We start from the raw sequence: 115,343 nt of genomic DNA on the forward strand, positions 1-115,343 counted from the left end.
GTGGCGAACTGGTCCTGGGTGGAGTGCCGGCATCCACTCTCGTCGCTCGGTTCGGCACTCCTCTCTACGTGGTCGACGAGGCCGACGCCCGTGCCCGTGCCCGCGGCTTCCGGGAGGCGTTCGAACGCGAGTGCGCCCGGATCGGCACCGGCGTGACCGTCTACTACGCCGCCAAGGCGTTCCTCACGGCGACGGTGGCCGAATGGATGACCGGCGAGGGCCTGAGCGTCGATGTCTGCAGTGCGGGGGAGTTCGCCGTCGCGCGGGCCGCGGGTGTGCCCGCCGTCCGGATGGGCTTCCACGGCAACAACAAGTCCGTCGCCGAGATCGACACCGCTGTCGAGGCGGGCATCGGGGCGATCGTCGTCGATTCACCGATCGAGGTGGAGCGGATCGCCGCGGCCGCCCTCGGCCACGGCCGCGTGCAGGCGGTGCGGCTCCGCGTGAACAGTGGGGTGCACGCGCACACCCACGACTTTCTCGCCACCGCCCACGAAGACCAGAAGTTCGGCATCAGCCTGGCCGAGGCCCCGGGCGTGGTGGCGAGCATCCGGAGCCACCCGAGCCTGAAGTTCCTCGGGTTGCACTGCCACATCGGCTCGCAGATCTTCGGTGCCGATGGCTTCGAGCAGTCGGCAGCCCGGCTGCTGGCGCTCCACGCGGAGCTGCTCGCGGGGGGCGAGATCCCCGAACTGAACCTCGGCGGAGGCTTCGGCATCGCCTACACGAGCGCCGACGACCCCACGCCGGTCGACGTGCTCGCGCGGCAGATCGCCGACATCGTCGGAGCGGAGTGCCTCGGGCTCGGCATCGCGGTGCCGCATCTCGCCTTCGAGCCCGGCCGGGTCATCATCGGCCCGTCGACCGTGACGCTCTACACCGTCGGCACGGTCAAGCCGGTGACGGTGAGCGTGAACGCGGGGGAGCCCGCGACGCCGACGCACACGGACATGCCGACCCACACAGACATGCCGACCCACACCGACACCACGGGCATCCACACCCCCACGGCCGTCCGCACCTACGTCAGCGTCGACGGAGGCATGAGCGACAACGCCCGGCCCGCCCTCTACGGCGCCGACTACACCGTGCGCCTCGCGAACCGCGTCTCGAACGACGACCCGGCCCTCGTGCGCATCGCGGGCAAGCACTGCGAGAGCGGTGACATCGTGGTGTACGCCGACTATCTCCCGGGTGACGTGCGGCCCGGCGACACTCTCGCCGTCGCGGCGACTGGGGCATACTGCTGGTCGCTGTCGAGCAACTACAACTACTTGGGTCGTCCAGCCGTCGTCGCGGTGGAAGGCGGGATGTCGCGGCTCATCATGCGCGGAGAGACGATCGACGATCTGCTCGCCCGCGACCCGGCCATCGGAGCAGCAACCCGCAAGGCCACAACGGCAGAGGCCTCGCCAGCACCGGAACCGACAGCAGCAGAGGGCCCGACAGCCCAGGACCAGACATCACAGAGAGTCTCATGATCGAATACCGCAACCTCAAGATCGCCCTCCTCGGGGCGGGCAGCGTCGGCTCCCGGGTCGCCCAGCTGCTGCTCGAGCACGGCGACGAGCTCGCCTCGCGGGTCGGCGCGGGCCTTGAGCTGGTCGGCATCGCGGTGCGGGATGTGGATGCCGAGCGGGACGTCAGCCTGCCGAAGGAGCTGTTCACCACCGACGCCGAGTCGCTCATCCTCTCCGCCGACATCGTGATCGAGCTGATGGGCGGCATCGAGCCGGCGCGCAGCTACATCCTCGAGGCGCTGAACTCGGGTGCCGACGTCGTGACGGGCAACAAGGCCCTGCTCGCATTGCACGGCACCGAACTCTTCGAGGCGGCCGAGCAGGTCGGCGCACAGCTCTACTACGAGGCGGCCGCCGGGGGAGCGATCCCGATCATCCGCCCGCTCCGCGACAGCCTGGCCGGTGACCGGGTCAAGCGCATCCTCGGCATCGTGAACGGTACGACGAACTTCATTCTCGACCGGATGGATGTCGACGGCGACACCCTCGAACGGGCCCTCGCCACCGCGACCGCCCTGGGCTACGCCGAAGCCGACCCCACTGCGGACATCGAGGGCTTCGACGCGGCGCAGAAGGCGGCCATCCTCGCCCGCCTCGCCTTCCATTCCGCCGTGCCGGTCGAGGCCGTGCACCGCGAGGGCATCACCTCGGTGACCGCCGCCCAGGTCGAGCGCGCGCGCCGGGCCGGCTACGTCGTCAAGCTGCTCGCGATCTGCGAACGGGTGGTGGATCCGGTCACCGGCGAGGAGGGCATCTCGGCCCGGGTGCACCCGGCACTGGTCTCGAGGCTCCACCCGCTCGCGGCGGTGCACGGTGCCAAGAACGCCGTCTTCGTCGAGGCTGAGGCGGCCGGGGACCTGATGTTCTACGGTGCGGGGGCGGGTGGGCTCGAGACGGCATCCGCGGTTCTCGGCGACCTCGTGTCGGCAGCCCGGCGGCATGTCGCGGGCGGGCCGGGTGTGGGCGAGTCGTTCACCGCCTACCTGCCGGTCGTCGACATCGGCAAGGTGCAGACGCGATACCAGATCACCCTCGAGGTCATCGACCAGGCCGGTGTGCTCGCCACCATCGCCGGCATCTTCAGCGACCACGACGTCTCGGTCGAGACGCTCGAACAGTCGGCCGCACCGGTGCTTCCCGCGGCTGGCCCCGTCGCCTCGCCGACCAGCGATCCCCAGACCGCTACCCTAGTCATTGTCACGCACAGGGCGAGCGAGGAGGCCCTCGCGGCCACCGCCGCCTCCCTCGGCGGCAACACCGCCGTCGCGAGCGTCACGTCCGTCATGAGAGTTGAAGGAGCCTAGTGTCCCCGAACAGTCCCCGCATCCCGTCCCGGCAGTGGAGAGGCGTGCTGCACGAGTACGCCGACCGGCTGAACATCACCGAGGCGACGCCGATCATCACGCTCGGTGAGGGTGGCACTCCGCTCATCCCCGCTCCCGCGCTGTCTGCTCGCACGGGAGCCAAGGTCTGGGTCAAGTTCGAGGGCATGAACCCGACCGGTTCCTTCAAAGACCGAGGCATGACGATGGCGATCTCGAAGGCCGTCGAGCACGGCGCGAAGGCCGTCATCTGCGCGTCGACCGGCAACACCTCCGCTTCGGCGGCCGCATACGCGACGCACGCCGGCATCAAGGCGGCCGTGCTCGTCCCCGAGGGCAAGATCGCGATGGGCAAGCTCAGCCAGGCGATCGCGCACGACGCCGAGCTCCTGCAGGTGCAGGGCAACTTCGACGACTGCCTCGACATCGCCCGCGAGCTCGCCGCGAACTACCCGGTGCACCTCGTCAACTCGGTGAACCCCGATCGCATCGAGGGCCAGAAGACGGCCGCGTTCGAGGTCGTCGAGGTGCTGCAGGATGCGCCCGACATCCACATCGTGCCGGTCGGCAATGCGGGTAACTACACGGCCTACTTCCGCGGCTACAGCGAAGAGCTCGAGCGTGGTGCCACGACGAAGCTGCCGCGTATGTTCGGGTTCCAGGCCGCCGGCAGTGCGCCGATCGTGGTCGGCCACGTCGTGAAGAACCCCGAGACCATTGCCAGCGCCATCCGCATCGGCAACCCCGCCTCGTGGGCGTTCGCCATCGAGGCGCGGGAGAAGAGCGACGGCTACTTCGGAGCGATCAGCGACAAGCTGATCCTCGAAGCGCACCGCATCCTGTCGGCCGAGGTCGGCATCTTCGTCGAGCCTGCGTCGGCGATCAGCGTGGCCGGTCTCCTCGAGCGTGCCGACGCCGGGGCGATCCCGGCCGGTGCGACCGTTGTGCTCACCGTCACGGGCCACGGGCTCAAAGACCCCCAGTGGGCGCTCCGCACGGCCGACGGCAGCGACATCACGCCGACCGTCGTGCCGGTCGACGTTCCCGAGATCGCGGGAGTCCTCGGTCTCAGCAAGGCGACCGCATGAGCGAGCCGGGCGTGGTGCAGCCCGCGGGCAGCACCTCCGGTACGATCCCGACCGGCACCAGCGTGTCGGTGCGGGTCCCGGCGACCTCGGCGAACCTCGGCCCGGGCTTCGACACCCTCGGACTCTCCCTCTCGCTCTACGACGAGCTCACGGTCACCGTGCGAGACGAGCCCGGTGCGACGGTGGATGTCCGGGGTGTCGGTGCCGGCGAGGTACCGACCGACGCGTCCAACCTGGTGGTGCGCTCGATCGCGCACACCTTCGCCGCCTACGGCCAGCCCCTGCCGGGCCTCGACCTCATCGCGCGGAACTCCATCCCCCACGGGCGGGGGCTCGGATCATCCGGTGCCGCCATCGTGAGCGGCATCATGGCCGCGAAGGGGTTGCTCGCCGGCATCGTCGAGATCGACGCGCTCGGCCTCCTCGCCCGCGCGACCGAGCTGGAAGGGCATCCCGACAACGTCGCGCCCGCCCTGTTCGGCGGCCTGACCATCGCCTGGGTCACGCCGGAGGGCCCCCAGTTCAAGAAGCTGATCGTGCACCGCGGTGTGTCGCCCCTCGTGCTCGTGCCGCAGGCGACGATGTCGACCGCGCTCGCGCGGAGCCTCCAGCCGGCGACCGTGCCGCACGAAGACGCGATCTTCAACGTGTCGCGTTCGACGCTGCTGATCGCAGCCCTGATCCAGAGCCCCGAACTGCTGTTCGCAGCGACCGAGGACAAACTGCACCAGAGCTACCGTGCCGCCGCCATGCCCGAGACGGACCGGCTCATCCGGCTGCTCCGCGCCGAAGGGTTCCCGGCCGTCGTGTCGGGTGCCGGGCCCAGCATCCTCGTGCTCTGCAGCGACCCGGGCCAGCGCCTCGCGGCGGTCGACCTGGTGGCGAAAGCATCGACGACACCCTGGGATTCCCGGGTACTGGCCGTGGACTTCAAAGGTGCTACAGTGATAGCGCACCCGGTCGAAGCCGACTAGTTCTTCTTGCTCCGAGCCCCGGTCGCATCCTCCCCATTACCGCTGGCATTTGTAGAGCCGTCCGTTTTCACGGCATCCAAATGCTTTCAGCTCTTCTGCCACCGTTCTGAGTGGGCAGAGGAAGGAAATCACCTCAGTGACTGACACCAACCTCCAGGTTCCCAGCGTGGAAATCCCCGCAGACCTGGCCACCCTCCGCGTCGCAGACCTCCAGGCCCTCGCGGCCGGCCTCGGCATCCCCGGCGCATCGAAGCTCCGGAAGGGCGACCTCGTGGCCGCCATCGGTGCCGCCCAGGCCGGTGCTGCCCAGTCGGGTGCTGCCGAGTCCGGTGCCGCCGAGTCGGCCCCGAGCTTCGCCGACCAGATCGCCCCCGCTGCAGGCAACGCGGGCACCGGAGCCTCTGCTCCGGATGCGCACGTCACCGCGGCACCGGCCGTCTCCGAAGCGGCGCCCGCCGCCGAGGCTGCGCCGGTCGCTGAAACTCCGGTCGCTGACGGCCCGCAGACCAGCCCCCGCCGCCGTGCGTCGCGCCGCGTCACCTCGGCCGACCCGACCTCGGCTCCCGCCGAGCCGGTGGCCGCCGCTGCTGCGCCCCAGACCGCTGCCGCACCCCAGACCACATCAGGCCAGAACGCATCGGGCCAGGCCGCATCGGGTCGCCGCCCGGCGGTCGAGCACGTCAACGCCGGCGCCGAGGAGCACGCGCCCCTCGTTCCGCAGTCCGGAGCAGAAGACGCCACCGCAGACGACGCCAGCGCAGCGCAGGCTTCGGAGCCCCGCCGGGGCCGTGGCAGCCGCCGCAGTTCCAGCAGCCGCGCCGGTTCCGGAGGCGAGACCGTCGCTGCCGGGGCATCCGACCCCAGCACCGACACGAGCAGCACCGGCCCGAGCAGTACCGACTCGACCGGCACCGACACACGTGGTACCGACACGAGCGGCACCGCTGCCGATGTCCCCGCGACATCCACCGCCTTCGACCCCTCCTCGGTCATCGACTCGGCGATCGACAACTTCGTCGCCGAGAACGCGGCCCAGGGTGGCGGAGAGTCCTCCCGCTCCGAGCGCCAGGTTCGCACCCCGCGTCTGACCCGCGCCCAGCGTGCAGCCCAGGCCGCCCGCGACGCCGCGAACGGTGACGCTCCGGCGATCGACCGTTCACGCACCGACTCGATCCTGCCGAACCTGCCGATCGTGGGTGGCTCCGACGAGGACGACCGCGACTCCGACGAGGGCGACCGCGACCAGGGCGACCGCGACGGTGACCGCTCGCAGAACGAGCCCCGCCAGGGCCGTGGCCGCAACCGCCGCGACCGCAACCAGCAGGGCGGCCAGAACGGCGACGCCGGCAACCAGGGCGACCGTTCGCAGAACAGCCAGAACGCCCAGAGCGGCCAGAACGCCCAGGGCGGCCAGAACGCGCAGAACGGCGACCGCCAGAACGACCGCAGCAGTGCCGACCGCACCAACAGCGACCGCCTCAATAACAACCAGAGGAACGCCAACGGTTCCCAGCGGAGCCCGCGCAACGACCGGAGCGACCGGAACGACCAGGGCCGGAACGACCGCAACGACCAGGACACCTACGACGAGCAGCAGCTCGACGAGCTGAACGGCAACGTCGGCGGCGACCGCCAGAACCCGAACGACCGCAACGACCGGAGCGCGCGCAACCGCTACCGCGACCGCAAGCGTCGCGGCCAGAACGGCAGCGACGACCTCGAGCCCGAGATCAGCGAAGACGACGTGCTCATCCCGGTGGCGGGCATCCTCGACATCCTCGACAACTACGCCTTCGTGCGCACGAGCGGTTACCTGCCGGGCAACAGCGACGTGTACGTCTCGCTCGGCCAGGTCAAGAAGTACAACCTGCGGAAGGGTGACGCGGTCGTCGGTTCGATCCGCCAGCCGCGGGACGGCGACAACAACGGTCGCCAGAAGTACAACGCCATCGTCAAGGTCGAGTCGATCAACGGCCTGCCCGTCGACGAGGCCGCGAACCGCGTCGAGTTCTCGAAGCTCACCCCGCTCTACCCGCAGGAGCGCCTGCGCCTCGAGACCGAGCCCGGCAAGCTGACGCAGCGCATCATCGACCTCGTCGCCCCGATCGGCAAGGGCCAGCGGGGCCTGATCGTCGCCCCTCCGAAGGCCGGCAAGACCATCGTCATGCAGCAGATCGCCAATGCGATCTCGACCAACAACCCCGAGGTCCACCTCATGGTGGTGCTGGTCGACGAGCGTCCCGAAGAGGTCACCGACATGCAGCGCACGGTGAAGGGCGAGGTCATCGCTTCCACCTTCGACCGCCCGGCCGAAGACCACACCACGGTCGCTGAGCTCGCCATCGAGCGGGCCAAGCGCCTCGTGGAGCTCGGCCACGATGTCGTCGTGCTGCTCGACTCGATCACCCGCCTCGGCCGCGCCTACAACCTGGCCACGCCGCCCAGTGGGCGCATCCTCTCCGGCGGAGTGGATGCCGCGGCCCTGTACCCGCCGAAGAAGTTCTTCGGTGCGGCCCGCAACATCGAGAACGGTGGCTCGCTCACCATCATCGCTTCGGCGCTCGTCGAGACCGGCTCGAAGATGGACGAAGTGATCTTCGAGGAGTTCAAGGGCACCGGCAACATGGAGCTCCGCCTGTCGCGCCAGCTGGCCGACAAGCGCATCTTCCCCGCCGTCGACGTGAACGCCTCGGGCACCCGCCGCGAAGAACTGCTGATGGGCGTCGACGAGACGAAGATCACCTGGAAGCTGCGTCGAGCCCTCGCCGGTCTCGACCAGCAGCAGGCGCTCGAGATCGTGCTGGGCCGGCTGAAGGACACGACGTCGAACGTCGAGTTCCTCATGCAGGTGCAGAAGTCGATGCCGCAGACCACTCCGGCCGAGGGTCGCACCGGCAACGGGCACACCAACGGCCACACCAACGGCCACACCACCGGCCACAACGGCTCGCACGGAGAGTAGGCAGTTTTGTTCGAATCGGTAGAGACTCTGCTGATCGAGCACGACGAGCTGCAGGAACAGCTTGCCGATCCGGCGCTCCACTCGGATCCTGCTCGATCCAAGAAGGTCAACCGGCGCTACGCCGAGCTCAGCCGCATCATCGCGGCCTGGCGCGAGTGGCAGCAGTTGACCGATGATGTCGCCGCGGCGACCGAGATGGCTGCCGACGACGAATCTTTCGCCGCCGAGCTCCCCGGAATGACCGAGGAGCTCGAAGGCGCGACCGAGAAGCTCCGTCGTCTGTTGATCCCGCGGGACCCCAACGACGGCCGTGACGTCATCATGGAGATCAAGATGGGGGAGGGCGGCGCCGAGAGCGCGCTGTTCGCCGCCGACCTGCTCCGGATGTACCTGCACTATGCCGAGTCGAAGAAGTGGAAGACCGAGATCATCGAGCAGACCTCGAGCGACCTCGGCGGCATCAAGGATGTGCAGCTCGGTATCAAGGGCAAGTCGACCGACCCCGCTGAGGGCGTCTGGGCGCACCTGAAGTACGAGGGCGGAGTTCACCGCGTGCAGCGTGTCCCGGCCACCGAGTCGCAGGGGCGCATCCACACGTCCGCCGCGGGCGTGCTCGTCTACCCCGAGGTCGACGAGCCCGAAGAGGTCGAGATCAGCCCGAACGACCTCAAGATCGACGTCTACCGTTCGAGTGGCCCCGGTGGCCAGTCCGTCAACACGACCGACTCCGCCGTGCGGATCACGCACCTCCCGACCGGCATCGTCGTGGCGATGCAGAACGAGAAGAGCCAGCTGCAGAACCGTGAGGCCGGCATGCGCGTTCTGCGCGCCCGCGTTCTCGCGAAGCAGCAGGAGGAGATCGACGAGGCGGCGAGTGCTGTGCGCAAGAGCCAGATCCGCACGATGGACCGCTCCGAGCGCATCAGGACCTACAACTTCCCCGAGAACCGCATCGCCGATCACCGCACGGGCTATAAGGCCTACAACCTCGACGCCGTCATGAACGGCGCGCTCGAACCCGTCGTCGAGTCGTGCATCACGGCTGACGAAGAGGCCCGCCTCGCGGAGCTGGGGGCCACGGCCGAGTGATCGGTCGACCCATGAGCGTCATTCAGATCGACAGGCCCATCACGGTGCGCGTGCTGTTCGAGCACGCCGTCGAGGTACTGACCCGCGCCGGTGTTCCCGACCCCGAGGTGGATGCCCAACTGCTGCTCGGGCACGTTCTCGGCGCCACGCGTGGCCAGGTGCAGGCCCTCACCTACACCGACTCGCCGGTCGCCGTCGACGACGCCGTGGCCATCTCGGAGACCGTCGAACGCCGCGCCACACGCGAACCCCTCCAGCACATCACCGGCACGGCCGGCTTCCGGCTGCTCGAGCTCGCCGTCGGGCCCGGGGTCTTCGTGCCCCGTCCCGAAACCGAGTTCGTGGCGGGCCTCGCCATCGACAGCCTGCGCGTCGTCGCGGACGAGTCGCCGATCGCGGTCGACCTCGGTACGGGCAGCGGCGCGATCGCGCTGTCGCTCGCGACCGAGGTGCCGCACAGCAGGGTCTGGGCGGTCGAGAACTCCACGGCAGCCTTCGTCTGGGCGCGCCAGAACTTCCGTTCTGTGGATGCCCGGAACGCCACGCTCGTCTTCATCGACCTGGCCGATGCCCTCTCCGAACTCGACGGCCAGGTCTCTGTGGTCGTGTCGAACCCGCCCTACATTCCCGAGGGCGCCATCCCGCGCGACCCCGAGGTGCGGCTGTTCGATCCCGAGCACGCGCTCTACGGGGGAGTGGACGGCCTCGACGTGGTGCGGAGCGTCTCGCAGAGAGCACTTCGGCTCCTGCGACCGGGCGGCACGCTCGTACTCGAACACGGCGAGCTGCAGGGGGCGGACATCCGGAGCCTGCTGCAGGCCGACGGCTGGTCAGCGACGGCCACCCACCGCGACCTGACCGGCCGGGACCGCGCCACCACGGCGCTCCGCGCGTAGCACGGGCTACCGGTTCGCGAAGGCGTCGATCGCCTCGCGCATCGCCACGCCATCGGGCACGTGGTCGACAGAGGGCACCCGGAACGCGCTGATCCCGGAGGCGCGCGCCGCCTCGACGTTCCGGGCGTTGTCGTCGAGGAACAGCGTGTCCGACGCCCGGGCGCCGTACCGTGATAGCGCCCGCTCGAAGATCTGCGGATGGGGCTTCATCACCCCGAGCTCGCCGGAGACGAGGAGCCTGTCGTCACCGAGCACCTCGACCACGTCGGGTGCCAGCACGGGCAACGACCTGCGGAAGAGGATGTTGTTGTTCGACAGCAGCGAGGTGTCCCCGATCCGGGCGGCGTGCCGGAGCGCATCCACCGCCGTGACGCTCCGCGTCAACGCCGCCGCCCGCGACACCTGGTACTGCTCGAGTGTCAGGTCGACGCCGACCACCTCCCGCCACGCCGAGAGGTAGCTCTCGACCGTGTCGTAGCCGCCGCCGTCCGCCTTCGCTTCATGGCCGCCCGCCCACCAGGTCTTCGCGATGCGGTACTGCGTCGAGCCGGTGAGCCGGGCGAGGGCGGGGAGCCTCTTCGAGAAGTCGTAACCGTAGAGGGTCTGGTCGAAGTCGAAGAGGTAGAGATCCACACCCCAGTATCGCAGCGCGCGGGTGCGCCGCCCCGCGTGCGCCGACCCGGGTGCCGACCCGGGTGCGCCGCCCCGGCCACGCCGACCGGCCGGTCAGGGTCGGCCCGGTAACATGGTTGGCGTTATGGCTGCCATCTACGACTGCACGGTTCCGAGTGAACTCCTCGCGGGAATGCGTCTCGCCCGCGCCGCGATCTCGCGCGGAGAACTCGTGGTGATCCCCACCGACACCGTCTACGGGCTCGCGGCTGACGCCTTCGACCCGAAGGCGGTGCAGCGACTGCTCGACGCGAAGGGCCGCACCCGCCAGTCGCCCCCGCCGGTGCTGATCGCCGATGTCCGCACCCTCGAAGCCCTGGCCGAGAACCTGAGCCAGGCCGCCCGGGACCTCACCGAGGCGTTCTGGCCGGGCGGGCTCACCATCGTCGTGCAGGCCCGCGCCTCGCTGATGTGGGACCTCGGTGAGACCCACGGAACGGTCGCCCTCCGGCAGCCGGACGATCCCCTGGCCCTCGAACTGCTCGCCGAGACCGGCCCGCTCGCGGTGTCGAGCGCGAACCTGACCGGGCAACCGGCCGCCGCCAGCGCCCGCGAGGCATTCGAGATGCTCGGGGAGAGCGTCTCCGTGTACCTCGACTCCGGGCATCCTGAGACCGAGGCGCTGGCCGCGGCACCGGCCCTGCCGTCCACCATCGTCGATGCGACGCATCCCGACCAGGTGCAAATCATCCGTGAGGGGGCCATTCGGGTCTCCGAGATCCGGCGCGTCGTCGGTTCGGCTCTGCTCGAGCCGGCTGGCTGATCCCGTGCGTTTCTATCTCCTCATCGGCGCCGTCTCCGCAGTCGTCACCTTCGGGTTGGCGATCCTGGTCTACCGGCTGAGCACCAAGTACCGGCTCTACCCGAAGATCCGCGAACGTGACGTGCACACGCGGCCGACGCCCCGCCTCGGTGGGGTCGCGATGTTCGCCGGTGTGGTCATCGCGGTCGGCATCGCCTCGCAGATCAGCTGGTTCCACCTCGTCTTCATGAACCCGGGGCCGATCCTGGCCATCCTGGGGGCCGCCCTCATCGTGGTGCTGATCGGCGTCGCCGACGACATCTGGGATCTCGACTGGGTCGTCAAACTGGCCGGCCAGATCATCGCGGCGCTCCTGCTGGCCTGGCAGGGGGTGCAGATCGTGTCGCTGCCGATCGGTGGCCTGACGATCGGCTCCAGCGGCGCGTCGCTCTTCATCACCGTGCTCGCCATCGTGCTCGTGATGAACGCGATCAACTTCATCGACGGGCTCGACGGGCTCGTCGCCGGGGTCGCGATCATCGCGAACGGCACCTTCTTCCTCTACAGCTACCTCCTCACGAAGTTCACCTCACCGACCGACTACTTCAACATGGCGTCGCTCATCACGGCGGTGCTGATCGGGGCCTGCATCGGGTTCCTGCCACTCAACTGGCACCCCGCCCGGCTCTTCATGGGCGATGCCGGGTCGATGCTGGTGGGGCTCCTGATGGCAACCAGCGCGATCGCCGTCACCGGCCAGATCGACCCCGGCACCCTCGGCCGGTCGCAGCTGCTCCCGGCGTTCATGCCGATCCTGCTGCCGTTCGCGATCCTCATCCTGCCGTTGCTCGACTTCGGGCTGGCGATCATCCGGCGGTTGCGGGCAGGCAAGAGTCCCTTCAGTGCAGACCGCAAGCATCTCCACCACCGGCTGCTCGACATGGGGCACTCCCAATTGCATGCGGTCTTCATCTTCTACGGCTGGACGGCTGTGGCCAGCGTCGGCTGCCTGCTGTTCTTCGTGCTGCAGCCGTACTGGCTCGCCTTCGTCTTCCTGGGGGTCGGGATGCTCGTCTGCACCGTTCTCACCCTTGCCCCGCTGACGCGCCGCAAGGCCGTCGAGGCGACCGTGCAGCTCGCGCCGGCAGCCAGCCTCATCTCCACAGAAGGAGCCGTGCTCGATCCTCTGGATCAGGCCGGCGACCAACAGAAAGTCTGACACCGTGACCGTCTCCACGCCGACCCTCAGTTCGACGCCGATCCTCCGCCGCGCTCTCCGCGTCGGTGCCGTGTTCACGGTGGCCCTCATCGTGATCGGGGGAGTGGCCGGCTACTTCGTCGACTCGTGGACGGGGGTGACGAGCGCGGTGATCGGTGCCGCCATGGCGTTCGTGTTCCTCGCGATCACGGCCGCGAGCATCCTGATCGCCAACCGCTACTACGCATCCCCGTTGTTCACGGCACTGTTCTTCGCCATCGTGCTCGGAGCGTGGCTGCTGAAGTTCGTCATCTTCCTCGTGGTGGCGCTTCTGCTCCGCGGGCAGCCCTGGGTGAACCCCGCAGTGCTCTTCCTCTGCCTGATCGTCGGGATCATCGTCACTCTCGTTGTCGACATGGTGGTGGTCGTGCGGAGCCGCCTCCCGTACGCCAGCGACGTCGCACTGCCGGGTCCGGCGCGAGTTCTACCGAATGTCGAAAAAGAGGGCTCAAACGGCCACATTGGCGCAGAATCAGGCGCTGAGGATTCGTCCCCCAGCCCCAAAGCTTGATAGAGTGGGCTCTGTTCGTTCCGCTACCGGGCGCTGATCTTCAAAGGCCCCATCCGTAGCAATCCCCCCATTCGTCGACGCGAGAGCCGAGCTCCACGCCCCGATTCAGGAGAAAGCGCTGCTATCTAACGCTGTAAACCTGCTAGTCCCGACAGCAACCGATGAAGGTGGCTTTACGGGTCCCTCCATCAATGAATTTTTCCCTGATGTCCTCTTCTTCGCGAACACGCCGTTCGAGATCAACCGGATCATGCTCATCAGGTTCATTGCGGTACTGGCCATTGTCCTGATCTTCTGGATCGGCACCCGGAAGATGAAGATCGTCCCGGGCCGATTCCAGTCCCTCGTTGAGATGGGCCTCGACCTCGTTCGAGTCTCCATCGCTGAAGACCTGCTCGGCAAGAAAGACGGTCGGCGCTTCCTGCCGATCCTGACCACCATGTTCTTCATGGTGCTGTTCATGAACCTCACGGGTATCATCCCGTTCCTGAACATCGCCGGCACCTCGGTCATCGGTGTGCCGCTCGTGCTGGCTGTGGTGTCGTATGTGATGTTCATCTACGCCGGTGTACGGAAGCACCCGGGGGCCTTCTTCAAGAACGCGCTGTTCCCGCCAGGGGTGCCGAAGGTGCTCTACATCATCGTGGCCCCGATCGAGCTCGTGTCGACGTTCATCCTCCGTCCCATCACGCTGACACTCCGACTGCTGATGAACATGATCGTCGGGCATCTCCTGCTCGTGCTGTTCTTCACGGCCACCTCGTTCTTCCTCCTGATCGGCAACGGTTTCGCGCTGTTCAGCATCGGAACACTGGCGTTCGGTTTCGCCTTCACCCTTTTCGAAATCCTGGTCGCAGTGCTGCAGGCATACGTCTTCACTCTGCTCACGACCGTCTACATCCAGCTCGCACTTGCAGACGAGCACTAGCACCCGCTGGTGACCGGCCCCCGAACCCGTTCGGGGCTGCAGGCTGAACTACCGGAACCGGCAACCGCCGGAACCACCACTACGGAAGGAAATCAACGTGGCAGACATCTCAGTACTCGCTGAGCTTCACGGCAACATCGCGACGGTCGGTTACGGCCTCGCGGCCATCGGCCCGGCCATCGGCGTGGGTATCGTCGTTGGAAAGACCATCGAGGGTGTGGCTCGCCAGCCCGAACTCGCCGGTCGTCTCCAGGTGCTCATGTACATCGGTATCGCCTTCACCGAGGCCCTCGCGTTCATCGGTATCGCAACGTACTTCATCTTCACCTCCACCACCTAAGCCGTCTTTCTCGTTCTACATCTAGAAAGGAGAGAGCATGTCTTTTTCACTTGCAGCTTCAGCTGTCAGCGCCGTCGTGCGTGCAGCTGAAGAAGGTGGCGAGGCCCACAACCCGGTACTGCCCGAAACCCCTGACCTGATCTGGGGCGCGGTCTGTTTCGTCGTTCTTCTCGTGTTCTTCTGGCGTGGGGTCCTTCCCCGTGTGAAGAAGCTGCTCGACGAGCGCGGCGAGGCCATCGAGGGCAACATCGAGAAGGCCGACGTCGCCCAGCGCGAAGCAGAAGCGGTTCTCGAGCAGTACACCGCCCAGCTCGCTGACGCGCGGGTCGAGGCGGGTACCATCCGTGAGCAGGCCCGTGTCGACGGCCAGCGCATCCTCGCCGAGCTCAAGGAGCAGGCGAACGCCGAGGCCGCGCGCATCGCCGCCAACGCCCAGTCGCAGATCGAAGCGGAGCGCCAGGCAGCTGTCGTCTCGCTCCGTTCTGAGGTGGGCACGCTCGCCATCGACCTCGCCTCCGGCGTGATCGGTGAGAGCCTCACCGACGACGCGCGCTCTGCGGCAATCGTCGACCGGTTCCTTGCGGACCTCGAGGCGAGCGAGAACAGCTCGAGTGGCAGCACCTCCGGGGCGGTGTCGTCCTAAGCATGGGAAGTGCAACCAGAGAAGCCCTGGCTTCGTCGAAGAAGGCACTCGCCGCACTCCCTACGGGTGCGCTGACTCTGTCCACCGGTGAAGACCTGTTCGCCGCCGGCCGCATCATCGGGGAGTCTGCGCAGTTCCGCTCGCTCCTAGGTGACCCGTCGACCGAGCCGGCAGCGAAGAAGGCGCTGATCAACGCTGTCTTCTCCGCAGGGCTGGGTGCAGACGCACTGTCACTGCTGACGGCGATCACCACCGCGCACTGGTCGACTCCGGATGAACTGCTCGCCGGCATCGAGGAGATCGCGCTTCGCGTGGTCGCCGCCACGGTGCCTGCCGGTACGTCCATCGAGAGTGAGCTCTTCGCGTTCGGCGAGGCCGTGGCAAGCGATGCGGGCCTCGAGCTCGCCATCGGTTCCACCCTCGGGTCGCCGGCAGCGAAAGTGTCCCTCATCGATGCCCTCCTGGAGGGCAAGGCGAGCGAACAGACCGTGGTCATCGTGCGTCACCTGGTGCAGCAGCCGCGAGGCCGCCGTATCGCCGAACTGCTGGGCCGTGCTGCCGACATCGTCGCCGACGCCGCCAACCAGTCCATCGCGACGGTGACCAGCGCGACCCCGATCGCGCCGGAACAGCTCGCTCGTCTGACCACGGCCCTCGGCCGTTCCTACGGTCGCGAGCTGAAGATCAACCAGATCGTCGACCCCACGATCCTCGGGGGTCTCCGGGTGGAGATCGCCGGCGACGTGATCGACGGCAGTATCGAGGCCCGGCTGAACGACCTGCGACTCCGACTCGCGGGCTGACGACTTTTCCCGGGGCGCCGGTGTCCACCCACTCGAAGTTCGGCTTCGGGAAAGGGCGGGCATCCACAGCCCCGAGTATTACGCTTCACCTAAACAATAAGGATTGGCAATGGCAGAACTAACGATCAGCCCGGACGAGATCCGTAACGCTCTTCAGAATTTCGTCAAGTCTTACGAACCGACTGCAGCGAGTGCTGTCGAGGTCGGTTACGTCATCGACGCTGCCGACGGCATCGCCCACGTGCAGGGTCTGCCCGGCGTGATGGCGAACGAGCTCATCCGCTTCGCCGACGGCACCCTGGGCCTCGCCCAGAACCTCGAGCAGGACGAGATCGGCGTGATCGTTCTCGGTGAGTTCAGCGGCATCGTCGAGGGCATGCAGGTCGAGCGCACGGGTGAGGTTCTCTCCGTGCCCGTCGGCGACGGCTACCTCGGCCGCGTCGTCGACCCGCTCGGCAACCCGATCGACGGTCTCGGCGAGATCGCGACCACCGGCCGCCGCGCCCTCGAACTCCAGGCCCCCGGAGTGATGAGCCGCAAGAGCGTGCACGAGCCGATGCAGACCGGCATCAAGGCGATCGACGCCATGATCCCGATCGGCCGTGGCCAGCGCCAGCTGATCATCGGTGACCGCCAGACCGGCAAGACGGCCATTGCGATCGACACGATCATCAACCAGAAGGCCAACTGGGAGTCCGGCGACACGAACAAGCAGGTGCGCTGCATCTACGTCGCCATCGGCCAGAAGGGCTCCACCATCGCCTCGGTGAAGGGTGCCCTCGAAGACGCCGGAGCGATGGAGTACACCACCATCGTCGCGTCCCCCGCGTCCGACCCCGCCGGCTTCAAGTACCTTGCTCCCTACACCGGCTCGGCCATCGGCCAGCACTGGATGTACGACAGCAAGCACGTCCTCATCATCTTCGACGACCTGTCCAAGCAGGCCGAGGCCTACCGCGCCGTGTCGCTGCTGCTGCGTCGTCCGCCGGGACGTGAGGCGTACCCCGGTGACGTGTTCTACCTGCACTCCCGCCTGCTGGAGCGTTGTGCCAAGCTCTCCGACGAGCTCGGTGCCGGCTCGATGACCGGCCTGCCGATCATCGAGACCAAGGCGAACGACGTGTCGGCCTACATCCCGACCAACGTGATCTCGATCACCGACGGCCAGATCTTCCTGCAGTCCGACCTGTTCAACGCCAACCAGCGTCCCGCTGTCGACGTCGGCATCTCGGTCTCGCGCGTCGGTGGTGACGCCCAGGTCAAGAGCATCAAGAAGGTCTCCGGAACGCTGAAGCTCGAGCTGGCCCAGTACCGCTCGCTCGAGGCGTTCGCGATGTTCGCCTCCGACCTCGACGCGGCCTCCCGTCGCCAGCTCGCCCGTGGTGCCCGCCTCACCGAGCTGCTCAAGCAGCCGCAGTACTCGCCGTACCCCGTCGAGGAGCAGGTCGTCTCGATCTGGGCCGGAACGAACGGCAAGCTCGATGAGGTGCCGGTCGAAGACATCCTCCGCTTCGAGCGGGAGCTGCTCGACTACTTCGGTCGCAACACCGAGGTGCTGTCGAAGCTCCGCGACACCAACGTGCTCTCCGACGACATCGTCACGGCTCTCGAATCGGGTGTGGACTCCTTCAAGAAGGAGTTCCAGACCGGTGAGGGCAAGCCGCTCGCCTCCGTCGGTTCCGAGAAGTTCGAGGCTTCCGACAAGGAAGACGTCAACCAGGCGCAGATCGTGAAAGGCCGCCGCTAGATGGCAGCCCAGCTCCGGGTCTACCGGCAGAAGATCAAGTCTGCCCAGACGACCAAGAAGATCACTCGGGCGATGGAACTCATCTCCGCGTCACGGATCCAGAAGGCCCAGGCCCGGGTGGCAGCATCCGGTCCCTACGCCCGCGCGGTCACGAACGCGGTCTCGGCCGTGGCGACGTACTCCAACGTCGACCACATCCTGACCACCGAGCCCGAGAAGGTCGAACGTGCCCTTGTCGTGGTCTTCACCTCCGACAGGGGGCTCGCGGGAGCATTCTCGTCGAACGTCCTGAAGGAGTCGGAGCAGCTTGCGACGCTCCTCAGGAGCGAGGGCAAGGAGGTCGCCTACTTCGTGGTCGGCCGAAAGGCTGCGGCGTACTTCTCCTTCCGGAAGCGTGTTGCCGAGAAGACCTGGACCGGCGGTACCGACCAGCCCACGTTCGAGGTGGCGAAGGAGATCGGCGACGCGCTCGTCGAAATCTTCGTCAAAGATGCCTCCGAGGGCGGCGTCGACGAGATCCACGTCGTCTACAACCGTTTTGTCAGCATGGTGTCCCAGGTTCCCGAGATCGTGCGGCTGCTTCCCCTCGAAGTCGTCGAGGGTGACGAGGCGCCGGCTGACACCGACGTTCTGCCGCTCTACGAGTTCGAGCCCGAGGTGGGCGATGTTCTTGATGCCCTGCTCCCGGTCTACATCGAGAGCCGGATCTTCAATGCGATGCTGCAGAGTGCGGCATCCGAGCACGCGGCACGCCAGCGGGCGATGAAGTCTGCCAGTGACAACGCCGACAAGCTCATCCGTGACTACACCCGACTGGCGAACAATGCCCGCCAGTCGGAGATCACCCAGCAGATCTCCGAGATCGTGGGCGGCGCTGACGCGCTGACCCCCGCTCGCTGATCAGCCGTTTTTTCGAAGAGCCCAGAAGAGAGAGAAGCAATGACACCGACAGCAACAGCCACTGAGCCAGCTGCCGCCGAGGCGAAGGCAGCCGGCATCGGCCGCATCGCCCGGGTCACCGGCCCCGTCGTTGACATCGAGTTTCCGCATGACGCGATTCCCGGTATCTACAACGCCCTGAAGTCGACCGTCACCATCGAAGGCGTGGAGACCCCGATCACGTTCGAGGTCGCCCAGCACCTCGGTGACGACCTCGTCCGCGCCATCGCCCTGAACCCGACCGACGGCCTGGTCCGCGGCCAGGAGGTCACCGACACGGGCGCGCCCATCTCGGTGCCCGTCGGCGACGTCACCAAGGGCAAGGTCTTCAACGTCATCGGAGAGGTCCTGAACGCTGACGCCGACGGAACCATCAACGGCGAGAAGATCGAGATCACCGAGCGCTGGCCCATCCACCGGAAGCCTCCGGCGTTCGACCAGCTCGAGTCGAAGACGACTCTGTTCGAGACCGGCATCAAGGTCATCGACCTTCTGACGCCGTACGTCCAGGGTGGAAAGATCGGCCTCTTCGGTGGTGCCGGTGTCGGCAAGACCGTGCTCATCCAGGAGATGATCCAGCGTGTTGCGCAGGATCACGGTGGTGTGTCGGTGTTCGCCGGTGTCGGTGAGCGCACCCGTGAGGGCAACGACCTCATCATGGAGATGGAGGAGGCGGGCGTCTTCGACAAGACCGCCCTTGTCTTCGGCCAGATGGACGAGCCGCCGGGAACGCGTCTTCGCGTCGCCCTGTCGGCCCTGACGATGGCGGAGTACTTCCGCGACGTGCAGAAGCAGGACGTCCTGCTCTTCATCGACAACATCTTCCGCTTCACGCAGGCCGGTTCCGAAGTGTCGACCCTGCTGGGCCGTATGCCTTCCGCCGTGGGTTACCAGCCGAACCTCGCCGACGAGATGGGTGTGCTCCAGGAGCGCATCACCTCGACCCGTGGCCACTCGATCACGTCGCTGCAGGCCATCTACGTGCCCGCTGACGACTACACCGACCCGGCTCCGGCGACGACCTTCGCCCACCTCGACGCCACGACCGAGCTCTCCCGCGAGATCGCTTCGCGCGGGCTCTACCCGGCCGTCGACCCGCTGACCTCGACCAGCCGCATCCTCGACCCCCGCTACCTGGGCGAGGATCACTACAACACGGCTGTTCGCGTCAAGGCGATCCTGCAGAAGAACAAGGAACTCCAGGAGATCATCGCGATCCTCGGTGTTGACGAGCTCTCCGAGGAAGACAAGATCACCGTGTCGCGCGCGCGCCGCATCCAGCAGTTCCTGTCGCAGAACACCTACATGGCGAAGAAGTTCACCGGTGTCGAGGGTTCGACAGTTCCGCTGAAGGACACGATCGAGTCGTTCACGGCTATCGCGAACGGTGAGTTCGACCACGTGGCCGAGCAGGCCTTCTTCAACGTCGGCAGCATCAACGACGTCGAAGAGAAGTGGGCGCAGATCCAGAAGGAAGACGGCTAAGCATGGCGGACGTCTCCGGCGCCTCCGCGCCGCTGCAGGTCAGCGTGGTGTCGGCCAACCACGAGGTGTGGTCGGGTGACGCGACGCAGGTCATCGCGAAGACCACCGAGGGTGAGATCGGTATCCTGCGCGGGCACGAGCCCCTGCTGGCGATCCTCTCCGAAGGTGAAGTCCGGGTGACGCTGGCCGATGGCAAGCGCATCATCGCTCGTGCCGACCAGGGTTTCCTGTCGGTCGAGAACGATCGGGTCACCATTGTGGCCCGCGCGGCAGAGCTGGTCTCCTGACCCTTGGCGGTACTGCACAGTTGTTGATATTGCTTCCTCCCTCCGAAACGAAGAGGGACGGCGGCACGGATGATCGGCTCGACCTGTCTTCGCTCAGCTTTCCGAAGCTGAAGACGCGTCGGGCCGATCTCGTTCGTGCGGTGCGTTCACTGGCTCGTGATGCGGACGCATCGGCCTCTGCGCTTCGACTCTCGCCGTCGCTCGCTGCGGTGGAGGTGGCGCGCAACCGCCGCCTGACGCTGTCGCCGACGATGCCCGTGCTCGACCGGTACACCGGCGTGGTCTTCGACGGACTCGATGCACCGTCGCTGCCGCCCGCAGCGCGCTCGTTCGCCTACGAGCATGTCGGCGTTCACTCAGCGCTGTTCGGGCCGGTGTTGGCAGGCGACCGGATCCCGGCGTACCGTCTGTCGCACGACTCACGGGTGCCGTCACTGGCTGTGCCCGGCGCTGTACTGTCGCTGAAGAAGCAGTGGGGAACCGCGGTCTCGGCGTCGCTTGCTGCGCACCCCGGCCTGCTGCTCGACTTCCGGTCGGAGGGGTATGTCGCGCTCGGGCCGGTGGATGCCCGCCCGAACTCGTACTTCTTGAGGGTGTTCACGGTGGGGCCCGACGGCTCGCGTCGCGCCCTGAACCATTTCAACAAGAAGGCGAAGGGTGAGCTGACCCGCGCCCTCGTGCTCGCGGGCATCTCCTTCGACTCGGTGGACGACCTCCTCGCCTGGGCGGGCCCAGCGGGCTTCGACCTCCGCCTCTCGGGCCCCGCAGAGCTTGCGCTCACGGTCTGACCTCCTCCGATCGAGTGGGCAGTTTGGGCCCCAAAGTGGCGTGTTTTAGGGCCGGAACTACCCACTCGATTTATGGAGCGGCCCGGAAGCAGCCCTCGACGTGGTCGTCGACGACACCGGCGGACTGCATGAGGGCGTACATCGTGGTCGGTCCGACGAAGCGGAAGCCGCGGGCGCGGAGCGCTGTGCTGAGGGCGGTGGACTCCGGCGTTGTCGCGATGAAGTCGGCGACGCTGCGGGGCCGGGGCGGTCGGATGGCCGGCGCGAAGCTCCAGAGCAACGTGTCGAGCGCGCCGTCGCCGCTTTCGGCGATCAGCGCCTGGGTGACACGGGCGTTGTTGATCACGGCGGTGATCTTTCCGCGGTGGCGGATGATCGTGGCGTCGGTGACGAGGCGTTCGACGTCGGCGTCGTCGAATGCTGCAACTGTGTCGATGTCGAAGTCGTGGAATGCGGCTCGGAAGGCGGGGCGTCGCCGGAGGATGGTGATCCAGGAGAGACCGGCTTGGAACCCTTCGAGGCTGATCTTCTCGAACACTTTACGGTCGGTGTGCAGGGGAGTGCCCCACTCCTCATCGTGGTAGCGGAGGTACTCCGGATCGGAGCCGGCCCAGGCGCACCGCGGCACCCCGTCGGAGCCCACGGTGAGCGCCGGGCGTCCGGCCGATGTCGCCGGCGAGGCGGTTGTGACGGTTGCGGCCGCAGGCGCCTCGCCACCTGTGGCCGCAAGTGTCGACGGTGAGGCCTGGTCGCTCACGCGTGGTGCTCGATGCGCTCGTGGTCGAGCAGCCAGATCTTCGTGGGCAGGCCGTTCCCGGCGCTGTACCCGGTGAGGCGACGGTTCGACGCGAGGACGCGGTGGCAGCCGACGAGGATGGGCACCGGGTTGGCCCCTACGGCTCCTCCCACCGCCCGACCCGATCCGGGTCGCCCTGCGGCCAGCCCGAGCTCACCGTAGGAGAGAGCCTCGCCCCAGCCGAGCAGCGACAGTTGGTGCCAGATGTCGCGCTGGAAGGGCGTGCCGCTCACGTCGAGGGGCACGGTGAACTCGGTGCGGTCGCCGGCGAAGTACTCGGCGAGTTGCTGAACGGCGTCGTCGAGCAGGCGATTGCGGTGTTCGGCGAGGTCGTCGTGGGGGAGCATCCCGGCCCGCTCGATCGAGAGCGACGCGACGCCGCGATCGGTGGCGGTCAACTCGAGCCTGCCGATGGGGCTGTCGGTGCGGGCGATGAACTGCGGGGTGAAGAGCAGGGCAGCGGGTGGTGTTCCACGGGGTGGCGTTGCCGCGGTGAGGGGCGGCTCGGTGGGTGGTGTTGCGGTCATGGCTCGACTGTAGCGCCGGGCAGCGTCGCCGGCGCGGCGCGCACCACAAACGGTGGACAACTCGGACGAGGAAGCCGCTGTGGACGACAGGATGCCCGAGGTACCGTTGGACTCACCATGGATTCCCTCGCAGAACACCACGACTACGGCGACCTCCCGCTCGACGAACGCGGGCTCGACGCCGATCCGATCGCGCAGTTCAGGACCTGGCTCGCCGAGGCGGAAACAGCGGGAGTCGAAGAGGCGAATGCCATGGTTCTCGGCACCGTCGACGCCGACGGGGCGCCCGGCAGCAGAACCGTGCTTCTCAGAGGTGTGGATGCCCGGGGTTTTGCCTTCTATTCGAACTACGAGTCGCAGAAGGGCCGGGCGCTTGCCTCCACATCTGCAGCGTCACTGCTGTTCCCGTGGTACCTGCTGCACCGGCAGGTGATCGTGCAGGGCGAGGTCGAGCGGCTCAGCGCCGCTGAGAGTGATGCCTACTTCGCGAGTCGTCCGCGCGGGTCGCAGCTCGCGGCGGCAGCGAGTCACCAGTCGCAGCCGATCGGTTCGCGCGCCGAGCTCGAACAGCGCGTCGCCGACGTGTCGGCGCGCTTCACGGGACCCGCCGGCGAGGAACTTCCGGTCGAGCGGCCGGCGACCTGGGGCGGGTACGTGTTGGCCCCCCGACGCATCGAGTTCTGGAAGGGCCGCACCTCGCGCCTGCACGACCGGCTGGTCTACGACCGCAGCGCTGGCTCGCCGTCGGGGTGGACGGTCACCCGACTGCAGCCCTGACCGCATGGCAGGGGACCCGAGCCCGCTCAGTGGCCGGTGAGCGGGCCGAGCAGGCGCGCCACGCGGGACGGGCGGCCGGTCATCCGCTCCTCCCGGTCGGCGAGGTCGGCCGACGCGAGGCCCAGGTTGGAGCCGGCGAAGCGCAGCGGCTCCGGCTCCCAGCGCGGCGAGAGGTGGTTCACCCACGGCAGGGTGCGGAGATCGGCGCCGGGCGGCACGACGCTCGGGTCGTGACCGGTCATCAGCGCGCTGAGCGTGCGCCCCGCGAGGTTCGTCGTGCTGAGGCCGTCGCCGACGTAGCCGCCGGCGTAGGCGATCCCGGTGCGGGGGTTGAACGACGCCGAGGCGTGCCAGTCCCGAGGTACGCCGATCGGCCCGCCCCAGCGGTGGGTGATCTCCGCGTCGAAAGCGCCGGGGAAGAGATCGACGAGCGTGTCGCGGAGGTGGTCGAACACCCGGTCGACGCTGTCGAAGGCGGGCCGGATGCTCGAACCCCAGTGGTAGCGCGCGCCGCGGCCGCCGAACGCGAACCGGTTGTCGGCGGTGCGCTGACCGTAGATGAGGAGGTGGCGGTAGTCGCTGAAGGTGTTTCCGTGGGCGATTCCGGCGGTCTGCCAGAACTCGTCGGGGAGCGGCCGGGTGGCGATCATCAGCGAGTAGAGGGGCAGGATGCGCCGGCCGACGCCGGGCAGTTGCGCGCCGTAGGCCTCGGTGGCGATGACGATGCGGTCGGCGGCGACAGTGCTGGTGCCCGTGCTGGTTCCGGATGTCGCGGCAGCTGCAGCCCGGAAGGTGACGCGGCCCGGTGCCCACGAGACGACCTCGGTGTGTTCGTGGATGTGCACGCCCAGCCGTTCGACGACCGCCGCCAGCCCGTGCACGAGTTTTCCGGGATGGAGTCGGGCGCAGGCCGGGTCGTGGGTGGCGCCGAGGGCGCCCGCCGGGTGGCCGGTGGTGACGGGGTAGGGACCGCGCGCGAAAGCTGTATAGGTCAGCCGGTCGACCCCGAACCGCTCCGCCTCCTCCACCTCGGCCCGGGCGGCCGCCACCTGCACCGGGCTCATCGCGAACGTCAGGGTGCCACCCTGCTCGAAGTCGCAGTCGATGCTCTCGAGCGACGTGACACGCCCGACCTCCGCGACGGTCGCGACCATCGCCCGGCGCATCGCCACGGCAGCCTCGAACCCGTGGGTGCGCTCGAGTGACGCAGCCGAGCGTGGGAACAGGGCTGAGCACCAGCCTCCGTTCCGTCCGGAGGCCCCGAACCCGACAGTCTCCTTCTCGAGCACGACGACCCGGAGCGCGGGGTCGGACTTCGCCAGATAGTACGCGGTCCAGAGCCCGGTGAGTCCCGCCCCGATGATGCAGACGTCAGCCGCCAGGTCGGATGTCGCTGCCGAACGGTCGGTCGCGACATCCAGAGCCGCTGCCGGCAGCCCCTCGCTCCACAGGTTCATCCGCATCCCCTTCTCGTGTGGTCCGTGAGCGTTGAGGGCGGCGGGGCGCGTCAGAGCCGCGCCCACGCCTCCGTCAGCACGCCGCGGAGGATGCCCTCGATCTCGTCGAACTCGGGCTGGCCGACGGTCAGCGGCGGGGCCAGCTGGATGACGGGGTCGCCGCGGTCGTCCGCCCGGCAGTAGAGCCCGGCGTCGAAGAGGGCCTTCGAGAGGAACCCGCGCAGCAGCCGCTCCGACTCGTCGTCGTCGAACGTCTCCTTCGTCGCCTTGTCCTTCACCAGCTCGATACCGAAGAAGTAGCCGTCGCCGCGCACGTCGCCCACGATCGGCAGGTCGTTCAACCGTTCGAGCGTCGAACGGAAGGCCGGTGACAGCGTGCGAACACGCTCGTTCAGCTTCTCCTCCTCGAAGATGTCCAGGTTCTCGAGCGCGACGGCGGCAGACACCGGATGCCCGCCGAACGTGTAGCCGTGCGAGAACGACGCCGTGCCGTGCTTGAACGGCTCGTACACTCGGTCCGAGACGATGGTCGCGCCGATGGGGGAGTATCCGCTCGTCATCCCCTTCGCACAGGTGATCATGTCGGGCACGTACCCGTACTCGTCGCAGGCGAACATGTGGCCGATCCGGCCGAAGGCGCAGATGACCTCATCGCTGACGAGGAGCACGTCGTACTGGTCGCAGATCTCACGCACCCGCTGGAAGTAGCCGGGGGGCGGGGGGAAACATCCACCCGAGTTCTGCACCGGCTCGAGGAACACCGCGGCGACCGTCTCGGGACCCTCGAACTGGATCATCTCCTCGATGCGGTTCGCCGACCACTGCCCGAACGCATCCAGGTCGTCAGCGTGCTCCGGCGCCCGGTAGAAGTTCGTGTTCGGCACGCGGAAGCCGCCCGGGGTCACCGGCTCGAACATCTCCTTCATGGCGGGGATGCCGGTGATGGCGAGGGCACCCTGCGAGGTGCCGTGGTAGGCGACGGCACGGGAGATGACCTTGTGCTTGGTGGGACGGCCCTGAAGCTTCCAGTAGTACTTCGCGAGCTTGAACGCGGTCTCGACCGCTTCGCCGCCGCCGGTGGAGAAGAAGACGCGGTTGAGGTCGCCGGGGGCGTAGCCGGCGAGCCGGTCGGCGAGTTCGATGGCTGCCGGATGCGCGTACGACCAGAGCGGGAAGAACGAGAGCTCAGCGGCCTGCTTCGCCGCGACCTCGGCCAGGCGCTGGCGCCCGTGCCCGGCGTTCACCACAAACAGGCCGGACAGGCCGTCGATGTACTTCTTGCCGGTCGAGTCCCAGATGTGGTGGCCCTCGCCCTTGACGATGATGGGCACCCCGGCGCCGTCTTCCATCACGGACTGGCGGGAGAAGTGCATCCAGAGGTGGTCTTTGGCCTTCTGCTGCAGGTCTGCCTCGTCGAACTTCGACGACAGTCCCGGGTCGGAGACCGCCGAGGAGGTGTTGGGTGTGACAGGTGTGGGCGTGAGCGTCATGGTTTACCGTGTTCCCCAGTTGTAGAGCTGCTTGTGCAGCTTCAGATAGACGAATGTCTCGGTCGAGATGACCCCGGGTAGGGTGCGGATCTCGGAGTTCAGCAGGTCGATCAGGTCGTCGTCGTTCTCGCAGACGACCTCGATCAGCAGGTCGAACGTGCCGGCGGTGAGCACGACGTAGTCGACGGCCGGAAGGGCGGCCAGGGCATCCGCGATCACCCGCGTGTCACCACTGACCTTCACGCCGATCATCGCCTGGCGGAAGAAGCCGAGCTGCAGGGGGTCGGTCACCGCGACGATCTGCATGACCCCGGCATCCGTGAGCTTCTGCACCCGCTGGCGCACCGCGGCTTCACTGAGCCCCACCGCTTTGCCGATCTCGGCGTAGGACCGGCGGCCGTCGCTCTGGAGCTGCTCGATGATCGCTTTCGCGGTCGCATCGAGCGGGGCAGGGCGCGGCTTGGGGCTCATGGCCCGATTGTGTCAGTCGGGGTGGTGTTCTGCAAGCGGATCCGAAGGAGCGGGCGGCGGAAACATCCGAAACCGTCTGAATCAGGCCAAGAACCGAGCCTTCGGGAGTGCCGGGTGCGGAGAACGGATCGTCTAGTCTTGTTGCGTAAGGCTGATGCCCCGAAACGCAGCCCGTAGAGAAAGACCTCCGGCGTGACGCAGATCGGCGACAGTACAGGGCGCATCCGCGTCACCGGGCCCCTGGCAGGCGACCGAGCGTTCACCGTCTCGTGGTGTGCGCTGACCGACCTCGGCAAGAAGCGCAAGGTGAACGAGGACAGCGTCGCGGCCGTGCCGCCGATCTTCGCAGTGGCCGACGGCATGGGGGGCCACGAGGCGGGCGACGTCGCCAGCGCCGCGGTCGTCACGCGGCTCGGCGAGGTGCAGGGCGAGAGCTTCACGACGGCGGAGGTCATCGACGGGGCGCTCACGCTCGCCCTGGCCGACATCGATGTGGTCGGCGATGCGAACGTGCTCGGCACCGGAACCACCGTGACCGGGGTCGCCCTGGCCCTCGTCGACGACCTGCCCCGGTGGGCGGTGTTCAACATCGGCGACTCCCGCGTCTACCAGTACCTCGACGGTTCGCTCGAACGGGTGACCGTCGACCACTCGGTGGTGCAGGAACTGGTGGATGCCGGACTCATCACCGCCGAACAGGCCGAGACCCACCCCGACAGCAACATCATCACGCGGGCGGTCGGGTTCCACGAGAAGCCGGTGCCCGACTACTCCCAGCTCGACGTGGTCGAGGGGCAGCGCATCCTGGTCTGCAGCGACGGGCTGACGAAGGAACTCACCGACCACGGCATCCTGCACTACCTCGGGAAGTCGTCGACCGCTGAGCAGGCGGCAGTGGGGCTGGTGGATGCCGCACTCGCGAACGGCGGGCGCGACAACGTGACCGTGCTGGTCATCGACGTCACCGGCTGAGACGTCACGGGCTGAGTCGTCACCGGCTGAGTACAGAACTTCTGCGACAGGAAGGCCTCCACGGAACTTCCCACGCGTGATCTCACGATTCCAGTGCTGATTTCGTGAAGATTGTGTTTCGTGATGGCGGATTCCGTCACTTTTCCCCCACGGCGAGACTGCGCTGTGCAAGTATCGGACTCACCGATTTTGAGGGAGAGCAGAACCGATGCCGCTAGAACGCCCGCAGGACCCGATGCTCATCCAGGCCATCCGCCACTCGCAGGCGATGCAGCGTGCACGGCAGCTGAACCTCACCCGACGGGGATTCCTCGGCGCGATGGGTCTCGGTGCCGGGGCGCTCGCCCTCGCTGCGTGTGCACCAGTGACGGCCACCCAGAAGGCGCTGGCGCCGGCTGCCGACCTGTCTGCCACCCAGAAGACGCTGATCTGGGACAACTGGCCGGGCTACATGGACGAAGACGATGCAGGTGCCAATCCCACGTTGGACGCCTTCCGTACCCAGAGCGGCATCGACGTGACCTACAACGTCGCCGTCGACGACAACAACACGTACTACGCGAAGGTGAAGGACCAGCTCGCCCTCGGCCAGGACATCGGTGCCGACACCGTGTGCCTCACCGACTGGATGGTATCCCGCCTGGTGCGCCTGGGCTACATCCAGGATCTCGACCACGCCAACATGCCGAACCTCGCCAACATGAACGCGTCGTTCGCGAACCCCGACTTCGATCCGGGACGTGCGAAGAGCGTGCCCTGGCAGGGCGGTTTCGCGGGAATCTGCTGGAACACCGAGAAGGTGCCGAACGGTCTGAAATCGATCGACGACCTGTGGAGCGCCGACCTCAAGGGCCGCGTCGGGGTGCTCAGCGAGATGCGCGACACCATCGGCCTGATCATGCTGAACCAGGGCACCGACATCACGGGCGACTGGGCCGACGACAAGTTCACGAACGCGATGGATGTCTTCACCAAGCAGGTCTCGGATGGCCAGATCCGCAACATCAAGGGCAACCAGTACCTGAACGACTTGCAGAGCGAGGACACCTACGCCGCCATCTGCTGGTCGGGCGACATCACCTCGCTGAACGCCACCGCCGGCGACAAATGGCAGTTCGCCATCCCGGACTCCGGCGGAACGCTCTGGAACGACACCTTCGTGGTGCCGATGGGGTCGGCCCACAAGGCGAACGCCGAGTCGATCATGAACTACTACTACGAGCCCGAGGTTGCCGCGACCCTGGCGGCGTGGGTGAACTACATCAGCCCGGTCGACGGCGCGAAAGAGGCGATGGACGCGATCGATCCCGAACTCGCGACCAACCAGTTGATCTTCCCGGACGCCGACACCCTGTCGACGGTGCACGTCTTCCGCACGCTGAGCGCGCAGGAGGAGAACGACTTCGGGGCGCAGTTCCAGAAAGTGCTGCTGGGCAGCTGATGGCCGCTGGAACGTTCGCCGAGAAGGGCGCCGACCTCGAACTCGTCGGTATCACCAAGACATTCCCGGGTTTCACCGCGATCCGGTCGCTGGATCTGTTCATCCCCGCCGGGTCGTTCTTCGCCCTTCTGGGGCCCTCGGGCTGCGGCAAGACGACGACCCTGCGGCTCGTTGCGGGGCTCGAGGAACCGACCGCCGGCCGCATCGTGATCGGCGGCAAGGATGTGACCTCCACGAAGTCGTTCCAGCGGCCGGTGAACACGGTGTTCCAGTCGTACGCGCTGTTCCCGCACATGAGTGTGCTCGAGAACGTCGCGTTCGGGCTCCGGCGGCGCGGCATCGCGTCGCCGCTCGACAAGGCGCACGAGGCCCTGCGGCTGGTCGAGCTCGACCACCTGGCCGCGCGGCGGCCCGCTCAGCTCTCCGGCGGGCAGCAGCAGCGCGTCGCGCTCGCCCGCGCCGTGGTCAACCGGCCGGCGCTCCTGCTGCTCGACGAGCCGCTCGGCGCGCTCGACCTGAAGCTCCGCCGGCAGATGCAGCTCGAACTGAAGGACATCCAGACCGAAGTGGGTCTGACCTTCCTGCACGTCACGCACGACCAGGAGGAGGCCATGACCATGGCCGACACGATCGCGGTGATGAATCGGGGCGAGATCGAGCAGATGGGCGCGCCCGAGGAGCTCTACGAGCTGCCGCGCACGGCGTTCGTCGCGAACTTCCTGGGGCAGTCGAACCTGTTCACCGGCGAGGTCGTCTCGTCGACTCCGGATGCCCTGACCGTCGCCGTGGCCGGGCAGCAGTTGGTCATCCCTTCGGCCCGCGCACCGCGCCGCACGGGTGCGGTCACGGTGGGGGTCCGGCCCGAGAAGCTCCTGCTGCTGACGGCTCCGCCTGCTGCACCGTCGTCGGGGCAGAACGTGCTCGGGCCGGGGCGCGTGATCGACGTCTCGTTCAGCGGGGTGAGCACGCAGTACACGATTGCCGTGCCCGGGATCGGTGACGTGATCGTGTTCGCGCAGAACATGGTCTTCGGGCCCGTCGTGCACGTCGGCGCGGAGGTGTGGGTGAGCTGGAACGTCGAGCACGGCTTCGGGCTCGAGGACTCGCCGACGGAGGCGGCCGCCGGGGCTGCGGATGCCGCGGCCGCCGCGGGTGCCGATGGCGACGTCGCCACCTCCGCCCTGACGACGGTGAAGGCCTGAGGCGTGGCGTTCAGTGCGTTCGCCTCCGCCCCCGCTGCGGCAGAGCCGGTCGTTCGCCGCCGCAGCTGGATCGCCCTGGTGCTGCTGCTGCCGGGCATCCTGTACCTCCTGCTCTTCTTCATCACGCCGCTGATCTCGCTCGTGTTCACGTCGTTCCAGCAGCCGGTGATCGACGGGGACATCGGGCAGTACAGCGCCGGCTTCCAGTGGCAGAACTACACCGACAGTGTGATGCAGTACCTGCCGCTCATCCTGCGGGCCTTCGGGTATGCGCTGCTGGCGACCGTGCTCGCGCTGGTGATCAGCTATCCGCTCGCGTACTTCATCGGGGTGAAGGTGCGCGGGTATCCGCTGGTGCAGAGCCTGCTTCTGACGCTCGTGATCGCGCCGTTCTTCATCAGCTTCCTGCTGCGCACGCTCGCGTGGAAGCAGATCATGAGCGACGAGGGGCCCATCGTCGTGGCTCTGAAGGCGTTGTCGATCTTCCCCAATGACGGGCACATCACGGGCACGCCGTTCGCCGTGATCTTCGGGTTGACCTACAACTTCATCCCGTTCATGACGCTGCCGCTGTACGCGACACTCGAACGGTTGGATGTGCGCTACATCGAGGCGGGCAACGATCTGTACGCCTCGCCGTTCACGACCTTCCGGAAGATCACCGTGCCGCTGTCGCTGCCCGGGATCGTCTCCGGGACACTGCTCACGTTCATCCCGGCGGCGGGCGACTACATCAACGCGTCCGGCGACTTCCTGGGGTCGTCGCAGACGTCGATGGTGGGAAATGCGATCGAGTCAAACTTCCTGGTGACGCAGAACTATCCGGTGGCGGCGGCGCTGTCGATCGTGCTGATGGCGGTCATCCTGATCATCGTGGGGTTCTATGTGCGGCGGGCCGGAACGGAGGACCTGATATGAGTGCGGAGTCGATGTCGGGCGGGCCGTCGTGGACGAAGCCGCGGGCGCGGGGGATTGCCGTGGGCGCTGACGCCACATGGTCGCTGTCGGCGGAGTCTGCTCAGGGGGGATTGCGGCTGGGGGCGGCGACGCCGGGCGGGATCGCGCGTGAACTCGAGGCGCCGGTGGGCGAGTCGGGTTCGGGCGGTGCGGGTGGTTCGCGCGGTTCGGGCGCGTCGGGGCGCCGCCGCGGCATCCGGGTCCGCGGGCTCGGGTTGCCCATCTACACGGCGCTGGCGCTTCTCTTCCTGCTGATCCCGATCGCGTACACGTTCGTCTTCTCGTTCAACAACTCGGGCAAACTCAACATCGCCTGGCAGGGATTCACGCTCGACAAGTGGACGAACGTCTGCGCGGCCCAGGGGGTCTGCGAGGCATTCGCGAACAGCATCCTCGTCGGTGTCGTTGCGACGGTCCTGGCGACGGCGCTCGGCACGGCCATCGCGATCGCGTTGGTGAGGTACCGGTTCCGGGCGCGGTCGGCGATCTCGTTGCTGCTGTTCCTGCCGATGGCGACGCCCGAAGTCGTGCTGGGGGCGGGGCTTGCGGCACAGTTCCTGTCGCTCGGGGTCAACAAGGGGCTCGTGACGATCATCATCGCGCACACGATGTTCTGCATCAGCTTCGTCGTGGTGACGGTGAAGGCGCGTGTCGCGTCGCTCGACCCGGCGCTCGAAGAGGCCGGGCGTGACCTCTACGGGTCGGCGGTCGCGGTGTTCTGGCGGATCACGTTCCCCCTGCTGCTGCCCGGGATCGCGGCGGCCGCGCTGCTGTCGTTCGCGTTGAGCTTCGATGACTTCATCATCACGAACTTCAACTCGGGTGCCGTCGACACGTTCCCGAAGTTCATCTACATCGCCGCTGCGCGGGGGATCCCGGCGGAGGCGAACGTGGTGGCGTCAGCCGTGTTCATCCTGGCCATCGTGATCGTGGTGGTCGCGCAGGTGACGCGCGCTGCGCGCGCGGCACGCCTCGCGCGCCTCCGCGGCTGACGCGACTCCCCGCCCCGCTCCGCCCCGGGAGCGGCGCAGGTCAGATGAGGGTGTCAGCGAGGCGGATGGCGCCGACGGGGGCGGTTCCGCCGTAGACGGTGAGGTCGAGACGGGGGAGGATGCCGTCGACGGAGGACTGCGTGAGGGCGCCGGCGCGCACGAGGAGGGTGAGGCCGACGAGGGTGGCGGCCCGCAGGTTGCCGTCGAGCATCTTGAGCGCGACTGTGGTGCCCGCGGTGTCACGGTGGTGAATCGGCTCGTCGTCGCCCGTGGGGCGGGGCGCGGACTGGCCGGCGGCGTCAGCCGCACCGGGGGCGGGGGAGGCCGCCGTGGTCGACATCACCATGACGCCCTCGGCTCCGAGCTTCGAGAAGACCGCGAGCTCGTCGATGCAGAGGGTGTTGGCGCGGCCCGGGCCGTCGATGGCCCAGCCGTTCGCGAGCACGGAGGCCGTGAGCGTGGCAGCCTCGGCCGAGACGAGGCGGTCGAGACCGAGGGCGACGGTGTGTTCCACCGCGTCGCCGTCGGCCGCGCCGGGTTGCGACGCGGCCGACACGAAGACGTCGACAGGGGCGTCGGCGGCGTCGACCGGACTGAGCAGCGGAGCGAGGGGGAGCGCCGAGGTGATGCGGCCGATGCCGCGGGCGAGACCCACGAGCGAGACCGCGTACACGGGGGCTCCGCAGCCGTCGACGGCGGAGGCTGCGACGGTCTCGCCGGTCAACTCCTCGATGGTGGCGAGGATGCGCTGCTGCAGAGGATGCGACGGTTCGAGATACGTGTCCAGGGGCCAGTCGTTGACGACGCACGCGAGCAGCATCGCGGCGTGCTTGCCCGAGCAGTTCATGTAGAGCGGCGACCGGTCGAGACCGGCGCGCACGAGCGCGTCACGCGCCGCTGAGGAACCGGGCCAGTCGCGCGGGCACTGCAGGGCATCCGGAGCAAGACCCGCGAGGTCGAGGATGCTCTGCACGACGGCCACGTGTTCCGTGGTCGCCGCATGGCTGGCCGTGGCCAGCACGGTCTGCACGGCATCGAGCGACACCCCCGAGCCCTCCAACGAGCGGAGGACCGCCAGCGCCTGGAACGGTTTCAGGCAGGAGCGCGGGATGATCGGGGCCGAGGGGTCTCCGAGGGTGCTGAGCACGTCACCGCCGGGGGAGAGCACGACGGCCGATCCGATGTGGCGCGACTCGACGAAGCCGCTGCGCTCGACGACGGCGAGTTCGACGGCATCGGAGGCAGCGAAGGTGCCGATGGCGGATGCCGCGGCCGGGGTGCCGAGGGCAGGGGTGCCGCCGGCAGCAGCGCCCGCGGCTCCGCTCACGCCAGCTCTCCCGCAGCCAGCGCGGCGAAACCGTCGTCGAGCACGCTGAGCGCGTCTTCGAGCAGGGCATCGCTGATCGTCAGGCTGGGGAGGAAGCGCAGCACGTTGCCGTAGGTACCGGCGGTGAGGATGAGCACGCCGTGCGCTGCAGCGTATGCGGCCAGGGCGGTGACCGCGGCACCGTTCGGCTCCTTGGTCGTCGCTCCGGTGCCGGGCTGCACGAGTTCGATCGCGATCATCGCACCGACTCCGCGCACGTCGCCGATGATGTCGTACTTCTTCTGCAGGTCGAGCAGGCCGTTGGAGAGGGTCTGCTCCACGCGGGTCGCTTCGGCGAGGAGTCCGAGGCGTTCGATCTCACTGAACACCGCGACCGCTGCGGCGGCGGCGACGGGGTTGCCCCCGAAGGTGCCGCCGAGACCGCCCGGCAGGGCGGCATCCATGATCTCGGACCGCCCGGTGACGGCCGCGAGCGGCAGGCCGCCGGCGATGCCCTTGGCCGACGTGACCAGGTCGGGAGTGAGGCCGAAGTGCTCGCTCGCGAAGTACTTGCCTGTGCGGGCCATGCCGCTCTGGATCTCGTCCGCGACGAAGACGATGCCGTTGTCGGTGCACCACTGCTGGAGGGCGGGCAGGAAGCCATCGGCCGGCAGCACGAAGCCGCCCTCGCCCTGGATCGGCTCGACGACGAGGCAGGCGAGGTCGTACGCGCCGACCGTCTTCTCGAGGTAGGAGATGGTGCGGGCCGCGGCCTCGGCACCCGTGAGGCCGTCGTGGTACGGGTACGAGTTCGGGGCGCGGTACACGTCGCCGGCGAACGGGCCGAAGCCGGTCGAGTACGGCGCCGCCTTGAAGTTCATCGCCATGGTGAGGTTGGTGCGGCCGTGGTAGGCGTGCTCGAGCACGGCGACGCCCACGCGGCGGGTGTACTTGCGCGCGATCTTGACCGCGTTCTCGACGGCCTCGGCGCCCGAGTTCGCGAGCATCGTCTTCTTCGGGAAGTCGCCCGGTGTGTGCTCTGCGAGCAGTTCGGCGACCCGCACGTACTCCTCGTAGGGCGTGACGGTGAAGAGGGTGTGGGTGACATCGTTCAGCTGCTCGGTCGCTGCTGCGACGACGCCGCCCTGGGTGTGGCCGACCGTGGTGACGCCGATGCCGGCGCCGAGGTCGATGAACTGGTTGCCGTCGACATCCACCAGGATCGCGCCGTTCGCCTTCGCGATGTACACGGGCAGAACGGATGACACGCCCACCGGCACCACGGCGAGGCGTCGCTCGTGCAGGGCGTTCGATTTGGGGCCGGGGATCGCGGTGACGATCTTCCGCTCCTGGGGGATGGTGAACGCGGAGGTGCCGAGGGTGTCAGTCATAGTCCTCAAGAATACCGGGCCCCGCTCCCAGGCGCTGGTGCGTCTGTGCAGGGTGTCTTAATGGTGGATGCATCGCAGATTGCCGGTTCCCATCTCACAAGCTCCATCCGTCGCCGTAGGCAATCGTGGGGCGACCCTTCTCGACGATGAGCCCGCGGCTGTCGACGCGGAGCAGGACCGGACGCTCGACCATCACGGCGAACTCCTCGAACGCCCAGAACCAGTGTGCCGTCCTCCCGAGCTCGGCGAGACCCCGCCACTCTCCGGGCGCCTCCACGCCGAGCACCTCGATCGACTCGACCCAGGCGGTCCAGAACTGCGTGTAGTAGCCGCTGTAGGCCAGATCCATGAAAGCTGTCGCGCTGGGTGGATGCTTGCCTTCCACCACCTCGGATCCGATCCGTTCCCCGACTCGCTGTACTGTTCCGAAGTTGATGATTTCTTCAAGAGAGTCCGTCACGGTGCACAGAGCGAGATCGAGGGTCGTCTCACTCGGGCCGGCATCACGAATGGCGGCACGAGTTCGGTTCTGCAGGTCGCCGATGAGATCGACATCGGAATGCCCACTTTCGGGCCCACGCCGGTCCAGCAACCGGAGGCCCTCAGGCGGTGAGGCGACCCAGTACACCTTGGCGGGAACACTCTTGCCGGCGCAGCAGTACGCGAGGCGGAGTGCGTCTTCGGCTCTTGCGCGATCGATGGGCTCCGTCGATAGCGACCAGGCCCTCCAATGACCTTCGACCTCGTGTAGGCGATCCTTGAGAGCAGCATTCGGATCTGTCTATGACATATCCTCATAATACATCGACTCATCGTTTCTGGCGGAGGCATAGGGTTGAGCGGTGACTGAGCATCGCTACACAGTGAGTGTCGAATGGCTGGGCAATCGCGGAACCGGCACGAGCGGGTACCGCGACTACTCCCGGCAGGGCGTCATCCGCGCCGCCGGGAAGGTCGAGCTGCCATCGTCGGCCGACCACCCGTTCCGTGGTGACCGCGACCGCTGGAACCCGGAGGAACTGCTGCTCGCCGCCCTCGCCGAGTGCCACATGCTCTCCTATCTGCATGTGGCCGTGATGCACGGCGTGGTCGTCACCGGGTACGAAGACGAAGCGACGGCGACGATGGTGCAGGAAGGCCAGGGCGGCCACTTCACGTCGGCCACGCTGCATCCGGTGGTCACCCTCGCCGACCCGTCCCAGGCGGAGCTTGCGAACAGCATCCACGCCGAGGCCAGCGGCTATTGCTTCATCGCGCAGTCGGTGAACTTCCCGGTACTGCACGAGCCGCGGGCCCAGTGACGCGGTACCAGCGCGTCGTTCTCGTGGTGGCGATCCTCGCCTCCTTCATCTCGTTCCTCGACGGAACCGTCATCAACGTCGCGCTCCCGGCGATCACGAGAGAACTCGGCGGGGGGCTCGCCGGGCAGCAGTGGGTGGTCGACGCCTACCTCATCTCGCTCACAGCCGTCATTCTGCTCGCCGGTTCACTCAGTGATGCGTTCGGGCGCCGCCGGGTCATCTTCTGGGGGCTGATCGGGTTCGGGGCGGCATCCGTTCTCTGTGCGGTGTCGCCGACGGACGAGTTCCTGATCGTGAGCCGCGGCATCCAGGGCATCGCCGGTGCGCTGCTCGTGCCGAGTTCGTTGGCCATCATCATCTCGAACTTCGACGGGCCGAAGCGGGCGAAGGCGATCGGCCAGTGGACGGCGTGGACGAGCACCGCCTTCCTCGCCGGCCCGCTGCTCGGCGGAGTGCTCGTCGATCTGCTCTCCTGGCGGCTGGTGTTCGCGATCAACGTGATCCCGATCGCGGTGACGCTGCTGATGCTGCGGAAGATCCAGGTCGAACCGCCTCGCCCCGTCAAACCGGTCATCGACTACCGCGGGGCGGTGCTCGGGATCCTCGGCATCGGGCTGCCGGTGTTCGCGCTGATCGAGCAGGGGCGGCTCGGTTGGTCGAACCCGGTCGTCTGGGGTGCGCTGGTGGTGGGGGTGCTGGCGTTCGCGCTCTTCATCGTGAACGAGCGGCGGGTGCCGCAGCCGATGCTGCCGCTCAGCCTGTTCCGGGTGCGGAACTTCTGGGTCGGCAACGTGGCGACCACCTTCGTCTACGCGGCGATCTCGTTGGGGTCGTTCCTGCTGACGCTCTTTCTGCAGCAGGTCGCGGGGTATTCGGCGACCCAGGCGGGGCTCGCGTCGCTGCCGTCGACGATCATCAGCATCGCTCTGTCCTCGCTGTTCGGAACCCTGGCCGGCAAGTACGGGTCGCGCCTGTTCATGGCGGTCGGGCCGCTGATCGCGGCGGTGGGCTGGGTGCTGCTGTCGCAGGTCACGGCGTCGGCCGACTACGTCACGCAGGTGTTCCCCGGCACGGTGGTCTTCGCCCTCGGGATGACCGTGACCGTCGCGCCTCTCACCGCCGCCATCCTCGGGGCGATCGACCCCGAGCGCGCCGGTATCGCCTCGGCCGTGAACAACGCGGTCTCGCGGGTCGCGGGGCTGGTCGCGACCGCGGCAGCGGCACTCATCGTGGGGGAGGCTCTCACGGTCGACGGATTCTCGCGCGGTGTGCTCACGACGGCGGCGCTGCTCGTCGTCGGCGGCCTCGTGTCGGCCGTCGGCATCCAGAATGCTCGCCGCCCCGCCCCGGCGGCTGCCGCCCCCTGACCTCCCCCCAAACCTCATCGAGTGGGCGTTTTGGGCCCCAAAACGGAAGTTTTGGGGCCCAAACTGCTCACTCGATGTGAGGGAGGGGGGGGAAGGGGGGAAGGAGGGGGGTCAGCGGGGGGCGCGGCGGGGGAGCTTCGGGAGGGTGTGCTGGTCGAGCCAGGCGGCGAAGAGGGCGCCGACGGGGGACGGCGAGTGCGATTGCACGAGGGCGACGAACTCGGGCGTCGACACGGTGCCGTGCCGGTGCGTCGCCACCCACTCACGGAGCACGCGGAAGAAGATGTCGTCGCCGAGCGTGCGACGGAGCGCGTGCAGCGTCAGCGCGCCCCGTTTGTAGAGCCGGTCGTCGAACATGCGCGCGGCGCCGGGGTCGCCGATCATCAGGTCCTTCGGCAGCCGGTTGAGCCGCGCCCAGGTCGAGGTGGCGCACTCGTCGGCGCTCATCCCGCCGGACTCCTCCGACCAGAGCCACTCGGCGTAGCAGGCGAAACCCTCGTGCAGCCAGATGTCCTTCCAGCGCCCGACCGTCAGGGAGTTGCCGAACCACTGGTGCGAGAGTTCGTGGGCGATGAGCCGCTCCGAGCCGCCGACTCCGTCGATGTGGTTGCGTCCGAAGATGGCGAGGCCCTGCGCCTCCAGCGGGATCTCGAGGTCGTCGTCGGTGACCACGACGGTGTAGTCGTCGAACGGGTACTCCCCGAACATCCGCTCGAAGAGGGCCATCATGCGGCCCTGCGCCTCGAAGTCGGCCAGCGCGTTCGGCCGCAGGTCTTCGGGCAGCAGCACGTACTGCGGCACGCCGTCCTGCGACACGTGCATGGTCTCGTAGAGCCCGATCTGCACGGTCGCCAGGTAGGTGGCGAGAGGTTCTGCCGAATGGAACTCCCAGCGTGTGCGCGACGCCCGCTGCGTCTTCTTGACCAGCTCGCCGTTGCAGAGCACGCGGTACCCCGATTCGACGGAGAACGCGATCGTGTAGGTCGCCTTGTTCGACGGATGATCGTTGCAGGGGAACCACGACGGGGCCCCGCTCGGCTGGCCGGCCACGATCACGCCGTCGGTGAGCTCCTCCCAGCCGACGTCGCCCCACTGGCTCCGCACCGGTTTCGGCAGGCCGCTGTATTTGACGACGACAGTGAACTCCGCGCCCTTGTTCAGAGCCGTGACGGGGGTGACGACGAGTTTCCGCGCGGTCTGCGTGAGGTGCGCGGAGCGGTGCCCGTCGACGCTGACCTTGCTCGCGACGAGACCCGCGAAGTCGAGGCTGAAGCTCGACAGGCGCTGGGTCGCGACGGCGGTGATCGTGGTGGTGGCGCTCAGCCGGTTCGACGCGACGCGGTAGTCGCCGTCGATGTCGTAGTGCAGCACGGTGTAGCCGCCGTTGCCGCTGGTCGGCAGGTACGGATCGCCGAGCGAGCGGGCGCCCGCCGCTGCGAGTGCCGTCGAGGTGGGCCGCGCCATCAGCCACCCACCGGCAGCACCGGCAGGCCGGCTTCGGCCGCGGTCTCGAGGCGGAGCCCGGAGGAGTCCATGCCGGAGGAACCCTGGCTCGCGGCATCCGCAACCGCCGCATCCGCCCACGGCGCGATCGGGTTGCCTGCCCAGCGCGACCCCGACGGCACATGCTCGCCCCGCATGACGAGCGACGCCGGCCCGACGGTCGCGTCGCTGCCGATGGACGCGGCGGGCAGGATGACGCCGTGCGGCCCGATCGTCGCGCCGTCGTCGAGCGAGACGCTGTCGAGGCTCATCACCCGGTCGTGGAAGAGATGCGTCTGCACGACGACGCCCCGGTTGACCGTGGAGCCCGCCCCCAGGGATATCAGGTCGGCCTCGGGCAGCCAGTACGTCTCGATCCAGGCGCCCCGGCCGATGCGCGCGCCGATCGACCGCAGCCACCACGCCAGAGCGGGCGTACCGGAGGCGGCGTTCGCGAACCAGGGAGCGGCAACCATCTCCACAAAGGTATCCGACACTTCGTTGCGCCAGACGAACGACGACCAGAGTGGATGCTCCCCTTGACGGATTCGTCCGATGAGGGCCCACTTCGCAGCCGTCGTCACGATGGCAGCGACTGCACCGCCCGCAAGCATCACAGCCCCGGAGAGCAGGATCGCTCCGCCGAGCCCGAGCGTGCCGAGCAGCAGTTCGAGCAGCACGACGATTCCGAGGCCTATCGCGACACTGATCATCACCGGGACGATGCGGCCCAGCTCCCAGAGCGCGCGGGCCAGTTTCAGCCAGCCGGAGGGGTGGAAGGTGCGGCCCTCATCGAACTCGGCGACCTGCCGGCGGAGGCGCACGGGCGGGTTGCCGAGCCACGAGGAGCCGCTCTTCGCCTTGCGGGGGGTGGCGCTGAGAACGGCCACGAGACCGTTGCGGGGCACGGTGCGGCCGGGGCCGGTCATCCCGCTGTTGCCGAGGAACGCGCGCTTGCCGACCTTCGCTTCGTCGATGCGGAGCCAGCCACCGCCGAGTTCGTAGGAGGCGACCATGGTGTCGTCGGCGAGGAAGGCCTGGTCGGCGATCGTGGTCATCTTCGGCAGGAGGAGAACCGTCGAGGCTTCGACGTTCTTGCCGACAGTGGCCCCGAGCATCCGGAGCCAGACCGGCGTGAAGAGGCTCGCGTAGAAGGGGAAGAGGATGGTGCGCGCGGCATCCAGCAGGCGTTCGGTGGCCCAGACCTGGAAGCCGATGCGGCTCCGCACGGGGTAGCTGCCGGGGCGGATGCCGATTCCGAGCAGCCTGGCCGCGATCACGGTGAGACCTGCGTAGACGATGCCGGCCGCGATCGTGGCGAGCGGGATGGCGGCGAGCACGCGGAGGGCGGCGTCGCCGAGGGTCGGGAGGGCGGTGAAGCCCGATCCCACGGCAACTCCCGCGGTGCTCGCCACGGACGTGCTGACCGAGACGAAGGCCGGAGTCTGGGCCGTGCCGCCGCCTGTGCTTCCGAGACCGCCGAGTGCCGACGGGTCAAGGCTCAGCCCGAGGAACCAGCCCGCCACGAGGGCGCCGGCCAGCACGGCGACCACCGGCAGCAGCGAGAGCGCCACGGAGCCCGCGGCGAAGGCGACCAGCCAGCGGGCGTTCCGCGGCGGACGCTCGTTCGGCCAGTCAGGGCGCGCCTTGCCGCGGCGTTCGGCGGGGGATCCGGCCCAGAGCTGGCCCGCAGGTACCCGCCCCGAGACGGCGGAACCCGGGGCGATCTCCGCGCGTCGCCCGATGCGCGTGCCGGGCAGGATCGTGCTCCGTGCCCCGATCGCCGCGTCGGCCCCGATCTGGATCGAGCCGAGGCGGAGCGTGTCGCCGTCGATCCAATACCCCGAGAGGTCGACCTCCGGTTCGACGGATGCCCGCGTGCCGATCTTCAGCATGCCCGTGATGGGCGGCAGGGTGTGGAGGTCGACGCCGGGGGCGATCTTCGCGCCGAGCGCCCGGGCGTAGGTGATGATCCACGGGGCGCCGGCGAGGTTCGTCGCCCCCACGAGCTGCGCGATCTGTTCGGCGAGCCAGAGCCGCACGTGCACCGTGCCGCCGCGCGGGTAGTCGCCGGGTTCGACGCCGGCCAGCAGGGCGCGGGCGGAGAGTACCGAGATCGCCATCCGCCCGAACGGGGTGATCAGCACGAGGAACCCGACGAGGATGTACCACCACGAGATCGTCGGCGCCCACGGGAACACCCCGAACAGCGCCAGCACGTTGTTGGCCGCGAGTACATAGACGAGCCAGCGCAGCCCGACGAGCACGTACAGCGGGATTCCGAGCAGTGTCTGGGCGAGCTGGGTGCCGGGCGGGGTCGGCCGCACGGGCGCGCGCTTCACCGCTTCGACGGGGGAGCGGGCATCCAGTTCCGTGGCCAGCGCGCCGATCCGCGGGTGGTCGTAGATGTCGGCGACCGTCGTCTCCGGGAAGCGGGTGCGGATGACGGACACGAGTTGCGCGGCCGAGAGGCTCCCGCCGCCGAACGCGAAGAAGTCGTCGTCTGGGCCGGTGATCGGGGCGCCGAGGATGGCGGTGAAGTGTTCAGCGATCCAGAGGGCCGTCTCGCTGAGGGCGGTGTCCGGACCTGCGCCCTTCTTCGAGCCGTCGCCGGGGCGTGTCCCGGCTCCGGATGCGGCGCCGGCACCGGCGTCGGCATCGGACCCTGACCCCGAGCCTCCGCCCCGGAAGCTCGGCAGCGGCCACGGCAGCGCCGCCTTGTCGACCTTGCCCGAGGTGCGGGTGGGCAGGCTGTCGACGACGGACAGCAGGGGGATCAGGGCGGCCGGCAGCGACTCCCGGAGGAGCGTCGTGGCTCCGGCGGTGTCGAAGGGGCTGCCGGGATCGGTCGCCGCGAGGTACCCGACGAGGATCTGGTTGCCCGCCGCAGTGCGCTGCACGACCGCCGCCGCGCCGGCCACCCCGGGCAGCGCCTGGATCGCCGCTTCGACCTCACCCAGTTCGATCCGTCGCCCGCCGAGCTTCACCTGGTCGTCGGCGCGACCCTGGAAGAGCAGCCCCCGGCGGTCGAAGACCACGAGGTCACCGCTCCGGTAGGCGCGATCCCAGCCGAGGGTCGGCATGGGCGCGTACTTCTCGGCGTCCTTCGCCGGGTCGAGGTAGCGCGCCAGTCCGACCCCGCCGATGATGAGTTCGCCCGTCTCGCCCTCGGCGACCGGATGCCCGTCACCGTCGACCACGGCGAGCAGCCAGCCGTCGAGCGGCAGCCCGATCCGCACGGGAGAGACCCCGTCGAGCAGGGCGCCGCATGCGACCACGGTCGCCTCGGTGGGGCCGTAGGTGTTCCAGACCTCGCGTCCGTCGACGGCGAGTCGCGCGACGAGTTCGGGCGGGCAGGCCTCGCCGCCGAAGATGAGCAGCCGCACCAGCTCGAGCGATTCGAGCGGCCAGAGCGCCGCCAGGGTGGGCACGGTCGAGACAACGGTGATGCCGTGCGCGATCAGCCAGGGCCCGAGGTCGACGCCCGACCGCACCAGTGACCGCGGGGCAGGCACGAGGCACGCGCCGTGCCGCCACGCCAGCCACATCTCCTCGCAGGAGGCGTCGAACGCCACGGAGAGCCCCGCGAGCACCCGGTCGCCGGGCCCGATCGGTTCCCCCTGCAGGAACATCCGCGCCTCGGCGTCGACGAAGGCTGCGGCCGAGCGGTGACTGACGGCGACACCCTTCGGCGTGCCGGTCGAACCCGACGTGAAGATGATCCAGGCGTCGAGGTCGGGGGTGGGGCCGCCGACCACAGGCAGGGTGCCGGTGGGGGAGCCGAGGGTCGGGATGCTCGCGGTGTCGGCCCCGGCGTCGGCTCCGGCCGAGGCGGTGTGCGCGGCGCCGACGTGCTCAGCACCGGTGCGCGCGGCGTCTTCGCCGCCGTCCGGCCCGGTCCGGGCATCCGGAACCGCACTCGGCACGAGCACGCCATCGGCCCCGATCACGCCGACCACCTCGGCCTCGCCGAACACGAGCGTGGCGCGCTCCTCGGGGTCGTCCGCATCGACCGGAACGTAGGCCGCGCCGGCAACCAGCACGCCGAGGATCGAGATGTAGAGAGTGCGGGTGCCGGACGGGATCCGGATGCCCACCCGATCGCCGCGCCGCACGCCGGCCTCCGCCAACCGTGCCGCCGTGCGGTTGACCTCGCGGAGCAGTTCGCGGTAGCTGAGAGTGCCGGCCGCGTCCGCCAGGGCCGAGGCCTGCGGGTTGGCGACGGCACTCTCCCGGAGGATGTCCACCAGCGTCCGCGGTTCGGGTGTGGGCCCTGCCCCCAGGATGCCCGCACCCTCCCGCAGCGCGCCCGGGCTGCTCGACGGGCCGGGGGTGTGCGAAGCGGAGGTCATGCCGGGCATCCTGCTCTGTGGATCGGTGGGTGCGGGCCCAGGATCTGGCCTCGACCTCAGTGGGGGGAGCCCAGTTTAGGGGCCGCGGGTTAACCGGAGGTGAACCGCCACGGCACGCACCCACCTGTCAGGTGGGCGGGGGTCGTTCGTGCAAAACTGGGGCATGCGCACTCCCGCCCTCCTGACCGCTGCAACCGCGGCCGCTCTCGCGCTGGTGCTTGCGCTCGCCGGATGCTCGGGCGATGCCGCGCCCACTCCGAGCGCCAGCCCCGACTGCATGTTCACCGCCCCGGGCCCGGCCTCCGACGCGGTCTCGGTCAGCGGCGACTTCGACAAGGCACCGACGACGACCTTCATTCCGCCGGTCGCGAGTGACATCACCGAGCGCTCGGTGGTCATCAGCGGAACGGGTGCCGTGGCGACATCCGGATCGCAGGCGACCGTCGACTTCACGCTCTACAACGCGAACACGGGCGCCCAGCTGTTCAGCACCCTCGATGCGGGCGGCCAGCCGCTGCCGATCATCGTCGACGAGTCGCAGTTCCTGCCGGGGCTCGTGAAGGCCGTGGCCTGTGCGGCCGTCGGCTCGCGCGTCGTCGTCGTCGTGCCGCCCGGCGACGCATATGGTTCCGACGGCAACCCCGCGCTCGGCGTGGCCCCGGCCGACGTGCTGGTGTTCGTGGTCGACGTGACCGAGGTGGGTCCGGCGCCCGAGTCGACGGCTGTGCCGACACCGGCGGAGTAGTACTTCGGGCGGTCGTCTGCCGCACCTGCGATGATGGCAGGCATGCGACGCGTCATCCTTCTCGGTTCCACCGGTTCCATCGGCATCCAGGCCCTCGACGTCATCCGGGCGAACCCGGAGCGGTTCGAGGTGGTCGGTCTCGCCGCCGGCACGAACAGGGCGGCGATGGATGCCCAGGCCGACGAATTCGGCGTCAGCGACACCGCCCTCGGGGCCGATGAAGCAGAGCAGCTCGTGCGGAGCGTCGACGCCGATGTGGTGCTGAACGGCATCACCGGGTCTGTCGGGCTCGGCCCCACCCTCGCCGCACTCGAAGAGGGGCGCACTCTGGCGCTCGCGAACAAGGAGAGCCTGATCGCCGGCGGCGAGCTCGTCAAGGGCATCGCCCGGCCCGGCCAGCTGGTGCCCGTCGACTCCGAGCATTCGGCCATCGCGCAGGCGCTCCGGTCGGGAACCGCCGATGAGGTCGACCGGCTGGTGCTCACCGCGTCGGGTGGGCCGTTCCGCGGGCGGTCGCGGGCGTCTCTCGAGAACGTCACACCGCGCGAAGCACTCGCGCATCCGACCTGGGACATGGGGCTTGTCGTCACCACGAACTCGGCGACTCTCGTGAACAAGGGGCTCGAGGTGATCGAGGCGCACCTGCTGTTCGACGTGCCGTACTCCAAAATCGACGTGACGGTGCACCCGCAGTCGGTCATCCACTCGATGGTGGAGTTCATCGACGGGTCGACCCTCGCCCAGGCCTCGCCTCCCGACATGCGCCTGCCGATCTCGCTCGGGCTCGACTGGCCGCACCGCGTCGCCGGTGTCGGTGCGCCGCTCGACTGGTCGACGGCCCACTCGTGGACGTTCGAGCCGCTCGACACCGACGCCTTCCCGGCCGTCGAACTCGCCAAGCAGGTCGGACGCGCGGGCGGCACGGCCCCCGCGGTGTTCAATGCGGCGAACGAGCAGGCCGTGGCCGCCTTCCACGCCGGACGGATCGGTTTCCTGCGGATCGTCGAGACGATCGAGCGGGTTCTCCAGGAGCACGAACCAGCCGACGGAGCGCTCACGCGCGAGGCGCTGTTCGACGCGGAGCTCTGGGCCAGGCGCGAGGCGGACCGGCTGATCGCGAAGGGCTGAGCCCCGGGCATCCGGAGCCCGCGGGCATGTTCTTGGCGGGCGCTCAGCCGCCATCCAGCGCGGCACCCACGCGGGCGGCTATCGTGTGCTGGTGGATACAGTGCTCCTCTATGTCGTCGGTGTGGTCATCGTCGCGCTCGGCCTCGCGATCTCGATCGCCCTGCACGAAGTCGGGCACCTCGTTCCCGCAAAGCTCTTCGGCGTCAAAGTCACCCAGTACATGGTCGGTTTCGGCCCCACGGTGTTCTCCCGTCGGCGCGGCGAGACGGAGTACGGTCTCAAGCTGATCCCGTTCGGCGGCTACATCTCGATGATCGGCATGTTCCCGCCCCAGAAGGAGGGCGGCAAGGCCCGCCGGGCGACGACAGGGTTCTTCCAGACGCTGATCCAGGATGCCCGGAAGGCCAGTGCCGAGACGATCGGCGATGACGACGAGCGTTCGTTCTACCGCCTGCCGGTCTACAAGCGGGTCATCATCATGATCTCGGGCCCCGCCATGAATCTGGTGCTCGGCATCCTGTTCTTCGGCATCGTGCTCTGCGGTTTCGGCATCGCCGCACCCAGCACCACCATCGGCAGCGTCAGCTCGTGTGTGCAGCCCGCCGGCAGCACCAGCACCGAGTGCGCGGCGAGCGACCCCGTGTCCCCTGGCGCGACCGCGGGCATCCTGCCGGGCGACCGGATCGTGTCGATCGACGGCACCAGCATCGACACCTGGGACCAGGCCACCACGATCATCCGGCAGTCGCCCGGAACGACGCTCTCGGTCGTCGTCTCGCGGAACGGCGCCGACCAGACGCTCAGCGTCACCCCCCTGCTGACCGAGCGCTCCGTCACCGAGGTCGTCAACGGGCAGGCGGTCGTGAAGACCGACGCGAGCGGGGCGGCCGTCACCGAAGAGGTCGGCTTCGTCGGGATCGGCTACGCCACCCAACTGCAACCGCAGCCTGTCACCGCCGTGCTGCCCTTCGTCGGCGAGAACGTGGCGGGGGTCGCCAACACGATCATCAACCTCCCCGCTCGCATCGTCGGCGTCGCGAACGCGGCGTTCGGCGGCGGCACCCGCGACGTGAACGGGCCCATCAGCGTGGTCGGCGTCGGCCGGGTCGCCGGGGAGATCGCGACCATCGACATCCCGCTCGCGAGCAAGGTCGCGACCCTGGTCGGACTGCTCGGTTCGGTGAACATCGGCCTGTTCGTGATCAACCTCGTGCCGCTGCTTCCGCTCGACGGCGGTCACATCATCGGCGCCCTGTGGGAGGGCCTCCGGCGCCAGCTCGCGAAACTGTTCCGGCGGCCGAACCCGGGGCCCGTCGACACGGCGAAGCTGATGCCGCTGACCTTCGTGGTCGTGATCTTCTTCGGGGCGCTCAGCGCACTGCTCGTCTACGCCGACATCGTGAACCCGGTGAACCTCTTTGGCTAGGGTCGCCCGTACTCCGGTGGGAGTACAGGGCTGCTGCCGACTGCAGGATGCCCGGGGCGCCCGGGCTCGCTACGATCGGTGTCATGTCCTTCCCTGACCGCCCACCAGGCCGGCGGTTCACGCCGGCAGGGTGGAACGGGCGACGCGCCGCACGCCGGGCCGGGACCGACTATCGCTGGCCCTTCGCCCCTCCGCCCGAGCCCGACCCCCGCGCCGGCTCCGGCCCCGCCTGGCAGGCCGGTTCGGCGCCGTGGGTGCGCAGCATCCGTCCCCTCGACAACGAGCAGCCCCGCCGCTGGGGCCCGCCGCGGGCCGTGACGCTCTGGGTGCCGGTGGTGCTCTCGTTCCTGGTGCAGGTCGTTCCCGCCGTGGTGGCGCTGAACCGCGGAGGCCGCACCGGGCCCGCATTCGTCGTCGTGCTTCTCGCTCTCGTGGGCCCGCTCGCCCTCATCGCCGCCCGGCGGTTCCCCGGCCCCGTGGTCGCCATCGCGACGGCGGCCGCTGTCGCCGACCTGCTGTTCACCCCCGGATCCGGCGCACCCTATCTCGCCCTGGCCTTCGCGATCGTCTCGGCGATGGTGCGGAGCGCCCGCACGTGGGCGCTCGCCTCCGTCGCCACCGGCTGGCTGCTGACGCTCGTCGGAGCGATCCTGCTCGGCATCGAGTGGCATCCGTTCCGCATCATCGCGACCTCCCTCGGCATCCTCATCGTGGTGCTGATCGGTGAGGCCATCCGCACGCGCACGCAGCGGGTCGCCCAGTTCCAGGCCGCTCTGCGCCGCCGCCGCGAGGAGGCCGCCCAGGCGGAGCGCGAACGCATCGCGCGGGAACTGCACGACGTGCTGGCGCACTCGCTCTCGCAGATCAACGTTCAGGCCGCCATGGGCCTCCACCTGATCGACGCCCACCCCGAGAAGGCGCGCGAGGCGCTCGGCAACATCAAGGCCACGAGCAAGACCGCGCTCGACGAGGTGCGCGGGGTGCTCGGCTTCCTCCGCGCGGAGGGTTCCGCGGCCGGCACGACGGTTCTGGATGACGCACCCACCCTCTTCGACTACTCGACCATCCCGGGCGAGGCGGGGTACGGGGGAGACGTGGTCGGGGTGGTCGGTGTTGCTGGTGCGGCTGGGGCCGGCGCGGCTAGCGCCGGCGGGCGTGGCGGCGCGGTCGGCTCCCTCGGTTCGGCCCTCGCCTCGGCGTCCCAGGTTCTCGGCGGCGGGCTCACCTCCGGCGCACCCCTGGCCCCGCAGGCGGACCTCTCCCGCTTGCCCGCCCTCGTCTCCTCCCTCTCGACGAGCGAGTTCCGTGTCGAGCTGCACAACAGGCTCGACGTCGCGCCGCCGCCGGGCATCCAACTCGCCCTGTTCCGCATCGCGCAGGAGAGCCTCACGAACGTGACCCGCCACGCCGGGGCCACCGAGGCCCGCGTGGTGCTCGAGCAGCGCGGCGACGACTACGTGCTGCGGGTCAGCGACAACGGCCGGGGCGGAACCGCGCCGCGCGCGACGTCCGGCCGGAACCCCGGCGGACGGGGCCTTCTCGGCATGAAGGAACGCGCCGAACTGCTCGGCGGACACCTCGAGGCCGGGCCGATCAGCACCGGCGGTTTCGCGGTCGTCGCGACCGTACCGCGGGTGCCGCGGGCTCCGCGCCGGTCGCGGCCGTGAGCGGCGCGGGGGAGCCGGGGCCCTCGGGTGCCGAGCTCGCCGCCGCGCCTCCGGTGGCCGCCTCCCCGCGCATCCGTGTCGTCGTCGCGGACGACCAGCAGCTCATCCGCGCCGGCTTCGGCGCGCTGCTCGCCAACGAGCCCGACATCGACGTCGTGGGCGAGGCCGGCACAGGCACCGAGGTCGTCGGTGTCGTGAAGCGGTTGCGTCCCGATGTGGTGCTGATGGACATCCGGATGCCCGACGGCGACGGCCTCTGGGCCACGGAGCAGCTCGTGGCCGACCCGAGCCTGTCGGGCGTGCACATCGTCATCGTCACGACCTTCGAGCTCGACGAGTACGTCGGGCGCGCCATCCGGGCCGGCGCCAGCGGATTCCTCGTGAAGGACACCGAGCCCGTCGAACTCATCCGGGCGGTGCGGGTGGTCGCGGCCGGCGAGGCCCTGCTCTCGCCGAGCGTTACCAAGCGCCTGCTCGAACGGGTGGCCGCGGGCCTGGCCGACGGCGCGCAGGCGCCCGTGCTCGACGCCCTCACCGACCGCGAACGGGAGGTGCTGGCGCTTGTCGGCGCGGGGCTCACGAACGGCGAGATCGCGCTGCGGCTGTTCCTCAGCCCGCTGACCGTGAAGACGCACGTCTCGCGCACCATGACGAAACTCGCGGCCCGCGACCGCGCCCAACTCGTGGTCATCGCGTACGAGGCCGGTCTCGTGCGCGCTGGCTGGCGCTGACGCGCCCGCGCGCCCCGGCCTCGCGCGCCCGCGCGCGCTGGCTGCCGCTGACGCCGTCTGCAGCCCCGCCCCCCGCGCGCCCTGCTCGACCTCCGCCCGCTCCGGCCGCCCGCCCTGGCCGCCGCGCGCCCTGCTGGGCCGGCCGCCCGCTCCGGCCTCGTGCGACCCGCGCCCACTACCTGCCCCACCCGCGGGGCTCGCGTGCGCAGCGCGGGTGGTTCGCAGGCACGGCGCAGTCGGCAGCGGGACGCCCGGGACCCCTGCGGCGTGCTACCGGGGGAGTAGGGGGGCCACATCCCGAGGGCGATGCGCCCCCGACCGTTCGGCGGGAGCCTTGGAACACGGCCCGAAGAGGCCTCTACGTCGAAAGGACACTCCGTGCTCACCTCACTCCTCGCAACACTCCCGGCCGCGACATCCGCGGCCGCCGCACCGGCCAGCGCCGCCCTCGCCCACTGGGGTCGGTGGGGCGGCCCCGGCTTCGGCGGCGGCTTCGGTTGGCTGTTCCTGCTGGTTCCGCTGCTCTGGATCGGCGTCTTCGCCCTGATCTTCTCGCTCGTCGCACGCCGCCGTCGGCGCTTCTGGGCCGCGAACGGGGGCCGGCCGGGCGCGTGGGGCGCGCCCTGGGCCGGCCCCGGCGGCGCCGGGGGATGGGCCGGAGCCGCCGGCTGGACGGGCGCGGGCAGCCCGACGTCCGACGCCGAGAAGACGCTCGCGGAACGCTTCGCCCGCGGCGACATCGACGAGGTCGAGTACCGCGCCCGCCTCGAAGTCCTCCAGGCGAGCCGCCCCGCGGGCCCCGCGGGCCCCGCCGCCCCGGTTCCCCCCGCCAAGCCCTGACCCCCCCCCGCCACCTCCCGCCCGCCCCCACCCCGGACCCGCAAGCGTGAATGCGACGCGCGCGGCTGAGTGCGACATCCTGTGCAGCCGCGCTCAGCCGCATCGGCCGCACTCATCGCCGGGCGGGGCGGCGGGGGCGCGCCCGCTCGCTGAACGGCAGCCGACCGTTCGGGGGCGTACGGGGGCGGCCCCGGCGGCCGGGGGTAAGCTGAGCACGTGGCAGCAATCAACTTGGGTATGCCCAAAGTCGTCGAGACTCTGGCCCCCCGTCGCAAGTCCCGTCAGATCAAGGTCGGCAAGGTGCTCGTCGGTGGTGACGCCCCCGTCAGCGTGCAGTCGATGTGCACGACGCCGACGACGAACATCAACGCGACCCTCCAGCAGATCGCCGAACTCACGGCCAGCGGGTGCGACATCGTGCGCGTCGCCGTGCCGAGCCGTGACGATGCAGAAGTTCTGCCGATCATCGCGAAGAAGAGCCAGATCCCTGTGATCGCGGACATCCACTTCCAGCCGGCGTACGTCTTCCAGGCGATCGATGCCGGGTGCGCCGCCGTGCGCGTGAACCCGGGCAACATCCGCAAGTTCGACGACCAGGTGGGCAAGATCGCCGCCGCCGCCAAGGCTGCAGACGTGAGCATCCGCATCGGCGTGAACGCCGGTTCGCTCGAGCCCAGCATCATGCAGAAGTACGGCAAGGCCACGGCTGAAGCCCTCGTCGAGAGTGCTGTCTGGGAGGCGAGCCTCTTCGAGGAGCACGACTTCCACGACTTCAAGATCTCCGTGAAGCACAACGACCCGATCGTCATGGTGAAGGCCTACCGGCTGCTCGCCGAGCGGGGCGACTGGCCCCTGCACCTCGGCGTGACCGAGGCCGGCCCCGAGTTCCAGGGCACGATCAAGTCGGCGACGGCCTTCGGGATCCTCCTGGGTGAGGGCATCGGCGACACCATCCGCGTGTCCCTCTCGGCCCCGCCTGCGCAGGAGGTCAAGGTCGGGCTCCAGATCCTGCAGTCGCTGAACCTCCGGGAGCGCAAGCTCGAGATCGTCTCGTGCCCCTCCTGCGGCCGCGCCCAGGTCGACGTGTACAAGCTCGCGAACGACGTCACCGACGGACTCGAGGGGATGACCGTCCCCCTCCGCGTCGCTGTGATGGGGTGTGTCGTGAACGGCCCCGGCGAAGCTCGCGAGGCCGACCTCGGTGTCGCCTCTGGTAACGGCAAGGGCCAGATCTTCGTGCGTGGAGAGGTCATCAAGACCGTCCCCGAGTCCGAGATCGTGGCCACGCTCATCCAGGAGGCCAACCGCCTCGCCGCCGAGATGCCGGACGGCGAGACCGGTTCACCGCAGGTCGTCACGGTCTGAGCGGGTCGCGGTCTGAGCTCGTCACAGTCTGGTCCCCTGCTGCAGCCCGCCTTCGAGCTCCGGATCCCGTCTCCCGCCGACGCCGGGGCCTGGCACCGACTGTTCGACGACGCCGAGGTGATGCGCTTCATCGGTGACGGCCGCGTGCGGTCACCCGAGTGGTACCAGGAGTTCGCCGCACGGCAGCGCCTGCTCGCGGCCGACACGGGTCTCTGCCTCTTCGCGCTGGTGCGGGTGGATGACCGTGGGGACGGTGAGGCGAGGGCTGACACTCCGGCATCCGGTGCCGGTCACGCGGCGGCCGCGGGCCTCGGCACGGTCGCCGGCTTCGTCGGCATCCAACCGTGGACGCAGCCGTGGGGCCCCACGGGCCGCCCCGAGATCGGTTGGCGGCTCGGCGTGGAACACCAGGGCCTCGGCCTTGCGACAGCAGCAGCGCGGGAGTGTCTCGCGCGGGCGGCTGCCACGGGCATCCAGAACCCGGTTGCGATGATCGACGTGCGGAACATCGCTTCGATCGCGGTCGCGCGGAAGCTCGGCATGCAGTCCTTGGACGAGATCGATGCCCCGACCGGCGCGCGCGTCGCTGTCTACGGCTTCGGCGGACCGGATCGAACGGTGTCGGGCTGATCCGAGAGCCTCTGGGGATCAATTAGCTGCGCTAATGACCTAAGCTAATGAGATGCCAGCAACCATCTCAGCAGAAGTCGATCCCGGCGTCGCAGCCGACGATCTCGCGGCGCACCTGCGCCCCGCGCTCCTCCGCGTCTCGCGCCGGCTGCGCGCGGAGAAGGCCGACAACGAGCTGAGCGACTCGCAGTCCGCGATCCTCGGGTACCTGCTGCAACGGGGCCCCAGCACACCCGGCGCCCTCGCTGCGTTCGAGCGAGTCACGCCGCCCTCGATGAATCGCACCATCAATGCCGTCGTCAGTGCGGGCTACGTCGTGCGTACTCCGTCGGCTGACGACGGGCGGAAGGTGCTCGTCTCGCTCACCGATTCCGGCGCCGCACTTGTGGCCGAGACCCGCCGCCGGCGGAATGCCTGGCTGAACCTGCGGCTGGCCGAGCTGTCAGCGGATGACCGTGCCACGCTCCAGCGGGCGGCGACGGTGCTCCGGGAACTCGCCGACAGTTGAGCGCGATGTTCCGGTCGCTCAGCGACTACAACTACCGGGTCTGGTTCGGCGGGGCGATCGTCTCGAATGTCGGCACGTGGATGCAGCGCACCGCCCAGGACTGGATCGTGCTCACCCAGCTGACCCGCAACGACGCCGTCGCGGTCGGAGTGGTGATGGCGCTCCAACTCGGGCCACAACTGCTGCTCGTTCCGTGGACGGGGCTCGTTGCCGACCGCGTCGACCGCCGCAAGCTCCTCATGGTGACGCAGGGGGTGATGGGTATCCTCGGGCTGGCGCTCGGACTGATCGTGCTCTCGGGCAGAGCGCAACTCTGGCAGGTGTACATCTTCGCGCTGCTGCTCGGCATCACCAGTGCCTTCGATGCGCCTGCCCGGCAGTCGTTCGTGTCGAACCTGGTGTCCGACTCGAACCTCTCGAACGCCGTCGCGTTGAACTCGGCGTCCTTCAATGCGGCACGGATGATCGGACCTGCCCTGGCGGGCGTGCTGATCGCTGTCGTCGGATCCGGCTGGGTGTTCCTGATCAACGCAATCAGTTTCGGTGCCGTCCTCTTCTCGCTCACACGCATGCGCCAGGAGAACCTGCGCGTTCCCAAGCGTTCGAAGGGCGGGCCGGGCCAGCTGCTCGACGGCTTCCGGTACGTGTCGAAACGTCCGGACATCGTCATCGTGCTCGTCGTGATCGCGATCATCGGAACCTTCGGTCTGAACTTCCAGATCTTCACGTCGACGATGACCACGGGAACGTTCCATCTGGATTCGACGGCGTTCGGGTTGCTGTCGTCTGTGCTGGCCGTCGGGTCGGTCGCGGGTGCCCTGCTCTCGGCGAGGCGCGAGAGACCGCGGCTCCGGCTCGTCTTCGCCTCGTCGGCGCTCTTCGGGCTGAGCTGTCTGCTGGCCGCCTTCTCGCCGACCTACCTGACCTTCGCGCTCTGCCTCGTTCTGCTCGGGTTCGCCGCGCAGACGCTGATGACGACAGCGAACGGTGCCGTGCAGATGACGACGGCACCCGAGTTCCGGGGCCGCGTGATGGCGCTCTACATGGCCATCTTCATGGGCGGCACCCCCATCGGAGCCCCGATCGTCGGTCTCGTCGCCAACACCCTGGGCCCGCGCTGGGCGATCGGTGTCGCGGCCGTGGCGGGATTCGCGGCGGCGCTGATCGGCCTGCTCTGGATGATTCGGCACCAGCATCTGCGTCTCAACGTGCAGGTGCACGGCTCGCCTCATTTCATCGTGACGCACGACGGCGACACGCGTTCGCTGGATGTGCTCGAGACGCCGCGGCCCGCCTCGGCTGAACGCGAGAAGCTCGTCGACGATGTGCTGGAGGACGAGGTCACCGAAAAGCGGTGAAACACCGGGTGACGATTACTCATAGATGAGCATTTCTTGATATTGTGCTGTTCGGAGCGAAATCCGAACGAGAGGCCGATGCAGAGTGAATGCACAGAACCGTCCCACCCACGAACGTCTGAAGCAGGGCGGGCTGGGTGCGCTGCTGGTCTGCGGCGCCCTCGTCGCCGGTGTTGCGCTGACGGCTGCTGCGCTGCCGGGTGCCCCTGCATCCGCGACGAAGGGGCTTTCCCGTTCGTCCGTCGCGATGGCCGAACCCGTCGACGACCTGTCGCAGGAGCACCTGGCGGCGATCGGTGAGGCCGGCACGGTCTACCTGAGCGGCACGTGGTCGGGCTTCGTGAACTTCCCGTTGCCCGACGGCACGACGGCCTGGTCGGACCAGATCGACGCGTCGTTCAGCTGCAGCGGATTCGTGGCGAGCTCCGACGGCTACATCGTCACCGCGGGGCACTGCGCCGACGTCGCCGAGGGCAAGACGGCCCTGGTCGACCAGTTCCTCTCCGACGAGGTCGCGAACGGTGACATCACCGAGGCCGATGCGCAGGGCTACATCGCAGCCGGCGCAGAGGGCGCCTGGCCTGTGGAGGGCCAGAAGACCGGGGAGGCGCCCGTGCTGGCCATGAAGGTCTATCCGGCCATCTCGATCTCCGCCGACAACGCCTCAGGGTTCACGGCTGTCCTCCAGGACGACCGCCCGCTCAGTCAGGGCGACGTCGCCCTGTTCAAGATCGACGCGCCCGCGCCCCTCCCCGTGCTCCTCGTCTCGGGTGAACAGCCGGCCACCGGCCAGAAGGTCGACGCGATCGGTTATCCGGGCAATGTGACAGACCTGGTGAGCGGCAATCCGCAGCCCACTTTTGCCCAGGGCCAGGTCAGCGGCCGGCAGCAGACCGACGGCGGCCCGTTCACCCAGATCGGGGTCACCATGAGCCCCGGCATGAGCGGGGGCCCCGTGATCAACGGCACGGGCGACGTCGTCGGCGCCATCAGCTTCGGCCCCTCGGGCGACACCCAGCAGCTGAACTTCGCGGCTGCACCCGAGACGATCTCGGCCCTCCTCGCCCGCAACGGCGTCAAGAACACCCTCAGCGATGCCGACACCTTCTTCCGCGCGGGCCTCTCGGAATACTTCGACGGCAGGTTCCACGCTGCTGCCGAAGACCTCGCCAAGGTCGTCGCCGCGAACCCGCAGAACGCGATCGCCCAGCAGTACCAGGCGAAAGCCACGGAGGCCTTCCCCCGCGAGAACACCACCGGCTGGATCCTCTGGGCCGGCATCGGGGGAGGCGTCTTCCTCCTGCTCGTGATCGGGCTGGTCGTCCTCCTCGTCCTCCGCGGGGGGCGCAAGCGTCGTGCGACAGCAGCGGCCAGCGCTGGCGCGCCATTCTCGACGCTGCCCGCCGCCGCAGGAACGCCCGCACCGCTGGCTCCGTCCGCGGCAATGCCCGCCCCGGTGACGGCACTCTCGGAGCCCGCCGCCCCCGTCTCGGCCGCGTCCTCAGCGGCCCCGCCTGCTCCGGTGCCAGCACAGGCCCCACCGGCCGCGCCGTCAGCTTCCGCATACCTGCCAGCCGCGGCGTCCGTCCCAGTCGCGGCGTCCGCCCCAGCCGCAGCAGCCGTGCCCCCGGCCTCGCCACCCACCCCGGCCTCGCCACCCGTCCCGGCCGAGTCGCTCTCCACCGCCGGGCCGCACCCGGCGGCTGCGCCGCTCACCCACGAGCCGCACCCGGCGGCCGCGCCGCTCGGCACCGAGCCGCACCCGGCGCCCGCGCCGCCCGCCACCGATGAGCCGCACGCGGCGGACGCACCACTCGCCGCCGCCGAAGGGCCCGCCGCCGCGAACACGCACTGCGGTGCGTGCGGACGAGTGGTCTCGGAGGGGCAACGGTTCTGCACCGCCTGTGGGCACCCCCTGTCCGCGGCAGCCGCCATCAGCCCCGACGCGGCGTCGTAGCGCGCCGCAATAGACTGTTCCGGTGCCTACACGCCTCACCAATTACTTTCTGAAGACCCTCCGCGAAGACCCCTCCGATGCGGAGGTGACCAGCCACCGCCTCCTGGTGCGGGCCGGGTACATCCGTCGCCAGGCACCGGGGATCTTCGCGTGGCTCCCGCTCGGTCTCCGCGTGAAGGCGAAGATCGAGAAGGTCGTCCGTGAGGAGATGTCGAACGCCGGCGCCCACGAGGTGCACTTCCCGGCCCTGCTGCCGAAGGAGCCCTACGAGGCCACCGGCCGTTACGTCGACTACGGCGACGGTATGTTCCGCCTCGAAGACCGCCGCGGTGTGGGCTACGTGCTGGCGCCCACCCATGAGGAGGTCTTCACCCTCCTGGTGAAAGACCTGTACAGCAGCTACAAAGACCTCCCCCTCTCGATCTACCAGATCCAGGACAAGTACCGCGACGAGGCCCGCCCGCGTGCGGGGCTCCTCCGCGGTCGTGAGTTCACCATGAAGGACGCGTACTCGTTCGACTACACCGATGCGGGTCTGGATGTCTCGTACCAGGCCCAGCGCGACGCCTACGAGCGCATCTTCACCCGGCTCGGCCTCGAATACGTGATCGTCAAGGCCGACGCCGGCGCGATGGGCGGCTCGAAGAGCGAGGAGTTCCTGCACCCGACTCCCGTGGGTGAAGACACCTTCGTGCGCTCCGCGGGAGGCTACGCCGCCAACGTCGAAGCCTTCACCACGCTGGTGCCGGGCGCCCTCCCGGTCGATGGCCTGCCCGCACCGACGGTGTTCGACTCACCGAATACCCCGACCATCCAGAGTCTGGTCGCACTGGCGAACGCCGAGCAGCCCCGTGCCGACGGCCGCGAGTGGACCGCCGCAGACACCCTGAAGAACGTCGTTCTGGCCGTCACGCAGCTCGACGGCAGCCGCGAGATCGTCGTGGTCGGCATTCCCGGCGACCGCGACGCGGACCTGAAGCGGGCCGAGGTCGCGTTCCAGCCCGCGGAGGTCGAAGCCGCGAACGAAGACGACTTCGCGAAACACCCCGGCCTGGTGAAGGGCTACATCGGTCCGTGGGCCGCGGCCGGCACGGCCGTGCTCGGCGAGACGTCGAGCACGAGCATCCGGTACCTGCTCGACCCCCGTGTCGTCACGGGCACGCAGTGGATCACCGGCGCGAACGAACACGAGAAGCACGTCTTCGGTCTTGTGGCGGGTCGCGACTTCGTGGGCGACGGCTTCGTCGAGGTCGCCGATGTACGGGATGGCGACCCCGCCCCCGACGGCTCGGGCCCCATCGAGACCGCGCGCGGCATGGAGATCGGGCATGTCTTCCAGCTCGGCCGGAAGTACGCCGAAGCGCTCGGCCTCAAGGTGCTCGATGAGAACGGCAAGCTCGTCACCGTGACCATGGGCTCGTACGGTATCGGTGTGACGCGGATCCTGGCGATCATCGCCGAGCTGAACAACGACGACAAGGGCCTCATCTGGCCGCCCGCGGTCGCGCCCTTCGACGTCTACGTCGTCGCCACCGGGCGCGACGCGGCCGTCTACGAGGCCGCCGAGGGCATCGTCGCCGAGATCGAGGCGTCGGGCCGCGAGGTGCTGTTCGACGATCGGCCCAAGGTCTCGCCGGGCGTGAAGTTCGGCGATGCGGAGCTGATCGGCGTACCGAAGATCGTCATCGTCGGTCGCGGCGTCGTCGATGGAACGGTCGAAGTGTGGAACCGGGCCACCGGCGAACGCACTGAGGTCGCTCTCGGCGAGGTCGTCGCGGCACTCTGAGCCGACCGCGGCCAAGCCCCCCCGCCCTAGCACTGAACGGCCGCCGAAACGAGGCGGTGCGGCAGGTGGGCGAACTCACACCAAGCTCAAATTAGACTTGACCGATGCGCAGTCATGGATTGGCTGCATTCGGGCGTAACTGCATCAGGCGTAGAAGGACTCCATTGACTAACTCCAATGCCACTTTCCGGCATCAGAACTCGGCGCTGCTCGCGGTGAAAGCGCGCCTCGCTCCGCTCGTGGTGACGTCAGAGGAGATCGACGTGCGGCTCGCCGACGCTCTGACCCGCCTGCGCCTCCCCACCGGTCTCCTGCAGCGCGTCGCCGGCGTGATCTCCCGCCGCAACTGGGACGACAACGGCACCTTCGACGAGGCAGCGGCCGGTGCGGCAGGCGATGCGCTCAAGGAGGCGAACGTCGACCCGAAAGACGTCGGGCTGCTGATCAACACGTCGGTCACCCGCAAGCACCTCGAACCGAGTGTGGCGGTGGGCATCCACCACGCCCTCGGGCTGCCCTCCTCGGCCATGAACTTCGACATCACGAACGCCTGCCTCGGTTTCGTCAACGGAATGACGCTCGCCTCGCAGATGATCGACTCGGGCCAGATCAAGTACGCCGTGATCGTCGACGGCGAGGATTCGAACGAGATCCAGGCCAACACGATCCACCGTCTCTCGCAGCCCGGCATCTCCCGCAAGGACTTCGTGAACGAGTTCGCCTCGCTCACCCTCGGTTCGGGTGCCGCCGCCGCAGTGCTCGGCCCAGCCGACCAGCACCCGGAGGGCCACCGCATCATGGGCGGCATCTCGCGGGCCGGAACCGAGCACCACCTGCTCTGCGTCGGCGACAAAGACGGCATGTTCACGCACACCAAGGAGTTGCTCGCGGGCGGCATGGCGCTGGTCGTCGAGGCGTGGAAAGAGGCGAAGGGCTCCTGGGACTGGCAGAAGATGGACCGCTACATCCTGCACCAGGTCAGTGATGTGCACACCGATTCGATCGTCAAGGCGGCGAAACTCGACCGCAAGAAGATTCCGCTCACCTACCCGCAGCTCGGCAACGTCGGCCCCGCGTCCCTGCCGATGACGCTTGCGCTCGAGGCCTCGAAGCTCGTCAAGGGCAACCGCGTGCTCTGCATGGGGGTCGGTTCGGGCATCAACACCGCCATGACCGAGATCGTCTGGTAGTGGGCGGCCAGCGCTGGCGCGAGCCGGCGTCGCTGCCCGGCGGGTTCCCGGGTCTGGATGCCCGCTGGTCCCGTCTCGTCACGGCACCCGATTCGCACGGCACTCCGCGCACCTGGCACCTGCTCGACAACCTCGCGCTGCTGACCGAGGCGGGCCTCGAACCCTCCGGCACCATTCTCTGCGTGCACGGCAATCCGACGTGGTCGTACCTCTGGCGCACGGTGGTCGCGGCGGCGACGGATGCTGCGCTGGCCGATGCTGCGCTGAACCAGGCCTCTGCTGCCCCCGTCTGGCGGGTCGTCGCGGTCGACCAGCTCGAGATGGGCTTCTCGGAGCGTTCCGGGCACGACCGGGGCCTGCCGGAGCGCATCGCCGACCTCGGCGCCCTGACCGACACCCTCGGCCTCGCCGGCCCGGTCGTCACCCTCGGCCATGACTGGGGCGGCGTCGTCTCGCTCGGCTGGGCCGTCGACCACCCCGATCTTCTCGCCGGCGTGATGATGCTGAACACGGCCGTGCACCAGCCCGAGAACGCTCCGCTCCCGGCGGCGCTGCGGCTCGTGCTGAAGCGTTCGCTCCTGGTGGCGAGCACCGTGCGCACGACAGCCTTTCTCGACACGACCCTGGCGATCGCGCACCCCGCGCTGGAGTCGTCCGTGCGGAGCGCCTTCCGCGCGCCCTACCGCTCTGCGCGCCGCCGCGAGGGCATCGGAGCCTTCGTCGCCGACATCCCCGTCGACGCCTCGCACCCGAGCTTCGCCGAACTCACCCGCGTCTCGTCGGCCGTCGCCCGCCTCGACGTTCCGGCGCTCATGCTCTGGGGCCCCCGTGATCCCGTCTTCAGCGACCGCTACCTCGGCGACCTCCTCACGCGGTTGCCGCATGCTGACGTCACCCGTTTCGAGGGTGCCGGCCACCTGGTGGGCGAGGACGTCGCAGTCGCCCCGATGATCCTGTCCTGGCTCACCGACCGCTTCCGGGGGCTGGATGTCGCCACCGACGCGTCTGCGGACTCCGACGCCAATGACGTCGCCGGGCTTGCCGTGGCCGCGCACGAAGGGCCTGGCGCCGCCGCCGCGCCGTCCGCCGACAGGTCGAGCGAGCCCCCGGCGGCGCCCTTCCGGCCGCTCTGGGCCACCCTCGACGAACACGCGACCGATCCGCGACCCGCTGTCGTCGAGATCGCACCGCGGGGCGCGAAGCGGGGGAGCGGCATCCGTTCCGTGAGCTGGGCGCTGCTGAAACGCCGGGTGGATGAGCTCGCCGCCGGCCTCACCGCCGTGGGCGTCGAGCGGGGTGACCGGGTGTCCCTGCTCGTGCCCCCGGGTGCCGACCTGACGGGTGTGCTCTACGCCTGCCTCCGGATCGGCGCGGTCGTCGTCGTCGCCGACGCGGGCCTCGGGATCCCGGGTCTCAGCCGCGCCGTCCGTGGCGCGCGCCCCGATCATGTCATCGGCATCGAGACCGCTCTGGCTGCGGCCCGCGTGCTCGGCTGGCCCGGACAGCGCATCTCGGCCCGCACCCTCTCGGCGCCGCTCGCCGCGGCCCTCGGGGTCAGCCATTCGCTCGCCAACGTCGCCCGGCTGGGCAGAGAGGCGATCGCCGCCGGTGGCGCAGCCCTCCGCCCTGCTGCCCCCGCCGCCACCGACCCCGATGCCACCGCCGCCATCCTCTTCACCTCGGGTTCGACCGGCCCCGCCAAGGGCGTCGTGTACACCCACCGCCAGCTCGCCGCCCTGGTCGGTCTGCTCGGCGACCGGTTCGGCATCAGCCCGGGCACCGGCCTCGTCGCAGGCTTCGCGCCGTTCGCTCTGCTCGGCCCCGCGCTCGGCGCGACGTCCGTCACGCCCGACATGGACGTCACCTCCCCCAAGACCCTGTCCGCCCGCGCCATTGCGCAGGCCGCGCGGGCCGTCGATGCCACGGTCGTCTTCGCGTCCCCGGCCGCCCTGATGAACGTGACGGCGACCTCGGATGCCCTGACCGCCCCCGAGCGGAGCGCCCTCAGCCGCGTGCGGACGCTGCTCTCCGCGGGCGCACCGTTGCCGGTGCCGCTGCTGCAGGAGGTCGCCGCGCTGCTGCCGGAGGCGAGCATCCACACCCCCTACGGGATGACGGAGGGCCTGCTGATGACCGACATCACGCTCGACGGGATCGTCGAGGCGCAGGCCGATGCGCAGGCCGGTATTCACGCGGCGGCCCAGGCCGAGGCGCGCGCGGGCGCGCAGGCCGGGACGCCCGCGCCGACCCCCGGCGGCGTCTGCGTCGGCGCGCCCGTCGAGGGTGTGCGCGTGCTGCTGAGCGCCCTCGACGACCACGGCGACGCGACTGGCGAGCCGAGTGCCGCTCCCGGCGTCACCGGGGAGATCGTCGTCTCCGCACCCCACCTCAAAGACCACTACGACCAGCTCTGGCTCACCGACCGGGCCGCCACCCGGGAGACGCCGGCCGGGCGCTGGCACCGCACCGGCGACGTCGGGCACTTCGACGCGCAGGGCCGGCTCTGGGTCGAGGGGCGACTGCCGCACGTCATCACGACGGCCATGGGCATCCTGACCCCGGTCGGCCCGGAGCAGGCGGTCGAGGCCCTGACCGGCGTGCGACGAGCCGCTTTCGTCGGGATCGGTCCGCGCGGCACACAGCAGGTCGTCGCCGTCATCGAGTCGAGCGCCCCGCGGGCACGGCGCACTCCGGTCGGCCTCGCCGAACCGTCGCTCGCCACGGCGGTGCGGCGGGCATCCGGGGTGGATGTCGCAGCTGTGCTCGTCGTCTCCGAACTGCCCACGGACATCCGCCACAACTCGAAGATCGACCGCACCGCGCTCGGCACCTGGGCGGCGGGCGTGCTGGCCGGCGGGCGGCGAGTGGCGCCGTGAGGGTCCTCGTCACGGGCGCGAGCGGGATGCTCGGCCGGGCCGTCGCGCGGGGGGTGCTCGCTGCGGGGCACAAGGTGCGGACGTTCCAGCGCGGTGTCTCCGGCGTCGACGGTGCTCTGGATGCCCGGGGGAGCATCACCGACCCCGAGGCCGTGCGTGCTGCCGCCGAGGGCGTCGACGCGGTCATCCATCTTGCGGCGAAGGTCTCGTTCGCGGGAGCGCCCGAGGATTTCCGGGCCGTGAACGTCGAGGGGACCCGGTCTCTCGTGGCCGCCGCCCGGAGCGCCGGGGCCACCCGCTTCGTGATGGTCTCCTCGCCGTCCGTCGCACACGCGGGGCTCTCGATCGTCGGGGACGATGCCCTGCCGGCCGATCCGGAGCGCGCCCGCGGCGAATACGCCCGCACGAAGGCTGCGGCCGAACTGCTCGCGCTCGAAGCGGACGAACCGGGCTTCGCCGTTGTCGTCGTGCGGCCGCACATCGTGTGGGGGCCGGGGGACACCCAGCTCATCGAACGGGTCGTCGACCGGGCGAGCAGGGGGCGGCTGCCCCTGCTCAGCGGTGGACTCGCCCTGATCGACACGACCTACGTCGACAATGCCGCCTCGGCGATGGTCGCAGCGCTCGAACGCGCTGAAGCCGTACACGGCCAGTCGTTCGTCGTGTCGAACGGTGAGCCCCGCACCGTCTCGGAGCTTCTCGCGGGCATCTGCGGGGCGGCGGGGGTTCCCCGGCCGGGCTGGAGCGTTCCCGCCGCGGTGGCGCGCGAGGCCGGGGGCCTGATCGAGCGGGTCTGGGCCGTGCGCCCGGGGCGTGACGAGCCGCCGATGACCCGGTTCCTCGCCGAACAGCTCTCCACGTCGCACTGGTACGACCAGCGCCGCACCCGGGCTTCGCTGGACTGGCAGCCCGCGGTGACCCTCGACGAGGGCTTCGAACGCCTCCGCCGGTGGTACGCCATGGACCCGGGCGATCGGGTATCCTAGAAAGCTGGACCGGGCCATCGCCCCGTCTGAGACTGAAGAAACTGAATACGTAAGAGAAGGAGGCCGGCCGTGGATATCGACCTCAGCGTGCTCAAGCTCATGGAACGCGAACGCGAAATTCCCTTCGACGAGCTTGTGCAGATCATCGAACAGGCGATTCTGACCGCCTACCTGAAGCACACCGACCAGGCTGACCATGCGCCGGCCGGGGAAGCCCCGAAGGCCCGTGTGCACCTCGACCGGAAGACCGGTCACGTCAGCATCTTCGTGCCCGAACTCGACGACTCGGGGCTCGTCATCGGCGAGAGCATCGACGAGCCGAGCGACTTCGGCCGCATCGCCGCATTCGCTGCCAAGCAGGTCATCAACCAGCGCCTCCGCGACATCGCCGACGACGCCGTGCTCGGCGAGTTCAAGGGGCGCGAGGGCGACATCGTCGCGGGCGTCATCCAGCAGGGGCCGAACCCGCGCATGATCCATGTCGACCTCGGTACGGTCGAGGCGATCATGCCGCCCGAGGAGCAGGTCGCCGGCGAGACGTACACCCACGGCAACCGGATCCGGGTCTACGTGACCGCTGTGGGTCGTGGGCTGAAGGGTCCGCAGATCACGGTGTCCCGCACGCACCCGTCTCTCGTGCGGAAGCTCTTCGCACTCGAGGTCCCCGAGATCGCGAGCGGTGTCGTCGAGATCGTCTCGCTGGCTCGCGAAGCCGGCCACCGCACCAAGATCGCGGTTCGCGCCACCGAGCCCGGCATCAACGCCAAGGGTGCCTGCATCGGTGAACTCGGTCAGCGCGTGCGCGCCGTGACGAACGAGCTCGGCAACGAGAAGATCGACATCGTCGACTACTCCGAAGACCTGCCGACGTTCGTGGCGAACGCGCTCTCCCCGGCGAAGGTGACGAGTTCGTTCGTCATCGATGCGTCGCTGAAGGCCGTGCGCGCCCTCGTTCCCGACTACCAGCTCAGCCTGGCGATCGGCAAGGAAGGGCAGAACGCCCGCCTCGCGGCCAAACTCACGGGCGCGAAGATCGACATCCAGCCCGACTCGATCCTCGAAGACGACTAGCCCGGGCATCCATTCGACAGCCGGAGCGGTGTCGAAACCGTCCGGGCGAATCAGGGCGGTGCTAGAATGAAACCTGTAAGAACGTGCGTCGGTTGCCGAGCGCGTGCCGAGAAATCCTCCCTTCTCAGGGTCGTGGCCCAGAATTCACTGCTTGTCGTCGATGACGGCGCTGTGATGCCGGGGCGAGGCGCGTATCTCCACGCAACCATCCACTGCTTCCAGAACGCCGTGAAGCGTCGGGCCTTCGGCCGGGCGTTGCGTACTGACAGGCAGCTCGACATTTCCGAACTAGAGACAAGGCTGAACGCCACTGTGAACAACTAATGAGTAATCACTCATGAGCGCCTCAAAATGAGTAGCGCACACAACTGAGGCCGTCCCTGTTCGGGGTCACGGCCCGAACAAGGAGAATTGTGGCAAAACCACGCGTACACGAGATCGCAAGCGAACTCGGCGTCGACAGCAAGGTCGCCATGGCGAAGCTCAAAGAAATGGGCCAATTCGTCAAGGGACCCTCATCGAGCATTGAACCACCGGTCGCCCGGCGCCTGAAAGAGGCGCTGCAGGCCGAGAGCGCCAAGGCATCCGCCGGCGGCGCCACCACCGCATCCAGCGGGGGATCGTCGACCACGTCGACGGCCACTGCTGTGCGCCCGGGCGGCGGTCGTCCCGGCCCCGCCGCGCCCAAGGCACCGGCCCCCGCGGCACCGTCCGCCCCGGCGACGGCACCCTCGTCGACGGCCCCGTCGACTCCGGGAACCCCCGCCTCGAGCACCCCGACCTCCGCCGCGCCCGGTTCCACGGCACCTCGTACCCCGGCAAGCCCGGGTCGTTCGGGTGCCATGGTTCCGCCGACGAGCCAGTCGTCGCGCACGGCGATCCCGTCGCCGGCCGCCCCGGCCTCACCGGCTCCGGCCGACGCTCCCTCGAGCGCTGCCCCGGCAGCTCCGTCGGCCAGCACGGCACCCGCGTCGGCTCCTGCTGACGGAAGTGCCGCTCCTGCCGCAGCAGCCGGTGACGGTTCGGCACCTCGTCCCGGCAGCAGCGCCCGCCCCGGCGGACCGCGCCCGGGCAACAACCCGTTCGCGTCCTCGCAGGGTATGCAGCGCCCCGGTACCCCGCGGCCCGGCAACAACCCGTTCGCCAGCTCGCAGGGCATGGGTTCCGCTCCGGCCGCAGGTGCCCGTCCCGGCGCTCCCGCCGGTGGCAGTGCCACGCCCAACAACATCCCCCGTCCCGTCGCCCCGCGCCCGGGTGCACCCCGTCCCGGCGCGCCGCGCCCGGGTGGAGCAGGCCAGGGCAACCGCCCCGGCGGCTTCGGAGCACGTCCGGCCGGTGCCGGCGGTTTCCGTCCCGGTGGTGCGGGTGGCGCTCGTCCGGCTGGTGCCGGCGGGTTCCGTCCCGGTGGCGCTCCCGGTGGAGCCCCCGGCAACACGTTCGGTCCTCCTCGCCCCGCAGCGGGTGCCGGTGGCCGTGGCCGTGGTCCCGGCGGCGGTACCGCTGGAGCCTTCGGTCGTGGTGGCGGGCGTGCCAAGGCGCGCAAGTCCAAGCGTACGAAGAGAGCAGAGTTCGAACTGAGGGAAGCCCCCTCGCTCGGTGGCGTCAGTGTGCCCCGTGGCGACGGGTCGACCGTGGTGCGCCTGCGCCGCGGTGCATCCATCACCGACTTCGCCGACAAGATCGACGCCAGCCCGGGCAACCTGGTCACCGTGCTGTTCCACCTCGGTGAGATGGCGACGGCGACCGAGTCGCTCGACGAGGCCACCTTCGGTGTGCTCGGCGAGGAGCTCGGCTACAAGATCCAGATGGTCTCGCCCGAAGACGAGGACCGCGAGCTCCTGCTCGGCTTCGACATCGACCTCGACGAGGAACTCGCCGAGGAGACCGACGAAGACCTCGAGATCCGCCCGCCGGTCGTCACCGTCATGGGTCACGTCGACCACGGTAAGACCCGTCTGCTCGACGCCATCCGTAACGCGAACGTCGTCGCCGGTGAGGCGGGTGGCATCACCCAGCACATCGGTGCCTACCAGGTCGTCGCCGAGCACGAGGGCATCGAACGCGCCATCACCTTCATCGACACACCCGGTCACGAGGCGTTCACCGCCATGCGTGCCCGTGGTGCGCAGGTCACCGACATCGCGGTTCTCGTGGTGGCGGCAGACGACGGCATCATGCCGCAGACGATCGAGGCGCTGAACCACGCGCAGGCCGCCAACGTGCCTATCGTGGTCGCGGTGAACAAGATCGACGTTCCCGGTGCCAACCCGGCCAAGGTGCGCCAGCAGCTCACCGAATTCGGCCTGGTCGCCGAAGAGTATGGCGGAGACGTCATGTTCGTGGATGTCTCGGCGCGCAACAACGTCAACATCGACAAGCTGCTCGACGCCGTGCTGCTCACCGCAGACGCGGGCCTCGACCTGCGGGCCAACCCGAACAAGGATGCCCGCGGTGTCGCCATCGAGGCGAAGCTCGACAAGGGTCGCGGTGCGGTTGCGACCGTGCTCATCCAGTCGGGAACGCTCGAGGTCGGAGACGCGATCGTCGCCGGTACCGCCTACGGCCGTGTGCGCGCCATGCACGACGAGAACGGTGTCGCGGTTCTCGCCGCAACGCCCTCCCGTCCGGTGCAGGTGCAGGGTCTGTCGTCGGTGCCCCGCGCCGGTGACACCTTCCTCGTCATCGAAGAAGACCGCACCGCCCGCCAGATCGCAGAGAAGCGCGAAGCCGTGGAGCGGAACGCCCTGCTGGCCCGTGCCCGCAAGCGCATCTCCCTCGAGGACTTCACCAAGGCTCTCGAAGAGGGCAAGGTCGAGTCTCTCAACCTCATCATCAAGGGTGACGTCTCCGGTGCCGTCGAGGCACTCGAGGAGTCGCTGCTCAAGATCGAGGTCGACGACTCGGTGCAGCTGCGCATCATCCACCGCGGTGTCGGTGCCGTCACGGCGTCCGACGTCGACCTGGCGACGATCGACAACGCGATCATCATCGGGTTCAACGTGCGCCCCGACCCGAAGGCCCGCGAACGTGCGGCCCGCGAGGGTGTGGACGTGCGGTTCTACTCGGTCATCTACAACGCGCTCGAAGACATCGAGAACTCGCTCAAGGGCATGCTCAAGCCCGAGTTCGAAGAGGTGCAGTCGGGTGTGGCCGAGATCCGCGAGATCTTCCGTTCCTCCAAGTTCGGGAACATCGCGGGTGTCATCGTTCGCTCCGGAACGATCACGAGGAACGCCAAGGCGCGGGTCATCCGCGACGGCGTCGTGGTCGGCGACAGCCTCGCCATCGAATCGCTCCGCCGGTTCAAGGATGACGTCACCGAGGTGCGTACGGACTTCGAGGCCGGTATCGGTCTCGGCAAGTTCAACGACATCCAGATCGGCGACGAGATCGAGACCATCGAGATGAAAGAGAAGCCGCGTACCTAGCGGTTCGGCAGTACCCCGGCGGGGCATCCTGGTTCCATCTGGTTCCGGATGCCCCGCCATCCCTTAACGAAAGGACGCGTCATGGTTGACGAAGCCAGAGCACGCAAATTGGCCGACCGCATCAAGGTCATCGTGGCCAAGAAGCTCGAACGCGGTGTCAAAGACCCGCGGATGGGTTTCGTGACGATCACCGACGTACGCGTCACGGGCGACCTGCAGCACGCCTCGATCTTCTACACGGTGTACGGCACCGACGAGGAGCGCGCCGACAGTGCCGCCGCACTGAAGTCGGCGACCGGGATGCTCCGCACGGAGGTCGGCAAGAACATCACCTCGCGGCTCACGCCGTCACTCGAGTTCATCGCTGACGGAATCCCCGAGAACGCGAAGCTCATCGACTCGCTGCTCACCGAGGCGCGCACCCGCGACGCCGAGGTGGAGACCCTGGCGCGCCAGGGCCAGTACGCCGGCGACGCCGACCCATACGTCAAGCCCCGCGTCATCGCGGACGACGACGACGACTTCGACGACGCCCCGCCCGCAGCCTGACCCCGCACCCCACATCGGGTCGTTCAGCGAAACCCCGGAAATAGTCGCTCTGACTGTGTGAAAGCGACAATTTTCGGGGTTTCGACAGGTCAGGGGACGGCGCGGGCGACGGCCGCGGGCGTGAGGAAGTGGCCCGTGCGCTCGACCTCGTGCACGAGGTCGACGAGGGCCGCGTTCACGGGCGCCTCGCGTCCGGCGGAGGCCGCCTCGGCGACGACGGCACCGTTCAGGTAGTCGATCTCCGTCGGCTGCCCGCGGCGGATGCTCTGCAGCGTCGAACCCGGGTTCGGCGTCGAACCCATCCGCGCCCTCATCCGGAGCGGAAGCCGTTCGGCGAGCCCCGCCGGTGCGAGCGCGAAGGCGCGGAGCAGCACCTGGCTGAGCCCCTGCACCCTGCCGAAGCGGGTGCCGACCGCGAACCCGGTGCGCACCGCCTCCTGCATGCTGCGGGTGATGATGCGCCGGAGCTCCGGATGCTCGATGGTCTGCTGCACGCTGAGCCCGGTGATGGCGGGCATCGCATTCACCTGGTTCACGATGAGCTTCGACCACTGCGCACCGGTGAAGTTCGCGATCGCCTCGGCCGGCATGACGGTGGCCAGCGTCGCGGTGGCCGAACGTGTGGCGGGGGAGGGCTCTCCGTCTCCCGAGCCGAGATAGGTGACGCCCGTCGTCGTGACCGAGATCTCGCCGGCCGCGAGGTAGCTCGCCGCGTAGAGCGCGAGGCCGCCGATCCAGTCCGCCTCGGGCAGGGCCTCCCGCGCGGTGCGGAGCGCTTCGAGGCCGTTCTGCACGATGACCACGGGCCTTCCGCCGAGGAGTTCGGCATTCGCGAGGATGGCCGGCCGGGCATCCTGCGCCTTCGTGCAGACGAACGCGAGCTCGGCGCTCGTCGTGAGCACCTCGTTCGCCTGCACGTGAGCGACGTGCGCGCCCCAGCCGCCGGTGAGGCGGATGCCCGACTGCCGGATGACCGCCAGGTGTTCCCCGCGTGCGGTCAGCTCGACGCTGTGGCCGGCCCGGTCGAGGAGGGCTGCGATGGTGCCGCCGATGGCGCCACCTCCGACGACGGCGATCTGCATGCGGTGGGGCCTTTCGGGGTTCAGGGCAGCGGGGATCAGGGAAGCGTGTAGCCGGCCGGTGTGTCGACGAGCAGTCCGTCTTTCAGCAAGCCTGCCACAGCCCGGTCGAGCTGTTCGACGTCGGGCCAGAGCGCGGCGATCGCCTGGGCCGGCACGGCGTCGTCGTGCGCGCGGAGGGCGCCGAGTACCAGGCCGCGCACCTGCCGGTCCGATCCCTCGTACTTCTTCTGCACGGCCTTCCGCCTGCCCTCGAAACCGGGGTAGCCGGCGGTGCGCCAGAGGCAGGCGTGTGCGATCGGGCAGGCATCGCAACGGGGTGCCCGGGCGGTGCAGACGACGGCGCCGAGCTCCATGATCGCGCCGTTGAAGGCTCGGGCGGCCACGTCGTCGTGGGGGAGGAGCGCCTCCATCGCGACCAGGTCGACGCGCGCGCTCGGCGGTCCGGGTTCGGCCTGGCCGGCGACGGCGCGGGCGATCACGCGCCGGATGTTCGTGTCCACCACCGGGTGCCGGTCGCCGTACGCGAAGGCTGCGACAGCGCGAGCGGTGTAGTCGCCGACGCCGGGCAGGGCGAGCAGATCATCCACCGCCCGCGGTACGACGCCGCCGTGCCGTTCGACGATCGCGACGGCCGAGGCGTGCAGCCAGAGGGCGCGCCGGGGGTAGCCGAGCGACTGCCAGGCCCGTACTGCCTCGCCCGCGGGTTCCGCCGCGAGGGCCGCAGGGGTGGGCCAGCGTGAAAGCCACTCCTCGAGCCGTGGAATGACGCGCACCACGGGCGTCTGCTGCAGCATGAACTCGCTGACGAGTGTGCCCCAGGCGCTGAACCCGGGCCGTCGCCACGGCAGGTCGCGGGCGTTCTCGGCGAACCACGCCACAAGCGTCTCGGAGATCACGGTGGCCTGGGACATCCTGCCCAATCTACCGAACGTAGACTGGATCCATGGCCTTTCCTCCCACCCCTCGCGAAGTGCTCTCGGATGCCCTGGCCGCCGAGATCGTGCACAACTATGGCCGCGGGCGCCGCCTGGTCGCGGTCGATGGAGCCGCCGGCACGAAGCTGTTCGCCGATGCTCTCGGTGTGGCGTTCCGGGAGGCCGGGCACGCGATCGTGAGGGCGTCGCTCGACGACTTCCTGCAGCCACGGGCTGTTCGCGAGCAGCAGGGCGCGGCGTCTGCCGCGGGCTACTACAGCGACCGGTACGACTACCCGACGTTCCTGCGCGTGCTCGTACAGCCGTTCAAGCTCGGCGGGAGTGCGGGATTCGTCGGGGCGAGTTTCGACGCCTCGCGGGACAGAGCGCTCGAACCGCGCTGGCTCACCGCCCCCGCAGATGCGATCCTGCTGGTCGACGGGCCCTTCCTGCAGCGGCCGGAGCTCCGCGGCATCTTCAACTTCGTCGTCTACCTCGAACCTGACACCTCGAAGCTCGACCCGCGCATCGACGGCGCGGACGAGCTCTACATCGGTGCCGTGCAGCCGCGCTCCGCCAGTGATGCGATCGTCTCGGCCTTCGACGAGGACGAGCCGCGGAGAGTGTTCGCCGACCGCTGCTGAAGTGATCCTCGAGGCCCTCGAGCTTGTACCCTTGGCAGAGTGAATCCCGGAAGCAACCGCAGCGGCATCCTCCTCGTCGACAAACCGCAGGGGAACACCAGCCACGATGTCGTGGCCCGCACCCGTCGCCTCGCCGGAACCCGCAAGGTCGGCCACGCCGGGACGCTCGATCCCCTCGCCACAGGGCTGCTGGTGCTGGGCGTCAACAGTTCGACCCGACTGCTGACCTATGTGGTCGGCCTCGACAAGGAGTACGAGGCGGTCATCCGGCTCGGCGCCTCCACCACGACCGACGACTCCGAGGGCGACGTGCTCGAAACCGCCGCGCCGGACGCCGTGGCCGCCCTCACCGATGACCGTATCGCCGAGGGTCTCTCGGCCCAGACCGGCGACGTGCTGCAGCGGCCGAGTTCAGTGAGTGCGATCAAGGTCGACGGCAAGCGCGCGTACGCCCGGGTGCGGGGCGGCGAGACGGTGGTTCTGGATGCCCGTGCCGTGACGATCTCGACGATCGAGGTACGGGGTGGTGGGCCGGTCACGGGCACCGGCTTCTGGGACGTGAGTGTGCGCGTGGTCTGCTCGTCGGGCACGTACATCCGTGCCATCGCCCGGGATCTCGGTGACGCCCTGGGGGTCGGCGGGCATCTGACGGCGCTCCGGCGCACGAGGATCGGGCCGTTCGGTGTCGCCGAGGCGCACACCCTCGAGACGATCGATGCCGACCGGGACCTGCTGGCGCCCGCGGATGTCGCGGGCCGGCTTTTCGAGACGGCACGGTTCGACGCCGCGCAGGCGGCCGACCTCCGGAACGGCAAGCGGGTCGAGCTCAGCGACGGCCAGGCTCCGGCTCCGGGCACCGCCACGCCGGGCCCTCTTGCCGCCATCGACCCCGATGGTGCGCTGATCGGACTGTTCGAGATCCGCGGCGGCACGGCCCGCGTGCTGGTGAACTTCCCGACGGACGCGCCCGCGATCCCGACCGCAGCCACCGAAGGGCCCGCAGCATGATCGAGTGGTTCTCCTACGTCCAGATCGCCGTCGCGGTTCTGGCCGGTGTGTTCTGCCTCATCGTGGGGTTCAGTGGGCGGGTGCCGAACGACTACACGCTCGGCGCGACAGCTCTGGTCGAACTGCTGCTGGTCATCCAGTTCGTCGTCGCCCTGCTCGCGCCCGCCTTCGGCAACGACGCGAACGGCGATGTGCTGGAGTTCTACGTCTACGCGGTCTCCGCGCTGCTGCTGCCCGCGGCGGCCGTGTTCTGGGCGCTGATCGACCGCACCAGGTGGAGCACGGTCATCCTCGGGGTCGCCTGCCTCGCGATTGCCGTGATGGTGTTCCGGATGAACGAAATCTGGCTCTTCCAGAACGTCTAAACTCGAGAGCGATATGCCAACAGAATCCGCGCCCGTGCCCGCCACCACACCGGCCCGCCGCCCCCGCATCGCCGGCATCGGCCGGGTGCTCGTCGTGATCTACGCCATCCTCGCCCTCGGTGCCTTCGGCCGCTCGCTCGTTCAGATCATCCAGCAGTTCGACCAGGCGCCCCTGGCCTACACGCTCTCCGCGGTCTCGGCTGCCGTGTACATCGTCGCCACAGTCGCCCTGGTGGCGCGGGGCGCCGTCTGGTACCGCGTCGCCTGGGTCACCATCTCGTTCGAGATGCTGGGCGTCCTCGTGGTCGGCACGTTGAGCATCGTCGCGCCCGAACTGTTCGCGCACGCCTCGGTGTGGTCGTACTACGGGGTCGGGTACCTCTTCATCCCGCTCGTGCTCCCGGTGCTCGGGATGCTCTGGCTGTCGAAGAACCGGCCCGTCGCCGCGCAGCCTGTCGCCGAGGCGGCATGAAGGTCTTCACCTCGGTCGACGAGATCCCGGCCGACTTCGGCCCGTCCGCGATCACGGTCGGCAAGTTCGACGGAGTGCACGAGGGCCACCGCGCGGTCATCCGGGAGCTGCTGGCTGTGGCCCGGAGCGAGGACCTCGTCGCGACCGCCGTCACGTTCGACCGGCATCCTTCCGCCTTCCTCGCGCCGGAGCGCGCTCCGGTCGCCCTGGTCGGCAACGAACAGAAGATCGACCTGCTGGAGAAGACCGGTCTCGACGCGACCCTCATCCTGACGTTCGACTCCGCCCTCGCCACCCTCACGCCGACGGAGTTCGTCGAGCGCATCCTCGTGAACGGCCTGCATGCCCGCGCCGTGCTCGTCGGGCGCGACTTCCGTTTCGGGCTCCGTGGTGCGGGAGACGTCGCGTTCCTGGCCAAGCTGGGCATCACGCACGGCTACACCGTGAGGATCATCGACGACGTCTCGCCGTCGGGCGGCCGGCGGGTCTCCTCGACCTGGATCCGCGAACTGCTGGCCGTCGGCGACGTGAAGACCGCGACCACCCTGCTCGGCCACGCCCCTGCGGTGCAGGGCGAGGTCGTGCACGGCGCGAAGCGGGGCCGCGAACTGGGCTTCCCCACCGCCAATCTCTCGCCGAGTTCCGAGGGGCTGATCCCGGCCGACGGCGTCTACGCGGGATGGCTGACCGACGGCGATGTGCGCTATCCCGCAGCGATCTCTGTCGGCAGCAATCCGACGTTCGACGGGGTCCCGCCGAAGCAGGTCGAGGCCTACGTGCTCGATGAGACCATCGACCTCTACGGGCACGTCGTTCTGATCGCCTTTGCCGACCGCATTCGCGGGCAGGTGAAGTTCACCGGAATCGAGCCGCTGATCGAGCAGATGAACGACGACGTCGAGCGGGTCAGAGAGCGCCTGGCGTGACAGCCGCCCTGCCGCCGTCCCAGCGCGGCGGGCGGGTGCTGGCGCTTGTCGGCATCGTGCTGGTCGCTTCGAACCTCCGCACGGCCGTCGCCGCGCTCTCGCCGATCTTCACCGACATCGGTGTCGACATCCCACTGACGAGCCTCGACGTGGGCATCATCGGTACACTGCCCCCGCTCTGTTTCGCTCTGTTCGGGCTGCTGGCTCCGGTCTTCCAGCGGTCACTCCGCGTGGAGTCCCTGCTGATCATCGCTCTGGCGGCGATGATCGTCGGGGACGTGCTCCGGGCGCTCTCGGCCTCGTACCCGATGCTCGTGCTGGCCAGCGCGCTGACGTTCGCCGGGATGGGCATCGGGAACGTGCTGCTCCCGCCGCTCGTGAAGAAGTACTTCCCCGACCGGATCGGTCCGCTCACCGCCCTCTATGCGACCGTCATGGCCCTGTTCGCCCTGCTGCCTCCGCTTGTCGCCGTGCAGGTGAGTGAAGGCGCGGGGTGGCGGTTCTCGGTCGGGATGTGGGGCATCCTCGGAGTGTTGGCAATCGTGCCGTGGGTGCGGCTGCTCGGGGCGGATCGGCGTCGCACGCCGGATCCGTCGATCGTCGAAGGAGTCGTGCCCGAACCCGACGCCGCGATGCTCGGCCGCGCCCGGCACTCGGCCCTCGCGTGGTCGCTCGGCCTGATGTTCGGCGTCACCGCGCTGAACACCTACGCCTGCTTCGCCTGGCTGCCCGAGATCCTGACCGACATCGCCGGACTCGACCAGGGCGGAGCCGGCGCGATGCTGTCGCTCTACACCAGCATGGGCATCCCGGCGTCGCTGCTCATTCCCGTCATCGCCACCCGCGTGAAGAGCGTGAGCGGGATCATCCTGTTCGGAATCGCCGCCTTCATCGCCGGGTACCTCGGGTTGCTGCTGGCGCCGACTGCAGCACTCGGTGTGTGGGTGGCCCTGGCGGGAATCGGGCCGCTGCTCTTCCCCCTGGCGCTGCTGCTGATCAACCGCCGGAGCCGCACCCAGCGCGGCGCCGTGGCCCTCAGCGGCTTCGCACAGGGCTTCGGCTACCTGCTCGGGGCTCTCGGTCCGCTGGTCGTCGGAGTGCTCCACCAGCTCAGCGGCGGCTGGACCGCTCCGCTCCTCTTCCTGCTGGTGAGCGTGGCCAGTGTGCTGCTCGTCGTGCGTGTCGTGTCGCGGCCCCGCTTCATCGAAGACGACTGGCACCGAGCCCCGCGAACGGTCTGACGTCTACACTTGATGGTGCTTCCTCCGATCCCCCCGGGTCGGTTCCGCGGGAGACGAACTTCGAAGACAGGTGTGCTTGTGACGTTAGACAGACTGGTGAGTCCGGCTTCCCGGGCGACCGAGGTGCTCGGAGGCGAACTCACCGAGTCGAGCCTCAAGCGCTACCTGAACGGCATCTCGGGTGTCGACGCGGTCGGTCTCGAGGCACGTGCGGCCGATCTCGGCAGCCGCTCGATCAAGACCACCTCGAAGGCCTGGGCGCTCGACCGCATCATCTCCCTGATCGACCTCACCACGCTCGAGGGCGCGGACACCACCGGCAAGGTGCGCTCGCTCGTGGCGAAGGGCCTGGTTCCGGATGCATCGGACCCCGGTTGCCCGCGGGTCGCCGCCGTCTGCGTGTACGGCGACATGGTGCCCGCCGCCGTCGAGGCGCTCGGTGCAGCCCATGGGCTCGACGACGTTCCCGGCGGCATCAACGTCGCCGCCGTGGCCACCGCGTTCCCGAGCGGCCGGGCCTCACTCGCGGTGAAGCTGGCCGACACGGCCGACGCGGTCGCCGCCGGTGCGGACGAGATCGACATGGTCATCGACCGCGGGGCGTTCCTCTCCGGCCGCTACGGCCAGGTCTTCGACGAGATCGTCGCGGTGAAGGAGGCGTGCCGCCGCGCCGACGGCAGCTTCGCCCACCTCAAGGTGATCCTCGAGACGGGGGAACTGAACACCTACGACAACGTGCGCCGGGCATCCTGGCTGTCGATCCTCGCCGGCGGAGACTTCATCAAGACGTCGACCGGAAAGGTCGCGCCCGCTGCGACTCTGCCGGTCACCCTGCTCATGCTCGAGGTGGTGCGGGACTGGCACCGTCTGACGGGCGAGAAGATCGGCGTGAAGCCGGCCGGCGGCATCCGAACGTCGAAAGACGCGATCAAATACCTGGTCGCCGTCGCCGAGACCGCGGGGGAGGAGTGGCTGCAGCCGCACCTGTTCCGGTTCGGCGCGTCGAGCCTGCTGAACGACGTGCTGCTGCAGCGCCAGAAGCTCGCCACAGGCCACTACTCCGGCGCCGACTACGTCACCATCGACTGAGAGAACCGTCACATGTCATTTCTGGAATATGCCCCGGCACCCGAGTCGACCGCCTTGCTGAACCTGCAGTCGGAGTACGGCCTCTTCATCGACGGTTCGTTCAGGGCTGGGTCCGCGCCCTCGTTCTCGACCATCTCGCCCGCAACCGAGAAGCACATCGCGACCATTGCGTCGGCGTCCTCCGCCGATGTGGATGCCGCGGTCAGCGCCGCGCGCCGCGCCTACGATACGACGTGGTCACGTCTCTCCGGTCGCGACCGGGGCAAGTACCTGTTCCGCATCGCGCGCCTGGTGCAGGAGCGGGCCCGCGAGCTCGCGGTCGCCGAAAGCCTCGACAACGGCAAGCCGATCAAGGAGAGTCGCGACGTCGACGTTCCGCTCGTCGCTGCCTGGTTCTTCTACTACGCGGGCTGGGCCGACAAACTCGACCACGCGGGCCTCGGAGCCGACCCCCGCGCCCTGGGTGTGGCCGCGCAGGTCATCCCGTGGAACTTCCCCCTGCTGATGCTGGCGTGGAAGATCGCGCCCGCCCTGGCCGCCGGCAACACCGTGGTGCTGAAGCCGGCCGAGACGACGCCGCTCACCGCGCTGCTGTTCGCGGAGATCGTGCAGCAGGCCGGGCTGCCCGCCGGAGTGGTCAACATCATCACGGGAGCGGGTTCCACCGGGCGAGACCTGGTGAATCATCCGGACGTCAACAAGGTCGCCTTCACCGGCTCGACTTCGGTGGGCCGCGAGATCGCCCGGTCTCTGGCCGGGACCTCGAAGAAGCTCACCCTCGAACTCGGCGGCAAGGGCGCGAACATCGTCTTCGACGACGCCCCCATCGACGAGGCCGTCGAAGGCATCGTGCGCGGCATCTTCTTCAACCAGGGTCACGTCTGCTGCGCCGGATCGCGGCTGCTCGTGCAGGAGAGCATCCACGACGAGGTCGTCGACCGCCTCAAGGAGCGGCTCTCGACGTTGCGCGTGGGGGACCCGCTCGACAAGAACACCGACGTCGGGGCGATCAATTCGGCTGAACAGCTCGCCCGCATCCGGGAGCTGTCGGACATCGGCGAGGCGGAAGGTGCTTCGCGCTGGAGCCCGGCGTGCGACCTCCCCGCGGACGGATTCTGGTTCGCGCCGACGATCTTCACGAACGTGTCGACGGCATCGCGCATCGCGCGCGACGAGATCTTCGGGCCGGTGCTCTCGATCCTGTCGTTCAGAACGCCCGCCGAGGCAGTCGCCAAGGCGAACAACACGCCCTACGGTCTGTCGGCTGGCATCTGGAGCAGCAACGGGTCGCGGGTGCTGGCGGTTGCCGACAAGCTGCGTGCCGGCGTCGTCTGGGCGAACACGTTCAACCAGTTCGACCCGTCCTCGCCGTTCGGCGGATACAAGGAGTCGGGCTACGGCCGCGAAGGCGGCAAGCAGGGGCTCGCGGCGTACCTCGCCCCGGCCGCTTCATCGCGCGGAGCGGAGGAACGGGCATCCGTTGCCGCCGAGATCGACAGCGGGAACGTCGAGTCGCCTGCTGCCAGCTCCACCTCCACCACCACCACGACCGAAGGATCGAGCAAATGAGCCACCTCGCCGTGCCGAAGACCTACAAGCTGTACATCGGTGGCAAATTCCCGCGGAGCGAATCCGGGCGCGTGTACGAGATCCTCGGGGCGTCGGGTGAGTTCCTCGCCAACGCCGCCCAGGCCTCCCGCAAGGATGCCCGCGACGCTGTCGTCGCAGCACGCGCGGCCGTCTCGGGCTGGTCGAAGGCGACCGGGTACAACCGCGGACAGGTGCTCTACCGCATCGCCGAACTCCTCGAAGGCCGGAGGGCCCAGTTCGTCGACGAGATCGTGCAGGCCGAGGGGGTGTCGACTGCTGCCGCCGGGGAACAGGTCGACGAGGCGATCGACCGCTGGATCTGGTACGCCGGCTGGGCCGACAAGTACGTGCAGGTCGCGGGCAACGCCAACGCGGTCTCCGGCCCCTACTTCAACATCTCCGTGCCGGAGCCGACGGGCGTTGTGGCGATCGTCGCGCCGCAGTCGACCTCGCTGGTCGGGTTCGTCAGCGCTGTCGCCCCTGCACTCGTGGCCGGCAACACGGTGGTGGTGATCGCGTCAGAGCGGCTGCCGCTGTCGGCGATCAGCCTGGCCGAGGTGCTCGCGACGAGCGACGTCCCCGGGGGTGTCGTGAACATCCTGACCGGATCGCCCGCCGAGATCGCGCCCTGGCTGGCCTCACACGCCGACGTGAACGCTCTCGACCTGGTGGGTGCCGGCGCGCTCGACTGGGTGCAGCTTCAGATCGACGCGGCCGAAACCCTCAAGAGGGTCTTCCCGCCCGAGCAGGGTGCGGACGCTGCTGCGCCCTCGCTCGCGCGCATCGTCGGGTTCACCGAGACGAAGACGGTCTGGCACACGAAATCGATGATCTGAGGGCTCAGCCCCTCGTCTGCAGCACGTAGATCGCCAGGTCATGCCGCACCCCGGCGACGGGGAACGATTTCGGGCGTACCCGCTGCAGTCTGAATCCGAGGCGCTCGGCGACCCGGCGACTGCGGTGGTTGCCTGTCGCCGCGTGGATCTCCACCCTCTCGACGCCCTCAGCGGCGAGCTGAGCGATCGTCGCCCTACACGCGCGCGTCACCGCGCCGCGGCCCTCGAAGGCGGCGTCGATCCAGTAGCCGAGTTCCGCCAGGCCGAGCTGTCGATCGATTCGGCAGGTGACCGACCCGATCGCTTCGCCCTCGAACCTCAGCACCGTCGGAAGGCTGCGGCCGTCCGCCCAGTCGGACAGCAAGGCCCTGGTGTAGCTCGCCAGTCCGTCCCGGGTCTGCTCGCCCTGCGCCCACGGCTCCCATTCGCGGAGGCGCGCGAGATTTGCGAGTGTGAGCGCGAGCATTTCGTCGACGGTTTCAAGGTCGCGCAGCACGAGGTCGAATCCGTCACCGAGGTCGTGCGGGAGAAACGCCACCGGCCGAGTCATCTTTCCATCCTCTCGCGCCGGGCACGGATTCGCAGGGCTCAGCCGGAAAATTGAGCCTAAGTTGAGGCAATGTCAGTGGTTGGTGTTTGACTGTAGACATGAACCAGCCAGCCGCTCCCGCACCCGACTTTACGTCGGTGGTGTCGTGGGTTCTGGATGCCCGGCGGGGGTTTGACGCGTTGTTGGCGTCGGGCGGTGGGGCTGCCGCGCCCTGCGGGCTTGCCGACGACGCCTTGGTGGCGGCTGTGGTGCAGGTGGAGTCGTTGGGCCGGATCATGGATGGGTTGCGGGTGCGGATGGCTGGGGAGGTGGCGGCTCGTTCTGCTGCGGAGTTCGGGGCGGAGGGTCTTGCCCGGTCGCACAACGTGCGGTCGGTCCCGAAGTTCTTGGCGGCGATCACCGGTGCACGGGCGGAGACGATCATGTCCAGGATGAAGCTCGCCTCCCAGGTGCACACGAGCATGTCGTTGGTGGGGTTGCCGAACCCGCCTCGTTTCCCTCAGGTTGCGGAGGCGCTGGCCCGTGGCGATCTGGGGGTGGATGCGGCGACGTCGATTACGCGGCGTCTCTCGGAGGCCGCGGCGAAGATCGGTTTCACGGAGGAGGTCTCTGAGGCTGAGGCTAGCCTCGTGGCGTTGGCGCAGCAGACGTCGGGTAGTTTCGGGTATTCCGCGAATCAGGTGGATGATCTGGCTATCCGGTGCCGGGAACACCTCGACCCCGACGGTGCTGAACCCCGCGAGGCGGACCTCCACGAGAAACGCTACCTGGAGTTGAAGGCGCACCGTTCGGGGATGACGTCGATCCGGGGCCTGTTGTCGCCGTCGATGGCGGCGATCGTCGCGTCGGCGTTGGAGCCGCATACGTCACCCCGTATCGTCGCGTTCGAGTCTGACCTATCCAACGCAGCCGACCCGTCGGCGCCCGGCGATACCCCGATCGACGGCTTGACCGCGGACACCCGCACCACGGGTCAGAAACGTGTCGATGCGCTCGTGAACCTCCTCCAGGTCGCAGCCGCCGGGCCGGAGATGCCGCGCCTCAACGGTGCCGCACCGACCGTGAACCTCCACGCCTCCTTGGAAGACGTCGTCACCGGGCGCGGCATTGGGTGGATCGACGGCCTGACCGCGCCCGTCCCATACTCGACCGTCGAGGCGCTGCTGTGTCACGGGGATGTGATCACGACCCTGTTCGGCGAACACGGGCAGGTGTTGCAGCATGGGAAGACCCGCCGCCTGTTCACCGCCGCACAGAACCGGGCCCTCGCAGCACGGGACGGCGGGTGTGTGTGGCCGGGCTGCGACGCACCCCCATCCTGGTGCGAAAGTCACCATGTCGACGGGTGGCAATCCGACACCCACCCCGGCGGGCTGACCGACATCGACAACGGGGCGCTGCTCTGCCACTTCCACCACACGAACGTGCACAAAACACACTGGAAACTCACCATCCGAAACGGCACCCCACACCTCATCCCACCCGACTGGCTCGACTGGACCCAAACCCCCAGGCCCTGCCAACAAAACCGGGCCAGACAACGAACCGGCCACCACCCACCCGGCCCGCACAACCCCGCCCGGCACCGCCCACCCCCGACCCCACCACCCACCCGGCAACCGAGCGACCTTCCAGCCAGCGACCCTCCCCGCAACGACCCCCGCCCCGGCCACCCACAGCCCGGCGGCCCTCACCCCGGCGACCCTCAAGACGGCCACCTTCGATCCGGTGACCCTCGATCCGGCCACACTCAAACCGGTGACCCTCAGCCTGGCGACTCCCGACCTGGCCACCCTCAGCCCCGCGAGCCTCGACTGGGCGACCCTCTATCCGGCGAGCCTCGATCGAGCGACCCGCAACCGACCGAATGGTGGCTCGAACACCGCCAAAGCGACACCGGGTAGAACGACGCCGGTGCACGAAGCCCCGATCCCAGCCACCCTGGCCGACCATCCACGGATCGTGCGCCGCCTGCCGTCCGCGCCACCGATCCAGCCACGCGCATCCAGAACCACACCCACCGACGGCAAGCCCGCAGGGCGCGGCAGCAGGAGCAGCACGGGCAACCCTGCGGACAACTCTGCGGTCGACCCTGCGGGCAACCGGGCGGCGCGACCACGCACGGCCCCGCGCGCCAGGCCGCGAACACCGAATCGCGTGCGACACCCGCGCCGGGACTCCCAACGCCCAGCCGACCGGCGTAGCCTGAACGGGTGACTACTGACAGAACTGCTCTCGTGACCGGCGCCACGGGGTACATCGGCGGGCGCCTCGTGCCACGCCTGCTCGACGCGGGGTGGAAGGTGCGCGTTCTCGTGCGCTCGCCCCAGAAACTCGCTGACGTGCCATGGGGCCCGAACGTCGAGATCGTGCAGGGTGACCTGAGCGACCACGAGTCCCTCGCACGCGCGGGCGTGTTCGACGGCATCGACGTGCTCTACTACCTCGTGCACTCGATGGGCGGCAAAGGCAGCTTCGACGGAACCGAGCTTGCCTCGGCCCGCAATGTCGCCGAGCTAGCGTTGAAGGCCGACGTCAAGCGCATCGTCTACCTCGGCGGACTCCACCCGAAGGGCCAGAGCCTGTCGCGCCATCTCCGGTCGCGCGCGTCGGTGGGCAGCATCCTTCTGCAGTCCGGTGTTCCGACGATCGCCCTGCAGGCCGGCGTCGTCATCGGGTCGGGCTCGACGAGCTTCGAGATGATCCGGCACCTCACCGAAGTGCTGCCGTACATGCCCGCGCCGAAGTGGGTGCGCAACTTCATCCAGCCGATCGCGGTGCGCGACGTTCTGCACTACCTGCTGGGCGCTGCGGATGTCGCGGAGACCCTCAACCGCACCTTCGACATCGGCGGGCCCGATGTGCTGCGCTACGGGCAGATGATGAACGGCTACGCGGTCGAGGCGGGACTCCACCAGCGCCCGATCGCGCCGCTGCCGGTGCTGACCCCGTGGCTGGCTTCGCAGTGGGTGAACCTGGTGTCGCCGATCCCGCGCAATCTCGCGGTTCCGATCATCGAGTCGCTGCAGTTCGACTGCGTCGCCGCCGAGCAGGACATCAAGCAGTACGTGCCCGACCCGGTGGGTGGCCTCACGGGTTACCGCCGCGCGGTGCGTCTCGCTCTCGGCAAGATGCGCGACGGCCAGGTGGAGACCAGCTGGCAGGACAGCTTCGTGCAGGGCGCCCCGAGCGACAACCTGCCGAGCGACCCAGACTGGGCCGGCCACACGGTCTACACCGACGTGCAGGTGCGGGAGACGGATGCCCGGCCGGGCGATCTCTGGCGCGTCATCGAGGGCATCGGTGGAGACAACGGCTGGTACTCGTTCCCGATCGCCTGGGTGGCACGGGGTTGGATGGACAAGTTCGTCGGGGGAGTGGGCCTTCGTCGGGGCCGGCGAAACCCCGATCACCTGCACACCGGCGACGCTCTCGACTTCTGGCGGGTGGAGCAGATCAAGCGGGGCAGTTTCCTGCGTCTCCGCGCCGAGATGAAGGTGCCGGGCCTCGCCTGGCTCGAGATGACGGCGGCCCCGCGGGAGGGCGGCGGCTCGCGGTACACGCAGCGGGCGGTGTTCTTCCCCCGGGGACTCGGTGGCAGGCTCTACTGGTACTCGATCCTCCCGTTCCACGGGTTCATCTTCCCGGGGATGGCGAACCGCATCACCGAGACGGCGGTGAAGGAGGCGCAACGCAAGAACGAGCATCCGGGGCCGGTGAAGAAGGTGCCGGTCGAGAAGGCGGACACCGCTGAAACCGTGAACACGACGGATACTGCAGGCACTGCTGACACACTATGACGAACGACCAACGGAGGCTCGCACATGCTCGAAAATCCCACCATCGTCTTTCTCGGTGACAGTCTCACCGCCGGTGCGGACTGGCAGAAGTACTTCGGCGACTACACCGTCCACAATCTGGGCGTGCCGGGTGACACGACCGATGGAGTGAAGGACAGGCTCGACGAGGTGGTCGCGCTGGATCCCGGCACCGTCGTGTTGCTGATCGGGGCGAACGACCTGGCGAAGCGCCGCTCGGTCGAGCACGTCGTGCAGAACATCGAGACGATCCTGGTGACGCTCCGGAACGAACTGCCCGACGCCGAGATCCTGCTGCAGTCGGTGATGCCGCGCGGCCACGAGTACGCGGCGGAGATCTGCGACATCAACCGGCACATCTGGCAGTTCGCTTCATCCGTCCGCACCCACTACCTCGACCTCTGGCCCGCACTGGCGCTCGACGACGGCGAGTTGAACCCGGCCTACACGACCGATCGGCTGCACCTGAACGCCGAGGGGTACGAGGCCTGGCTCTCCGAGCTCGAGCCGGCCCTTGAGCGGGTGCACGGGCTGCCGCCGAAGAGCCGCCCGATCCGGCTGCCGGAGCTCCGCGGCGGGTTCTGAGCCGCGCGACACCGCCCAGAGCCGCCCCCGCCGCTCAGCCGAGTGCGTTGTGCGGCACCACCCCGACCGGCCGGGCCCCGACGATCCCGATGGCCCGGCTCGCGGCTGCGACCCCGGAGGCGCCGGCCCGCTCCAGCGCCGAACGCAATGCGTCGCCTGCTGCGTCGAGGGGCCTGTCTGCCGCCGTCCGCCCCGCGAACAGTCCGGCGAGGAACCCGGCGTCGAACGCGTCGCCCGCCCCGGTCGTGTCCCGAGGTTCGGCCGGCACGCACGGGATGGGGATGCGCAACCCGCCGCCCCCGATGAGTGCGCCCTCCCGCCCGAGCGTCAGGGCGACCACGGGGAAGTGCTCGCTGAGGGCGTCCACGATTGCGGGGGCATCCGTCTGCCCGGTGAGTTCCCGCCCCTCGTCGAGGTTCGGGAACAGGATGTCGGCCCCGGAGGTCGCCGCGAGAAAGCCCTCCACTCCGTGGTCGACGATGAACCCCGACGATCCCGGATCGACCGAGACGGTGACCCCGTGCGCCTTGGCGCGTCGGATCAGGTCGGTGAACCCCTCGACGGGCTGCCCGCTGAACAGCGTGTAGCCGGTGAAGTGCAGGTGGGTCGCTGCGGCCAGCAGCGCATCCGTGACGTCTGCCGGCGAGGTGTCGACGTTCGCACCCTTCTCCGTGAGCATGGTGCGGGTGTCGTCGACTCCGACGATCACGACGATGGTGCCTGTCGGCAGCACGCGTTCGCCTGCGAGGTGCGGGGTGACGCCCGCGTCGCGGAGGAGGTTGCCGTGCCGCACCGTGTCGGAGACGTTGGTGCGGCCGACGAAGTCCACGAGGGTGCCGAGCGATCCGAGCCAGGCGGCGGTGTTCGCTGCCGAGCCCCCCGCGCGCCGTTCGATGCTCGCCAGAGTGTCGGTGTCGCTCCGGATGCCCGACGTCGGCCGCACGATGATGTCGTCGAACACGTCACCGACGATCACGACCCGCACGTGCGGGTGCACGTCGCTCGTCGGATGCGCGGTGGCAGTGCTGCCGACGACATTGCCCTCACTCACGGGCCAGGGCGCTCCACGCCCCCGCGATCTCGCCGGCGAGGCGCACGTTGTTGCGGGCGATGTCGAGGTTGACCTCGAGGCTCCGGCCACCGGATGCTCCCACGATGTAAGAGAGCAGGAAGGGTGTCACGGCCTTGCCCCGGATGCCCTGCGCATCGGCTTCGGCCAGCGCTTCGAGCAGCACACGGTCGTGCTCCTCGGGGACCCACTGCAGCTCGGGCGGGAGCGGGTTGGCGACGATGATTCCCTGGCCGTGGCCGAGGGCGTCCTGGCTCTGCATGACGCGCGCGATCTCGGCGGCCGAGTCGACGGACCAGTCGATCTGCTCTCCTGACTCGGTGAGCCAGAAGCTCGGGAAGTTCGTCGTGCGGTAGCCGACGACCGGCACGCTAAGTGTCTCGAGCCGCTCGAGGGTGCCGGCGATGTCGAGCACGCTCTTCACACCGGCGGCGACGACAGTCACGCCGGCGAGGGCGAGCGAGCTGAGGTCGGCCGACTCGTCGAAAGTCGCGCTGGCACCGCGGTGCACGCCACCGAGCCCGCCGGTCGCGAAGACCCGTACGCCCGCCTTGCCCGCCAGGTACGCCGTCGCTGCGACGGTGGTTGCTCCGCTGATGCCCTTGGCGGCGATGATCGGCAGGTCGCGCACACTGGCCTTCACCATGTCCTCGTTCGCGATCCGAGCCACGCCGTCAGCGTCGAGACCGATGCGCGGAATGCCGTCGAGGACGGCGATGGTGGCCGGGGTGACGCCCGCGTCGAGCAGGATCTGCTCGAACTCCTGGGCCGCTTCGAGGTTCCGCGGGCGGGGGAGCCCGTGCGAGATGATCGTCGACTCGAGGGCGACGACGGGGCGGCCGTGCTGCAGGGCATCCGCTACGGCGTCGGAGACAAGGAAGGGCTGGGGCATCGTGGCTCGGATCTTTCTGTTCGTGCGAGGTTCTAGGCTGGGGACTATGCCTACCAGCGATTCTGCCATCCTCGAAGAAGCCGAACGTCTGGAACGACTTCGCGCACGAGAGCGGGCGGTGCAGTTCGAGTCGTTCGACCACGACGATGCCTTCTCGCTGGGTTCCGCCCTCCGCGACAAGGCGATCGAGGGTGACCTGCCGATCGCGATCGCCGTCGTCTTCGGCGACCAGCGGGTCTTCCACGCGGGGATGCCCGGAGCCTCGGCCGACAATGACGACTGGTTGGAGCGCAAGTTCCGCGTCGTGCGTCGCTACGGCGAATCCTCCCTGGTCATAGGCACACTGTTCCGGTCGCGCGGCACGACGTTCGAACTGTCGTCGAGGCTCGACTCAGGCGTGTTCGCGGCCCACGGCGGCGCGGTACCGATCTTCGTGCGGGGCTCGCTCGTCGGTGCCGCGGGCGTCTCCGGTCTCGCGCAGATCGACGACCACGAGCTCGTGCTCAGCGCCCTCGAACGGTTGCAGGGCGAGCAGTGAGCGGGATGCGGTGACGAAGAAGGAGCGCGACGACCAGCTTCGCGAGCAGCGGCTCCGCAACGCGCAGCTGCGAAGCCAACCGGCGCGCCCCGCGCAATCGGGCAGGAACGCGCAGTCGGGCAGGAACGCGCAGACGGGCAAGAACGCGCGGCAGGGTCAGAAGGCGCAGTCCCGGTACCCGACTTTCACCCGCACAGCACTCGCTCCGGGGCTGTTGGCCGCGGTCATCCTGCTCGCCGCCGTCGCGGTGATCGACTCGGGCTGGTTCACGCTCTTCCGGTATGCCATCGCCGTGCTCGCGCTGATCGTCTGCGTGTTCGCCTACCAGGCGAAGCAGTGGTGGTGGATCGCCGGTCTGGTGCCGATCGCCGTGGTCTGGAACCCCATCTTCCCGCTCGATTTCGCGCCACCGGTCTGGTACGCGCTGCACCTCGCGGCCGCCATCGTGTTCGTCGCCGCAGGCCTCCTCATCAAGATCCCCGTGTCGAAGGACAAGTAGCCTGATCTCTCCGCGCGATGCGGTAGAATAGTCGCAGTACCGGTAAACCCGCCGTTGTTTCTGAAAACACAACTGGTCGTGGTCTGTGATCCGGTGCAGGTTCGCGTCACCGGGGTTCCAGCTGGGTCTGGAAGTCGATGACGCCCCACTCCACAGGAGGAGCATGTCACGATCAGGCGTTCGCCGGTCCACCCGCACGGTCGACAACACCGGCCTCATCCCGATCCTCGCCCGCAAGGTGCGCGAGGTCGAGGCTGCCGCCCAGAGGGGCAAGGTCGTTCCCTCGAACCGCACCAAGTTCCTCGTCGTCGCCCTGCTCATGCGCGAGGAGCGCGCCCGTCTGAAGGGCGACTCCGAGCTGAGTGACGGCGAACGCGCCGAGCAGCTGAAACGCCTCGACGGCATCGCGGGCATCCTCGCCCAGACCGCAGCGCGCGACACGTCGCTGATCACCCTGCTCGAGAGCGACGTCGCTGTCTCGCCGGTCGCCCAGCGGATGCGCCGCGAATACCTGCTGGATGCCGGGATCGAGGTCGAGCCCGAAGAGGAGCTTCCGGCGCCGGCACCCGCCTCACCCTTCGCCACCGCGTTCACTTTCTCGCCCGGTGCGGCCGAGAAGCAGGTCGTCCCCCAGTCCGTGAAGGCCCGCCAGCTCGCGAACCCCTTCCTCGCGCCCGACTTCAGCGCGGCCACCGCCCACCGGCCCGTCTCCCGCGGCCGTCTGTCGAGCTGGGAGCTGCTGAGCCCCCTCTACCGCGCGTTCGAGTACGGCTCCGGCGGCTCCGTCGCGAGCATGGAGCTCCCCGAGGCGCCGAAGATCGACCGCATCTCGCCTCCCGGCCACGAACTCATGCACCACCAGGCGCGTTTCATCGCAGCCGTCGCGGCCGGGCACCGATCGTTCCTGCTGGCCGACGAGCCCGGTCTCGGGAAGACCGCGCAGTCGCTGCTGGCCGCCTCCGTCTCCGACTCCTACCCGCTGCTGGCCGTCGTGCCGAACGTCGTGAAGATGAACTGGGCCCGCGAGGTCGAGATCTGGACGCCGCATCGCCGCGCCACGGTCATCCAGGGCGACGGTGCGAACCTCGACGCCTTCGCCGACGTCGTCATCGTGAACTACGACGTGCTCGACCGTCACCTCGCCTGGCTCGGCACGCTCGGCTTCAAGGGCATGGTCGTCGACGAGGCGCACTTCATCAAGAACCTCCAGTCGCAGCGCTCGAAGAACGTGCTCGCCCTGGCTGAGCGCATCCGCAGGTTCGCGCCCGGCGGCGACCCGCTGATGATGGCCCTCACCGGAACCCCGCTGATCAATGACGTCGACGACTTCCGTGCCATCTGGCAGCTGCTCGGCTGGATCGACGGCGACAAGCCCACCCCAGAACTCATGGGCAAGCTCGAGGAGACCGGGCTCACCCCGGCCGACTTCGGCTTCTTCGCCGAGGCCCGCTCCGCTGTCATCGACATGGGCATCGTCCGTCGCAAGAAGGTGGATGTCGCAGCCGACCTGCCCGCAAAGCGCGTGGTCGACCTGCCGGTCGAACTCGACGACGACCTCGGGCGTTCCATCCGCCAGGCGGAGGCCGAACTCGGCAAACGTCTCGTGACCCGGTACCGCCGCTCGGCGGCCGGGGCGATGGGATCGGGCTACGACACGTCCGACGGCCCGAACCAGGAGCTCATGCGCCTCGTCGCGAAGGCCGAACTCGAGGAGTCCAAGGCGTCGACGACAGGCGAGAACGTCTTCACGATGGTGCGGAAGATCGGCCAGGCCAAGGCCGGCCTCGCCGCCGACTACGCCGCACAGCTGGCCCGATCCGTCGGCAAGGTGGTGTTCTTCGCCAAGCACATCGACGTGATGGACCAGGCCGAGGAGGCCCTCGCGAAGGCCGGGCTCCGCACGATCTCCATCCGTGGCGACCAGACCGCGTCGTACCGGCAGACCCAGATCGACGCGTTCAACAACGACGCCGATGTCTCCGTCGCGGTGTGTTCGCTCACCGCGGCCGGCGTGGGGCTGAACCTCCAGGCGGCGTCGAACGTTGTTCTCGCCGAGCTCTCCTGGACCGCGGCCGAGCAGACCCAGGCGATCGACCGCGTGCACCGCATCGGCCAGGCCGAGCCTGTCACGGCCTGGCGCATCATCGCCGCCCAGACGATCGACTCGAAGATCGCCGAACTCATCGACAGCAAGCAGGGTCTCGCCGCCCGGGCGCTCGACGGCTCCGACGCGGAGATCACCTCGGGCGACAGCGTGCAGCTCGAAGCGCTCGTCAGCCTGCTCGAAAAGGCGCTCTCATGATCGGAAGCACCGCAGCGGGAACGTCCACCGGCAGTGCCGCGACTCACAACGTCGCACTCGAGAACAGCCTCGAACCGGAAGCTCCCGAGGAACTCTTCAACCGGGCATCCGGTCACCTCGGCGCACCGCGCTCCTGGCCGAAGAGCCACGGCCGCCCCGACGTCGTCGTGCGGAAGGGCCTGCTCGCTCTCATCAACACGACGCTGACGCCGCATGAGGCGATGGTCGAGGATCTGCTCTTCGTACGCACCGCGCTGCTTGCGGCCGGCATCGAGTTCTTCCTCATCCGCGGCAATGACGAGCGTCCGGTCGTGGTGGTGGATGCTGCGGCCCGCCGCAAGCTCGAGCGGGCCCTCGCCCTGGCGTGCGAGAACGAGCCGATGTACTCCAAGACGGTCACAGGCAAGAAACTGCCGCCGCTGTTGGTCAGTACCGGGTCGCTATCGGAGAGCCGCAAGGCGCGCATCTTCCGGCTGTACCGGCCGCGCGTCGAGCCGCAGGGCGGCCTCACCTACGGTTCGTCGATCGGCATCGAGCTGCAGCTCTGGAGCTTCGAGGAGGAGAACATCGTCTGCCCCGTGGAGAACTCGCTGACCCGGCGCATCCTGCCGCGCTCCGAAGCGTTCCCTGCGACAGTCGACCTCTACGACGAGACCTGGAACACCCTCCGCGGCATGTTCGATGTGCAGGCGACCGACGTGGTGTTCGACATCGACATGGTGTTCTCCTGGGTCGACGGCAACGACATCGAGTACCAGCGCCGGCGCCGTGCACAGGGCAAGGGGTATGTCACCGGCGACGGCGACGATTCGGATGCCCGCTACCGCCAGATCGACGAGCTGAAGTACGCGCTCCGCTCGGTCTACCTCTTCGCGCCCTGGGTCCGCCGGATCTTCATCGCCACGGACTCCCCGAAACCCGCGTGGCTCGCCGAGCATCCGCGGGTCACCTTCGTGCCGAGCGAGGAGTTCTTCCGCGACACGAGTGTTCTGCCGACCCACAATTCGCAGGCCGTCGAGAGCCAGCTGCACCGCATCCCGGGAATCAGCGAGTACTTCCTGTACTCGAACGACGACATGTTCTTCGGCCGCCCCGTGCAGCCCAACATGTTCTTTTCCCCCGGCGGCGTCACCAAGTTCATCGAGGCGCAGACCCGCATCGGGCTCGGTGAGAACGACCTCGAACGGAGCGGTTTCGAGAACGCCGCGCGGGTCAACCGCAGGCTGCTCTGGGAGAAGTTCGGGCGGATCATCACCCGGCACCTCGAACACGCTGCGGCCCCGCTCCGCAAGAGCGTGATGCAGGAACTCGAGAACGAGTTCCCCGAGGACTTCCGCCGCACGGCGGCCAGCCGCTTCCGGTCGAGCACCGACATCTCGGTCACGAACTCGTTCTACCACTACTACGCCCTGATGACGGGGCAGGCGGTGGTGCAGGAGGCGGCGCGGGTCAAGTACGTCGACACCACGATGCGCTCCGGCCTCGGCCTGCTGCCCGAGATCCTCCGCAAGCGTTCCTTCGACTTCTTCTGCCTCAACGACGGCAGTTACCCCGAAGTGGATGCCGCGGAGCGCACCGTCCTGGTGCAGGAGTTCCTCGAGCAGTACTTCCCGTTCCCCGCCCCCTGGGAGGCGGAGCGCGCCGCCGCCGTCGCGTCGGAGTTCGAAGACGCCAGCTGACGGACGTCACATGAGGTAATCTCATCTCATGAACCGTCTACGTGAAATCTCTGCGCTGCTCTGTGTCGCGACACTGGTGGGTCTCAGCGGATGCGCTGCGCTGAATCGGTCGGCTCCGAACTCGCCGGACACGATACGAACAGTAGCGCAGGTTGAATCTGCTCAGGGGTCCGTGGGCAGAGTCGCGACACTCGGTACCGACACTTTTGCTGCGACGTGGAGGGGCGCAGTGCTCAAGGTGGACGCTCGCGGTGCGACGACGCTCCTTCTCCCTTCCATCGGCGAGAACGTCGAACCACTTGACCTGAAGGTAGGTCGTGACGGGACCGGATACGCGCTCTTCGCGCCCCCGGAGGGGTCATCCTCTGGGGGTGGGATGTGGATTGATCATTTCAGCGCTGACGGGACAGGAGTCTACCAATTCACGACGTTTCCCTCGACAGCCAGTGTGCGTTCGATCGATTTCGACGCGGCAGGGATGCTCATCACGTGGGTCGGTGACGAGCTGTGGAAGTTCGATTCATCCGGTGATCATGAGACTGTCGTGCATTCTTCGGTTCGAGTGACCGGAGAGTGGGCGATGGATAACCGTGGAACGACGTTCGAGATCAATTCTGCACCGTCCGGGGGCGGCTCTCGCGACATCCGGCGCATCACTTCCGCGGGGAAGGAGTCGACCTTCCGAACCTTGCCTCAAGGCTATTCGGCTCAGCGAATACGTATCGGCGATGACGGTGACGTGTACGTGCTGAGTTCGGGCGACAAGTACGGCCCGGGGATCGATGGAGAGAAGAGTGTCGTGACGCGTTACGACAGTGAGGGAAGTTCGAACTCCTTCACACTGCCATATTGGCGCAATCCCGTTTCCGGGGACGGATTCGGTACAGCGCCAGGCGCAACAGATTTCGTCGTTGATTCGGAAGGAGCGATGTACACGGCCAACTTCGGCCTCAAGGCGGTGTCACGAATTTCGGCTACCGGCGAAGTGACGGCAGAGTTTATCCATTTGGAGAGCGGGAGCCCCTGGAGCCTCGGCTTGAGCGGAGATCGACGGTTGTTGATAGCGGCCGTTCCGGATCACGATCGTAACCTGACTTTACCGAGCACGATCTTCGCCTTGGACCTCGAGGGCTAGGCGCGTTGTGCGGCGGGGGTCAGTGCCGGGACGACGAGGGGTTCTTCGGGCGTGACCGGTGCGGCGGCGGGCGGTGCGAAGGCGACGCCGGCCTTGTCGAGGATCGCGGCGGTCTCTGCGGCGCTGGTGTAGGAGACCTGTGCGTAATGACCGATCGGCACGATCGAGCGCGGCACGGTGTTCTCGTAGACGAGGACTTCCGCCGCACGGCGGCCAGCCGCTTCCGGTCGAGCACCGACATCTCGGTCACGAACTCGTTCTACCACTACTACGCCCTGATGACGGGGCAGGCGGTGGTGCAGGAGTCGGCGCGGGTCAAATACGTCGACACCACGATGCGCTCCGGCCTCGGCCTGCTGCCCGAGATCCTCCGCAAGCGTTCCTTCGACTTCTTCTGCCTCAACGACGGCAGCTACCCCGAAGTGGATGCCGCGGAGCGCACCGTTCTGGTGCAGGAAGATGCCAGCTGAGCGCTCACACGGCGAAACGGGCCTGGGTGGTGCAGGCCGGAATCACAGTCCACCGTTGCCGCTGCGAGTGACCACTGTCGCATCGATGTACATGAAGACACCCCAACCGCGGTAAGCCACAGTAGTGCCGTTTGAGGGAAAGAAGACCGACCTACCAGGCAATGAGTCTACGAGCGTCAGCGTGCAGAACTTACCGCTGTCGGATGCCGGTAGTGTCGTCCAGGCCTGAAGATCACGCCAAGACGTGGGATTTGGGCTTGTCGAGAGTCTGGCCCAACTTCCGCCTTCGCAGCTGATCGAGCCAGAGACCTCGGTGATCCAACCGAGGTCGGGGTCGGGGTCGTACGAGTTAGGGCGGCCGTCACTGGCGATGTCCAGCCGGATGGATATTGGGAGAGCGGGATTTGCGTGCTGATCTGGGGCTTTGAATGTGATGGTCGTCGTGGTTCCGGCAACCGCGGGGGCTGGCTCGGCCGAGGCGGATGAGGCGGTACCGACGGCGAGGCCAGCTGCGAGGGTGAGGGCAGTGGCGGCCGCGGTGAGGGTACGGCGTGAAGCTTGTGTGAACATGAGTGGTCCTCCTATGTTGTTGTTCACAGGAGGAGATGCCGATCACGGGCATCCATTACGCTGCTTTCGCAAAAAGTTTGCGAATGAGTTCAGTGCGCGGTGTGGGCGGAGGTCAGTGCCGGCACGACGAGGGGTTCCTCGGGCGTGACCGGTGCGGCGGCGGGCGGCGCGAAGGCGACGCCGGCCTTGTCGAGGATCGCGGCGGTCTCCGCGGCGCTGGTGTACGAGACCTGTGCGTAGTGACCGATCGGCACGATCGAGTGCAGCACGGTGTTCTCGTAGACGTGGATCAGGTTGAAGGCCTGGGCGCCGTCACGGGCGAGGGTGCCGCCGACCGGCACGTTCAGGTCCTGGGTGTAGCAGGTGGCCGACGCGACGGAGACCGGGATGCCCGCGAACATGGCCGTGCTGGAGTAGTGCAGGTGGCCGGCGATGATCGATCGCACGTCGCTGCCCTGCAGTACTTCGGCCAGCGACGCCTGGTCGCGGAGCTCCACCATCACGGCGAGGTCGAGCACGCTCGGCACCGGCGGGTGGTGCATCGCCAGGATCGTGCCGTGCGGGGCGGGGCTCGCCAGTTCTTCCGCGAGCCAGTCGAGCTGCTCAGGGGTCACTTCGCCGTAGTGGGAACCGGGAACGGTGGAGTCGAGGGTGATGATGCGGAGGCCGTTGAGGTCGTGCACGCGGTCGATCGGTTTCATCGACGGCTGCTGGTCGAGCAGGCCCGCACGGAACGCCGCCCGGTTGTCGTGGTTCCCCATCACCCAGATGACCTCGGCGCCGAGCTTCGCGGCCGCGGGCTCGACGATCGCGCGGAGCTTCTCGTAGGCCTTCGGGTCGCCCTTGTCGGCGAGGTCGCCGGTGAAGATGATGGCCTCGGGGCGCGCGCCCGACTCGAGCAGTTCGCCGAGGATCGCCGTGAGGTGCCCCTCGCTGTCGACCTTGCCGTAGAGCAGATCGTCGTTGCCGACGAAGTGCGTGTCGCTGAAATGGAGTACGAAGTGGTCCGGACGCGGGTACTGCGCGAGGGTGGTCATTGTGACGTGAGCCGTTTCAGGTTGGCTTCCCGTGTGGTGGGCGCACAGCGGGTGGTGCGGGTCAAAGCCAACCAGACATATCTGGACGCGAGGTTAACGCCACGCGGATTATGCAGAAACAACACGTTCGGTGAATTTGAACCTGAAGAAGTATGTCATTCTGAGGTCGGCGTGGCGAGCTTTTCCCCCGGTTTGCACGCCCGGAGAGGTGAATTCCCATGAAATTCTCACAGGTCATCCGAGGTGCTGTCACACGGAGGCCCTCGACCGGGGGGCACGACTCGCTCGACGTCATCACCGATCCGACTGACTCATCGCCCGGCGGCGGAGTCATCGACAACGCGATCTACTCCCACGGAACGCGCGTGCTCTCGCCCGCCACACCGCAGCAGACGATCGAGGCCCTGGCGAGCATCCCCGACGCCCTCGCCTGGATAGGGCTCTACCGGCCCAACGCCGACGCGCTGGCCGAACTCGAAGTGGAGTTCGACCTGCACCCGCTTGCGATCGAGGATGCGGTCGGCGCGCACCAGCGGCCGAAGCTCGAGCGTTACGGCGATGTGCTGTTCGTCGTTCTGCGGGCAGCCTTCTATGTGGATGAACGGGAGGAAGTCGAATTCGGCGAGTTGCACCTGTTCGTGGGACCGAATTTCGTGGTCTCGGTTCGGCACAGCGCCAAGCCTGACCTCTCGGTCGTCCGGCGGCGCATGGAGAGCGATCCGAGGCTGCTCGCGCTCGGCCCGATCGCCGCGCTCTACGGCATCATGGACGCGGTGGTCGACCAGTACGCCCCCGTGGTCGCCGGTCTCGAGACCGACATCGACGAGATCGAGGCGCAGGTGTTCGAGGGGGATCCGTCGGTGTCCCGGCGCATCTACGAGCTGTCGCAGGAGGTGCTCGACTTCCAGCGCGCCACGCTGCCGCTGACCGCGATGCTGCAGACGCTCCGGGAGACCTACGGCAAGGGGGAGGGCAACCTCGAGCTGAAGCGGGCATTCCGGGATGTCGCCGACCACGTCGCTGTGGTGAACGAGCGGGTGGATGGCTTCCGGCAGACGCTCCGCGAGATCCTGACGGTGAACGCGACCCTCGTTGCGCAGCGCCAGAACGAGGACATGAGGAAGCTCGCCGAGACCAGCAACCACCAGAACGACGAGGTCAAGAAGATCTCCGCCTGGGCAGCCATCTTCTTCGCACCCACCGTGGTGACCGGCATCTACGGCATGAACTTCGACTACATGCCAGAGCTCCACTTCGCCTGGAGCTACCCTGCGGCGATCGGGCTGATGGCGGCGCTCAGCGTCGGCCTCTACATCATGTTCAAGAAGCGCGGCTGGCTCTGAGCGCAAGGGCCCGTGAAGATCCGGGGTGCGGCGTAGCCTGAGGCGATGACGTCACTCTGGCTTGCCTCCCGCTCCGAGTCCGATGCACCGGGGATCGCGACCGATCCGTTCGAACCGGGGGCCCGCTACGACGAGGTCATCGTCGGGGCGGGCCTGACTGGTCTCGTCACCGCCCTGCTCTTCGCGAGGGCGGGCAGGCGGGTCGCGGTTCTGGAATCCCGTTCGATCGGTGCCGTCGCCACAGGACGGTCGACCGCGAAGCTGTCGCTGCTGCAGGGCAGCCAACTGCAGAAGATCAAGGCGCACACCTACCAGGCGATCGTGCAGGCCTATGTCGACGCCAACACGGCAGGCCAGCAGTGGATGCTCGACTACGCCTCCACGCGGGGCGTCCCCGTGCAGCGGCGTGATGCCGTGAGCTACGCGGGCACGCCGGGCGGAGTCGAGACGGTCGGACGGGAGTTCCGGCTCGCGCGGTCAGCGGGACTCGACGTGCGCCTGGTCGACACGCTCGACCTTCCGTTCGAGACCTATGGGGCCGTGGTGCTGCCCGACCAGGGGCAGTTCGACCCGCTCGACGTTCTCGCCGCCCTGGCCGACGACGTGCGCGCGCTCGGCGGGGTCGTCATCGAGAACACTCGCGTCACAGGGGTACGGGCATCCGACCCCGCCGAAGTCCGCACCTCGCGGGGCGTGGTGTCGGGCGCGCGCGTACATCTCACCACGGGGGTGCCGATCCTCGATCGGGGCCTGTACTTCGCGAAGTTGAAGGCCCTGCGCTCGTATGCCGCGTCGTACGAGGTGCCGGTGGGGAAGGCAGGGGGAGCGGCACTGCCCCAGGGCATGTACCTGTCGGTGGATGCTCCGAGCCGGTCGCTCCGCACGGTGCCGGGCGCTGGCGGAGGAGCCCCAGAGACGTTGATCGTCGGTGGCAACGGGCATCCGGTCGGCCGCGCCGCCGACACGCAGGCGCTGGTCGACGACCTGCACGAGTGGACCGCGCTGCACTTCCCCGGGGCAATGCCGACTCACTCGTGGAGCGCCCAGGACTACGAGACGCCGCACCGGGTGCCATTCGTCGGCTACCTGCCACGCGGCCGCGGGCGCATCTACTTCGCGAGCGGGTACGACAAGTGGGGTATGACGAACGCGGTTCAGGCCGCCCTCACGCTGTTCGGTGACCTGATGGGCGACACCCCGTCATGGGCGAAGGTGCTGCACCACCGGGTCACGCTGCCGGCGGCGATCGGATCGGGTATCGGCGCGAACGCCGCCACGGGCTGGTGGGCGCTGAAGGGCTGGGCGGGCGCGCTGGCCGGTCCGGCGACGGATGCCCTCCCGATGCCCGCGGAGGGTGAGGGCCTGATCGGGCGCTCCGGCTTCCGCCCCACAGCGACGTCGACTGTCGCCGGCCGCACCTGCCAGGTCTCGGCCGTCTGCCCCCACCTCGGCGGCGTGCTCACCTGGAACCGGGCGGAGACGTCGTGGGACTGTCCCCTGCACGGCTCCCGTTTCGCACCCGACGGCACCCTCCTCGAGGGCCCCACCACCCGCGACCTCCGGGTCTGAAGCGGCTAGCCGCGAGGGCGGTTCGCCAGGCGGGCGACCGCCGTGGTGGGGATCGAGACCCACGACGGGCGGTTCCGCACCTCGTAGATGGCCTCGTAGAGAGCCTTGTCGATCTCGAATGCGTCGAGGAGGGCGCGGTTGGCCCGCAGGTCGAGTCCCGCACGGGCGATGTACGCGTCGAGGAAGGCGGCCCGGGCATCCAGAGCCCACTGCGTCGCAGACTCGCCCGGGTGCGTCTGCGCGTAGGAGCCGGCCACGTAGTCGAAGGAGCGGAGCATCCCCGCGATGTCACGGAGCACCAGGTCGGGCTGGCTCCGCTCGACCATCGGCCGGAGCGGCTCGCCTTCGAAGTCGACCAGCACCCACCCGCCGTTCGGCGTGTGCAGCACCTGGCCGAGGTGGTAGTCGCCATGGATCCGCTGCAGGTTCGGCCACGGGCTCGCCTCGGCGGCCTCGAACACCCGCTCGATGGCCTCATTGTGCTCGGCGAGCGACGGTACCTCCCGCACCGCACCGCCGTGGCGCCGACGCATGCTCGTCATGACGCCGGCGACGAGATCGTCGGACGGGGCGACAGTCGGCAGCACGGAGGCGAGCGTTTCGTGCACCTCAGCCGTGGCCTCGCCGAGGGCGGCGGCCTCCGCCACGAACGAGCGGCCCGACTCGACGGCGTCGAGCGCCACGCGCCAGGCATCCTCGACACCCGGCAGGAACTCCTGCGCGAAGGCGAGATGCCCCGAGGTGCGACCGTCGGGCATCCGTGAGTCGTGCCACTGGCCGACGACGCTGCCGATCGAGGCGGGGACCCGGGTGGAGCCGGCCTTCGCCAACGCCGACTGCAGCACGACGTCGGGGTTGTTGCCGTGGTGGAGCACCCGGAAGACCTTGCAGATGACAGGTGTGAGCTCGGCGCCCTCGGCAGACGTGACGGTCATGATGATCGACGTGTTCGACTGCTCGCCGCTCAGCACCTTGGCGTGGGTCACGGTGAGTGGATGCCCGGAGATCTGCGCGCGCCCGGTCGCCGTTGCACCGCCGGTGCCGTCGCTCGCCTGGTCGCGCGTGACCAGATCGAGCAGCGCGCCCGAGTAGGCGAGGTCGTGGGTGCCGTCGTAGACGAACTGGGTGTGCGAGCCCTCGTCACCGACGGTCACGGCGTTCACCGGGACGTCGGTGTCGGGGTTGTCCGAGCCCGGTTCTGCGCTGATCGCGACGATCAGCGAGGACTCGAGTTCGGGTACCCGTTCGCCGCGCACCGTGAGCGGCACCTGGTAGAGCCGGGACTGCTGCCCGCCCTCGTCGAGCACGAGGAACGTCGTGACACGTACCTCCGCGTCGCCGTGCGGGAGGTCGAAACTGCCGATGAGCCGCAGGGCGGGAACGGTGGTCTTGCCACCGAACCAGCGCTGGCGCGGCATCCATTCGGTCAGGGCTTCGAGCAGGGCGTTGTCGAACGGGGAAGAATCGGAGGCTGAAACGTCACCAAGCGATGTGTCGATCATGAGTCTCTTTCGTTGTGGCCAGCGTGTTCCACAGCCTATGCTCCGGCATTCGGTGGCACCTGAACAGGGGTTGCGTCGGCGCGGCCCGAAACAGCACTGTGCGGTTCGGCGCGGCCGAGCACGTCGAGCATCCAGGCATACTCGTACGCCGTCTCCTTCCAGCGCTCGTACCGCCCGCTCACTCCGCCGTGCCCGGCCGTGAGCTCGATCTTCAGCAGCGGATCGGCGCCCGCCTCACGCAGCCTGGCGACCCACTTCGCCGGCTCGACGTAGAGCACGCGCGTGTCGTTCAGGCTGGTCACGGCGAGGATCTTCGGGTACCGGATGCCGTCCCGCACGTTCTCGTAGGGGGAGTACGACTTCATGTAGGCGTAGACCTCCGCGTCGTGGAGGGGATCGCCCCACTCGTCCCACTCGATCACGGTGAGCGGCAGCGACGGGTCGAGGATCGAGGTCAGCGCGTCGACGAAGGGCACCTGCGCGAGGATGCCCGCGAACAGCTCCGGGGCGTCGTTCGCGACGGCGCCCATCAGCAGTCCGCCGGCGCTGCCGCCCTGCGCGACGAGCTGGCCGGGCGTGGTGTAGCCGGTGTCGACGAGGTGGTGTGCGGCGGCGATGAAGTCGCTGAAGGTGTTGCGTTTCGCGAGCTCCTTGCCCTGCTCGTACCACCAGCGGCCCCGCTCGCCGCCGCCCCGCACGTGGGCGATCGCGAAGACGACGCCTCGGTCGAGGAGGGAGAGTCGGGCGACCGAGAACGACGGGTCGATGCTCGCCTCGTAGGAGCCGTAGCCGTAGAGCACCAGCGGGGCAGGAGTGCCCGGGGCGACCAGGTCGGTGCGATAGACCAGCGAGATCGGGATGCTCGTTCCCGCCGCGTCGCCGGCCGGCGCCCACTCGCGGCGCTGGCTGTAGGCGCCGCTGTCGTAGCCGCCGAGAACGGGCTGTTGCTTCAGCTGGCGGAGTTCCCCGGTCTCCAGCACGTAGTCGAAGACGGTCGACGGCGTCACGAACGAGGTGAAGCCCACGCGGAGGGTGGGCTGGGTCCACTCCGGGTTGCCGCCGGTACCGACGGCGAAGAGGGGCTCGTCGAACGGGAGCTCGACGAGGGGGCCGTAACCGGGGAGCAGGGCCGCGGGGTCGCCGGGATGCCCGGCATCGTCGGCAGACGCAGAGCCGCCGGCTTCCAGCCGGACGACCGCCACCCGGGTCAGCGCATCGCGCCGGTACTCGAGGCTCAGGTGGGTCTGGAAGGCGTCGACGCTCTCCAACCGCACGTCGTCGCTCGCCGCCAGCACGGTGCGCCAGCGGGACCGGTCGAGCGGAGCATCCGGAGCGACCTCGAGCAGTTCGAAGTTCCGGGCGTTCGCGTTGTGCGTGAGGAGCAGTCGGTCGCCCGACGGGCTGTCGCCCGCGCCGGTGCCGTCGCCGGGCCCCGGGAGCACGGCGTGCTCGACCGAGTACTCGACCCCCTCCACCCGCGGCCAGACGACCGTGAACTCGCCCTCCGGGTCCGCCGTGTCGAGCAGCAGGGTCTCGCTGGTGATGCTCGACCCGAGGTCGAGTTGCAGGTACTTCTCGCTGCGGGTCAGGCCGATGCCGAGCCAGTAGCGCTCGTCGGGCTCGGTGAACACCGCAACGTCCGGTTCGCCGCTGCCGACCCGGTGGCGCCAGATGGTGTCGGGCCGCCAGGCGTCGTCGACGGTCGGGTAGAAGACGTACCGGCCGTCGGGCGTGAAGGTGGCCCCGGGCGCCGTGTTCTCGATGACATCCGGAAGGTTCTCACCCGTGCTGAGGTCGCGGATGCGGAGCGTGTACCGTTCGTTGCCCACGGTGTCGACGGCGTAGGCGAGCAGCCGGCCATCCGCGCTCGTGTCGAAGCTGCCGAGGGAGTAGAAGTCGGTCCCCTCCGCCTCGACGTTGTCGTCGAGCACGACGACCTCGCCCGGAACGGCGACCCCGGGCTCGAGGCGGGCGGTGTCCAGTCGTCGGGGCCGGAGATCGGGGCGCGGGCGTGCACGCCGTACTGGCTGCCCTCGATCGTGCGGGTGTAGTACCACCACAGCCCGCTCCGCACCGCGACCGAGAGGTCGGTCTCGAGGGTTCGCGCCTTGATCTCGTCGAACACCGCCTGCCGCACAGGTTCGAGGTGCGCCGTCTGCTGCTCGGCCCAGGCGTTCTCGGCGGTGAGGTGCGCGATGACCGTCTCGTCGTCTTTGGCGCGGAGCCACTCGTAGTCGTCGATCACCGTGTCGCCGTGGTGGATCCGCGTGACGGGGACCTTCGGGGCGACGGGTGGATGGGCGGCAGGTGGGCGCTGCAGTGACATGCCTCCACCGTAGTTGCATTAGCGTGTAAGGCGGAGTCGAAGGCAGAGGGTCATGAATCACCAGGTACACGTCGAGATCGAGCGCAAATACGAGGTCGACGACCAGGCGGTGGTTCCGGATCTGACCGGGGTCGCCCAGGTCGCCCGGGTCTCCGAACCCGAGACGGTCACTCTTCACGCGGTGTACTACGACACGGCCGAGTTCCACCTCGCGGCCCAGCGCATCGTGCTCCGCCGCCGGGAGGGTGGCGGCGACGAGGGCTGGCACATCAAACTGCCGGGCACCGAGGGCAGGCTGGAACTGCACTGGCCGCTCGGCGACGACGGGCCGATCCCCGAGGCGGTGCTCGACCTCGTGCTGGTGCATGTGCGCGATCATCCGCTCGCCCCTGTCGCCCACCTCACGACGACCCGCACGACGACCTGCCTGTACGACGCGAACGACGTGGCTCTCGCGGAGGTCGCCGACGACCTGGTCTCGGCGGGAGACGTGGCGACCGCCCAGCTGCGGGTCTGGCGTGAGTGGGAGGTCGAACTCACCGACGATGCGCCGGGTTCGCCGAAGAAACGCCAGGCTCTGCTCGATGCCATCGAGAAGGCGCTCGGGACGGTCGGCGCGCGGCCCTCGGCCAGCGTCTCCAAGCTCGCCCATGCCCTCGGCAGGGAGCGTCTGGGCGAACAGCCGCCCCGACGGGCACTCGGCAGCAAGAGCTCCGCAGGCGATGTGCTGCGGGCGGCGATCACCGTGCAGACGGAACGACTGAAGCAGGCGGATCCCCTCGTGCGCCAGGACGAAGCGGGTTCGGTGCACACGATGCGTTCATCCGTGCGGCGACTGCGGAGCATCCTCGCCACCTACCGGTCGGTGCTCGGCTCCGACGAGGCGAAACGGCTCGAGGTCGAGCTGCAGCAGCTCGGTACCGTGCTCGGTGACACCCGTGACCCGCAGGTCATGCACGACAGGGCACGGAACCTGGTGCGCTCCCAGTCGAACAAGCGGATGCACGAGGCAGTGCTCGCGCGGCTCGTCACCGGCAAGGAGGCCGAGTACCAGCGGTCGCTCGCCTACCTGCACCGCATTCTCTCGAGTGCCCGTTACTTCCGCCTGCTCGACGCGCTGGAGGAGTTCGGTGCGGGAACGGGTGCAGGTGCCGTGCTCGGGAAGCGCTCCGCCGGGCGCGCGTCGAAGGTGCTCGCGAAGCCCATCGGCCGCGACTTCGCCCGGGTGGCCCGCCGCATGAAGTCCGTGGCGAAGGCCGGCAACCCCGACGAGTGGAACGAGAGAGTCCACGAGGTGAGGAAGGCCGCCCGCCGCCTCCGTTTCGGCGTCGAGGCGGTGAGTTCGGGCGGCACAGCGGTGTTCGGCGAGAAGGCCGAGCGCCTCGCCGCCGCCGCCGAGCGGGTGCAGGATGCTCTGGGGGAGTACCGCGACAGCGTGGCCCTCCAGCGGCTGCTCCAGAGCAGCGCGGAAGACGCTGCTGCGGAGGGGGAGAACACCTTCGGCTACGGCCGGCTGCACGCGCTGGAACAGCAGCGGGCCGACCTCGCGATCGAGGACTACGCCCGCGCGCGCGGCGAGTTCCGCGCGGCGAAGAAGTGGCTGCCCGGGGCCTGACCCCCGCCCGTGCGCCCGCGCGGGCGGAACAGCTCAGCTCACGTGCACGGCGGGGCGCAGCTTCACGTTCTTCTCCGCCTCACGCAGCACCTCGCGGGTGACGGGGGCGACTTCGCCGCCGCCCGTGATGAGGAAGCGGAGCATGTTCGACACCGGGTTGCCCTCCGTCCACTCGAAGTAGATCTCGGGCACCACCCCCGTCTCGTCGCGGATGGTCAGCAGCACGACGGCGAGCGTGTTGGGCACATTGCCGCTCCGCACCTCGAGCACCCGGTAGCCGTGCTTGGTGACGCCGCGCACGACCAGGTCCTCTTCGAAGTTCGACGAGTCGGCCGGGCAGACCTCGATGAAGATGATCTTCGCCGAGGTGGGAATGTGGCTGTCGTGTCGCTCTTCCTTGTTCTTGATGCGGTACTCGAGCGCGCTGCCGTCGTCGGGCTCGTTCGCGATCAGGTGGATGACCTTCCGCTCCGCATCGGCCCGGAGGAACTCCAGCGCGGTTCCGTCGAGCGTCACCGAGGTGGCCCGCAGCTGGAAGGATCGCTGCACGCGGGAGACCAGCGACACCACGAGGATCGCCAGGATGAAGAGGGCAGCGATCCGCACGCCGTCGGGCCGCTCGAAGACGTTGGCGACGGTCGTGTAGAGGAACACCAGCGAGACGATGCCGAAACCGACCGTGCGCTTCCGCTGGCGCTGGCGCCGGGCCGACAGTGTGACGGCGACCGAGGCCGAGGTGATGAGCACGAGCACGCCCGTCGCGTAGGCCCCACCCTGGGCATCCACATTGGCCTTGAACGCGAGCGTGATGATGAAGGCGATGCCGGTGAAGACGAGCACGAGAGGCCGCACCGCGCGAACCCACTGCGGTGCCATGCCGTAGCGGGGCAGGTAGCGCGGCACGAGGTTCAGGAGGCCCGCCATGGCCGATGCCCCGGCGAACCACAGGATGGCGATGGTCGAGATGTCGTAGACCGTTCCGAACGCACTGCCGAGGTACTCGTGGGCGAGGAAGGCGAGAGCCCGGCCGTTTGCTTCGCCGCCGGGCTGGAACTCGGCCTGCGGTATCAGCAGGGTGGTCACGAAGCTCGACGTGATGAGGAAGGTGCTCATGATGAGGGCGGCCGTCGTCAGCAGGCGCCAGGTGCCCCGGATGCGCCCGGCCGGGTTCTCGGGAGTGTCGCCCGGGCTGCCCGTGATCTGCGGCATCACGGCGACACCGGTCTCGAAACCCGAGAGGCCGAGCGCGAGCTTCGGGAAGACGATCAACGCGATGCCGACCATGACCAGGGGGTTTCCGTGCTGGGCGTTCAGCGCTTCCCACCAGTTCGTGATCACCACCGTGTTCTCGAAGACGTGGATGATCGACACGAGTACCACCACGAAGTTCAGCACCAGGTAGACCGCGACGAGCACGGTGGCGATGCCGATGGCCTCCTTGAACCCGCGGATGAACACCGCCCCGAGCAGCGCCACGAGAACGAGGGTGATGATCACCTCGTTGCCGTGGAACCACGACGGCGCGAACGGATTCTCGATGGCGTGCGCTGAGGCGTCGGCGGCCGAGAGGGTGATGGTGATCATGAAGTCGGTGGCCGCGAAGCCGAGCAGCACCAGCACGAAGAGTTTGCCGCCCCACCACGGCAACAGCCGCTCGAGCATGGCGATCGAACCCTCGCCCTTGAAACTCTCCCGGGCGACCCGGCGGTACACCGGCAGCGCGCCGAACAGCGTGAGCAGCAGCAGCACGATCGTGGCGAACGGCGAGAGCAGCCCGGCCGCGAGGGCGGCGATCGCGGGCTGGTAGCCGAGGGTCGAGAAGTAGTCGACGCCGGTGAGGCACATGACCCGCCACCAGGAGTGCGTCTTCTCGACCTTGACCCCGTAGGAACCCTGGTAGCGCCCGGACTGGTCGACCAGGCCCTGCAGGAGCCACTGTCGCACGCGGCCGTGCGGCTTGTCGTCCGGATCGGCGACCACGTGGTGCCGGGCGTTCGCCTGGTCGGTCTCAGGTGCAGGCATGGTCATCCTCTGGGCGGGTGGAGGGTTCAGGAGTCAGTGCAGGTTAGAGAGTCAGTGCAGGTTCCACGCGGGTACGACGTCGAATCCGTCGGCAACGATACCGCGCTCGAGGAACGCCACCAGATCGTCGAGCGCACGGCTGGAACTCCGCACAGCACGCGGGTACTCTGTCCAGTCGAGGCGCTGGGGCGGGTAGGCGATGGCGCGCACCGCGACACCCGATTCGCGGAGCAGTTCGACGAGGTTCTGCGAGGGGTCGCTACGGCTCGTCGCACGGTCGCCGTACTGTTGCACCAGGGTGGCCGGGAGCTCGCCGAGACGCGCCACGAGCGAGGTGCGGAGGGCATCCTCCGTGGCGGGCGGTCCCGCGATGAGGGCGAAGTCGGGGGAGATCAACGCCTGCCTCTGGATGACCGGCTCACCGGCATCGCGGGCGCGCATCGCCGTGCGAGCAGCGAGGGCCCCGCCCGTGCCGACGCCGAGCAGCGCCACTTTCGGGGCTGCGCCTGCAGCACCCGGGCCACCTGCAGTACCCTCAGCACCCGCAGCACCCTCGCCACCCGCAGCGCGCTGCACCGCGATCGCGCGGAGCAGGGCCTCGAACGCCGCCTCGCGGTCATCGAGCACCGACGCGGGCAGCTGCACCGTCGTCACCGCCAGCGGAAGCCTCCGGGCGAGGGAACCGGCGAGCCAGTCTCCGCTCCGCCGGCCGCGCGCGGCGACCGCACTGGCGTCGGTGAAGAACACCACGAGGGGTGCATCCGGTCCCGCACCGCCGACGCGCTCGAACCGCCGGAGGCGCACCGCGTCGAAAGGCGGTGCCAGCATCTCGTCGCGCACGTCGACGCCGCGCACCCGCCGCCCGGCGGAGAGGCCGCGCACGAACGGCACATGCTCGATCGCCCAGGCGGCCCCGCTCCTGCCCCCGGTTCCTTCGCCCTGCTGCGCCTCAGAACTCATCGGGACTCACGATACCCGTCAGGATCTGTTGCGGGTCACCGTCGACGTGTCGAGAGCGAGTTCCTCGGCATCCAGTCCCTGCAGCACACTCCGCATGACCTCCTCGTCGAGGTCGCCGGAGTTCCGCTGGTGCAGCACGATCGACCGGCGGTAGTCGATGAGTTCCCGCCGCAGCGAGGTGAGCTGGGGGCCGCTCAGCCGCGGCTTCTCCGCTTCAGCCGTGTCGATGTCGGGAGCGTCGATGTCCTGCTGGTCGAGTTCGTTCTCTTCGAGCAGCACAGTCACCTGGCGTTCGTATTGCCGCTTCAGGATGGCGATCGACTCGTCAAGCTGCTCGAAGCCGTACTTCTTGCCCCATTCGTCGCGGTGCTGGTCGATGTAGTCGTTGGTCTCCCGCACGCTCAGTTCGAACACCCGCACCTCCTCGACGCTGTCGCGGTCGTCCTGTCCGCGGTCGATCACGTCCAGCCGGCGAATGACCCGCGGCAGGCTGAGTCCCTGCAGCAGAAGCGTGCCGACCGTGACACAGAACGCGACGAGGATGATCGTCTCGCGTCCGGCGAAGTCGCCGGACATCACCATGGTGGGCACCGCTGCGGCCGATGCGAGGGTGACGACACCGCGCATCCCGGTCCACGAGATGACGACCAGTTCGCGCCAGCTCAGTTCGGGTTCGGGTCCCGCGTCGAGCTTCCTGAGCACCGGCAGTCTCCGGAGTCTCTGGATGACCGGCTGCCGCCCGAGGTTCTGGATGACCGGCAGACGCCGGAACGCACGCCGCTGCAGGCGCGGCCGATAGTAGGCCGCGAACACGAAGACCGGCCGCACGAGCAGCACCGTCACGAACACCGCCGCGGCCAGCATGACGGACGGCCCGAGCCCCAGCGAACCGGTGGCGACATCGCCGAACACGTCTGCCACCTGGAGCCCGATCAGGGCGAACACGAAGCCTTCGAGCAGTAGATCGATCGAGGCCCAGACCGGGCGTTCCTGGAGCCTCGTCCGGTAACCCGTCTTCGGTGAGTTGTAGCCGACGAACAGCCCGGCGGCGACGACCGCGAGTACGCCCGATCCGCCGAGGGCCTCTCCGGCCGCGTAGGCACCGAACGGCACGAGCAGGCCGAGCGTCGTACCGACCACCGAATCTGGGACGTGCATCCGCACGAACTGCACCACGACACCGATGGCGAGCCCGACGGCGACCCCCACGACGATGGCGAGCACGAACATCCAGAGCACGCCGCCGAAGCTCAGTGCGCCGCCGGCGAGGATCCCGAGGAACACTTTGAAGAGAGTCAGCGAGGCGGCGTCGTTGATCAGGCTCTCGCCCGAGAGCACCGTCATCACCCGGCGCGGCAGTCCGAGGCGCCGGCCGATGGACGACGCCGAGACCGCGTCGGGGGGTGAGACGACAGCTCCGAGCAGCAGCGCTCCCGGGAGGGTGAGGGCGGGCACGAGCCACCAGGCGACCAACCCGACGACGAGCGCAGTGACCACGACGAGCCCGATGCCGAGCCGCCGGATCTGGCGGAGGCTCTGGGAGAAGTTCTGGAACGAGACGTCGAGCGCTGCCGAATAGAGAAGGGGCGGCAGGATGACCGACAGCACGACCTCGGAATCGATCTCCACGCTCGGCACAGCGGGGATGAAGGAGACCCCGAGCGCGACCGCGACCACCAGCAGCGGGGCCGGCCAGCCGCGCCAGCGCGCGAACGCGCTCACGGCGAGCGAGCCCGCGAGGATGAGCAGGAGTTCAGCGGGGTCCATGATCCCTCACCCTAGGTTCCGAGGCGGTGCAGGAGAATCAGTTGACAGCGACCCGTTCCGCGTCTGCTGCGCGCACGAACGGGATGCTCGCCGTCACGGCGGGCACCTCGTGCTTCGGCAGCAGGAACGCCAGGATCGTGCCGACCAGCGCCACGACCGCGGCGATGATGAAGCAGAGCTGGAACGAGGCAGCGGCCGGGATCGCGTGTCCGTTCACGACAACGGCGTTCGAGGCGAGGATGAGCCCGAGCACCGCCGCGGCGACCGTGGAGCCGAGCGTCCGCATCACCGAGTTGAGACCGTTCGCGGCTGCCGTCTCGTTGGCAGGCACGGCACGCATGATGAGCGTCGGCATGGCGGCGTAGGCGAAACCCACGCCGAGGCCGGTGATCGTGGCGATCAGCACGGCGTGCCACACCTCCGTCATGAGGCCCACGGCCAGCGCGTAGGCGATCACGATGAAGATGCCGCCCAACACCAGGCTCGTACGGGGTCCCCGCGCCGCGCTGAGCCGTGCGGCGACCGGCGAGAGGAAGAACATCACGAGGCCGCTGGGGGTGAGACAGAGGCTCGCGACGAGCAGGGTCTGGCCGAGGCCCACGCCGGTGTCGGTGGGCGACTCGAGAAGCTGCGGGAGCACGGCGGCACTGGCGAAGAAGGCGAAACCGACGGTGATCGAGGCGAGGTTCGTGAGCAGCACCGTGCGGCGGGCTGCGATCCGGAGGTCGACAAGAGGGTTGCTGGTGCGCAGTTCGTAGACGCCGAACACGAGCAGCACGAGCACACCGCCCGCGAGCATCCCGATCGTCAGCAGGCTGCCCCAGCCCCACTCGCCGCCCTTCGAGACGGCAAGCAGGATGCCCACCAGCCCGATCGCGAACAGCACAGCGCCGACGAAGTCGAACGAGCCGCCGCTCCGGAGGGTGCTCACGGGCACGATGCTCCAGACAAGCAGGAGTGCCACCACGGCGAGCAGCCCCGACAGCCAGAACAGGAAGTGCCAATCGAGGTTCTGCGCGATGAGGGCTGAGATCGGCAGCCCCACGGCGCCGCCGATGCCGAGTGTGGCGCTCACGAGCGCAACGGCGCCGCCGAGGCGTTTCGGGTGCAGCACGTCGCGGAGGATGCTCACGCCGAGGGCGATCACACCGAGCCCGGTGCCCTGCAGCACGCGCCCGACGATCATCAGCAGAATGTCGTTCGAGAGAGCGCAGACGATCGAACCCACCAGCAGCAGGGCCAGCAGCGCGATGACGACGCGGCGCTTGCCGAACATGTCGCCGAGGCGCCCGCTGATCGGAGTCGAGATGGCGGCGGCGAGCAGTGTCGCCGTCAGCACCCAGGTTGCGTTCGACGGCGTGGTGTTGAGCAGCTGGGGCAGCTGCGGCACGATGGGTGTCACGAGCGTCTGCATGAAGGCTGCGATGAGGCCGGTGAAGGCGAGTGTGGCGATGATGGCGCGTTCGCTCGGCGGCTTGGTGAGGCGTCGTTTCTCGCGTTCGGTCAGGATGCCCGGAGGGCTGGTCTGGGCACTGGTCACTGATGGCAGAACGCTGGGAACGGGCTGGGTATTCCCAACTGGTTAGTGTTGGTGCATGAACCACTTGGCCTCCCCGCACGGCGCCCCGCCGCACGACGCTCCGCCGATCCGCACGGCCCTGCTGGGCTTCGGTCTCTCCGGGCGGGTCTTCCACGCCCCCTTCCTCGAGGCATCCGACGCCTTCGTCTTGAGCGTCATCGTCACCGGGGACCCCGGCAGGCAGGCCGAGGCCCGGCGGCTGCATCCGGATGCCCGCATCCTCGCCACCCCGGCGGAGCTGTTCGAGGCACCGGGCGACATCGACCTCGTGGTGATCGGTACCCCGCCGGCCAGCCACTTCGGGTTGGCGCTGGCCGCGATCCAGGCGGGGATCGCCGTGCTCGTCGACAAGCCGTTCGCGGTGACCACTGCGGAGGGGGAGCAGCTGATCACTCTCGCCGACGAGCGCGGAGTGCCGTTGACCGTGTTCCAGAACCGGCGCTTCGATGCCGACTACCTCACCGTGAAGAAGCTGGTCGACGACGGCCGGTTGGCGGGAGTGACCCGGTTCGAGTCGAGGTTCGAGGGGTTCAAGCCCGAAGGCGCCCGCGCGTGGAAGGCCGACGCCACGATCGCCGAGGGTGGCGGCATCCTGTTCGACCTCGGCACCCACGTGATCGACCAGGCCCTGCAGCTCTTCGGCCCGGCCGAGGTCGCCTACTCGGAGGTGGCGACCCGCCACCCGCGCTCGAGCGCCCCCGACGATGCGTTCCTGGTGCTGCAGCACGCGTCCGGGGTAACCAGCCACCTCTGGATGAACTCGCTCGCCGCCCAGCCGGGTGCCCGCTTCCGTGTGCTGACCCCGCAGACGGCCTACACGAAGTGGGGGCTCGACGGGCAGGAGGCCGCGTTGAAGGGCGGCGCGCTGCCCGGCGACGACGGGTTCGGTGCCGAACCGCCCTCCACCTGGGGCGTGCTCGGCGTCGAATCCGCGAACGGGGATGGCCCCCAGCCCGTCGCCCCCGAGCGCGGCGACTACGCCGGGTTCTACCGTCTGCTCGGTGAGGCGCTGGCCACGGGCGGGCCGTTGCCGGTCGACCCGCGCGACGCGCTCCGCGTGATCGGGCTGATCGAGGAGGTGCACCGCACCAAGCTCGACAGGGGCGAGCCAGGCGAGGCAGCCGAGCAGCCGAACGCGTAGGGTTTTCGCATGACAGACCTGCCTGCTTCCGACATCGACTCTTCGACGCGACTGCCGGTGATCGCTGTCACCGGGGCCACGGGGCACATCGGCGGCGGTGTCGCGCAGCGCCTCGACGCGGTCGGCCGGGCGTTCCGGATGATCGTGCGCGATGCGTCCCGCGCACCGGCGTTCGACTCGCTCGACGTCACCGTCGGCGTGACCGAGTACCGCGACCCGCACACCGCCCGGGCGGCGCTCGAGGGTGTCGACGTGCTCTTCATGGTCTCGGCCGCGGAATCGACCGACCGGGTCGCCGAACATGTGCAGTTCGTGCAGTCGGCCATCGACGTGGGCGTGAGCCACATTGTCTACACCTCGTTCGTCGGGGCGGGGCCCGACGCGAGCTTCACTCTGGCGCGCGACCACGGTGAGACCGAGGCGGCCATCCGGCAGAGCGGGATCGACTACACGTTCCTCCGCGACAACTTCTACCTCGACCTGCTGCCGCAGTGGGCCGACGAGAACGGTGTCATCCGCGGGCCGGCGGGGGAGGGCCGCATCGCCGCTGTCGCCCGCGACGACGTGGCGAATGTCGCGGCGAAGGTGCTGCTCGATCCGGCAGCGCACCGCGGCGCGGTCTACGCACTCACCGGTGGCGAGACGCTGAGCTTCGCCGAGGTCGCGAGCCGGGCCTCTGCCGCGACCGGTCGCCGCGTGAGCTTCGTCGACGAGACCGTCGAGGAGGCGTACGCCTCCCGCGCCCACTTCGGCGCACCCGCGTTCATGGTCGACGCCTGGGTGAGCACCTACACGGGGGTGCGCGACGGCGAGCTCGAAACGATCTCGGGCGACGTGGAGCTACTCACCGGCCGCGCCCCCCGCACGCTCGAAGACGTGCTGGCGGGTCGCTGAGCCATGACCGACGAGACCGCGCTCGAGGCCGGCTTCCCCGCGGCCCCGGATGACGCACCGCGCATCGACGTGGCGACCCCGTCGGGCGTGCTCCGCGGCTCGGTGGAGGGCGGCATCCGGCACTTCCGCGGCATCCGCTACGCACGCGCCGAGCGTTTCGAAGCGCCGCAGCCGGAGGAGCCGTGGGAGGGCGTCCGCGATGCGCTGGCCGATGGCCCGATGTGCCCGCAGCCCCGGTTCGGCATGGTGATGCTCGCCCTGCCGAAGCGCATCCCGCCGATGAGCGAGGACTGCCTGTTCCTGAACATCACTGCCCCCGCTGCTCCCGGGGAGCCTGCGTGGCCCGGCATCGCGAGCGAACCGCTCCCGGTGATGGTCTGGATCCACGGCGGAGCGTATGTGAACGGCTCCGGCGGCGGGGAGATCTACGAGCCGAGCCGGCTGGTGCAGAACGGCGACGTGATCGTCGTGGGCATCAACTACCGGCTCGGCGTCTTCGGTTACCTGCCGATCGAGGGCGTCGCCCCGGCCAACCTCGGCGTGCAGGACCAGCTCGCCGCGCTCGCCTGGGTGCACGAGAACATCGCGGCCTTCGGCGGCGACCCCGACCGGGTCACGCTGTTCGGACAGTCCGCCGGCGCCGACTCGATCGTCGAACTCCTCGCGATCCCCGAGGCCGACGAGTACTACGGTCGCGTCATCCTGCAGAGCGCTCCGCTCGGGCTGAACAAGGGGCGGGAGGCGATCGCGGCCCAGCTCGGTGCCTCGCTGGTCAGGGAGCTCGGGGAGCTGTCGCCAGCCGACGCCAGCGCAGACCAGCTCATCGATGCCCAACTGCGGGCCCCGCGGGGGCTGACCGGCGACCGCCTCACCGTCGGCATGCCGTACGCCCCGACGCCCGGGGTCTGGCCGATTGCGCCGGCAGCTGAGCGCGAATCTCGCCTCCGGCGTCGCGCGGCCGCCATCGACGTGCTGATCGGCTACACCCGCGACGATTTCACTCCGTTCCTCGGCAACGTGGCGGCGCTCCGCGTGATGCAGGCGTCGCCGGCCCTCCGCCCGGCGACGATGCCCGTCTCGGGCGAGTTGACCCGCCGGGTGTTCGGCGCTCCCGCGAGAGACCTGGCCCGGCTCCTCGACGACGCCGGTGCGCGGGTGTTCACCTACCGCTTCGACTGGCGACCGAAGGGCACTCCCTGGGGCGCCTGCCACTGCATCGACCTGCCCTTCGTCTGGGCCGACGAGGAGTTCTGGCGTGGGTCGCCGATGCTCGGCGGAGCCGTCTGGAGCGACCTCGAGCAGTTCGCCGTGGGCATCCAGCAGCAGTGGGCACGGTTCGCCCGCGAGGGCAGCCCGGCTGACACCTGGCCGGAGTTCGACGCGAAACGGATGATCGGGCGGAAGTTCACGCTCTCACCGCGGTATGCGGCACGCACGACCTCGGTCGCGGGCTCCTGAACCGTTCTACGATGAGGGCATGAGCACTGGTGCTTCACCCTCAGAGACTGTCAGCAGCCTGCGTTCCGCGTTCGACGGCGGCATCACGAAGCCCTACGCCTGGCGCCTGAAGGCGCTGAAGGCCCTGCGGCTGCTGCTCATCGAGCGCACGGCCGAGATCGAGGCCGCCCTTGTGGCAGACCTCCGGAAGAACCCCGCCGAGGCGCAGCTCACCGAGATCGGATTCGTGATCGCTGAACTCGACTACACCATCGCGAATCTCCGCCGGTGGCTCCGGCCGAAACGGGTGCGCACGCCGCTGCTCATCGCGCCGTCGTCGGCCCACACCGTCAAGGAGCCGCTCGGTGTCGTACTGGTGATCGCACCCTGGAACTATCCGGTGCAACTGCTGCTCGTACCGGTCATCGGCGCGCTGGCGGCGGGCAACGCGGTCGTCGCGAAACCGAGCGAACTCGCGCCGGCGACATCCGCCGTCTTCGCTAGGCTCTTCGCCCGCTACCTCGACAACCGCGCGGTGAGAGTGGTGGAGGGCGGCGTGCCCGAGACGACAGCGCTGCTCGCCGAGCGCTTCGACCACATCTTCTACACCGGCAACGCGCGGGTCGGCCGCATCGTGCTCGAGGCCGCGGCGAAGAACCTCACCCCTGTCACGCTGGAGCTCGGCGGCAAGTCCCCGGCATACATCGATGACACCGTCGATCTCGACGCTGTGGCGCACCGGCTGGCCTGGGGCAAGTTCATGAACGCCGGGCAGACCTGCGTGGCGCCCGACTACGTGCTCACCACAGCCGCGATCGCCCGCCGGCTCGAACCGCTGCTCACGACGGTCATCCGGGAGTTCTACGGCACCGACCCCGCACAGAGCGACAGCTACGGCCGCATCGTGAACGACGCGCAGTTCGAGCGGCTCACCGGGCTGCTCGCCGACCTGCCCGACGGCCAGCGGATCGTCACCGGCGGCGATTCGGATGCCCACACCCGCTACATCGCCCCGACCGTGCTCTCGGGCGTCGGCCGGGACTCCCCGGTGATGGCCGCCGAGATCTTCGGGCCCCTGCTGCCGATCGTCACCGCCGACTCGCTGGCCGACGCGATCGCCTTCATCAACGAGGGCGAGAAGCCGCTCGCGCTCTACGCCTTCACGAACTCGAAACGTGCCCGTCGTGCTCTGCTCACCCGCACCTCGTCGGGTGCCGTGTCGTTCAACGTGCCGGCGGCCCACCTGCTCGTGGCGGACCTGCCCTTCGGCGGGGTCGGCCAGAGTGGCATGGGCTCGTACCACGGGGAGCGGAGCGTGGCGGTGTTCAGCCACGAGAAGGCGGTGCTGAGCAAGATTCTGAAGCCCGACACGTTCAATCTGGTGTATCCGCCCTTCACGCAGAAGAAAGATGCGTTCATCCGTGGATTCCTCAGAAAGCTGACCTAGCGCGAGTACTGTGGGGCGGGTGCCAGAGATCACCGAAGACCAGACCGTTACCCGCACCGAGACCGATTCGCTGGGGTCGGTCGAGATCCCCTTCGAGGCCTACTGGGGCATCCACACCGCCCGCGCGCTCGAGAACTTCCCCATCTCGAGGCGGCCCATCTCGGTCTACTCCGACCTGGTCGACGCGCTCGTCATCGTGAAGCAGGCCGCCGCCCGTGCGAACGCCGAGCTCGGTGTTCTCGATCCCGAGAAGGCGCGCTTCATCGACGAAGCGTGCAAGCTCGTGCGGGCAGGCGCGTTCCACGACCAATTCGTGGTCGGTGTCATCCAGGGCGGTGCCGGTACCTCGACCAACATGAACGCGAACGAAGTGCTCGCGAACATCGCGCTGGAGCTGATGGGCGAGGCGAAGGGTCGCTACGACCTGCTGCACCCCCTCGACGACGTCAACCGCAGCCAGAGCACCAACGATGTCTATCCGACGGCCGTGAAGCTCGCGGTCGGTTTCGGGCTCAACGACCTCATCGCCGAGCACGAACTCCTGCGCGCCAGCTTCGCGAAGAAGGGTCTCGAGTTCAACGACGTGCTGAAGATCGGCCGCACACAGCTGCAGGATGCCGTGCCGATGACCCTCGGCCAGGAGTTCCACGGCTTCGCCACGACCCTCGGCGAGGACAACGCCCGCATGACCGAGACGGTTCCGCTGCTCTGGGAGATCAACCTCGGCGCGACAGCGATCGGCACGGGCATAACCGCCGACCCGAGGTATGCGGAGCGCGCCAGGAAGCACCTCCTGGAGCTGACCGGATTCGAGTACGTCACGGCCCCCGACCTCATCGAAGCCACGAGCGACGCCGGCGTCTTCATGACGGTGTCGGGCATCCTGAAGCGTTCCGCCATCAAGCTGTCGAAGATCTGCAACGACCTCCGGCTGCTCTCGAGCGGCCCGCAGGCGGGCTTCGGCGAGATCAACCTGCCCGCCCGCCAGGCCGGCTCGAGCATCATGCCGGGCAAGGTGAACCCGGTCATCCCCGAGGTCGTGAACCAGATCGCGTTCTCGGTTGCGGGCGCCGACCTCACCGTGACCATGGCGGCCGAGGGTGGCCAGTTGCAGCTGAACGCCTTCGAACCCGTCATCGCGCACTCGCTCCTGCAGAGCATCGCCTGGCTCACCCAGGGCTGCCTGACGCTCCGCGTGAACTGCGTGGACGGCATCACGGCTAACGTCGACCGGCTCGACCGGCTGGTCTCGACCTCCGTCGGCGTGGTCACCGCCCTGACGCCCTACATCGGCTACTCGGCGTCGTCGGCCCTGGCGAAGACGGCCCTGCTGACCGGTCGCAACATCGCCGACCTCGTCGTCGAGGCAGACCTGATGACCCGTGAACGCGTGACCAAACTGCTCTCGCCCGCTCGCCTCTCGGGCCTCGAGACGATCACCAGCACCATCCCAGTGATCAGCACCGTGGTGAGTACAGATGCCGAAGCGGTGCTGAACCCCGGCGAGCCCGACCTCGATTAGCCCGACCTCGAGTGGCCCGGCCTCGAGTGGCCCGACCTCGAGTAGCCGAACCGGTCAGATCTGGTAGTCGGGGTCGGCGAGTTCCATGGCGCGGGCGCGGATGGCGCGGCCCTCGCTGATGTCGCGGTGCATGCGCTTCGCGAGGATGGCGTTCCGCTGCTCGTCCCGCGGGACGACGGGGATGCTCTGCTCGGCCTCGACCCCTTGAGGAGCTCCCGGGCGCGGGTCAGCTCGGCGTCCACCTCGACACCGACCACCAGCACGAGGTTGGAGAGGAAGAGCCAGACCAGGGTGAGGATCGCCCCGCCGAGAACGCCGTAGAACCTGTCGTACGTAGCGAAGTGCGCCACGTAGATCGAGTAGCCGGCGGTGGTCAGGGCCCAGGCGGCGATCGAGAATCCGGCGCCCAGGGAGAGCCAGCGCACCCGGCGACGGCGGATGTTCGGCGTGCCGTAGTAGAGCACGATCACGGTGAACACCGCGAAGGCGGCGAGCAGAGGCCACTTCAGCACGTTCCAGATGTCGGCTGCGAACGGCGGCCAGTGCAGCGAGTTGACGATCGTGCGGGCCACATCGGGAGTGATGATCACCGTGATGGCGATCACGAAGAGCATCACGATCAGGGCGAGCGACTCGACGAGCATCAGGATGCGCAGTTTGAAGAACCGGCGGCCCTCCTCGATCTCGTAGACGTTGTTCACCATGCGCCCGAACGCCGTGGCGTAGCTCGCGACCGTCCAGATCGTCAGGGCGACCCCGGCGATGAGGGGGATCACGGGGTCGGGTGTCTGGGTGAACTGCTCGAGGGCCAGCCGGGTGGTCGCGAGGGTCGCCTCAGGCAGGAACGAGTCGATGACGCTCAGGATCACCTTCACCACGTCGCCGTCCGGGTCGAGCAGGCTGACGATCGACACGATGGCGAGCATCGAGGGGAAGAGGGCGAGGGCGGAGTAGAACGTCAGTGCGGCACCCGAATCGATTCCCCGGTGCAGGATGAACCCGTGGTAGGTGCGCCGGGCGGCGTAGAGCAGCGCGTGCCGGTCGAGTTCCCGATATTCCGCGTGGCTGCCGCGTTCGCGGAGCCCGGGCTTGGTGAGGCCGGCGAGGGGGTTCAGGACGTCGTCATCGGCGGTCATGCGCGCCCCGACGTCTTCCGCGGTCGCACGCTGAGGGGCAGTGCCACCCAGAGGCCCCCGAGCACGACCAGGGCCGCGATACCGACCACCAGCGCGGCCGTGTCGCCGACCACCACGTCGAAGATGAAGGTCACCGTTCCTGTGAGCACGACGGCCACCACCGCCAGGGTGACGATCGCCAGGCGGTTGCCGGTGTTCACGATCTGCTGTTTGGCGCCGTGCCGGAAGAGGGTGCGGTGCACGCTCACCGGCGCGA

At 68.8% G+C, this 115,343-nt stretch carries 96 protein-coding genes and 2 pseudogenes (2 of these 98 running past the window's edge); 72 read left to right on the plus strand and 26 right to left on the minus strand.

Annotated elements, in window-relative coordinates:
• The 7 genes from FB464_RS04025 to prmC all read left to right on the plus strand — a co-directional run.
• A protein-coding gene (locus FB464_RS04025; RefSeq protein WP_116414995.1) for a diaminopimelate decarboxylase family protein crosses the window boundary here: on the plus strand, window positions 1–1,481 show its 3' portion. Its footprint begins 100 nt before the window's first position; 1,481 of the gene's 1,581 nt are visible here — the last part of the coding sequence; its start codon lies off the left edge, out of view; its stop codon occupies window positions 1,479–1,481.
• Entirely contained in the window at window positions 1,478–2,824 is a 1,347-nt protein-coding gene (locus FB464_RS04030) for a homoserine dehydrogenase (RefSeq protein ID WP_116414994.1), read from the plus strand. Before FB464_RS04025 ends, FB464_RS04030 begins: the two co-directional genes overlap by 4 nt.
• On the plus strand, window positions 2,824–3,930 hold the full coding sequence (gene thrC, locus FB464_RS04035; RefSeq protein ID WP_211327372.1) for a threonine synthase: 1,107 nt from the start codon (window positions 2,824–2,826) through the stop codon (window positions 3,928–3,930). Before FB464_RS04030 ends, thrC begins: the two co-directional genes overlap by 1 nt.
• The gene (gene thrB / locus FB464_RS04040) at window positions 3,927–4,904 is read left to right on the plus strand and encodes a homoserine kinase (RefSeq protein WP_116414993.1); all 978 of its coding nucleotides are present in this window, start codon (window positions 3,927–3,929) and stop codon (window positions 4,902–4,904) included. The genes thrC and thrB overlap by 4 nt, the downstream gene beginning before the upstream one ends.
• Before the next feature lie 166 nt (window positions 4,905–5,070).
• On the plus strand, window positions 5,071–7,866 hold the full coding sequence (rho, locus tag FB464_RS04045) for a transcription termination factor Rho (protein ID WP_425472440.1): 2,796 nt from the start codon (window positions 5,071–5,073) through the stop codon (window positions 7,864–7,866).
• A 6-nt stretch (window positions 7,867–7,872) separates the two neighbouring features.
• Entirely contained in the window at window positions 7,873–8,955 is a 1,083-nt protein-coding gene (gene prfA / locus FB464_RS04050) for a peptide chain release factor 1 (protein WP_116414992.1), read from the plus strand.
• Between the two features lie 11 nt (window positions 8,956–8,966).
• Window positions 8,967–9,851, plus strand: coding sequence for a peptide chain release factor N(5)-glutamine methyltransferase (gene prmC, locus FB464_RS04055; protein WP_116416603.1), 885 nt, complete (start codon window positions 8,967–8,969; stop codon window positions 9,849–9,851).
• A gap of 6 nt (window positions 9,852–9,857) precedes the next feature.
• Here prmC and FB464_RS04060 read toward each other — a convergent pair whose 3' ends face one another.
• Window positions 9,858–10,484, minus strand: a complete 627-nt coding sequence (locus tag FB464_RS04060; RefSeq protein WP_116414991.1) for an HAD-IA family hydrolase — start codon at window positions 10,482–10,484, stop codon at window positions 9,858–9,860.
• A 124-nt stretch (window positions 10,485–10,608) separates the two neighbouring features.
• Here FB464_RS04060 and FB464_RS04065 point away from each other — a divergent pair, with 124 nt between their 5' ends.
• The 12 genes from FB464_RS04065 to FB464_RS04120 all read left to right on the plus strand — a co-directional run bounded on the left by FB464_RS04065 (window position 10,609) and on the right by FB464_RS04120 (window position 20,994).
• Window positions 10,609–11,286 (plus strand): L-threonylcarbamoyladenylate synthase, encoded by a 678-nt coding sequence (locus tag FB464_RS04065; RefSeq protein WP_116414990.1) that lies wholly within the window; start codon window positions 10,609–10,611, stop codon window positions 11,284–11,286.
• Window positions 11,287–11,290: 4 nt separating this feature from the next.
• Window positions 11,291–12,484, plus strand: coding sequence for an MraY family glycosyltransferase (locus tag FB464_RS04070; RefSeq protein WP_246092923.1), 1,194 nt, complete (start codon window positions 11,291–11,293; stop codon window positions 12,482–12,484).
• 4 nt (window positions 12,485–12,488) lie between these two features.
• Window positions 12,489–13,034: a Cg1360 family ATP-synthase-associated protein gene (locus FB464_RS04075; protein ID WP_211327371.1), complete on the plus strand. Its 546-nt coding sequence runs from the start codon at window positions 12,489–12,491 to the stop codon at window positions 13,032–13,034.
• Window positions 13,035–13,152: 118 nt separating this feature from the next.
• The gene (atpB, locus tag FB464_RS04080; protein WP_484422038.1) at window positions 13,153–13,962 is read left to right on the plus strand and encodes a F0F1 ATP synthase subunit A; all 810 of its coding nucleotides are present in this window, start codon (window positions 13,153–13,155) and stop codon (window positions 13,960–13,962) included.
• 106 nt (window positions 13,963–14,068) lie between these two features.
• Window positions 14,069–14,302, plus strand: a complete 234-nt coding sequence (gene atpE / locus FB464_RS04085) for a F0F1 ATP synthase subunit C (RefSeq protein ID WP_369826455.1) — start codon at window positions 14,069–14,071, stop codon at window positions 14,300–14,302.
• A gap of 37 nt (window positions 14,303–14,339) precedes the next feature.
• Window positions 14,340–14,945: a F0F1 ATP synthase subunit B gene (locus FB464_RS04090; protein ID WP_116414987.1), complete on the plus strand. Its 606-nt coding sequence runs from the start codon at window positions 14,340–14,342 to the stop codon at window positions 14,943–14,945.
• Window positions 14,946–14,947: 2 nt separating this feature from the next.
• Window positions 14,948–15,748: a F0F1 ATP synthase subunit delta gene (locus FB464_RS04095; protein WP_116414986.1), complete on the plus strand. Its 801-nt coding sequence runs from the start codon at window positions 14,948–14,950 to the stop codon at window positions 15,746–15,748.
• 109 nt (window positions 15,749–15,857) lie between these two features.
• Window positions 15,858–17,495 (plus strand): F0F1 ATP synthase subunit alpha, encoded by a 1,638-nt coding sequence (atpA, locus tag FB464_RS04100; RefSeq protein WP_116414985.1) that lies wholly within the window; start codon window positions 15,858–15,860, stop codon window positions 17,493–17,495.
• Window positions 17,496–18,395, plus strand: a complete 900-nt coding sequence (locus tag FB464_RS04105) for a F0F1 ATP synthase subunit gamma (RefSeq protein WP_116414984.1) — start codon at window positions 17,496–17,498, stop codon at window positions 18,393–18,395.
• 39 nt (window positions 18,396–18,434) lie between these two features.
• A complete protein-coding gene (gene atpD, locus FB464_RS04110; RefSeq protein WP_116414983.1) occupies window positions 18,435–19,919 on the plus strand; it encodes a F0F1 ATP synthase subunit beta in 1,485 nt (494 codons plus the stop codon).
• Between the two features lie 2 nt (window positions 19,920–19,921).
• On the plus strand, window positions 19,922–20,206 hold the full coding sequence (locus tag FB464_RS04115; RefSeq protein WP_116414982.1) for a F0F1 ATP synthase subunit epsilon: 285 nt from the start codon (window positions 19,922–19,924) through the stop codon (window positions 20,204–20,206).
• Window positions 20,207–20,235: 29 nt separating this feature from the next.
• Window positions 20,236–20,994, plus strand: a complete 759-nt coding sequence (locus tag FB464_RS04120; protein ID WP_246092925.1) for a YaaA family protein — start codon at window positions 20,236–20,238, stop codon at window positions 20,992–20,994.
• Between the two features lie 70 nt (window positions 20,995–21,064).
• Here FB464_RS04120 and FB464_RS04125 read toward each other — a convergent pair whose 3' ends face one another.
• Together FB464_RS04125 and FB464_RS04130 are read right to left on the minus strand one after the other, a co-directional pair.
• Window positions 21,065–21,637 (minus strand): DNA-3-methyladenine glycosylase I, encoded by a 573-nt coding sequence (locus tag FB464_RS04125; protein ID WP_116416602.1) that lies wholly within the window; start codon window positions 21,635–21,637, stop codon window positions 21,065–21,067.
• A gap of 110 nt (window positions 21,638–21,747) precedes the next feature.
• Entirely contained in the window at window positions 21,748–22,317 is a 570-nt protein-coding gene (locus tag FB464_RS04130; protein ID WP_116414980.1) for a methylated-DNA--[protein]-cysteine S-methyltransferase, read from the minus strand.
• Between the two features lie 117 nt (window positions 22,318–22,434).
• Between FB464_RS04130 and pdxH the strand changes: the two genes are divergently transcribed.
• Window positions 22,435–23,094: a pyridoxamine 5'-phosphate oxidase gene (gene pdxH / locus FB464_RS04135; protein ID WP_116414979.1), complete on the plus strand. Its 660-nt coding sequence runs from the start codon at window positions 22,435–22,437 to the stop codon at window positions 23,092–23,094.
• A 26-nt stretch (window positions 23,095–23,120) separates the two neighbouring features.
• Here the strand turns inward: pdxH and FB464_RS04140 are convergent, their stop codons facing one another.
• The 3 genes from FB464_RS04140 to FB464_RS04150 are packed head-to-tail and all read right to left on the minus strand — an operon-like array spanning window position 23,121 to window position 26,512.
• Window positions 23,121–24,551: an NAD(P)/FAD-dependent oxidoreductase gene (locus FB464_RS04140; protein WP_246092926.1), complete on the minus strand. Its 1,431-nt coding sequence runs from the start codon at window positions 24,549–24,551 to the stop codon at window positions 23,121–23,123.
• A gap of 50 nt (window positions 24,552–24,601) precedes the next feature.
• The gene (locus tag FB464_RS04145; RefSeq protein ID WP_116414977.1) at window positions 24,602–26,041 is read right to left on the minus strand and encodes an aspartate aminotransferase family protein; all 1,440 of its coding nucleotides are present in this window, start codon (window positions 26,039–26,041) and stop codon (window positions 24,602–24,604) included.
• Window positions 26,042–26,044: 3 nt separating this feature from the next.
• Window positions 26,045–26,512 (minus strand): Lrp/AsnC family transcriptional regulator, encoded by a 468-nt coding sequence (locus tag FB464_RS04150; RefSeq protein WP_116283369.1) that lies wholly within the window; start codon window positions 26,510–26,512, stop codon window positions 26,045–26,047.
• A 192-nt stretch (window positions 26,513–26,704) separates the two neighbouring features.
• Between FB464_RS04150 and FB464_RS04155 the strand changes: the two genes are divergently transcribed.
• From FB464_RS04155 to FB464_RS04175, 5 genes are all read left to right on the plus strand, one after another.
• Complete coding sequence (locus tag FB464_RS04155) at window positions 26,705–27,484, plus strand: PP2C family protein-serine/threonine phosphatase (protein WP_116414976.1); 780 nt, start codon at window positions 26,705–26,707, stop codon at window positions 27,482–27,484.
• Between the two features lie 208 nt (window positions 27,485–27,692).
• Window positions 27,693–28,925, plus strand: a complete 1,233-nt coding sequence (locus FB464_RS04160) for an ABC transporter substrate-binding protein (RefSeq protein WP_211327370.1) — start codon at window positions 27,693–27,695, stop codon at window positions 28,923–28,925.
• The gene (locus tag FB464_RS04165) at window positions 28,925–30,127 is read left to right on the plus strand and encodes an ABC transporter ATP-binding protein (protein ID WP_116414974.1); all 1,203 of its coding nucleotides are present in this window, start codon (window positions 28,925–28,927) and stop codon (window positions 30,125–30,127) included. Before FB464_RS04160 ends, FB464_RS04165 begins: the two co-directional genes overlap by 1 nt.
• Window positions 30,128–30,130: 3 nt before the next feature.
• Window positions 30,131–31,045, plus strand: a complete 915-nt coding sequence (locus FB464_RS04170; RefSeq protein ID WP_116414973.1) for an ABC transporter permease — start codon at window positions 30,131–30,133, stop codon at window positions 31,043–31,045.
• 233 nt (window positions 31,046–31,278) lie between these two features.
• Window positions 31,279–32,076: an ABC transporter permease gene (locus tag FB464_RS04175; RefSeq protein ID WP_246093161.1), complete on the plus strand. Its 798-nt coding sequence runs from the start codon at window positions 31,279–31,281 to the stop codon at window positions 32,074–32,076.
• A 40-nt stretch (window positions 32,077–32,116) separates the two neighbouring features.
• On the opposite strand, the gene FB464_RS04180 is transcribed toward FB464_RS04175, so the two are convergent.
• From FB464_RS04180 to FB464_RS04190, 3 genes are all read right to left on the minus strand, one after another.
• A complete protein-coding gene (locus FB464_RS04180; RefSeq protein ID WP_116414972.1) occupies window positions 32,117–33,403 on the minus strand; it encodes an asparaginase in 1,287 nt (428 codons plus the stop codon).
• Window positions 33,400–34,773 carry a 4-aminobutyrate--2-oxoglutarate transaminase gene (gabT, locus tag FB464_RS04185; protein WP_116414971.1) on the minus strand — a complete coding sequence of 458 codons (1,374 nt, stop codon included), beginning with the start codon at window positions 34,771–34,773 and terminating at the stop codon, window positions 33,400–33,402. Before gabT ends, FB464_RS04180 begins: the two co-directional genes overlap by 4 nt.
• Window positions 34,774–34,867: 94 nt before the next feature.
• Window positions 34,868–35,122, minus strand: coding sequence for a DUF6745 domain-containing protein (locus FB464_RS04190; RefSeq protein ID WP_116414970.1), 255 nt, complete (start codon window positions 35,120–35,122; stop codon window positions 34,868–34,870).
• 493 nt (window positions 35,123–35,615) lie between these two features.
• On the opposite strand from FB464_RS04190, the gene FB464_RS04195 reads away from it, so the two are divergent.
• Together FB464_RS04195 and FB464_RS04200 are read left to right on the plus strand one after the other, a co-directional pair.
• The gene (locus tag FB464_RS04195) at window positions 35,616–36,074 is read left to right on the plus strand and encodes an OsmC family protein (RefSeq protein WP_116414968.1); all 459 of its coding nucleotides are present in this window, start codon (window positions 35,616–35,618) and stop codon (window positions 36,072–36,074) included.
• A complete protein-coding gene (locus FB464_RS04200; protein ID WP_116414967.1) occupies window positions 36,071–37,441 on the plus strand; it encodes a DHA2 family efflux MFS transporter permease subunit in 1,371 nt (456 codons plus the stop codon). The genes FB464_RS04195 and FB464_RS04200 overlap by 4 nt, the downstream gene beginning before the upstream one ends.
• 111 nt (window positions 37,442–37,552) lie before the next feature.
• Here FB464_RS04200 and FB464_RS04205 read toward each other — a convergent pair whose 3' ends face one another.
• Both FB464_RS04205 and FB464_RS04210 read right to left on the minus strand, forming a co-directional pair.
• Window positions 37,553–38,905 carry a M1 family metallopeptidase gene (locus tag FB464_RS04205; protein WP_116414966.1) on the minus strand — a complete coding sequence of 451 codons (1,353 nt, stop codon included), beginning with the start codon at window positions 38,903–38,905 and terminating at the stop codon, window positions 37,553–37,555.
• On the minus strand, window positions 38,905–43,275 hold the full coding sequence (locus FB464_RS04210) for a Pls/PosA family non-ribosomal peptide synthetase (protein WP_116414965.1): 4,371 nt from the start codon (window positions 43,273–43,275) through the stop codon (window positions 38,905–38,907). Before FB464_RS04210 ends, FB464_RS04205 begins: the two co-directional genes overlap by 1 nt.
• Window positions 43,276–43,438: 163 nt before the next feature.
• On the opposite strand from FB464_RS04210, the gene FB464_RS04215 reads away from it, so the two are divergent.
• The 19 genes from FB464_RS04215 to rbfA all read left to right on the plus strand — a co-directional run bounded on the left by FB464_RS04215 (window position 43,439) and on the right by rbfA (window position 67,516).
• Window positions 43,439–44,020 carry an FKBP-type peptidyl-prolyl cis-trans isomerase gene (locus FB464_RS04215; protein ID WP_116414964.1) on the plus strand — a complete coding sequence of 194 codons (582 nt, stop codon included), beginning with the start codon at window positions 43,439–43,441 and terminating at the stop codon, window positions 44,018–44,020.
• A gap of 42 nt (window positions 44,021–44,062) precedes the next feature.
• Window positions 44,063–45,148, plus strand: a complete 1,086-nt coding sequence (dxr, locus tag FB464_RS04220; protein WP_116414963.1) for a 1-deoxy-D-xylulose-5-phosphate reductoisomerase — start codon at window positions 44,063–44,065, stop codon at window positions 45,146–45,148.
• A gap of 91 nt (window positions 45,149–45,239) precedes the next feature.
• Window positions 45,240–46,574, plus strand: coding sequence for a M50 family metallopeptidase (locus FB464_RS04225; protein ID WP_170151916.1), 1,335 nt, complete (start codon window positions 45,240–45,242; stop codon window positions 46,572–46,574).
• 83 nt (window positions 46,575–46,657) lie between these two features.
• Window positions 46,658–48,241: a sensor histidine kinase gene (locus FB464_RS04230; RefSeq protein ID WP_142206604.1), complete on the plus strand. Its 1,584-nt coding sequence runs from the start codon at window positions 46,658–46,660 to the stop codon at window positions 48,239–48,241.
• Between the two features lie 71 nt (window positions 48,242–48,312).
• Window positions 48,313–48,972: a response regulator transcription factor gene (locus FB464_RS04235; protein ID WP_116416600.1), complete on the plus strand. Its 660-nt coding sequence runs from the start codon at window positions 48,313–48,315 to the stop codon at window positions 48,970–48,972.
• Between the two features lie 378 nt (window positions 48,973–49,350).
• A complete protein-coding gene (locus tag FB464_RS04240) occupies window positions 49,351–49,812 on the plus strand; it encodes an SHOCT domain-containing protein (protein WP_116414960.1) in 462 nt (153 codons plus the stop codon).
• Between the two features lie 237 nt (window positions 49,813–50,049).
• Window positions 50,050–51,177 (plus strand): flavodoxin-dependent (E)-4-hydroxy-3-methylbut-2-enyl-diphosphate synthase, encoded by a 1,128-nt coding sequence (ispG, locus tag FB464_RS04245; RefSeq protein WP_116414959.1) that lies wholly within the window; start codon window positions 50,050–50,052, stop codon window positions 51,175–51,177.
• Between the two features lie 63 nt (window positions 51,178–51,240).
• Window positions 51,241–51,807, plus strand: coding sequence for a GNAT family N-acetyltransferase (locus tag FB464_RS04250; RefSeq protein ID WP_281279799.1), 567 nt, complete (start codon window positions 51,241–51,243; stop codon window positions 51,805–51,807).
• 52 nt (window positions 51,808–51,859) lie between these two features.
• Window positions 51,860–52,315: a MarR family winged helix-turn-helix transcriptional regulator gene (locus tag FB464_RS04255; protein ID WP_116414957.1), complete on the plus strand. Its 456-nt coding sequence runs from the start codon at window positions 51,860–51,862 to the stop codon at window positions 52,313–52,315.
• Window positions 52,316–52,320: 5 nt separating this feature from the next.
• Window positions 52,321–53,673 (plus strand): MFS transporter, encoded by a 1,353-nt coding sequence (locus tag FB464_RS04260; protein ID WP_116414956.1) that lies wholly within the window; start codon window positions 52,321–52,323, stop codon window positions 53,671–53,673.
• A gap of 85 nt (window positions 53,674–53,758) precedes the next feature.
• Entirely contained in the window at window positions 53,759–55,630 is a 1,872-nt protein-coding gene (locus FB464_RS04265; RefSeq protein WP_116414955.1) for a trypsin-like peptidase domain-containing protein, read from the plus strand.
• A 22-nt stretch (window positions 55,631–55,652) separates the two neighbouring features.
• Complete coding sequence (locus FB464_RS04270) at window positions 55,653–57,416, plus strand: proline--tRNA ligase (RefSeq protein ID WP_116414954.1); 1,764 nt, start codon at window positions 55,653–55,655, stop codon at window positions 57,414–57,416.
• A gap of 164 nt (window positions 57,417–57,580) precedes the next feature.
• Window positions 57,581–58,606 (plus strand): 3-oxoacyl-ACP synthase III, encoded by a 1,026-nt coding sequence (locus FB464_RS04275; protein ID WP_116414953.1) that lies wholly within the window; start codon window positions 57,581–57,583, stop codon window positions 58,604–58,606.
• On the plus strand, window positions 58,606–61,482 hold the full coding sequence (locus FB464_RS04280; RefSeq protein ID WP_246092927.1) for an alpha/beta fold hydrolase: 2,877 nt from the start codon (window positions 58,606–58,608) through the stop codon (window positions 61,480–61,482). Before FB464_RS04275 ends, FB464_RS04280 begins: the two co-directional genes overlap by 1 nt.
• Window positions 61,479–62,468: an NAD-dependent epimerase/dehydratase family protein gene (locus tag FB464_RS04285; RefSeq protein WP_116414952.1), complete on the plus strand. Its 990-nt coding sequence runs from the start codon at window positions 61,479–61,481 to the stop codon at window positions 62,466–62,468. Before FB464_RS04280 ends, FB464_RS04285 begins: the two co-directional genes overlap by 4 nt.
• Before the next feature lie 69 nt (window positions 62,469–62,537).
• Window positions 62,538–63,539 (plus strand): transcription termination factor NusA, encoded by a 1,002-nt coding sequence (gene nusA / locus FB464_RS04290; protein ID WP_116414951.1) that lies wholly within the window; start codon window positions 62,538–62,540, stop codon window positions 63,537–63,539.
• A gap of 66 nt (window positions 63,540–63,605) precedes the next feature.
• Window positions 63,606–63,863 carry a YlxR family protein gene (locus tag FB464_RS04295; RefSeq protein ID WP_116414950.1) on the plus strand — a complete coding sequence of 86 codons (258 nt, stop codon included), beginning with the start codon at window positions 63,606–63,608 and terminating at the stop codon, window positions 63,861–63,863.
• Between the two features lie 89 nt (window positions 63,864–63,952).
• Entirely contained in the window at window positions 63,953–66,967 is a 3,015-nt protein-coding gene (infB, locus tag FB464_RS04300) for a translation initiation factor IF-2 (protein ID WP_116414949.1), read from the plus strand.
• An 81-nt stretch (window positions 66,968–67,048) separates the two neighbouring features.
• Entirely contained in the window at window positions 67,049–67,516 is a 468-nt protein-coding gene (gene rbfA, locus FB464_RS04305) for a 30S ribosome-binding factor RbfA (RefSeq protein WP_116414948.1), read from the plus strand.
• Between the two features lie 89 nt (window positions 67,517–67,605).
• Here rbfA and FB464_RS04310 read toward each other — a convergent pair whose 3' ends face one another.
• Together FB464_RS04310 and FB464_RS04315 are read right to left on the minus strand one after the other, a co-directional pair.
• The gene (locus FB464_RS04310) at window positions 67,606–68,598 is read right to left on the minus strand and encodes a ketopantoate reductase family protein (RefSeq protein WP_116414947.1); all 993 of its coding nucleotides are present in this window, start codon (window positions 68,596–68,598) and stop codon (window positions 67,606–67,608) included.
• Between the two features lie 35 nt (window positions 68,599–68,633).
• Entirely contained in the window at window positions 68,634–69,509 is an 876-nt protein-coding gene (locus tag FB464_RS04315; RefSeq protein WP_116414946.1) for an HhH-GPD family protein, read from the minus strand.
• Window positions 69,510–69,541: 32 nt separating this feature from the next.
• Here FB464_RS04315 and FB464_RS04320 point away from each other — a divergent pair, with 32 nt between their 5' ends.
• From FB464_RS04320 to FB464_RS04360, 9 genes are all read left to right on the plus strand, one after another.
• Window positions 69,542–70,156 carry a nucleoside/nucleotide kinase family protein gene (locus tag FB464_RS04320; RefSeq protein WP_142206605.1) on the plus strand — a complete coding sequence of 205 codons (615 nt, stop codon included), beginning with the start codon at window positions 69,542–69,544 and terminating at the stop codon, window positions 70,154–70,156.
• Window positions 70,157–70,195: 39 nt separating this feature from the next.
• Window positions 70,196–71,164 (plus strand): tRNA pseudouridine(55) synthase TruB, encoded by a 969-nt coding sequence (truB, locus tag FB464_RS04325; protein WP_116414944.1) that lies wholly within the window; start codon window positions 70,196–70,198, stop codon window positions 71,162–71,164.
• Entirely contained in the window at window positions 71,161–71,529 is a 369-nt protein-coding gene (locus FB464_RS04330) for a hypothetical protein (protein ID WP_116414943.1), read from the plus strand. Before truB ends, FB464_RS04330 begins: the two co-directional genes overlap by 4 nt.
• Window positions 71,530–71,542: 13 nt before the next feature.
• Window positions 71,543–72,001 carry a hypothetical protein gene (locus FB464_RS04335; RefSeq protein WP_116414942.1) on the plus strand — a complete coding sequence of 153 codons (459 nt, stop codon included), beginning with the start codon at window positions 71,543–71,545 and terminating at the stop codon, window positions 71,999–72,001.
• A complete protein-coding gene (locus tag FB464_RS04340) occupies window positions 71,998–72,927 on the plus strand; it encodes a bifunctional riboflavin kinase/FAD synthetase (protein ID WP_116414941.1) in 930 nt (309 codons plus the stop codon). The genes FB464_RS04335 and FB464_RS04340 overlap by 4 nt, the downstream gene beginning before the upstream one ends.
• Entirely contained in the window at window positions 72,924–74,168 is a 1,245-nt protein-coding gene (locus FB464_RS04345; protein ID WP_116414940.1) for an MFS transporter, read from the plus strand. The genes FB464_RS04340 and FB464_RS04345 overlap by 4 nt, the downstream gene beginning before the upstream one ends.
• Before the next feature lie 96 nt (window positions 74,169–74,264).
• Window positions 74,265–75,257, plus strand: a complete 993-nt coding sequence (gene deoC, locus FB464_RS04350; RefSeq protein WP_425472396.1) for a deoxyribose-phosphate aldolase — start codon at window positions 74,265–74,267, stop codon at window positions 75,255–75,257.
• Window positions 75,258–75,269: 12 nt separating this feature from the next.
• A complete protein-coding gene (locus FB464_RS04355; RefSeq protein ID WP_116414938.1) occupies window positions 75,270–76,826 on the plus strand; it encodes an aldehyde dehydrogenase family protein in 1,557 nt (518 codons plus the stop codon).
• Window positions 76,823–77,683, plus strand: a complete 861-nt coding sequence (locus tag FB464_RS04360) for an aldehyde dehydrogenase family protein (protein ID WP_116414937.1) — start codon at window positions 76,823–76,825, stop codon at window positions 77,681–77,683. The genes FB464_RS04355 and FB464_RS04360 overlap by 4 nt, the downstream gene beginning before the upstream one ends.
• A 4-nt stretch (window positions 77,684–77,687) precedes the next feature.
• Here the strand turns inward: FB464_RS04360 and FB464_RS04365 are convergent, their stop codons facing one another.
• A complete protein-coding gene (locus tag FB464_RS04365) occupies window positions 77,688–78,233 on the minus strand; it encodes a GNAT family N-acetyltransferase (protein WP_116414936.1) in 546 nt (181 codons plus the stop codon).
• Between the two features lie 98 nt (window positions 78,234–78,331).
• Between FB464_RS04365 and FB464_RS04370 the strand changes: the two genes are divergently transcribed.
• From FB464_RS04370 to FB464_RS04380, 3 genes are all read left to right on the plus strand, one after another.
• Window positions 78,332–80,137 (plus strand): DUF222 domain-containing protein, encoded by a 1,806-nt coding sequence (locus FB464_RS04370; RefSeq protein WP_116414935.1) that lies wholly within the window; start codon window positions 78,332–78,334, stop codon window positions 80,135–80,137.
• Window positions 80,138–80,446: 309 nt separating this feature from the next.
• Window positions 80,447–82,033: an SDR family oxidoreductase gene (locus FB464_RS04375; protein ID WP_246092929.1), complete on the plus strand. Its 1,587-nt coding sequence runs from the start codon at window positions 80,447–80,449 to the stop codon at window positions 82,031–82,033.
• Between the two features lie 24 nt (window positions 82,034–82,057).
• The gene (locus tag FB464_RS04380) at window positions 82,058–82,636 is read left to right on the plus strand and encodes an SGNH/GDSL hydrolase family protein (protein WP_116414933.1); all 579 of its coding nucleotides are present in this window, start codon (window positions 82,058–82,060) and stop codon (window positions 82,634–82,636) included.
• A gap of 34 nt (window positions 82,637–82,670) precedes the next feature.
• Here FB464_RS04380 and FB464_RS04385 read toward each other — a convergent pair whose 3' ends face one another.
• Both FB464_RS04385 and FB464_RS04390 read right to left on the minus strand, forming a co-directional pair.
• A complete protein-coding gene (locus FB464_RS04385) occupies window positions 82,671–83,687 on the minus strand; it encodes a carbohydrate kinase family protein (protein ID WP_116414932.1) in 1,017 nt (338 codons plus the stop codon).
• Window positions 83,680–84,597, minus strand: coding sequence for a pseudouridine-5'-phosphate glycosidase (locus tag FB464_RS04390; RefSeq protein ID WP_116414931.1), 918 nt, complete (start codon window positions 84,595–84,597; stop codon window positions 83,680–83,682). Before FB464_RS04390 ends, FB464_RS04385 begins: the two co-directional genes overlap by 8 nt.
• 46 nt (window positions 84,598–84,643) lie before the next feature.
• Between FB464_RS04390 and FB464_RS04395 the strand changes: the two genes are divergently transcribed.
• From FB464_RS04395 to FB464_RS04415, 5 genes are all read left to right on the plus strand, one after another.
• Window positions 84,644–85,135, plus strand: a complete 492-nt coding sequence (locus FB464_RS04395) for a heme-degrading domain-containing protein (RefSeq protein WP_116414930.1) — start codon at window positions 84,644–84,646, stop codon at window positions 85,133–85,135.
• 10 nt (window positions 85,136–85,145) lie between these two features.
• Window positions 85,146–85,634, plus strand: coding sequence for a DUF6804 family protein (locus FB464_RS20130; RefSeq protein WP_246092930.1), 489 nt, complete (start codon window positions 85,146–85,148; stop codon window positions 85,632–85,634).
• 163 nt (window positions 85,635–85,797) lie between these two features.
• Window positions 85,798–87,936, plus strand: a complete 2,139-nt coding sequence (locus FB464_RS04405; protein ID WP_116414929.1) for a DEAD/DEAH box helicase — start codon at window positions 85,798–85,800, stop codon at window positions 87,934–87,936.
• The gene (locus FB464_RS04410) at window positions 87,933–89,615 is read left to right on the plus strand and encodes a stealth family protein (protein WP_116414928.1); all 1,683 of its coding nucleotides are present in this window, start codon (window positions 87,933–87,935) and stop codon (window positions 89,613–89,615) included. Before FB464_RS04405 ends, FB464_RS04410 begins: the two co-directional genes overlap by 4 nt.
• A 229-nt stretch (window positions 89,616–89,844) precedes the next feature.
• Window positions 89,845–90,750, plus strand: a complete 906-nt coding sequence (locus FB464_RS04415) for an SMP-30/gluconolactonase/LRE family protein (RefSeq protein WP_116414927.1) — start codon at window positions 89,845–89,847, stop codon at window positions 90,748–90,750.
• Here the strand turns inward: FB464_RS04415 and FB464_RS04420 are convergent.
• Window positions 90,747–90,911 carry a hypothetical protein gene (locus FB464_RS04420; protein WP_170207462.1) on the minus strand — a complete coding sequence of 55 codons (165 nt, stop codon included), beginning with the start codon at window positions 90,909–90,911 and terminating at the stop codon, window positions 90,747–90,749. The two genes, FB464_RS04415 and FB464_RS04420, sit on opposite strands and share 4 nt — an antisense overlap.
• Window positions 90,912–90,941: 30 nt before the next feature.
• On the opposite strand from FB464_RS04420, the pseudogene FB464_RS04425 reads away from it, so the two are divergent.
• A pseudogene (locus tag FB464_RS04425) lies at window positions 90,942–91,220 on the plus strand (stealth conserved region 3 domain-containing protein); the annotation flags it as partial.
• Window positions 91,221–91,879: 659 nt separating this feature from the next.
• Here the strand turns inward: FB464_RS04425 and FB464_RS04430 are convergent.
• The gene (locus FB464_RS04430; protein WP_116414925.1) at window positions 91,880–92,827 is read right to left on the minus strand and encodes a phosphodiesterase; all 948 of its coding nucleotides are present in this window, start codon (window positions 92,825–92,827) and stop codon (window positions 91,880–91,882) included.
• A gap of 218 nt (window positions 92,828–93,045) precedes the next feature.
• Here FB464_RS04430 and FB464_RS04435 point away from each other — a divergent pair, with 218 nt between their 5' ends.
• The gene (locus FB464_RS04435; RefSeq protein WP_116414924.1) at window positions 93,046–94,170 is read left to right on the plus strand and encodes a magnesium and cobalt transport protein CorA; all 1,125 of its coding nucleotides are present in this window, start codon (window positions 93,046–93,048) and stop codon (window positions 94,168–94,170) included.
• Between the two features lie 45 nt (window positions 94,171–94,215).
• The gene (locus FB464_RS04440; RefSeq protein WP_116414923.1) at window positions 94,216–95,739 is read left to right on the plus strand and encodes an FAD-dependent oxidoreductase; all 1,524 of its coding nucleotides are present in this window, start codon (window positions 94,216–94,218) and stop codon (window positions 95,737–95,739) included.
• 5 nt (window positions 95,740–95,744) lie between these two features.
• Here FB464_RS04440 and FB464_RS04445 read toward each other — a convergent pair whose 3' ends face one another.
• On the minus strand, window positions 95,745–97,241 hold the full coding sequence (locus FB464_RS04445) for a maltokinase N-terminal cap-like domain-containing protein (protein WP_116414922.1): 1,497 nt from the start codon (window positions 97,239–97,241) through the stop codon (window positions 95,745–95,747).
• 35 nt (window positions 97,242–97,276) lie between these two features.
• Window positions 97,277–99,567: pseudogene (locus FB464_RS04450) on the minus strand (S9 family peptidase).
• Between the two features lie 52 nt (window positions 99,568–99,619).
• Between FB464_RS04450 and FB464_RS04455 the strand changes: the two are divergent.
• Window positions 99,620–101,182 (plus strand): CYTH and CHAD domain-containing protein, encoded by a 1,563-nt coding sequence (locus tag FB464_RS04455; protein ID WP_116414921.1) that lies wholly within the window; start codon window positions 99,620–99,622, stop codon window positions 101,180–101,182.
• A 33-nt stretch (window positions 101,183–101,215) separates the two neighbouring features.
• Here the strand turns inward: FB464_RS04455 and FB464_RS04460 are convergent, their stop codons facing one another.
• Genes FB464_RS04460 through FB464_RS04475 form a run of 4 tightly spaced genes read right to left on the minus strand, consistent with a single transcriptional unit; the run spans window position 101,216 to window position 107,471 of the window.
• On the minus strand, window positions 101,216–103,204 hold the full coding sequence (locus FB464_RS04460) for an APC family permease (protein WP_246092931.1): 1,989 nt from the start codon (window positions 103,202–103,204) through the stop codon (window positions 101,216–101,218).
• A gap of 51 nt (window positions 103,205–103,255) precedes the next feature.
• The gene (locus tag FB464_RS04465) at window positions 103,256–104,164 is read right to left on the minus strand and encodes an alpha/beta hydrolase (protein WP_116414920.1); all 909 of its coding nucleotides are present in this window, start codon (window positions 104,162–104,164) and stop codon (window positions 103,256–103,258) included.
• An 18-nt stretch (window positions 104,165–104,182) separates the two neighbouring features.
• Window positions 104,183–105,931, minus strand: coding sequence for a cation:proton antiporter (locus tag FB464_RS04470; RefSeq protein ID WP_116414919.1), 1,749 nt, complete (start codon window positions 105,929–105,931; stop codon window positions 104,183–104,185).
• Window positions 105,932–105,968: 37 nt separating this feature from the next.
• The gene (locus FB464_RS04475; protein ID WP_281279734.1) at window positions 105,969–107,471 is read right to left on the minus strand and encodes an MFS transporter; all 1,503 of its coding nucleotides are present in this window, start codon (window positions 107,469–107,471) and stop codon (window positions 105,969–105,971) included.
• Between the two features lie 55 nt (window positions 107,472–107,526).
• Here FB464_RS04475 and FB464_RS04480 point away from each other — a divergent pair, with 55 nt between their 5' ends.
• From FB464_RS04480 to FB464_RS04500, 5 genes are read left to right on the plus strand one after another with little or no spacing between them, the layout of a single operon-like run.
• Window positions 107,527–108,651, plus strand: a complete 1,125-nt coding sequence (locus tag FB464_RS04480; RefSeq protein ID WP_116414918.1) for a Gfo/Idh/MocA family protein — start codon at window positions 107,527–107,529, stop codon at window positions 108,649–108,651.
• Between the two features lie 9 nt (window positions 108,652–108,660).
• Window positions 108,661–109,545, plus strand: a complete 885-nt coding sequence (locus tag FB464_RS04485) for an SDR family oxidoreductase (protein WP_116414917.1) — start codon at window positions 108,661–108,663, stop codon at window positions 109,543–109,545.
• Window positions 109,546–109,548: 3 nt separating this feature from the next.
• Complete coding sequence (locus FB464_RS04490) at window positions 109,549–111,003, plus strand: carboxylesterase/lipase family protein (protein ID WP_116414916.1); 1,455 nt, start codon at window positions 109,549–109,551, stop codon at window positions 111,001–111,003.
• A gap of 19 nt (window positions 111,004–111,022) precedes the next feature.
• Window positions 111,023–112,429 (plus strand): aldehyde dehydrogenase family protein, encoded by a 1,407-nt coding sequence (locus tag FB464_RS04495; protein ID WP_116416595.1) that lies wholly within the window; start codon window positions 111,023–111,025, stop codon window positions 112,427–112,429.
• A gap of 28 nt (window positions 112,430–112,457) precedes the next feature.
• The gene (locus FB464_RS04500; protein ID WP_116416594.1) at window positions 112,458–113,951 is read left to right on the plus strand and encodes an aspartate ammonia-lyase; all 1,494 of its coding nucleotides are present in this window, start codon (window positions 112,458–112,460) and stop codon (window positions 113,949–113,951) included.
• Here the strand turns inward: FB464_RS04500 and FB464_RS04505 are convergent.
• Both FB464_RS04505 and FB464_RS04510 read right to left on the minus strand, forming a co-directional pair.
• Window positions 113,948–115,087, minus strand: coding sequence for a YihY/virulence factor BrkB family protein (locus FB464_RS04505; protein WP_116414915.1), 1,140 nt, complete (start codon window positions 115,085–115,087; stop codon window positions 113,948–113,950). The two genes, FB464_RS04500 and FB464_RS04505, sit on opposite strands and share 4 nt — an antisense overlap.
• A protein-coding gene (locus tag FB464_RS04510) for a DUF6328 family protein (protein WP_116414914.1) crosses the window boundary here: on the minus strand, window positions 115,084–115,343 show its 3' portion. Its footprint extends 223 nt past the window's final position; 260 of the gene's 483 nt are visible here — the last part of the coding sequence; its start codon lies beyond the right edge, outside the window; the stop codon is at window positions 115,084–115,086. The genes FB464_RS04505 and FB464_RS04510 overlap by 4 nt, the downstream gene beginning before the upstream one ends.

Origin of the sequence: Subtercola boreus (genome assembly GCF_006716115.1) — a bacterium.
GTDB classification, from domain to species: Bacteria; Actinomycetota; Actinomycetes; order Actinomycetales; family Microbacteriaceae; genus Subtercola; species Subtercola boreus.

What these genes read in the sequence shown, in the direction of transcription:
- FB464_RS04030 (WP_116414994.1), top strand. Translation starts at nt 1,478, where the DNA reads ATGATCGAATACCGCAACCTCAAGATCGCCCTCCTCGGGGCGGGCAGC.
- thrB (WP_116414993.1), top strand. Translation starts at nt 3,927, where the DNA reads ATGAGCGAGCCGGGCGTGGTGCAGCCCGCGGGCAGCACCTCCGGTACG.
- prmC (WP_116416603.1), top strand. Translation starts at nt 8,967, where the DNA reads ATGAGCGTCATTCAGATCGACAGGCCCATCACGGTGCGCGTGCTGTTC.
- FB464_RS04065 (WP_116414990.1), top strand. Translation starts at nt 10,609, where the DNA reads ATGGCTGCCATCTACGACTGCACGGTTCCGAGTGAACTCCTCGCGGGA.
- FB464_RS04090 (WP_116414987.1), top strand. Translation starts at nt 14,340, where the DNA reads ATGTCTTTTTCACTTGCAGCTTCAGCTGTCAGCGCCGTCGTGCGTGCA.
- FB464_RS04095 (WP_116414986.1), top strand. Translation starts at nt 14,948, where the DNA reads ATGGGAAGTGCAACCAGAGAAGCCCTGGCTTCGTCGAAGAAGGCACTC.
- atpA (WP_116414985.1), top strand. Translation starts at nt 15,858, where the DNA reads ATGGCAGAACTAACGATCAGCCCGGACGAGATCCGTAACGCTCTTCAG.
- FB464_RS04105 (WP_116414984.1), top strand. Translation starts at nt 17,496, where the DNA reads ATGGCAGCCCAGCTCCGGGTCTACCGGCAGAAGATCAAGTCTGCCCAG.
- atpD (WP_116414983.1), top strand. Translation starts at nt 18,435, where the DNA reads ATGACACCGACAGCAACAGCCACTGAGCCAGCTGCCGCCGAGGCGAAG.
- FB464_RS04115 (WP_116414982.1), top strand. Translation starts at nt 19,922, where the DNA reads ATGGCGGACGTCTCCGGCGCCTCCGCGCCGCTGCAGGTCAGCGTGGTG.
- FB464_RS04130 (WP_116414980.1), bottom strand. Translation starts at nt 22,317, where the DNA reads ATGACCGCAACACCACCCACCGAGCCGCCCCTCACCGCGGCAACGCCA.
- pdxH (WP_116414979.1), top strand. Translation starts at nt 22,435, where the DNA reads ATGGATTCCCTCGCAGAACACCACGACTACGGCGACCTCCCGCTCGAC.
- FB464_RS04140 (WP_246092926.1), bottom strand. Translation starts at nt 24,551, where the DNA reads ATGAACCTGTGGAGCGAGGGGCTGCCGGCAGCGGCTCTGGATGTCGCG.
- FB464_RS04145 (WP_116414977.1), bottom strand. Translation starts at nt 26,041, where the DNA reads ATGACGCTCACGCCCACACCTGTCACACCCAACACCTCCTCGGCGGTC.
- FB464_RS04150 (WP_116283369.1), bottom strand. Translation starts at nt 26,512, where the DNA reads ATGAGCCCCAAGCCGCGCCCTGCCCCGCTCGATGCGACCGCGAAAGCG.
- FB464_RS04160 (WP_211327370.1), top strand. Translation starts at nt 27,693, where the DNA reads ATGCCGCTAGAACGCCCGCAGGACCCGATGCTCATCCAGGCCATCCGC.
- FB464_RS04165 (WP_116414974.1), top strand. Translation starts at nt 28,925, where the DNA reads ATGGCCGCTGGAACGTTCGCCGAGAAGGGCGCCGACCTCGAACTCGTC.
- gabT (WP_116414971.1), bottom strand. Translation starts at nt 34,773, where the DNA reads ATGACTGACACCCTCGGCACCTCCGCGTTCACCATCCCCCAGGAGCGG.
- FB464_RS04190 (WP_116414970.1), bottom strand. Translation starts at nt 35,122, where the DNA reads ATGGATCTGGCCTACAGCGGCTACTACACGCAGTTCTGGACCGCCTGG.
- FB464_RS04205 (WP_116414966.1), bottom strand. Translation starts at nt 38,905, where the DNA reads ATGGCGCGGCCCACCTCGACGGCACTCGCAGCGGCGGGCGCCCGCTCG.
- FB464_RS04210 (WP_116414965.1), bottom strand. Translation starts at nt 43,275, where the DNA reads ATGACCTCCGCTTCGCACACCCCCGGCCCGTCGAGCAGCCCGGGCGCG.
- FB464_RS04215 (WP_116414964.1), top strand. Translation starts at nt 43,439, where the DNA reads ATGCGCACTCCCGCCCTCCTGACCGCTGCAACCGCGGCCGCTCTCGCG.
- dxr (WP_116414963.1), top strand. Translation starts at nt 44,063, where the DNA reads ATGCGACGCGTCATCCTTCTCGGTTCCACCGGTTCCATCGGCATCCAG.
- FB464_RS04230 (WP_142206604.1), top strand. Translation starts at nt 46,658, where the DNA reads ATGTCCTTCCCTGACCGCCCACCAGGCCGGCGGTTCACGCCGGCAGGG.
- ispG (WP_116414959.1), top strand. Translation starts at nt 50,050, where the DNA reads ATGCCCAAAGTCGTCGAGACTCTGGCCCCCCGTCGCAAGTCCCGTCAG.
- FB464_RS04255 (WP_116414957.1), top strand. Translation starts at nt 51,860, where the DNA reads ATGCCAGCAACCATCTCAGCAGAAGTCGATCCCGGCGTCGCAGCCGAC.
- FB464_RS04260 (WP_116414956.1), top strand. Translation starts at nt 52,321, where the DNA reads ATGTTCCGGTCGCTCAGCGACTACAACTACCGGGTCTGGTTCGGCGGG.
- FB464_RS04295 (WP_116414950.1), top strand. Translation starts at nt 63,606, where the DNA reads ATGAAACCTGTAAGAACGTGCGTCGGTTGCCGAGCGCGTGCCGAGAAA.
- rbfA (WP_116414948.1), top strand. Translation starts at nt 67,049, where the DNA reads ATGGTTGACGAAGCCAGAGCACGCAAATTGGCCGACCGCATCAAGGTC.
- FB464_RS04310 (WP_116414947.1), bottom strand. Translation starts at nt 68,598, where the DNA reads ATGCAGATCGCCGTCGTCGGAGGTGGCGCCATCGGCGGCACCATCGCA.
- FB464_RS04315 (WP_116414946.1), bottom strand. Translation starts at nt 69,509, where the DNA reads ATGTCCCAGGCCACCGTGATCTCCGAGACGCTTGTGGCGTGGTTCGCC.
- FB464_RS04320 (WP_142206605.1), top strand. Translation starts at nt 69,542, where the DNA reads ATGGCCTTTCCTCCCACCCCTCGCGAAGTGCTCTCGGATGCCCTGGCC.
- FB464_RS04330 (WP_116414943.1), top strand. Translation starts at nt 71,161, where the DNA reads ATGATCGAGTGGTTCTCCTACGTCCAGATCGCCGTCGCGGTTCTGGCC.
- FB464_RS04335 (WP_116414942.1), top strand. Translation starts at nt 71,543, where the DNA reads ATGCCAACAGAATCCGCGCCCGTGCCCGCCACCACACCGGCCCGCCGC.
- FB464_RS04340 (WP_116414941.1), top strand. Translation starts at nt 71,998, where the DNA reads ATGAAGGTCTTCACCTCGGTCGACGAGATCCCGGCCGACTTCGGCCCG.
- FB464_RS04355 (WP_116414938.1), top strand. Translation starts at nt 75,270, where the DNA reads ATGTCATTTCTGGAATATGCCCCGGCACCCGAGTCGACCGCCTTGCTG.
- FB464_RS04360 (WP_116414937.1), top strand. Translation starts at nt 76,823, where the DNA reads ATGAGCCACCTCGCCGTGCCGAAGACCTACAAGCTGTACATCGGTGGC.
- FB464_RS04365 (WP_116414936.1), bottom strand. Translation starts at nt 78,233, where the DNA reads ATGACTCGGCCGGTGGCGTTTCTCCCGCACGACCTCGGTGACGGATTC.
- FB464_RS04370 (WP_116414935.1), top strand. Translation starts at nt 78,332, where the DNA reads ATGAACCAGCCAGCCGCTCCCGCACCCGACTTTACGTCGGTGGTGTCG.
- FB464_RS04380 (WP_116414933.1), top strand. Translation starts at nt 82,058, where the DNA reads ATGCTCGAAAATCCCACCATCGTCTTTCTCGGTGACAGTCTCACCGCC.
- FB464_RS04390 (WP_116414931.1), bottom strand. Translation starts at nt 84,597, where the DNA reads ATGCCCCAGCCCTTCCTTGTCTCCGACGCCGTAGCGGATGCCCTGCAG.
- FB464_RS04395 (WP_116414930.1), top strand. Translation starts at nt 84,644, where the DNA reads ATGCCTACCAGCGATTCTGCCATCCTCGAAGAAGCCGAACGTCTGGAA.
- FB464_RS04405 (WP_116414929.1), top strand. Translation starts at nt 85,798, where the DNA reads ATGTCACGATCAGGCGTTCGCCGGTCCACCCGCACGGTCGACAACACC.
- FB464_RS04410 (WP_116414928.1), top strand. Translation starts at nt 87,933, where the DNA reads ATGATCGGAAGCACCGCAGCGGGAACGTCCACCGGCAGTGCCGCGACT.
- FB464_RS04430 (WP_116414925.1), bottom strand. Translation starts at nt 92,827, where the DNA reads ATGACCACCCTCGCGCAGTACCCGCGTCCGGACCACTTCGTACTCCAT.
- FB464_RS04435 (WP_116414924.1), top strand. Translation starts at nt 93,046, where the DNA reads ATGAAATTCTCACAGGTCATCCGAGGTGCTGTCACACGGAGGCCCTCG.
- FB464_RS04440 (WP_116414923.1), top strand. Translation starts at nt 94,216, where the DNA reads ATGACGTCACTCTGGCTTGCCTCCCGCTCCGAGTCCGATGCACCGGGG.
- FB464_RS04445 (WP_116414922.1), bottom strand. Translation starts at nt 97,241, where the DNA reads ATGATCGACACATCGCTTGGTGACGTTTCAGCCTCCGATTCTTCCCCG.
- FB464_RS04455 (WP_116414921.1), top strand. Translation starts at nt 99,620, where the DNA reads ATGAATCACCAGGTACACGTCGAGATCGAGCGCAAATACGAGGTCGAC.
- FB464_RS04460 (WP_246092931.1), bottom strand. Translation starts at nt 103,204, where the DNA reads ATGCCTGCACCTGAGACCGACCAGGCGAACGCCCGGCACCACGTGGTC.
- FB464_RS04465 (WP_116414920.1), bottom strand. Translation starts at nt 104,164, where the DNA reads ATGAGTTCTGAGGCGCAGCAGGGCGAAGGAACCGGGGGCAGGAGCGGG.
- FB464_RS04470 (WP_116414919.1), bottom strand. Translation starts at nt 105,931, where the DNA reads ATGGACCCCGCTGAACTCCTGCTCATCCTCGCGGGCTCGCTCGCCGTG.
- FB464_RS04480 (WP_116414918.1), top strand. Translation starts at nt 107,527, where the DNA reads ATGAACCACTTGGCCTCCCCGCACGGCGCCCCGCCGCACGACGCTCCG.
- FB464_RS04485 (WP_116414917.1), top strand. Translation starts at nt 108,661, where the DNA reads ATGACAGACCTGCCTGCTTCCGACATCGACTCTTCGACGCGACTGCCG.
- FB464_RS04490 (WP_116414916.1), top strand. Translation starts at nt 109,549, where the DNA reads ATGACCGACGAGACCGCGCTCGAGGCCGGCTTCCCCGCGGCCCCGGAT.
- FB464_RS04495 (WP_116416595.1), top strand. Translation starts at nt 111,023, where the DNA reads ATGAGCACTGGTGCTTCACCCTCAGAGACTGTCAGCAGCCTGCGTTCC.
- FB464_RS04505 (WP_116414915.1), bottom strand. Translation starts at nt 115,087, where the DNA reads ATGACCGCCGATGACGACGTCCTGAACCCCCTCGCCGGCCTCACCAAG.